Annotated in this window: 96 protein-coding genes, 1 pseudogene and 1 other annotated feature (1 of these 98 running past the window's edge); of the genes and pseudogenes, 5 read left to right on the plus strand and 92 right to left on the minus strand. The window is 33.0% G+C overall.

Going from position 1 to position 115,343, the window contains the following annotated elements; genetic code table 11:
* Nucleotides 1-348: 348 nt before the first annotated feature.
* The 34 genes from rplT to T537_RS0109660 all read right to left on the minus strand — a co-directional run bounded on the left by rplT (nt 349) and on the right by T537_RS0109660 (nt 47,133).
* A complete protein-coding gene (rplT, locus tag T537_RS0109490) occupies nt 349-705 on the minus strand; it encodes a 50S ribosomal protein L20 (RefSeq protein ID WP_027437361.1) in 357 nt (118 codons plus the stop codon).
* 55 nt (nt 706-760) lie between these two features.
* A complete protein-coding gene (gene rpmI, locus T537_RS0109495; protein WP_021867234.1) occupies nt 761-958 on the minus strand; it encodes a 50S ribosomal protein L35 in 198 nt (65 codons plus the stop codon).
* A gap of 30 nt (nt 959-988) precedes the next feature.
* The gene (infC, locus tag T537_RS0109500; protein WP_027437360.1) at nt 989-1,483 is read right to left on the minus strand and encodes a translation initiation factor IF-3; all 495 of its coding nucleotides are present in this window, start codon (nt 1,481-1,483) and stop codon (nt 989-991) included.
* Nucleotides 1,484-1,539: 56 nt separating this feature from the next.
* Nucleotides 1,540-1,675, minus strand: a sequence feature (ribosomal protein L20 leader region).
* A gap of 59 nt (nt 1,676-1,734) precedes the next feature.
* Nucleotides 1,735-3,408 carry an EAL domain-containing protein gene (locus T537_RS0109505; RefSeq protein WP_031557520.1) on the minus strand — a complete coding sequence of 558 codons (1,674 nt, stop codon included), beginning with the start codon at nt 3,406-3,408 and terminating at the stop codon, nt 1,735-1,737.
* 155 nt (nt 3,409-3,563) lie between these two features.
* Nucleotides 3,564-4,028, minus strand: a complete 465-nt coding sequence (locus tag T537_RS0109510; protein WP_031557523.1) for a transcriptional repressor — start codon at nt 4,026-4,028, stop codon at nt 3,564-3,566.
* A gap of 45 nt (nt 4,029-4,073) precedes the next feature.
* Nucleotides 4,074-4,214, minus strand: coding sequence for a FeoB-associated Cys-rich membrane protein (locus T537_RS12130; protein ID WP_034210155.1), 141 nt, complete (start codon nt 4,212-4,214; stop codon nt 4,074-4,076).
* A gap of 40 nt (nt 4,215-4,254) precedes the next feature.
* Nucleotides 4,255-6,669 carry a ferrous iron transporter B gene (gene feoB, locus T537_RS0109520; RefSeq protein ID WP_031557525.1) on the minus strand — a complete coding sequence of 805 codons (2,415 nt, stop codon included), beginning with the start codon at nt 6,667-6,669 and terminating at the stop codon, nt 4,255-4,257.
* A 21-nt stretch (nt 6,670-6,690) separates the two neighbouring features.
* Nucleotides 6,691-6,909 carry a FeoA family protein gene (locus tag T537_RS0109525; protein ID WP_027437357.1) on the minus strand — a complete coding sequence of 73 codons (219 nt, stop codon included), beginning with the start codon at nt 6,907-6,909 and terminating at the stop codon, nt 6,691-6,693.
* Nucleotides 6,910-6,930: 21 nt separating this feature from the next.
* Nucleotides 6,931-7,140 carry a FeoA family protein gene (locus T537_RS0109530; RefSeq protein ID WP_031557527.1) on the minus strand — a complete coding sequence of 70 codons (210 nt, stop codon included), beginning with the start codon at nt 7,138-7,140 and terminating at the stop codon, nt 6,931-6,933.
* 291 nt (nt 7,141-7,431) lie between these two features.
* Nucleotides 7,432-7,854, minus strand: coding sequence for a flavodoxin (locus T537_RS0109535; protein WP_027437355.1), 423 nt, complete (start codon nt 7,852-7,854; stop codon nt 7,432-7,434).
* 78 nt (nt 7,855-7,932) lie between these two features.
* Nucleotides 7,933-8,559, minus strand: a complete 627-nt coding sequence (locus T537_RS0109540) for a DUF3793 family protein (RefSeq protein WP_051554910.1) — start codon at nt 8,557-8,559, stop codon at nt 7,933-7,935.
* Between the two features lie 38 nt (nt 8,560-8,597).
* Entirely contained in the window at nt 8,598-8,885 is a 288-nt protein-coding gene (locus T537_RS0109545) for a DUF2325 domain-containing protein (RefSeq protein WP_027437353.1), read from the minus strand.
* A 178-nt stretch (nt 8,886-9,063) separates the two neighbouring features.
* Nucleotides 9,064-9,432 carry a heavy-metal-associated domain-containing protein gene (locus T537_RS0109550; RefSeq protein ID WP_027437352.1) on the minus strand — a complete coding sequence of 123 codons (369 nt, stop codon included), beginning with the start codon at nt 9,430-9,432 and terminating at the stop codon, nt 9,064-9,066.
* A 158-nt stretch (nt 9,433-9,590) separates the two neighbouring features.
* Nucleotides 9,591-13,343, minus strand: a complete 3,753-nt coding sequence (locus T537_RS0109555) for a phosphoribosylformylglycinamidine synthase (protein ID WP_031557528.1) — start codon at nt 13,341-13,343, stop codon at nt 9,591-9,593.
* A gap of 197 nt (nt 13,344-13,540) precedes the next feature.
* Complete coding sequence (locus T537_RS0109560) at nt 13,541-14,476, minus strand: M14 family metallopeptidase (protein ID WP_031557530.1); 936 nt, start codon at nt 14,474-14,476, stop codon at nt 13,541-13,543.
* Between the two features lie 5 nt (nt 14,477-14,481).
* Nucleotides 14,482-15,426, minus strand: coding sequence for a M14 family metallopeptidase (locus tag T537_RS0109565; protein ID WP_027437349.1), 945 nt, complete (start codon nt 15,424-15,426; stop codon nt 14,482-14,484).
* Nucleotides 15,427-15,560: 134 nt separating this feature from the next.
* Nucleotides 15,561-16,982: a flagellar assembly protein A gene (locus T537_RS0109570; protein ID WP_027437348.1), complete on the minus strand. Its 1,422-nt coding sequence runs from the start codon at nt 16,980-16,982 to the stop codon at nt 15,561-15,563.
* An 87-nt stretch (nt 16,983-17,069) separates the two neighbouring features.
* Nucleotides 17,070-18,008 carry a hypothetical protein gene (locus T537_RS0109575; RefSeq protein ID WP_031557532.1) on the minus strand — a complete coding sequence of 313 codons (939 nt, stop codon included), beginning with the start codon at nt 18,006-18,008 and terminating at the stop codon, nt 17,070-17,072.
* A gap of 128 nt (nt 18,009-18,136) precedes the next feature.
* Nucleotides 18,137-20,659 (minus strand): ATP-dependent DNA helicase, encoded by a 2,523-nt coding sequence (locus tag T537_RS0109580; protein ID WP_031557535.1) that lies wholly within the window; start codon nt 20,657-20,659, stop codon nt 18,137-18,139.
* A gap of 69 nt (nt 20,660-20,728) precedes the next feature.
* Complete coding sequence (locus T537_RS0109585) at nt 20,729-23,257, minus strand: glycoside hydrolase family 2 protein (protein WP_031557538.1); 2,529 nt, start codon at nt 23,255-23,257, stop codon at nt 20,729-20,731.
* Between the two features lie 141 nt (nt 23,258-23,398).
* Nucleotides 23,399-24,865, minus strand: coding sequence for a cohesin domain-containing protein (locus T537_RS0109590; protein WP_031557540.1), 1,467 nt, complete (start codon nt 24,863-24,865; stop codon nt 23,399-23,401).
* A 10-nt stretch (nt 24,866-24,875) separates the two neighbouring features.
* Entirely contained in the window at nt 24,876-27,053 is a 2,178-nt protein-coding gene (locus tag T537_RS12525) for a dockerin type I domain-containing protein (protein WP_051637213.1), read from the minus strand.
* Nucleotides 27,029-27,160, minus strand: a complete 132-nt coding sequence (locus T537_RS13135; RefSeq protein WP_278244475.1) for a hypothetical protein — start codon at nt 27,158-27,160, stop codon at nt 27,029-27,031. The genes T537_RS12525 and T537_RS13135 overlap by 25 nt, the downstream gene beginning before the upstream one ends.
* A 701-nt stretch (nt 27,161-27,861) precedes the next feature.
* Nucleotides 27,862-28,869 carry a glycosyltransferase family 2 protein gene (locus T537_RS0109610; protein WP_031557545.1) on the minus strand — a complete coding sequence of 336 codons (1,008 nt, stop codon included), beginning with the start codon at nt 28,867-28,869 and terminating at the stop codon, nt 27,862-27,864.
* Complete coding sequence (locus tag T537_RS12530) at nt 28,869-29,735, minus strand: polysaccharide pyruvyl transferase family protein (RefSeq protein WP_031557547.1); 867 nt, start codon at nt 29,733-29,735, stop codon at nt 28,869-28,871. Before T537_RS12530 ends, T537_RS0109610 begins: the two co-directional genes overlap by 1 nt.
* A 27-nt stretch (nt 29,736-29,762) precedes the next feature.
* Complete coding sequence (locus T537_RS0109620; protein ID WP_051554908.1) at nt 29,763-31,364, minus strand: peptide chain release factor 3; 1,602 nt, start codon at nt 31,362-31,364, stop codon at nt 29,763-29,765.
* Nucleotides 31,365-31,440: 76 nt separating this feature from the next.
* Entirely contained in the window at nt 31,441-31,701 is a 261-nt protein-coding gene (locus tag T537_RS0109625; protein WP_031557549.1) for a hypothetical protein, read from the minus strand.
* Between the two features lie 109 nt (nt 31,702-31,810).
* Nucleotides 31,811-32,482, minus strand: a complete 672-nt coding sequence (locus tag T537_RS0109630) for a hypothetical protein (protein ID WP_031557551.1) — start codon at nt 32,480-32,482, stop codon at nt 31,811-31,813.
* A gap of 190 nt (nt 32,483-32,672) precedes the next feature.
* Nucleotides 32,673-34,874 carry a hypothetical protein gene (locus tag T537_RS0109635; protein ID WP_031557553.1) on the minus strand — a complete coding sequence of 734 codons (2,202 nt, stop codon included), beginning with the start codon at nt 34,872-34,874 and terminating at the stop codon, nt 32,673-32,675.
* 289 nt (nt 34,875-35,163) lie between these two features.
* Entirely contained in the window at nt 35,164-37,143 is a 1,980-nt protein-coding gene (locus T537_RS0109640) for a YgiQ family radical SAM protein (protein ID WP_081823285.1), read from the minus strand.
* 103 nt (nt 37,144-37,246) lie between these two features.
* Nucleotides 37,247-38,257: a hypothetical protein gene (locus T537_RS0109645; RefSeq protein ID WP_031557557.1), complete on the minus strand. Its 1,011-nt coding sequence runs from the start codon at nt 38,255-38,257 to the stop codon at nt 37,247-37,249.
* A gap of 115 nt (nt 38,258-38,372) precedes the next feature.
* Entirely contained in the window at nt 38,373-39,848 is a 1,476-nt protein-coding gene (locus T537_RS0109650) for a carbon starvation CstA family protein (protein ID WP_031557560.1), read from the minus strand.
* A gap of 201 nt (nt 39,849-40,049) precedes the next feature.
* Nucleotides 40,050-43,856 (minus strand): helicase-exonuclease AddAB subunit AddA, encoded by a 3,807-nt coding sequence (addA, locus tag T537_RS0109655; RefSeq protein WP_031557562.1) that lies wholly within the window; start codon nt 43,854-43,856, stop codon nt 40,050-40,052.
* 1 nt (nt 43,857) lies between these two features.
* Nucleotides 43,858-47,133, minus strand: coding sequence for a PD-(D/E)XK nuclease family protein (locus T537_RS0109660; RefSeq protein WP_031557564.1), 3,276 nt, complete (start codon nt 47,131-47,133; stop codon nt 43,858-43,860).
* 259 nt (nt 47,134-47,392) lie between these two features.
* Between T537_RS0109660 and T537_RS0109665 the strand changes: the two genes are divergently transcribed.
* Nucleotides 47,393-48,292 carry an ion transporter gene (locus T537_RS0109665; protein WP_155895258.1) on the plus strand — a complete coding sequence of 300 codons (900 nt, stop codon included), beginning with the start codon at nt 47,393-47,395 and terminating at the stop codon, nt 48,290-48,292.
* Nucleotides 48,293-48,331: 39 nt separating this feature from the next.
* Here the strand turns inward: T537_RS0109665 and T537_RS0109670 are convergent, their stop codons facing one another.
* From T537_RS0109670 to T537_RS0109750, 17 genes and pseudogenes are all read right to left on the minus strand, one after another.
* Complete coding sequence (locus tag T537_RS0109670; RefSeq protein WP_031557569.1) at nt 48,332-49,039, minus strand: ABC transporter permease; 708 nt, start codon at nt 49,037-49,039, stop codon at nt 48,332-48,334.
* Nucleotides 49,029-49,871: an ABC transporter ATP-binding protein gene (locus T537_RS0109675; protein WP_031557571.1), complete on the minus strand. Its 843-nt coding sequence runs from the start codon at nt 49,869-49,871 to the stop codon at nt 49,029-49,031. The genes T537_RS0109670 and T537_RS0109675 overlap by 11 nt, the downstream gene beginning before the upstream one ends.
* 133 nt (nt 49,872-50,004) lie before the next feature.
* Nucleotides 50,005-51,321 carry an MATE family efflux transporter gene (locus T537_RS0109680; protein ID WP_031557573.1) on the minus strand — a complete coding sequence of 439 codons (1,317 nt, stop codon included), beginning with the start codon at nt 51,319-51,321 and terminating at the stop codon, nt 50,005-50,007.
* A gap of 180 nt (nt 51,322-51,501) precedes the next feature.
* Entirely contained in the window at nt 51,502-52,782 is a 1,281-nt protein-coding gene (gene hisS, locus T537_RS0109685; RefSeq protein WP_031557576.1) for a histidine--tRNA ligase, read from the minus strand.
* A 169-nt stretch (nt 52,783-52,951) separates the two neighbouring features.
* Nucleotides 52,952-53,479, minus strand: a complete 528-nt coding sequence (locus T537_RS0109690) for a hypothetical protein (protein ID WP_031557578.1) — start codon at nt 53,477-53,479, stop codon at nt 52,952-52,954.
* Nucleotides 53,466-54,134 (minus strand): ATP-binding cassette domain-containing protein, encoded by a 669-nt coding sequence (locus T537_RS0109695; RefSeq protein WP_031557583.1) that lies wholly within the window; start codon nt 54,132-54,134, stop codon nt 53,466-53,468. The genes T537_RS0109690 and T537_RS0109695 overlap by 14 nt, the downstream gene beginning before the upstream one ends.
* A 44-nt stretch (nt 54,135-54,178) precedes the next feature.
* Complete coding sequence (locus T537_RS0109700) at nt 54,179-54,553, minus strand: GntR family transcriptional regulator (protein ID WP_051637214.1); 375 nt, start codon at nt 54,551-54,553, stop codon at nt 54,179-54,181.
* 10 nt (nt 54,554-54,563) lie between these two features.
* The gene (locus T537_RS0109705) at nt 54,564-55,217 is read right to left on the minus strand and encodes a hypothetical protein (protein WP_031557587.1); all 654 of its coding nucleotides are present in this window, start codon (nt 55,215-55,217) and stop codon (nt 54,564-54,566) included.
* A complete protein-coding gene (locus T537_RS0109710; protein WP_031557589.1) occupies nt 55,217-56,074 on the minus strand; it encodes an ABC transporter ATP-binding protein in 858 nt (285 codons plus the stop codon). The genes T537_RS0109705 and T537_RS0109710 overlap by 1 nt, the downstream gene beginning before the upstream one ends.
* Before the next feature lie 795 nt (nt 56,075-56,869).
* Nucleotides 56,870-58,147 (minus strand): phosphoribosylamine--glycine ligase, encoded by a 1,278-nt coding sequence (gene purD, locus T537_RS0109715; RefSeq protein ID WP_031557591.1) that lies wholly within the window; start codon nt 58,145-58,147, stop codon nt 56,870-56,872.
* A gap of 17 nt (nt 58,148-58,164) precedes the next feature.
* On the minus strand, nt 58,165-58,755 hold the full coding sequence (gene purN, locus T537_RS0109720) for a phosphoribosylglycinamide formyltransferase (protein ID WP_027437326.1): 591 nt from the start codon (nt 58,753-58,755) through the stop codon (nt 58,165-58,167).
* The gene (purM, locus tag T537_RS0109725) at nt 58,749-59,774 is read right to left on the minus strand and encodes a phosphoribosylformylglycinamidine cyclo-ligase (protein ID WP_027437325.1); all 1,026 of its coding nucleotides are present in this window, start codon (nt 59,772-59,774) and stop codon (nt 58,749-58,751) included. The genes purN and purM overlap by 7 nt, the downstream gene beginning before the upstream one ends.
* Nucleotides 59,775-59,929: 155 nt before the next feature.
* Complete coding sequence (gene purE / locus T537_RS0109730; RefSeq protein WP_027437324.1) at nt 59,930-60,436, minus strand: 5-(carboxyamino)imidazole ribonucleotide mutase; 507 nt, start codon at nt 60,434-60,436, stop codon at nt 59,930-59,932.
* A 287-nt stretch (nt 60,437-60,723) separates the two neighbouring features.
* A complete protein-coding gene (locus tag T537_RS0109735) occupies nt 60,724-61,938 on the minus strand; it encodes a sensor histidine kinase (protein ID WP_031557593.1) in 1,215 nt (404 codons plus the stop codon).
* A 3-nt stretch (nt 61,939-61,941) separates the two neighbouring features.
* Nucleotides 61,942-62,661: pseudogene (locus tag T537_RS13270) on the minus strand (response regulator transcription factor).
* A gap of 33 nt (nt 62,662-62,694) precedes the next feature.
* Entirely contained in the window at nt 62,695-63,234 is a 540-nt protein-coding gene (locus T537_RS0109745; protein WP_031557595.1) for a hypothetical protein, read from the minus strand.
* Nucleotides 63,235-63,498: 264 nt separating this feature from the next.
* Nucleotides 63,499-67,383 (minus strand): VWA domain-containing protein, encoded by a 3,885-nt coding sequence (locus tag T537_RS0109750; protein ID WP_031557597.1) that lies wholly within the window; start codon nt 67,381-67,383, stop codon nt 63,499-63,501.
* A gap of 372 nt (nt 67,384-67,755) precedes the next feature.
* Here T537_RS0109750 and T537_RS0109755 point away from each other — a divergent pair, with 372 nt between their 5' ends.
* Nucleotides 67,756-69,135 (plus strand): MATE family efflux transporter, encoded by a 1,380-nt coding sequence (locus tag T537_RS0109755; protein WP_051637215.1) that lies wholly within the window; start codon nt 67,756-67,758, stop codon nt 69,133-69,135.
* Nucleotides 69,136-69,222: 87 nt separating this feature from the next.
* On the opposite strand, the gene T537_RS0109760 is transcribed toward T537_RS0109755, so the two are convergent.
* The 9 genes from T537_RS0109760 to pyrF form a co-directional block, all read right to left on the minus strand.
* The gene (locus T537_RS0109760) at nt 69,223-71,277 is read right to left on the minus strand and encodes an aminopeptidase (protein ID WP_031557601.1); all 2,055 of its coding nucleotides are present in this window, start codon (nt 71,275-71,277) and stop codon (nt 69,223-69,225) included.
* A 1-nt stretch (nt 71,278) separates the two neighbouring features.
* Nucleotides 71,279-71,593 (minus strand): DUF6142 family protein, encoded by a 315-nt coding sequence (locus T537_RS0109765; RefSeq protein WP_027437317.1) that lies wholly within the window; start codon nt 71,591-71,593, stop codon nt 71,279-71,281.
* Nucleotides 71,594-71,612: 19 nt separating this feature from the next.
* Entirely contained in the window at nt 71,613-72,068 is a 456-nt protein-coding gene (locus tag T537_RS0109770; RefSeq protein ID WP_031557603.1) for a VanZ family protein, read from the minus strand.
* Between the two features lie 65 nt (nt 72,069-72,133).
* Nucleotides 72,134-72,286, minus strand: a complete 153-nt coding sequence (locus tag T537_RS12965; protein ID WP_197018739.1) for a hypothetical protein — start codon at nt 72,284-72,286, stop codon at nt 72,134-72,136.
* Nucleotides 72,287-72,339: 53 nt separating this feature from the next.
* Nucleotides 72,340-73,020 carry an orotate phosphoribosyltransferase gene (gene pyrE, locus T537_RS0109780; RefSeq protein ID WP_031557606.1) on the minus strand — a complete coding sequence of 227 codons (681 nt, stop codon included), beginning with the start codon at nt 73,018-73,020 and terminating at the stop codon, nt 72,340-72,342.
* 137 nt (nt 73,021-73,157) lie between these two features.
* Complete coding sequence (locus T537_RS0109785; RefSeq protein ID WP_031557609.1) at nt 73,158-74,858, minus strand: methyl-accepting chemotaxis protein; 1,701 nt, start codon at nt 74,856-74,858, stop codon at nt 73,158-73,160.
* A gap of 136 nt (nt 74,859-74,994) precedes the next feature.
* Nucleotides 74,995-75,897 carry a dihydroorotate dehydrogenase gene (locus T537_RS0109790; RefSeq protein ID WP_031557611.1) on the minus strand — a complete coding sequence of 301 codons (903 nt, stop codon included), beginning with the start codon at nt 75,895-75,897 and terminating at the stop codon, nt 74,995-74,997.
* An 8-nt stretch (nt 75,898-75,905) separates the two neighbouring features.
* A complete protein-coding gene (locus T537_RS0109795) occupies nt 75,906-76,700 on the minus strand; it encodes a dihydroorotate dehydrogenase electron transfer subunit (RefSeq protein WP_031557612.1) in 795 nt (264 codons plus the stop codon).
* Nucleotides 76,701-76,723: 23 nt separating this feature from the next.
* Nucleotides 76,724-77,647 carry an orotidine-5'-phosphate decarboxylase gene (gene pyrF, locus T537_RS0109800; RefSeq protein WP_031557615.1) on the minus strand — a complete coding sequence of 308 codons (924 nt, stop codon included), beginning with the start codon at nt 77,645-77,647 and terminating at the stop codon, nt 76,724-76,726.
* A 279-nt stretch (nt 77,648-77,926) separates the two neighbouring features.
* On the opposite strand from pyrF, the gene T537_RS0109805 reads away from it, so the two are divergent.
* The gene (locus T537_RS0109805; RefSeq protein ID WP_031557618.1) at nt 77,927-78,862 is read left to right on the plus strand and encodes an alpha/beta fold hydrolase; all 936 of its coding nucleotides are present in this window, start codon (nt 77,927-77,929) and stop codon (nt 78,860-78,862) included.
* A gap of 80 nt (nt 78,863-78,942) precedes the next feature.
* Here the strand turns inward: T537_RS0109805 and T537_RS0109810 are convergent, their stop codons facing one another.
* The 19 genes from T537_RS0109810 to T537_RS0109900 form a co-directional block, all read right to left on the minus strand.
* A complete protein-coding gene (locus T537_RS0109810; RefSeq protein WP_031557620.1) occupies nt 78,943-79,515 on the minus strand; it encodes a leucine-rich repeat domain-containing protein in 573 nt (190 codons plus the stop codon).
* Nucleotides 79,516-79,519: 4 nt separating this feature from the next.
* Nucleotides 79,520-81,529 carry an HD domain-containing phosphohydrolase gene (locus T537_RS0109815; protein WP_031557623.1) on the minus strand — a complete coding sequence of 670 codons (2,010 nt, stop codon included), beginning with the start codon at nt 81,527-81,529 and terminating at the stop codon, nt 79,520-79,522.
* Nucleotides 81,530-81,632: 103 nt separating this feature from the next.
* Nucleotides 81,633-82,595: a calcium/sodium antiporter gene (locus T537_RS0109820; protein WP_242839183.1), complete on the minus strand. Its 963-nt coding sequence runs from the start codon at nt 82,593-82,595 to the stop codon at nt 81,633-81,635.
* Nucleotides 82,596-82,759: 164 nt separating this feature from the next.
* Nucleotides 82,760-84,493: a methyl-accepting chemotaxis protein gene (locus T537_RS0109825; protein WP_027437306.1), complete on the minus strand. Its 1,734-nt coding sequence runs from the start codon at nt 84,491-84,493 to the stop codon at nt 82,760-82,762.
* Nucleotides 84,494-84,662: 169 nt separating this feature from the next.
* On the minus strand, nt 84,663-87,281 hold the full coding sequence (locus T537_RS0109830; protein WP_031557629.1) for a heavy metal translocating P-type ATPase: 2,619 nt from the start codon (nt 87,279-87,281) through the stop codon (nt 84,663-84,665).
* A gap of 17 nt (nt 87,282-87,298) precedes the next feature.
* Nucleotides 87,299-87,658 (minus strand): metal-sensing transcriptional repressor, encoded by a 360-nt coding sequence (locus tag T537_RS0109835; protein ID WP_081823287.1) that lies wholly within the window; start codon nt 87,656-87,658, stop codon nt 87,299-87,301.
* A 241-nt stretch (nt 87,659-87,899) separates the two neighbouring features.
* Complete coding sequence (locus T537_RS0109840; protein WP_031557633.1) at nt 87,900-88,625, minus strand: hypothetical protein; 726 nt, start codon at nt 88,623-88,625, stop codon at nt 87,900-87,902.
* A 14-nt stretch (nt 88,626-88,639) separates the two neighbouring features.
* A complete protein-coding gene (locus T537_RS0109845; protein ID WP_031557635.1) occupies nt 88,640-89,497 on the minus strand; it encodes a lysophospholipid acyltransferase family protein in 858 nt (285 codons plus the stop codon).
* Between the two features lie 31 nt (nt 89,498-89,528).
* A complete protein-coding gene (locus T537_RS0109850; protein WP_027437301.1) occupies nt 89,529-90,488 on the minus strand; it encodes a glycosyltransferase family 8 protein in 960 nt (319 codons plus the stop codon).
* 4 nt (nt 90,489-90,492) lie between these two features.
* Nucleotides 90,493-91,362: a glycosyltransferase family 8 protein gene (locus T537_RS0109855; RefSeq protein ID WP_027437300.1), complete on the minus strand. Its 870-nt coding sequence runs from the start codon at nt 91,360-91,362 to the stop codon at nt 90,493-90,495.
* Nucleotides 91,363-91,395: 33 nt separating this feature from the next.
* Nucleotides 91,396-92,178 (minus strand): lysophospholipid acyltransferase family protein, encoded by a 783-nt coding sequence (locus tag T537_RS0109860; protein ID WP_027437299.1) that lies wholly within the window; start codon nt 92,176-92,178, stop codon nt 91,396-91,398.
* A 278-nt stretch (nt 92,179-92,456) separates the two neighbouring features.
* Nucleotides 92,457-94,511 carry a methyl-accepting chemotaxis protein gene (locus tag T537_RS0109865; RefSeq protein ID WP_031557637.1) on the minus strand — a complete coding sequence of 685 codons (2,055 nt, stop codon included), beginning with the start codon at nt 94,509-94,511 and terminating at the stop codon, nt 92,457-92,459.
* Between the two features lie 177 nt (nt 94,512-94,688).
* Nucleotides 94,689-95,411 (minus strand): tRNA threonylcarbamoyladenosine dehydratase, encoded by a 723-nt coding sequence (locus tag T537_RS0109870; protein WP_031557640.1) that lies wholly within the window; start codon nt 95,409-95,411, stop codon nt 94,689-94,691.
* Nucleotides 95,411-96,241, minus strand: coding sequence for a metal ABC transporter permease (locus T537_RS0109875; protein WP_027437296.1), 831 nt, complete (start codon nt 96,239-96,241; stop codon nt 95,411-95,413). The genes T537_RS0109870 and T537_RS0109875 overlap by 1 nt, the downstream gene beginning before the upstream one ends.
* Nucleotides 96,234-96,977 (minus strand): metal ABC transporter ATP-binding protein, encoded by a 744-nt coding sequence (locus T537_RS0109880; RefSeq protein WP_027437295.1) that lies wholly within the window; start codon nt 96,975-96,977, stop codon nt 96,234-96,236. The genes T537_RS0109875 and T537_RS0109880 overlap by 8 nt, the downstream gene beginning before the upstream one ends.
* Before the next feature lie 29 nt (nt 96,978-97,006).
* On the minus strand, nt 97,007-98,017 hold the full coding sequence (locus T537_RS0109885) for a metal ABC transporter substrate-binding protein (protein ID WP_031557642.1): 1,011 nt from the start codon (nt 98,015-98,017) through the stop codon (nt 97,007-97,009).
* A 17-nt stretch (nt 98,018-98,034) separates the two neighbouring features.
* Nucleotides 98,035-98,520, minus strand: a complete 486-nt coding sequence (locus T537_RS0109890) for a Fur family transcriptional regulator (RefSeq protein ID WP_051637216.1) — start codon at nt 98,518-98,520, stop codon at nt 98,035-98,037.
* Nucleotides 98,521-98,601: 81 nt separating this feature from the next.
* A complete protein-coding gene (locus T537_RS0109895) occupies nt 98,602-99,645 on the minus strand; it encodes an aldose epimerase family protein (protein WP_031557646.1) in 1,044 nt (347 codons plus the stop codon).
* A 100-nt stretch (nt 99,646-99,745) separates the two neighbouring features.
* Entirely contained in the window at nt 99,746-100,387 is a 642-nt protein-coding gene (locus T537_RS0109900; protein ID WP_031557649.1) for a bifunctional 4-hydroxy-2-oxoglutarate aldolase/2-dehydro-3-deoxy-phosphogluconate aldolase, read from the minus strand.
* A 194-nt stretch (nt 100,388-100,581) separates the two neighbouring features.
* Between T537_RS0109900 and putP the strand changes: the two genes are divergently transcribed.
* Nucleotides 100,582-102,096, plus strand: a complete 1,515-nt coding sequence (gene putP / locus T537_RS0109905; RefSeq protein WP_031557652.1) for a sodium/proline symporter PutP — start codon at nt 100,582-100,584, stop codon at nt 102,094-102,096.
* 93 nt (nt 102,097-102,189) lie between these two features.
* Here putP and T537_RS12895 read toward each other — a convergent pair whose 3' ends face one another.
* From T537_RS12895 to T537_RS0109920, 3 genes are all read right to left on the minus strand, one after another.
* Nucleotides 102,190-102,351, minus strand: a complete 162-nt coding sequence (locus T537_RS12895) for a hypothetical protein (protein WP_155895259.1) — start codon at nt 102,349-102,351, stop codon at nt 102,190-102,192.
* 98 nt (nt 102,352-102,449) lie between these two features.
* A complete protein-coding gene (locus tag T537_RS0109915) occupies nt 102,450-103,304 on the minus strand; it encodes a YitT family protein (protein ID WP_031557654.1) in 855 nt (284 codons plus the stop codon).
* A gap of 67 nt (nt 103,305-103,371) precedes the next feature.
* Complete coding sequence (locus T537_RS0109920) at nt 103,372-104,526, minus strand: MocR-like pyridoxine biosynthesis transcription factor PdxR (RefSeq protein ID WP_031557655.1); 1,155 nt, start codon at nt 104,524-104,526, stop codon at nt 103,372-103,374.
* A gap of 92 nt (nt 104,527-104,618) precedes the next feature.
* Between T537_RS0109920 and T537_RS0109925 the strand changes: the two genes are divergently transcribed.
* Entirely contained in the window at nt 104,619-105,197 is a 579-nt protein-coding gene (locus T537_RS0109925; RefSeq protein WP_081823289.1) for an ECF transporter S component, read from the plus strand.
* A gap of 75 nt (nt 105,198-105,272) precedes the next feature.
* On the opposite strand, the gene thiE is transcribed toward T537_RS0109925, so the two are convergent.
* From thiE to T537_RS12535, 10 genes are all read right to left on the minus strand, one after another.
* Complete coding sequence (thiE, locus tag T537_RS0109930; RefSeq protein ID WP_031557660.1) at nt 105,273-105,911, minus strand: thiamine phosphate synthase; 639 nt, start codon at nt 105,909-105,911, stop codon at nt 105,273-105,275.
* A 104-nt stretch (nt 105,912-106,015) separates the two neighbouring features.
* Nucleotides 106,016-106,657 (minus strand): putative bacteriocin export ABC transporter, encoded by a 642-nt coding sequence (locus T537_RS0109935; RefSeq protein WP_031557662.1) that lies wholly within the window; start codon nt 106,655-106,657, stop codon nt 106,016-106,018.
* Between the two features lie 3 nt (nt 106,658-106,660).
* Nucleotides 106,661-108,652: a hypothetical protein gene (locus tag T537_RS0109940; protein WP_031557666.1), complete on the minus strand. Its 1,992-nt coding sequence runs from the start codon at nt 108,650-108,652 to the stop codon at nt 106,661-106,663.
* Nucleotides 108,653-108,750: 98 nt separating this feature from the next.
* Nucleotides 108,751-110,079 (minus strand): sensor histidine kinase, encoded by a 1,329-nt coding sequence (locus T537_RS0109945; RefSeq protein ID WP_031557669.1) that lies wholly within the window; start codon nt 110,077-110,079, stop codon nt 108,751-108,753.
* Nucleotides 110,080-110,088: 9 nt separating this feature from the next.
* Nucleotides 110,089-110,787 (minus strand): response regulator transcription factor, encoded by a 699-nt coding sequence (locus T537_RS0109950; RefSeq protein ID WP_031557671.1) that lies wholly within the window; start codon nt 110,785-110,787, stop codon nt 110,089-110,091.
* An 826-nt stretch (nt 110,788-111,613) separates the two neighbouring features.
* Nucleotides 111,614-111,976 carry a GNAT family N-acetyltransferase gene (locus T537_RS0109955; RefSeq protein WP_081823290.1) on the minus strand — a complete coding sequence of 121 codons (363 nt, stop codon included), beginning with the start codon at nt 111,974-111,976 and terminating at the stop codon, nt 111,614-111,616.
* A gap of 16 nt (nt 111,977-111,992) precedes the next feature.
* Entirely contained in the window at nt 111,993-112,706 is a 714-nt protein-coding gene (locus tag T537_RS0109960; RefSeq protein WP_051637217.1) for an SdpI family protein, read from the minus strand.
* A 314-nt stretch (nt 112,707-113,020) separates the two neighbouring features.
* Nucleotides 113,021-113,560 carry a hemerythrin domain-containing protein gene (locus T537_RS0109965; RefSeq protein ID WP_027438493.1) on the minus strand — a complete coding sequence of 180 codons (540 nt, stop codon included), beginning with the start codon at nt 113,558-113,560 and terminating at the stop codon, nt 113,021-113,023.
* Nucleotides 113,561-113,713: 153 nt separating this feature from the next.
* A complete protein-coding gene (locus T537_RS0109970) occupies nt 113,714-115,030 on the minus strand; it encodes a Na+/H+ antiporter NhaC family protein (RefSeq protein WP_027438494.1) in 1,317 nt (438 codons plus the stop codon).
* 220 nt (nt 115,031-115,250) lie between these two features.
* Nucleotides 115,251-115,343 carry the 3' end of an HD domain-containing phosphohydrolase gene (locus T537_RS12535; RefSeq protein WP_051637218.1) on the minus strand. Its footprint extends 1,281 nt past the window's final position, so 93 of the gene's 1,374 nt are visible here — the last part of the coding sequence; its start codon lies beyond the right edge, outside the window — the gene reads right to left on this strand; the stop codon is at nt 115,251-115,253.

The raw sequence follows: 115,343 nt of genomic DNA on the forward strand, positions 1-115,343 counted from the left end.
ACTTGCTGACAAGACCTCCCTTGGTACCACACGTTTCTTTCTCTCCACATATCTGCCACATTTACTACAGTTAATTCCGAGTAGTTATTGGACTTCAGTTTGTAATGCAACCTTATCCTTAACTATAGCCTGATGTGATTTCTGTTCGTCAGACCAGAGATTTGCCTCCACCTTCCTTCAGATTCCACCTCACGATGGACACCCTTGGTCTTGGCTGTATCCTTCCCACTACTAGGGCGGATTAGGGACTTTCACCCATTAGAAACGTGCGCCGCAAGGCGCACATTAAAAAAAAAGTCCTATAAGATAATCTTATAGGACTTTAAATCTCATATAATGTTGCTTTAATTAAGCTACCTTAGACTTTGCAACTTCAACAAGCTTAGCAAAACCTTCAGCATCGTTAACAGCCATTTCAGCTAATACCTTTCTATTAAGGTCGATGTTAGCTAACTTAAGACCGTACATGAACTTGCTGTATGAAAGACCATTGATTCTTGCAGCAGCGTTAATTCTTGCGATCCATAACTGTCTGAACTGTCTCTTCTTCTGCTTTCTACCCTTGTAGCTTTCTGTAAGTGCTCTCATTACAGACTGCTTAGCAACTCTGTACTGCTTAGATCTAGCACCTCTATAACCCTTAGCGAGCTTTAATACTTTATTATGCTTCTTCTTTGCGTTTAATCCGCCTTTAATTCTTGCCATTTTAAAATTCCTCCTATAAAAAACTTGAAATGTTAAGACCTAATAACTCATCGAATTAGAGATAAGGCATAATCTTCTTCATTGTCTTAACGTTAGTTGCGTCAGTCATAGCTGCGTGTCTAAGATTTCTCTTTCTCTTAGTAGTCTTCTTAGTAAGGATATGGCTCTTGTAAGCCTTCATTCTCTTTAACTTACCTGTTCCAGTTACTTTAAAACGCTTAGCAGCTGCTCTTTTTGTCTTTACCTTTGGCATATTAGTTCCTCCTAAATCCTTCTTAATTTTTTAACGTTTTTCCGTTAAAAACATAGTCATACTCCTACCTTCCATCTTAGGAGCTTTATCGATTACAGCAACATCTGATAATCTCTCTGCAAACTCTTCAAGAATATGTTTACTTGAATCAACATGTGCCATCTCTCTACCTCTAAATCTTAAAGAGACCTTAACCTTATTGCCTTTCTCGATAAACTTTCTAGCTGAGTTACACTTAGTGTTAAGATCGTTAGTATCAATGTTTGGTGATAATCTAACTTCTTTAACTTCAACAGTTTTCTGTTTCTTCTTAGCTTCTTTCTCTTTTCTGATTAACTCGTACTTATACTTGCCGTAGTCAACAAGTCTGCATACTGGTGGATTTGCTGAAGGAGCTACCTTAACTAAATCTACTCCTGCCTCTCTTGCAAGCCCTTGAGCTTCCTTTGATGACATAATTCCTAACTGTTGTCCTTCTTGTCCAATTACTCGAACTTCCTTATCACGGATCTGTTCATTAATCATTAAATCGCTAATTGTCGTGTACCTCCATATTCGTCTATATGTTATGCAAAATCTCGTTTCCACAAAAAAGGTGGATAATCATAACGACTATCCACCCTTAAATCTAAACAAAACCTATGCGGTAAATGATTTAAATATTAACCCGAGTCACATATATGTGCTGAGGTGAGAGTGGATACTCTTCTTTGCTTTGCAACTTCTATATCTTATCATTTACTCTTAATTTTGTCAATATATTATTTAGAAAAGAATTAATACTTCTTGCTAGTTAGTATGTTTATAAACTCATCGTTCTTAATTGGTTCATCAAATAAGTAACCTTGAGCATATTTACAGCCCATTTTCTTTAGATAATCAACCTGTTCTGTTTTTTCAACGCCTTCTGCTATTACATTTTTACCAATCTTTTTTAACATATCCACAAGACTTGAAATAATAATGTAATCCTTATCGTTGCCTTCAACTAATCTGTCAGTATAAATCTTATCTAATTTAATACAATCTACATCTAAGTCTCTTAAAATATTAATTGATGCTAATCCAATTCCAAAATCATCAATTGATGTTTTTATCTTTCTTTTATTCATTGCATCAACAAACTCTTTAAGGGCTGCATTATGTTCTAAATCAGACATTTCAGTAATCTCAATTTCTATATACTTTGGATCAATGCCATATTCCTTAATTACAGTGCTTATTCTTTCAGCTAAATTGTCATTAAAAATATGGATTTTGGAGAAATTAACCGAAACTGGAACTGGCTTAATACCTCTGTCTAGCCAACTTCTAATATCCATACATACGTGCTTAAGCATATAAAAATCCAGGTCTTTTATTGTACCTTCCTTTTCAAGAACAGGAATAAATTCACTAGGCTTTATTAATCTTTCTTTAGATGCCCAACGAACCAATGCCTCTGCCCCACCTAAGCTATCAGTTTCTAAATCAACCTTAGGCTGATAAAAAACTTCGAATTTTTCTTCTGATACTGCATCATAAAATTTATAAGAGATTTCCTTCTCTCTAGCATCATCATCAATCATATACTCCCTAAACCATACGCAGTCAGTATTCTTTGATTGTCTAGCATATTTACAAGCAGTTAATGAATAATTAAGCATATTACCTATATTATCCTTTGGCACCGCAAAATATAGACCTATTGATGTCATTACCTCAAAATCCTTTGGTCCCCTCTTTGTATTTGCTCTAATTTTCATCTTAGAGATAAAGTCTACAAAATCATCGACCCTTGTTTTCTTAATAAAAACTACAAATCCATCTCCACCGATTCTTGCAAACAGCTCATCCTTTTGGATATAAGAGTTAATTGCAATACTATATTTCTTAAGGATTTCATCTCCTAGCTTTGCTCCACCTTCATGATTAAATTGTGAGAAATTCTTTATATTAAAAAATACAGACGCATACTCAGAAATGTCGTTTTTAATAAATAAAATTCCTCCATTTCGCATTAAACCGTTGGAATTTAGTGCACCTGTAAGACTATCCATAAATGGTGTCATGGCTTCATATCCTGATATTCTTACATATTTACATACATAAGCTATGATTTTTACAATGAAACTAATGTGTTTTTCATCTTCTTCATCGTATTCATAGCCTAAAACAGGATGCACCTGGAAGTTAATTCGTCCACCATCTGCTGTTAAGAACTGATATTCCTTATACTCTTCTTCATACTCAGAAGCCTCATATAGGTGATATCTAACATTCTTTCCCTGTGGAACTCTTACTGATACAGGAATTACAACATCCATAGTTAATAAACCTAGCTTTAAATCATCTGCAACAAGCTTAAGTGCAGACGCAATATAGCTATTGATATTATTAATATCTGAAAAATTAGATATTAACATTTCGCAAAATCCAGCAAATTTCTTGCTATAAAGTTCATTATCCATAATTTTTCTCTTTTCTTTAATAATATTTAGTTCCGTTATAACTATAGTATATTATAGCATATGTGTAGTTTTATTTACAACCATAAAGCAGACTTAAGCCTATAAAAAAGGGGCTGTGAAAAAATGAGATAATCATTTTTCACAGCCCCTAAATATTAATTTTCAAAAACTAATTGTAGAGCCTGTACGTTGCTTATTTTTTGTTCTTTAATATATCCGCATGCTTTTAAGCCAGTTTCCATTATCTTACTTAATGACTGCTTAGATAAATTTAGAACTGTAGCATCATTTAGCTCAATTAAACAAGCATCATCATAATCACATGAATCACATGATAGCTTATACATATTTCCTCGATTTATAGCGCCTATTTCTTCTAGAACATTCACCATTCTATAAACAGTTGCACTACCTATCTTAGGATCACGTTTAGATGCTTTATAATAGATTTCCTTACAACAAGAACAGTCCTCTTGTAAGATTACATCTAAAAGTATCTGACGTTGCTTGGTGATCCTGCACCCACGTTCTTTAAGTAATCTTAAAACCATGTCTTTTTGCATCTGAGTTCTTGTAAAACCCATTTCTTGCCTTTTCTTATCAGCAGAATTTTCAAGCATATTTTTCACCTCTTACCGCCTAATGAACCAGCGTCTTTCTAAAGCTTAGTGGCAATGACCACCACATTTACTGCAGTCAGCACCACATTGTATTGACTTGCCACTCTTTTTATCTTTTACAAGGCTCCTTATAGCCAAGAATACAATGAGTATTAATATTGCACCTGTAATTATATTTCCTAACATATAAACCTCCTATAATTCGCCTTTAAAATCTTAATAAAAACTAGATATTAGCTACTTTTTCGTTAATCTTAAGTGTCTTTGCTGGCTTGTATGGTCTAAATAATAGATATAATACACAAGCTATAGCAATAATTGCAACTATAAGACCTAATACATTTACTGAACCTGTAAATAATAATCCTAACTGATAGATTACTAATGAAACGATATAAGCTGTAGCACACTGATATCCAATAGCAATCCATGTCCACTTCTGGCTATTCATTTCTCTCTTAATAGCACCAATTGCTGCAAAGCAAGGAGCACAAAGTAAGTTAAATGCAAGGAAAGAATATCCTGCAAGTGGTGCAAGGCCTTCAAAGTCAAGTACGCCAAATACACCTACTACTTCTTCCTTAGCAACAAGACCCATAACTGTTGCAACAGCTGCTGTTGCATCTGCAAAACCTAGTGGAGCAAAAATCCACTTTATACCATTACCAATTGCACCAAGAACTGAGTCTGAAAGTTCAAGGTCTGGATTCCATCCAAATGATCCTTCGCTCCAACCAAATGTTGAACCAAACCAAATAATAATTGATGAAAGTAAGATAATTGTACCAGCCTTTTTAATAAATGAGAATCCTCTTTCCCACATACTTCTAAGAATAGCACCTACTGTTGGTAAGTGATATGAAGGAAGTTCCATAACGAATGGAGCTGGATCTCCGGCAAATAATTTTGTCTTCTTTAATATAATACCTGAAAGAATAATAACAGCAATTCCAAGGAAGTATGCTGAAGGAGCTACCCACCAAGCATTATCAAATAATGCTGCTGTAATAAGAGCAATAATTGGTAACTTAGCACCACATGGAATAAATGTTGTTGTCATGATTGTCATACGACGATCTCTTTCATTCTCAATAGTTCTTGATGCCATAACACCAGGAACACCACAACCTGTACCAATAAGAATTGGAATAAATGACTTACCACTTAAACCAAATTTTCTAAAGATTCTATCCATAATAAAAGCAATTCTTGCCATATAACCACAGCTTTCAAGGAAAGCAAGGAAGATGAAAAGTACAAGCATCTGTGGAACGAAACCAAGAACTGCACCAACACCTGCAACAATACCATCAATAATTAAGCCTGTTAAAAATTCGTTACAATGAATTGCTTCAAGGCCATTTCCAATAATAACAGGAACACCAGGAACCCAAATACCGTAATCTGCATTATCTGGAAGTTCTGCATCTTCTCCTGTTGCCTCATCAACTACTTCAGAAATAGAATACTTTCCATCTTCTTTTTCATCTAATTCAGCACCATATGAACCATAAGCTTCATCAAAATCTCCGAAGCTCTTATCATTAATTGTATCTAAAATATCACTAGCACCTGTAATACCAGCATCTGCTGCAGCTTCTACATTAGCAACAACTTCGTCTGTCCATACATTCTCTTCATAATAAGCATTCATATCTTCTTCATATGCTGCTCTACCATTGCCAAATAAATAGAAACCATCACCAAATAAACCATCATTAGTCCAATCAGTAACATATGTACCAACTGTTACAACTGAAATATAATAAACTACAAACATAATTACAGCAAAGATTGGAAGTGCTAAAATTCTGTTAGTAACAATTCTATCAATCTTATCTGATGTTGTAAGCTTCTTAGCATGATTTTTAGTTACACAACTATCAATAATTGATGAAATATACGTATATCTCTCGTTAGTGATAATTGATTCTGTATCATCATCAAATTCTTTTTCAAGCTTAGCTATTTCTTCTGATGCATCAACGTTTTGTTTTGTAAGATTTGAAACTTTATCATCTTTCTCGATAAACTTAATTGCAAAAAATCTCTTCTGCTCTTCACTTATATCTGAACCAAGCTTTGATTCTACACTACTAATAGCTTCTTCAACACTGTCTGAAAATCTATGAACTAGCTTGTTAGCCTTCTTAGAATTAGCTGCCTTAATAGCTAATCCAACAGCTTCCTTAATACCTGTTCCTTTAAGAGCTGAAATCTCAACAACCTGTGCGCCAATTACATCTCCAAGTTTCTTAATATTGATCTTATCTCCTGACTTCTTAACAAGGTCCATCATATTAACAGCAACTATAACTGGAATACCAAGTTCAATAATCTGTGTTGTTAAATATAAGTTTCTCTCTATATTAGTACCATCAACAATATTAATTACTGCATCAGGTCTTTCATTAACTAAATAATTTCTAGCTACAACTTCTTCAAGTGTGTATGGTGAAAGTGAATATACACCTGGAAGATCAATAATCCCTACACTCTTGTCTCCCTTATATTTACCTTCCTTCTTCTCTACTGTTACACCTGGCCAGTTACCTACATACTGATTAGATCCTGTAAGTGCATTAAAAAGTGTTGTCTTACCGCAGTTAGGATTACCTGCAAGCGCGATTTTTATTGACATGTCCTTACCTCTCTCCCTTTATTATTCAACATCTATTAATTGTGCATCTGTCTTACGTAATGAAAGTTCATATCCACGAACTGTAACCTCTATAGGGTCACCTAATGGAGCAACCTTTCTTACATAAACCTCAATACCCTTTGTAATGCCCATGTCCATAATTCTTCTCTTCACAGGGCCATCACCGTTAAGTTTCTTAACTTTAACTGTTGTGCCGATTTTAACGTCCCTTAAAGTCATCTTCTCTTTCTCCTTCTCACCTTATACCATAATTTTATTAGCCATTTCTTTACCGATAGCTACTCTAGAACCCTTGATGTTGACAATTACATTACCGCCTGTTCTTGAAATAACCTCCACATCAGCGCCGCTAACAAAACCTAACTTTTCTAAAAACTGCTTGGTTTCTTCTAAACCGCCAACTCTTTGTATTCTAACTTTTAAGCCTTCTTCTAAAAATGATAATGGCATATAAATTACCTCCACATATCTTATTGATATATTTTCTCAACACGAGTTAGTATAAGCTAACATTTATTAGTTGTCAAGAATAATTATTAGTTTTTTCTAAATCACGTTTTACTAAACTAAGCCCCTTAAAAAACCCGTGCCTTAGCATAAGAAAATATAAAGTCTAATCTCAATTAACCTAAATATTGCCTGTAATCCGAGAGCTATCCTTGACCTATTTTCCATCCTTAATGGCACGGGTAACGCTTTTATTTAGTTGATATGTATGGCTTTTGTACTCACGCGCACAATTTAAGCAAGCTTAGATCCAAGGGATTTAGCAGATTCTAGAGCTGCATCATCTGGTGCTTCATTGCAGATTACAGGATCAGCTACTAAATTAGCTCCACAAGCTTTAGCTCTTCCTTCCCATTCTTCCATCCATTCGCCTGAACCCCAGCCATATGAACCAAAAAGAGCAATTTTCTTGCCAGATAATGAGCCTTCAAGCTCTGTAAATGCTGGATCAACTTCTGTTTCTTCAAGCTGTTCAGCACCCATTGCTGGACAACCAAAAGCGATTGCATCATATGATCCAACACTTGCTGAATTAATATCTCCAAAGCCAAGTATTGACACTTCTGCACCTGCACTCTTAGCACCTTCTGCTACTGCATTTGCAAGGCTTTCTGTATTACCTGTCTGACTCCAAAAAACTACTGCTACTTTACTCATTTTTCCTCCTTCTTCCACCTAAGTGAAAAGCAACTTTTTTATATTAAAGAAGATTCTTCTTTAATCCATATTAAAAAATTATGCACCTACTGTTAGCTGACTTAATGTTCTACCATCTAAAAATACTTTTTGATAAATCTTAAAGCATTTCTTATACTTAGCAAAAATAGCCTTTGAACGTTCTTCATTGTCATAAACCTTCCAGAAACCACAGCATTTGCAGTTTTGTCCTTTTTGTTCAATAAAGCCTATCACATCCTCTCTTGGATAGCCTAAAAAAAAGCCAATCTCATGAGGAAAGCTATCTTCCATCTCAATTCTGTTAATAAGTGTCCTAATGAATTTGTTACAAATCACAAGAGCATCACACCTATCATCTAGATTATCTAAATCCACATGATATCCATCCTTTTTAAGGGTGTTTAAAGTCTTATCATTTAACAAATCCTTAAGTAAGCGCATTGGTCTATAAACATAAAGTAATGCTCTTGTCTTTGATATCCTAAGAACTTGTAAATAAACACCTTTTTTGTTAAGTAGACTATTCATCTTTAAAAGCTCTCTATTCATGCTATCAATAGATTCAAATTGATAGTTAAATAGGTTGGCTGTCTTTAGTCCTGCAAGTGTTGGTGCACACTCCCTAACCAAATCAAGTTCTAATTTATTATTTACCTTAGCTCTTATCTCAATCAAATCTTCCACAACAATACCTCTTTATATTTATAATTTAACCAACAATTTTATACATTCTCAAAGTACTCATCTAATACGTTGTTAAGAGATGAAGCACTGCTTGAATGTGTTCTTATAATCTCTATATCATTTTTCTTAGCTTCACTAACAGCCGATAAAACCATCTTATGTGAAACCGTATTAGTAAAAAGTATCATTAAATCTGGGTTTCCAAGTCTGTCTTTAAAACCGCTTTTTTCTTTAACAAAAACTTTAGCCTTACAACCATGTTTCTTGCATATTCTCTCGTATTGACAAACCATACATTCGTTGCCACCAATAATTACTACGCTCACATTTACCTCCTCATTTGCTCAAGTTAAAAATCTAGTTACATGTATCTTACGCGTGTTAGTTATCGCTAACTGGTGTTTTTAAAATAACGGGACATTAAGTCCCGAATATAATCCTTTATAGTTAGTATTATCTAACCACTTATAGGTTAGCATATACTAACTCCATTGTCAATAGCATCTACGCTTCTTTTATAGAAATAACCTTAAAGTCTAAACGCTCAACTGCAATCCTTAAATCTTCATCGTCTAATACTCTATCATATTCAACAACGGCCCTGTTTTTCTTAAGATTTACCACAGCTCTTGCTCCATCAATCCTATTAATAGAACGTTCCACACTATTTTTACAATTATCACAATGCATTCCCTCTATTGAGATTATCTTTTTTCCAATAATCTTGCCTTCTAATTCCTTAATTTCTGTTAGTGTAGCACTATCACTGCCACCGCCACAACATCCGCCTTCACCCTTTAGGTGTTTCTTGCTTTGTGATATAGCTAATATTACTAAAACTGCCAAAATAAGCACTACTATAACTGTTCCCATATATACCTCCATAATGATAGTTTGTTATAACTAACCGTAATGATACTACAACTAAAGCACCATAATGTCAATCATAAGCACTAAATTAAAAAAGACAGATGCAAATATAGGCATCTGTCTTTTTTGGATTATCGTTTATTCAATATGTATCTTAAATATTACTTAAAGTAGTTAACACCTGATTCAAAGATCTTTAAATCCTGTTCGCCATAGATATTAATAGCAACTGAATCGCCGCGTCTTTCTGAGTGAGCCATCTTACCCAAGCAACGTCCATCAGGAGATGTGATACCTTCAATAGCCATATATGAACCGTTAATGTTCCATTCTTCATCCATTGAAACATTACCATCTAAGTCACAATACTGTGTTGCAACCTGGCCGTTAGCAATAAGCTTATCAAGCCATTCCTTAGGAGCTACAAATCTACCTTCACCATGTGAAGCTGGGTTTGTATAAACTCCACCAAGCTTAGCTCCAGCAAGCCATGGACTCTTATTAGATGCAACTCTAATGTAAGCCATCTTAGAGATATGACGGTTAATTGTATTATATGTAAGAGTTGGTGAATTAGAATCCTGACCTGTAATTTCTCCGTTTGGTACTAAACCAAGCTTAATAAGAGCCTGGAAACCATTACAAATACCAAGAGCTAAACCATCTCTTTCATTAAGAAGCTTTGTAACTTCTTCCTTCATCTTCTCATTTCTAAATGCTGTAGCAAAGAACTTAGCAGAACCATCTGGTTCATCACCAGCTGAGAATCCACCTGGGAACATAATAATCTGTGACTGAGCAATTGCCTTGCTAAATTCATCAACAGATTCTCTAATGCTAGCAGCATCTAAGTTTTTAAATACCTTAACGATTGTGTTAGCGCCTGCTTTTTCAAATGCTCTAGCAGAATCATATTCACAGTTAGTACCTGGGAATACTGGAATAAATACTGTTGGCTTAGCCACCTTATTCTTGCAAATATGAATTTCCTTAGCATCGTAAGTAATTGCTTCAATCTTATCTACTGCCTTAGAAGCCTTAGTTGGGAATACTGATTCTAATGTATCAGTCCATACGCTTAAAGCTTCTTCCATGTTGATTGAAACGTTCTTATATGTAAACTTAGCTTCATCATTAACCACACCGACCTTAGTGTAAGCAGTCTTAATTTCATCTAATCTTTCTGCTGGAACTTCTGCTACTATACAACCAAATCCTGGTGCAAATAAATCTTCTTCCTTAATGCTATCTTCTAAGCTTACACCTAATTTATTACCAAATGCCATCTTAGAAATTGCTGGTACTAAACCATTAGCATCAAGAACAAATGTTGAAACAATAAGCTTATTTAAAATCAATTCATGAATCTCTTCATAAAGAGCCTTAATCTGTGTAAAGTTAGGAAGATCATACTGATCTCTTGCAATGTCAAATCTTACTAATACATTACCAGCTTTCTTTAATTCAGTTGTAACAATGTCTGATTCCTTAGCTGTATCAATTGCAAATGAGCAAAGTGTTGGTGGAACATCAATATCTTCAAATGTACCTGACATACTGTCCTTACCACCAATTGATGGAAGACCAAATTCCATCTGAGCTTCATAAGCACCAAGAAGAGCTGCAAAAGGCTGACTCCATCTCTTAGGATCACTTGTCATTCTTCTAAAGTATTCCTGGAATGTAAATCTTATCTTCTTATAATCACCACCTGCTGCCACAATCTTAGCAACAGAGTCAACTACTGCATACATTGCACCATGGTATGGACTCCACTTAGAAAGGAATGGGTCAAAACCGTAAGACATCATTGTTACTGTATCGCACTTACCCTTAAGCACTGGTAATTTTGCAACCATTGCCTGTGTTTCAGATAACTGATACTTACCACCATAAGGCATTGTAACTGTACCTGCACCAATTGATGAGTCGAATCTTTCCACAAGACCTTTCTGTGAACACTCATTTAAATCAGCTAATGTCTTAAGCCACTTAGCACGAACATCTGCAATTTCCTTCTTAGTAAAGAAATTATCTTCTTCTACTGGCATTTCAACTTCTACGCAAGTTTCCTGATGAGCACCGTTAGTATCAAGGAATGCTCTTGAAATATTAACAATATCCTTACCTCTCCAGTTAAGAACAAGTCTAGGCTCCTTAGTAACAACAGCAACTTCAACAGCCTCTAAGTTTTCTTCTGCTGAATACTTTAAGAATTCCTTAACATCCTTAGGATCTACAACAACTGCCATTCTTTCCTGTGATTCTGAAATTGAAAGTTCAGTACCATCAAGACCTTCATACTTCTTTGGAACCTTATCAAGATCTACTCTTAAACCATCTGCTAATTCACCAATTGCAACTGAAACACCGCCAGCACCAAAGTCATTACACTTCTTAATAAGCTTTGTAACTTCTGGTCTTCTAAAGAGTCTTTGCATCTTTCTTTCTGTTGGAGCATTACCCTTTTGAACTTCAGCACCACACTCTTCAATTGATTTTTCTGTATGAACCTTAGATGAACCTGTAGCACCACCACAGCCATCACGTCCTGTTCTACCACCAAGTAAGATAATAATATCACCTGGATCTGAATTTTCTCTCTTAACAGCAGCTCTTGGAGCAGCAGCCATAACTGCACCAATTTCCATTCTCTTAGCTACATAATCTGGATGATAAATTTCCTTAACATAACCTGTTGCAAGACCAATCTGGTTACCGTATGAAGAATAACCGTGAGCTGCACCTGTAACTAACTTTCTCTGAGGAAGCTTACCATGCATTGTCTCAGATACTGGAACTGTAGGATTAGCTGCACCTGTAATTCTCATAGCCTGATATACATAAGTACGTCCTGAAAGTGGATCACGGATTGCACCACCAAGACATGTTGCAGCACCACCAAATGGTTCGATTTCTGTTGGATGGTTATGTGTTTCATTCTTGAAGTTTACTAACCATTCTTCTGTCTTACCATCTATTTCAACTGGGACAACAATTGAACAAGCATTAATTTCATCTGATTCTTCCTGATCTTCTAGTAAGCCCATCTTCTTGAGCTTCTTAGCTGCAAGTGTACCAAGATCCATAAGACAAATAAATTTATCCTTACGACCTGCATAAACTGATTCTCTATCAGCTAAGTATTTCTTAAATGTTGCTTCGATTGGGGCTTTATACTTACCCTCATCAAATTTAATATCCTTTAATTCTGTAGCGAAAGTTGTATGACGACAGTGATCTGACCAGTATGTATCTAATACTCTGATTTCTGTCATTGAAGGATCACGCTTTTCTTCTGTCTTAAAGTAATCCTGAATGAATTTGAAGTCATTAAATGTCATAGCAAGATTAAGTGATTCGTAAAGTTCCTTTAAATCTGCCTCGTTCATAGCCACAAAGCCATCAAAAATCTTAACGTCAGCAGGTGTCTTAAATTCAGTAACTAAAGTCTGTGGAATATCTTCCTTAGCTTCTCTTGAATCTACTGGGTTTATACAGTTTTCCTTAATCTTTACTTTTTCTTCATCTGTTAACTTACCTGATATAACGTAAGTTGTTGCTGTTTTAATAACTGGGGTTTCATTTTCGTTAAAGAACTTAACGCATTGTTCGGCAGAATCAGCTCTTTGATCAAACTGACCTGGTAAATACTCTACAGAAAATACAAAATCATCATCATTTTTATTAAATGTGCCTTCATACACATCATCTACAGGAGGCTCAGAAAACACGGTTGTTAACGCCTTCTTATATGTTTCCTCCGAAAGATTTTCTACATCGTACCTAATTAAAACTCTAACGTCTGTGATAGTCTTAATTCCAAGGTATCCAATAATCTCATTTTCAAGTTCTTTCGCTTTCACCGCGAAATCCTTCTTTTTTTCAACAAAAACACGTTTAACGTTGCTCATGTCGACCTCCTAAATATTTAATAAATCATTCCTCGCCTCTAAAGGTAAACGCTACCAAAAAAGACCTGTCAGGATTAGTCCCAACAGGTCTTAATTCTACCACAGCAAAAAATGTAAATCAATTCATTGACAGGGCAAAAATAATTATTTTTAAAATTTTTTCATAGTCGGTCAAAGTCGCTTAAATTCAAACAACTTTACTCATGCATACGTCTAAGAATTTTATATACCACCTCATCACCTAAAACCATAGGTGCTGTATGAGCAAAAAAGACAATCCCCTCAGTAGGTGATTTAATCTTGGCCTTTATCTCTCCCTCGTGGGGATCAAGAATTTCTGCTATAACCTCATCATGAGCACAAAAATCCCCAGGGTTTTTAAGTCTCTTATAAAATCCCGCAGTCTCAGACTTTACAGCCATTAAATCATCTTCGTTAGTAATACTAGCAATGTAACCAGAATGATTATTATATTTTAAAATGCCCATTCTAGTTAAGAATCTAAGAACAGATGATACTGCCTGTCTTGCAGAAGCTTCATCAATTAAGTCTGTACTATTGGTGTAAATTGAAAATGAACTTGTACCATTCATCTGCCAATTGTAATTTAATGTTACTGTATCCATGGGCTTTGGCTTTCTAATAATTACATATGGAAGTCCAAAAAGCGTTGCAAGGCTTGGACTTTGCTGTCCTGCCTCCATAATTCTTACATGGGGAATAAAATCTCCCGGCATATAAAATGATGCAAACTGAATTCCATAGCTATAGCCCTTAACTCTTTCAAAAATGGCATTGGCAATTTGTTTTGTTGTATCGCCATAAGCATCTCCTGGGAATTGTCTATTAATATCCTGATTATCAATAGCCCAGAACCTCTTCTCAATATTCATAGAAAAACTATTAGCACTTGGAATCACTACAATTTCGTGATTGTGAGTTATTGCTCCATGGGCTTCAAGGTATTTAAGAGTTTTTACAAGTTGCGAGCAAATATATAATTGCTGCATTTCATTTCCCCTTAAAGAACCCACTATTGCTGCTGATTTGTCCCCATGTCCAAATCTATATGCCTCTATTTTAAAATCTTCTCGATATAATCCCTTTAAACTAAATACTGTCTCTTTAACCATTCTAATCAATCCTTATGATAAATTCTACAAAGTAATGCTCCCTTATAAACCACTGGATGTTCCCTAATTGTAAAAATTATACCATCCACAGGAGACTCTAAATGCTGTAATATTCTACCTTCTATAGGTTCAATTATATCTCCTATATAGTCACCTGCTTTTATTTCACCTAAATTCTCAATATTAGGGACAAAAAGTCCAGAATCCTTGGCACTTATAAAGGTTACCTCTCCTTCCTTTGAAACAATTGGCTCTTTAACTGGAAGAGTATTTCCTTTAAATACGCCAACTTCCTTCAACAAATTAAGAATTCCCTCAAATAATTGCTTACAGTAGCTTTTGCTAATTCTATTTCCAACACCCATTTCCACAACCATTGTTGGAACTCCAAGATGGTTTAGAGAATATGAAAGTGTTGCCTCTCTAACAGGAAGGGATGAATAAACCCATACAAAATCAGCATTAAGGGTCTTTGCGTATGGAAGTAATTTTTCTTCGTTATCATCATTTAGTCGCACCTGCAACATTTCCTTAATAAACTTATTACTTGAATGAATATCAAGGCACATATCAGACCCTATAATATCATTAATAAGATTAGCTGCCACATATTCTGCAAAGGCACCATTACTCATTCCAGGGAAAACCCTATTCATATCAAGGTCAAACATTGGTATTCCTCTGTAACCACTATCAAGACCTAATGGATTTACACAAGGATAAATATCAATAATTCCCTTTAAATCATCTTCATGCATATTCATATGTCTTATTAATTCATAAATTATATATTGTCCATCAAGCTCATCTCCATGAATTCCAGTTACAATAGATATTCTAGGACATTTTGACAAAGCCTTAGAATCTAGCCCCTTAGGCATAATACGTTTCTTTTTTATAACTAGATTTTCATGAACTGGAAGCTCAACTGAAACTATGTTCTCAATCATTTTTACTCCTTATGTCATAAACTTTTTACCTTCTTATAATACTACTTTTATGCCCTAAAAAAAACCACTAGTGTTGATAACTAGTGGTTTTTTATAAACCATACCTATTAAATTATATAAAACTTTTAATCTTATTACTCATCGTCATAATCCAACAGTTTTATATTATTCATCACCTTTTTTATCAAAATATGATCAAATACAGAACTTGGAATATAGCTCTTATCATTAAGAATTATTCTACATCCCTGATAACAGCTTTTCTCGATTTTTAATACAGACCGCTCTGATTCTCTAATAAGCCCAAAAAGCATTTTACTTCTTTCTTCTTCCTTTGTTTTCTCAGCCTTTTTAACGATTTTGGATTGGAAGATTCTTGTTTCCATCTCCTTATCATACTTATCAGAAGCTGCTTCTTTTAGTAAACCAATCTTTTCTAATGCCTGATCAAAGGTATCAATAGATGAATCTATTTCCTTTATTTTCATTATGCATTCTGCATATTCATGTCTAATTTCTTTAGTTGCTCCAACTCTAAGAACTGTTTTTACATTGGTTTCATGACCGCAGTACTGTGTATCTATTCCAAGAACTCCTGTAATATCTCCACCAATAATCGAGCCTCTTCCTCCTGAAACAAAAACCTTTCCATAGGCTACAACTGTGCAGTTTAGAATATATTCCGCTTTAATATCACCTTTGCAATAAACATTGGCATTTTCAAAAAACTTAGCTTGAATACTTCCATCTGCCACAAATCTTCCCAGTCCCTTAGTATTACATCCAGCCTTTATTATAATATCTTTTTTAGCCCTTAAATTGGCATCCTCAACAAATCCGCTAATAAAGATATTACCCATTGCTGAGATATTAACACCGCTCTTAACATTACCATTAATATTGACATCCCCATCAAAATCAATATTTCCTGTACTTAAATCCACATCTCCATCAACCTCATATATGTCACTTATGTTAAGATCGTAATTTCTAAATTCAATTTTGCCATTTTTTAAGGCATAATATTCAAGACCATCGTTAGATACAATAAAGCCCTTGCCCCTGATTTTAGGAGCTGGTTTTCCTGGCTTTGGAACTAACAACTTACCAAATACATCAAAGCCAAAATTTCCCTTTGTTGGCTCATGATATTTGCAAAGAAGATCCCCTTCCTTAACCTTTACAAAAAGCGTCTTATTTAAAAAATCAATGCTTCCATCGCTTCTAATATTGGGCTTTTTAGTCTTTGCTTGACTAGCAGCTTCCACATCAAAAAAATATTCATAATAACCATCTTCACCATGTTCAACTTGCTTGCCTGTGGCTATTATTAAAAATTGGCCATACTGCTTATTTGTTATCATTTCTAGTATTTTATCTTCATCAATTCCAGTTTTTATGCCTATTTCAGATAGCTTAGACATAATCTCTGATTTGGTATAATTATCTTCACTTGAGTCAGGCTTAGATATGCTAATAGCAGCTTCCATCTTATCATCTGATATCTGCACCTGAATCTCTCTTATATTATCATTGTTATTTAAACTATCGTCCACCCGGCTCACCTCCAAGCTTTGCCTTCAGTTACATAATTTCTAATCTACTTTCCTACGTTTCACTCAGCTTTCTAACTTCATTAAAAATTAACAATTGGCATAAATTAATAAGTCGCTAGCATCCTCTCCTCTTTCTAGCCTAACCCTTATAGCCTCCATTTGATGGAAAGAATACCTTGCATCCGCATATAAACTAACATCAACACCACTCATTAATCCAAGTAATATTTCCTGACTTTGTAGGTCATCTAATTTAGGCTCTTCAGCTGAGTCTCCACGTTCCTCTTTTTCTCTCATTTCTTTCATAGTAACTGAATCATAAAAAGGATCTGCGTATGGTGTAACATCTATTCCCGCTTCTAAACCTAGTCTAATTTCTTTCATTTGGCCTGAAGAAAAACCTGTGAAATTGTAAACGTCAATATCAACACCATTTTCCAAGCCTAGGCGCAACTGCTCCATCTGCTCGCCTGTGTATTCATGTAGCATAAACTTTGATACATCTACACAGGACTTAATGCCTAATCTAATTTCATTTAATTGGAAGGGATCAAAATTATCCCTTACAAAAAAATCAATATCTATATCATCTTTTCTAGCAAGTCTTATTTGTCTTAAAATCTCACCAGAATATCCTAATTTAGCGTAATGAACCACATCATATCCATTTACTCTTGCAAGACGAATTTCTCTAATCACAGAATTAGAATATGAGGGATTACATACATCTTCTATATCAATCCCCGATCTTAGGCACTCTTTAATTTCCTCCATCTGCATATAATCAAATTCAGGCGTAGCAAAAGGGCTAACATCAATTCCCTCTTCTAAACCTAATCTAAGGGACTTCATGCTGGCCGCATTAAACTCTGGATTGCAGTAAATTAACACATTTACTCCATTATCCATACCTCTATTAATTTCCATGGTTTGGAATTCATCAAAACCCAATTTCATCCATTCATCTTTATCAGCTCTACGATTGATGTATTCACTAACAAGCTTTTCAAATTCTGCTTCTTCCATGTGAACTCCTCATAAACATATTCTTTATTAAGTTGTGGTCTTAAACTCACCAATAAGACCTGTATATCTATATAGATAATATCATATTTAAAGAATATTCACAATAAAAAGTTTAAGAATATAATGGCTTACAAATCCCAGAAATCCCTAATACTTGACACAATTCCATTCTTAGTTACTTTATAGATTTTATCCCATTCTCGCGGGAAGAGTCGTTCGTATTCTGGAGTTAAAAATCTATCATCAAGAAGTAATATTATTCCCTCATCATTAGCCGTTCTTATTACACGCCCAGCAGCCTGCAAGACCTTATTCATACCAGGATAAACATAGGCATAGGAATAGCCATCCTTTCCAATTTGATTAAAGTAATCCCTTATAATATCTCTACTTCTGCAAATCATAGGAATACCCGTTCCAACAATTGCTGTACCAATAAGGCTATCTTCCTTTAAGTCGATTCCTTCAGAAAAAATCCCTCCAAGAACGCAAAATCCAACTAAGGACTTTATATTAGTTCTTAGATTTGCTCTATCGAATTTATCCTCTAGCTTAATACTGTCTGTAATTTGACCATCACTAAGAGAGAAAGCAAAAGTCACATTATTTAGAGAGTTCTCCCTAGAGGTAAAGTTACTTAAGAATTCCTCTCTTTCCCCTTCTGTCATTTTTCCAGTTTGCATAATAACTTCCACCGACTCATCAAATGGATTTATAAATTCAGAGGAATATTTTAAATAAACCTTCTCCATAAAGGAAAAAGAAGGGAAAAATACTATGTAATTGCCACGTTTGGTCTTTACTAATGCATCAATATATTCACAAATTTTTCTATATTCATTATCGTTTCGCCTAGAATATCTGCTGCTTACATCAGCTGCAATAATAACCTTCCTTTTTTCTGTATCAAAAGGAGAATTGGCATAAATCGCCATATCATGTACATCTCCTGTAATCATTTCTTTATAGTAATTTATTGGTAAAAGGGTTGCGCTAAAAAATACAGCCGATTTAGCCTGACCAAGTCTTAAACTGATATTGCCTGATGGGTCAATGCAGGAAAGATTTACAACAAAATTTCCTCTTTCATCTTCTTCAACATATCTAACATATTTTTCATCAGCCACATCTTCCATAGATAAAAAGTGCCTAATATCAAAGAAGAAATCAAGGACTTCCGGAAAAACAGGCTTTCCCTTTTGTTTTTCTAGATATTTGCTTAGTAAACTTCCAAGTCTTTCTAGACTAACACTAAATTTGCCAAAGCTTGACATCTTAGCAAATCCCCTGGCCTCTTTTTTTAATTCAAGTAATTCTTTATTACATTTATTAATTGCTGAAACTATTTTTTTATCAGATGGGTCCTTGAAAAGTTTCTTAACCTCAAGGAAATCCTCTTTAATAAGCCTTGCACTATACATGCTTCTTGCTCTATCTACTAGATTATGTGCCTCATCCACAAGTATTCCATAATCTCCTTTGCTACCCTCTGCAAAATATCTCTTAAGGCAAGCATCAGGATCAAAAACGTAGTTGTAGTCACATATAATTCCATCGCACCAATAACTTGCATCTAACTCCATTTCAAAAGGGCATACAGTCTGCTCTTTAGCATACTCTAATACCACGTCTCTTGTAATGTTTGTTTCATGAGTTATCATATCATAGACAGCATCATTGACCCTATCAAAATGACCCTTAGCGTAAGGGCAAACTTCAGGATTACACTCCATCTCATCTAATGGGCATATTTTTTCCTTAGCAGTAAGGGTAATAGATCTAAAGGATAGTCCCTTATCCTTTAAAATCTTATAGGTTGACTCTGCCACCGTTCTAGTTATTGTCTTAGATGTAAGATAAAAAATCTTATCAAGCATCCCACGTCCCACAGCTTGAATTGTGGGATAAAGAGTTGAAATGGTCTTACCAACCCCTGTGGGTGCTTGAATATACATATTTTCTGACTTTTCTATTGTTTTATAAACTGCTGAAACAATCTGCTTTTGTCCCTTTCGATATTCAAAAGGGAATTCTAGATTTCTTATAGATTCATTTCTTTTTGCTCTTTCATCAAGCAAAAAATCAGTCCATTTTTTAAATTCATCAAGCAAGTCATTAAACCACTTACTTAAGTCCTCATAAGTGTATTCTTCTACAAACCTTTTTATAAATTCAGTTTCTGGATTGCAATAAGTCATTTGTACAATTATAGAATCTAGATTATTCTTTGTTGCATAAATATAAGCATATACCAAAGCCTGAGCCTTATGTACATAAACGGCTTCTTTTAACTTAGTAATACCATATTGCATAGTCTTAATTTCATCTACAGTAACAGCTCCAATAGGTGTTTTATTGCCATCCTCATCTTCATACATATCAGCAATAATACCATCGGCTCTACCTTCAATAGAAATTACATAAGGGTTAGCATTATCTGTAACCATATTAAAATCCATTTTTAAAGGAACCTCGGCATGATAAGATGCTCCTGCCTCATGCTGGATTTTTCTATGAATTCTAGCACCTTCCTGCATTGCACGTACATCAGTTATTCCTGTACTTCTTCTATCAATATTTCCTGTTGTACATAAAAATTCCACCAAATTTCTAACTGAAATTCTAAGAACATTTTTTACAATAACATACATAACCTTACCTACTTAAACTTTATCTCCTATTGCTATGGATACTAAGCCTAGCCCGGTTCATAAAGGAAACTAACACTCAATGTTAAATTCTAATTCCTTAGCTGTATCTATACCACTCCACTCTTCTGGTAAGTCGATTCGCACCTTAGTCTTAGAAGCAACTCCCCTAGTCTTAAGGTAAGTGCCTCCCATACCACCAAGAATCTTAACCCTCTTTGGTCCAATTATTTCAAGTCCTTCTCCACTAATTGTAATTGGAAGTGAATCATTAAAAAAGCATGCCAAATTATTATTCTCATCTTTAACCTTAACCCTTATAGCTGCCACATCATATGTCTTATCATCAACTAAATTAGTGCTTGAAACATCTAATTCCAAATGTAATTTACTAGATGTCTTCTTAGTCACAGTTAAAACCTTCTTGCCATCTTTATAGCCTTCAAATCTAAATGCAGTTGATGTACCACCCCAGTTACCAACATATTTCTGGTAAAGGGCATAGGCATCAGCAAAGGTCATTCTATAAATCGTTAAAGCCTTGCCAGCTTCTAATAAAATCTCTGCTGGTAAATGATTCATACCAAATCTAGCCACATAATTAAGACATTTCTTAACAGTGTCATTTTGCTTTTTGGAGAATTTTTCTTCCTTTAACATAATATCTCCAACATAATCATCCACTAGTATTGGACCATTCTTTAGATTCTTAAATGGAGAATCCTTATGAGTATATTCCTTTATAAAAATGTCGTTTTTATACATTTTAACACTATCGCAATTAGTAAAAATATATGTATTTCCTCTTGAACCTGCAGGATGTTCACCAATATCAAAGGAGGAACTTACCTCTAATACAGGTCTTACTCCCTGCATAGCTTCATACACATAAGCTGCTAGTTTAGGATTTCTAAACATATCCATTACACCATGATAACATATTCTATCACCACTGCCAAAATCTTTATGTGTATTATAATCAAACATGCACCAGCCAAAGGCACCGGCTATGTCTTCATTTTTATAAAAATCATTTAAGACTTTCGCATGTCTAATGGCATGTTCTAGTCTGTGTTCCTCACTATCATAGGATTTTGTTGGGAACATATGTCCATTAAATTCACTAATTATATATGCTTTATTTCTATTAGATGTTACCTTCTTCTTAGGCTCACAACCTGCATTAGTTCCATCATGAGAAAAGTCGTTATATGTATAAACATCCTCAAGAAGTGAGCTGTTCTTTAAATATCTAACGCCTGCTGTAGCTCTGCTGCTATCTAGCTTTCTTGCTACTGCATTTGTTTTTTTATAAAATTCGTCATCATCAACTGATTCATTAATTCTAACACCCCAAAGAATAATTGATGCATGATTTCTATACTGTGTTACCATATTAGCCACGTTTCTTATAGCCACATTCTTCCATGCTTCATCTCCAATATGCTGCCATCCTGGAATTTCTGTAAATACCAATAAACCAAGTTCATCACATCTATTAATAAAGGCCTTAGACTGTGGATAATGGGATGTTCTAACTGCATTGACGCCTAATTCGAAACGTAGTATTTCTGCATCTAATCTTTGCATACTCTCAGGCATTGCATAGCCAACATATGGATAGCTTTGATGTCTATTAAGGCCTCTAATTTTTAGCTTTCTATCATTAAGGTAAAAGCCGTCTTCCTTAAATTCAGCCTTTCTAAAGCCAATCTTACATTCCCATACATCTAAAGTCATATCTTCGCTTTTTAATTCACATACTAAAGTATAAAGTTTTGGATAAGTTACATCCCAAGGTCTTATTTTTTCAATATCAATTTCTTCTTCAATTAAAGCATTGCCTTCTTTTAAATTAGCTAAAAAGTCACTGTTTATATAGTCTAATAAAGGATAATTTCTTAAACAGATAATTTCCTTATCGTCTATTAATTTCAACTCAATTTTAGCATGACAGGTTTCTTTATATGTATTATCTATAAGACTATCCGATAGAGAGAATTGTAGTTTTAAATTAGCTCTACAACTAGCCTCCTTAAATGTCTTTGTTTCTTTCTTAATATCTGAAGAAATTGTTGGTATGGCATATAGATCTTTAAAGTGCAACATTCCTGAAATTTCAAGGGATACTTCACGATATATTCCACCATAAGTCATATAATCAATAACATAGCCAAATGGCGGTATATTCTGATCTTCCCTAGAATCTACCTCTACAACAATTGTATTTTTCTTACCATAAATCGCCTTTGATGTAATATCAACTTCAAAGCTTGTATAACCGCATAGGTTCTCATATAATCTTTCCCCATTAAGATATACAACCGCTCTATGGGCAACTCCATCGAATTTTAAAGCAATTCGTCTGCCCTTCCATTCCTCTAGGATTTCTATTGTCTTTCTATAAGCAGCATCATGCTGATAAATTCCTTCATCAAAATAATTAAATGGCGTCTCAACCATTGTATGTGGAATTCTTACCTTAGAAAAACCCTTAGTATTATTTAAATCAAAGACTCCCTCATTAAAATCCAATGTAAATTCCCAATCATTGTTTAATGGAATACTTTTTCTTAAACAATTCTCCTTTAAGTCCCTCATGTAAAAAACCTCCCTATATCTATATCATCTTTTGCATAATCGCTAGATTTATTTTACTATATTTTTATGCAAAAAGAAACTATTTTGGCGGAAGCAGTTTCCATAACTACTTCCGCCATAAAGGATATATTATGAAATGTATTACTTATCATCTAATGGTAAATCATCATCATCGTCTAGCTCTATATCTTCTTCTCCAGTACTTAACTTGTTAAGTCTTATGCTTTGAATTGTAATTATAATTACTGCTGCAAGAAGAATAATTGCACATACCAAGCAAGCCAGGTAAAAATACCATCTATAAGATGTTAAATTCTTAGTCTCATTTTTACTATAGCCTATAACATCTGTATCGCTTGCAACCACTGCATCACTAATAAATTTTTGCACTGTGCCTTCGCTTATTAAATATCTGTAGAAGCCTTTTTCTCCAGTAGAACTTACTCCATAAAATACAAAAAATGTTCTATCTTTATCTGTATAAACTTCACAATCAAATCCAGCAATATTAACACTTGTCCTTGTTAATCCCTCAATCTCCATGTTGGATTCGTCAAGTGGTAGGATTGTGTATTTTAATTCTGGCTGCTTTACTTCATTGTATGAATAAAAATTACCATTTGAGCTATTGTAAATATAAAAGCCGCTTTTTCCTAGTCCATCTAGATTTTCTAGATACATAAGTACTAGACCTGTGGTTTCTGATTTACCAGCTCTTACAGTTACACCCTCATACTCTGTATAATTCACTCCCACAAAGCCCTCTGGGAATGGATGTTTTTCTTCATCATTTGCAATCTTAAATCTGTAACCATTTAGAACAATTTCTTTTTCTTCTATATCATCACTAACTGGCTCGCTTTCTGCTGTTACGGTCTGCTCCTCTGTTGCCATGGCACTTCCCTTAGTAGTCTCGATTGTATATGTTCTTGTAGTACCGTTTTGGGCTGTAACAACTACAAAAGTCTGATTGTAACCTGGATCAAGATTTGGGTACTTTACTGAAACACTTGCATTACTATCATTAGCCACTGCATTAATTATAAGTTCATCAACATCCTCATCTACGCTTGTTGTATAATATGTCACATCCGGTGAAAATGAAGGTGATAAGACACCAGGACTTATTTTAAGTGAACTAAGAGAATTATCACTTGAATAATTTGCCTGTGCTATACCTGTTACAGAACCTGCATTACTGCTAACTGTCATATCCTTTTCGTTGCCATCTATAATTCTTGTATTACCAACAACGCTTATTCTGCTTGTGCCAACTCCATTTATCTTAAAGGTAAATGTAAAAGTCTTAGATGTAAATGTATCTGTATTTACAAACCCTAATGTTCCTGCGCCATTAGTATCTGCAGAGCCTGACACATACTCTAAAATGTTACTATCATATGATAAATACATCTGTGTTGCATATATTTCTGCCCCTGAACTTACGGTAACTGACACTGTTACATTTTCTCCAACTGTTGCGCTTGCGCTACTAATTGATACATTGGCCGTATTAGCCGCTTGTGTAATACTTTTATTACTAAAAATTAGCAACAATGCAAAACACATACTTAATGCAACTGATAAAAAAATCCTTCCTCTTCTCATACTCTCACCTCTACTCAACAATATACTTCTTGCCAGTTAAATGTCTTTTTATTGCAACCACATCTAAAATATCTGTTGTGCCATTTCTATTGGCATCAGCAGCTTCCACATAGCATTTATCTAGAATTGTAGTTCCAATAATATATTTCTTTAATCTAACAATGTCCATTAAATCCACAGCTCCATCACCATTAATGTCGCCATAAATTATAACTGTATACTCATTTTTTAAATTACCATTATTATCAAAAATTCTTAGTTTATCCCCTGTGGCAATAACTCCACTCTTATCATTACCACTTGTGTTAACAAGCTTGCAATATCCATTGCTTACCTGCACTGCCTGCTTAACACTATCAACACTTGTTCCAATTCCAATGCCAGAAACCAAATTAGAGTTGTTATTTAACTTAAGACTCGTAGTTACATTAAGCTCTGCATTGCCAGCTGAACTTCCTGAGTTTGAACCTCCACTTCCGGAACCCGCTGAACTGCCTGAGTTTGAACTTCCACTTCCGGAACCCGCTGATCCTCCGCTTGCTGAACCAGAGTCTCCGCTAGTTGTGGCCTGCGTACGTATAATTTTTATACTATAACTTCTTGTATTCCCATTTTGTGCTGTTACATTTACTGTGAAATTATTCTCTCCCACATTAAGTCCATAAGTTCCTGTGCCATAAACACTTGCCCCTGAATCAATTGCATTAGCATTAATCTGTATCTGGCTGACAGAATTATCAACAATAACAGAGTAACTGCTTGTGTCTTTATTAAATGTTGGTGTTAAACTACATCCTGATACACTTAACTCTCTTAACTTATTATTGGCGCTGCCGCTTCCAACTGGGCAATCACAGACTTGATCTGACATGTTATCATATACCGGAATCTTAAAAACTAAAGCTGTATTTTTCTTCATTGTTTCTGAATAAGCATTACTAGCTATAGCTGATTCTGATCTTGCAGCCAATATATTAGTCATATACTGATGCCAGAAATTCTTTATGTCGAATTTTTCATAATATATAGTATCCTGGCCTGCATTTATATAACCTTTACCAATAAGAATTGCACCACCAACAATAGATTTCATTCGCGTATTCCATGGTCGCAAACTTGAACTATCATTATTTGATGCATATTTTAAGCCGTTAACCACAGTTGATGTTCCCCCTGAACTATATGCACCCTGGTTGTAATAATTGTAATAGCCTGCGTATCCTCCAACAGTTCCTGAAATACTACTTCCGCCGCCATTAAATCCTTGTTCCTGTAAAATCCTTGATGCTAGGTGATATGGGCTTACCCCTGACATACGTCCTGCAAGAAAAAGTCCACTATTATAGTTATAACTTGTTCCATCATAACTTAAGTCATGATTTGAACCATCCATAAAGGAACCAGATATAATGCTTTGTAAGCCCTCTTGTGTTTGTTGAACTGAATTAAAGGATAATTTTTCAAACATAAAAATATATGTGCTTGTTAAGAAGTTTCTAGGATCTAGTGCATATGAGACTAATTCCTCACTTGCCTGAACCCATCCACCACTATCAAGCTGTGTATATTCTCCTGTATTCCAGTCATAACATCCACTGGCTGTTGACTTCCAAGAAGATGCTGCACTTGAATAAATAAGACTTCTACCCAAAACATTTTCATTGTCTACTAATGTGTTCCAATCAACACCTGTCTTGTCTGCAATAAATACCCAATTAGGATATGATGCATGTAAATGTCTTAACCCATCCTTATAACTTTCTGGAAATCCTTGTCTGTTAAGATAATCCTCGAATGACTCATCAGAAGTATTATTATCAACGTAAGAATCAATAGTTACATACTCTGCATAAACATATCCATATGTGTATGAATTATTAATGTTCATGGCAACATATAACCAATCATCCCCAGAAGAATCCTTTTCTGATGAATAGACATCCATGGTCTGTCCACCATCAACTTTAGTAATAACGTTATTGGTGTTACTAGTATCCATGGAATTTCTAAATCGTAAATTCGTTACCCCCTCTGTAACATGTGCATATGCAATTACAGATCCTGCTGCATATACCTTTGATTTCCCCCATGGTAAAAAAAGAAGATTAGTACTCACCACAACAAGCAAATAAACAAAAGCTAATACTAATCCCACCATAGGTTTTAGATTAAATCTTTTCTTCTCCATTTTTTCACCTTCATGTCCTTTACGCCTAAAATGTCCCCTACTGCAATTTTGAAGCAACTGCAATTATGAAGTAACTGCAATGAAGTCTCGTAATTCTGTCTTACCATTATCGATACCTTCACTGAATTTAAGGTAAAACAATTATATTATTAAATTGTTCGATAAATTCTATATTTATAATAACACGCGATTCAGTAAATAACAAGGGTTGAAGAGAAAAAAGAAATCGGGTTCAAAGTCGGGTGGGGTGGGGTGTAGAGATGTTTGGAAGTGATGGGGTGGTTTAAGGTTGGGGTTAGGCTTACGGGCGGGTTTAACGAAGTTATGTCTTGGGAGATAGGTTGGATATTGCCCAAATCAAGAAATTTAAAGCCAAAAAGATTACTTTTCCAAATTTCATTATTTCTATCATTTTAACAGTTAATCCGTAGACGACAAAAATTCACAATAAAGGCAATAAATTTCACACATTACTTGCTTTTTGAGCGTGGAATTAATCTAAATCTGGATTATTTGTCCGAAAAAGATTAAACACAGGAGGAAATTTTCCAAAAAGCTTGCCTTTTTGATTAGTTTCTTGCTGTTTTAGATACATTTCTCAGAAATCCCCTTATTTTCTAGCTTTATCACCTTTCCCAGAACCCACTTATTTCCTTGCAGCAGCCCCACCACTTCCGAGACTTACACCCGTTAGAGCGCGCCCCATGGTGCCCGGGCCACACCACTTCCGGGCCGCGCCAAAAAAAATCGGGTTCAAATCCTACGACTTGACCCGATTATTATTTCTTAATTGTTGTGTACTGTTTTTTTACTTATTAGTTAGTTTGTACATTGCCTTTAGAGCAAAGACCATATTGTGGTTACTGAAAAGGCGCAAAAGAACTTTTCTTTTCTTTAGATTATCCATGGAGTTGATAACATTTACAAAATACTTGTCATTGATGATTTCTTTGATAAGTTTGTTCTTAGCATTTCCCTTAAGGTCCTCTTTATTAGCAATTTGCTTTATGTAGGAAGCAACCTGTTCTATAAAGAGGTCATTGTACCTATTAATTGCTTCTTCGTTACCACCGTTATGGCTAATATATTTGATTGCGGCTTTGTGAATCTTCTTAACTGAATCATAATTATTATTATGAAATTTAGTTAGAGCAGTTCCATCAGCCTGAATCATATAGTGGTAATATGCTTTGTGGTTTACCTTAATTAATCTGGCAGCATCTAGCGCCTTAAGATTAAATAAGATATCCTCATAGATTGAAAGACTAGTGTCAAATTCAATTCTATTCCATATTAAAAAATCACGTCTATAAAGTTTATTCCATGGTGCATTTAAGATTTCTTCACTCATTAAATCAAGAAATGCCTCATTAAAAAAAGCTGTTTCGTTTCCTGAAAAATCGGACTTGATACATGTCTCTTTTATTCTATTCTCTGATAATATATGATACCAAAAACCAAAATAAAGAATATCTACTTCTTCATCTCCTATTAATTCCATATTGTCCTTAATAGTGTCAGCTTCTAAGTCATCATCCACATCAAAAAAATATACATATTCACCCTTAGCCATCTTAACGCCAAGATTTCTTGTATCACTAACCCCAGAATTTTCTTTATTAATTGCGTTAATGTTAGAATAAGTCTTGCAAAGCTCCTTTAAACAATCAAAGGTTTCATCAGTGCTTCCGTCATTAATCAAAATAATTTCAAGATTCTTATATGTCTGATTAAGTAAGTTATTAACGCATCTATCTATATATTTTGCTCCGTTGTAAATTGGAACAATAACACTAACTAATTTGTTGTCTGTCATTATTTCTCTCCTAGCCACAAGTCATATGGAAATGTTTCTATAACATTATCTTGCAATTTAGATAAATCTGCAAGAGGTGTTGGCTCAACTTTAATAGCCTCCTCTATTGATTTTGCAATAACGAACTTAGATCTATTAGTTGATTCATAATAATCGTAGAATTTCATAAGTTCGTCATCCATTCCTGTACTTAAAAATACAGCAGGAACCCCGTAACTTTCAGCTAAAATTATGCCATGAAGTGATGATGTTATAACCTTTTTTGATGAAACTAATTCATCTATAAAAAACTTATAGTCATCTGTTTCAATGTCGATTTTATGCACATTTGCAGGGACATTTACAAGCTTTAGTGTATTCATATGTAATACAACTGAAATGTCGTATTTCTTCACTGCTTCCGATTTATAGATTAGTGGCATAATAAGAGCTGGATCTCCGTATTTTTCCTCTACTTTATATCCATTGTCTACAAGGATCTGTCTTGTTCTTGGACCTCTTACAAGCCTTACATCATACTTTACGTAAGATTTATGATTACTAATAGCATCCATTAATGTCTTATTATGAATGCCTGAACCCCAAATAACAGCATCAAAATCATAAGATCCAATAATAGAACCTATTGCGCATAAATGATGTGTCTTTTTTGTCTTAGTTTTTAGGCTAAGTCCTTTTTTTGCTAACATAAATTCAACAACCACTGGGGATATGGCATCCCCAAGGTTTTTCTTGAATTTCCAGTATTCTAAATTGACATGTTTTTTCTTAAATTCGTTGCCATAAAATGTCTTAGAATTTCTTACAAAAGATAACATGCCTCTCTTCTTTAATACCTCATATATATGTTTAATACTAATTCCCATTTAATCACCTGTAATTTCGTGAATATATTAATTATTTTTACCAAATTCAGATAACTTAAGGCCTTCATTACGTTCAAGTACCATGTTAACTGACCAGCTATTAGCAAATACAAGTAATGGATTACCCTTTAAGTCCTTAATCTTCTTCATATCAGATGTACCAACAAGTCTATCAACGTTAACCTCTTCTGGGTTCTCAATCCATCTAATATATTCATATGGAAGTGGCTCAAGCTTAATATCTACGTTGTATTCATTCTTAAGTCTGTATTCAAGAACTTCAAACTGAAGAACACCAACTACACCAACGATAATTTCTTCCATACCAGTGTTATATTCCTGGAAAATCTGAATTGCACCTTCCTGGGCAATCTGATTAATACCCTTAATAAACTGCTTACGCTTCATAGTATCCATCTGTCTTACTCTTGCAAAATGTTCAGGAGCGAAAGTTGGAATTCCATCGTAAGCAAATTTTTTATTAGATTTACAAATTGTATCACCAATTGAGAAAATACCTGGATCAAATACACCAATAATATCGCCAGCATAAGCCTCTTCTACAATATGACGCTCTGAAGCCATCATCTGTGTAGACTGTGAAAGACGGATTTTTTTGCCGCCCTGAACATGGTTAGCTTCCATACCAGCCTCGTATTTACCAGAACAAATTCTCATAAATGCAATTCTATCTCTATGTGCTTTATTCATATTAGCCTGAATCTTAAATACAAAAGCAGAGAAATCTTCTTCAACAGGGTCAATATCCCCTTCTGATGAATGTCTAGCAAGTGGTGCTGTTGTCATATCAAGGAAGTGCTCAAGGAAAGTCTGAACACCGAAGTTAGTAAGGGCTGAACCAAAGAATACAGGAGTTAAGTTACCTGCCTGTACTTCTCTTAAGTCAAATTCAGCACTAGCACCATCTAGAAGTTCAATATCTTCATCAAGCTTTTCCTTAAAAGTATCACCAATTTCACCAAGAAGAGCTGGATCATCAATAGAAACAACTTCTGTTTCAACTTCCTTTTGACCATTCATAGCAGCCTTAAAAAGTGAAACTTCTCTTTCCTTACGGCTATATACACCTCTAAATTCCTTGCCGCAACCAATTGGCCAGTTAATAGGACAAGTAGAAATTCCAAGTACATTTTCAATATCATCTAATAATTCATATGGATCTTTAGCTTCTCTATCCATCTTGTTAATAAAGGTAAAAATAGGAATATGTCTCATAACACAAACCTTGAAAAGCTTAATTGTCTGCTTTTCAACACCCTTTGATGCATCAATAACCATGACCGCAGAATCTGCTGCCATAAGTGTACGATATGTATCCTCTGAGAAATCCTCATGTCCAGGAGTATCAAGGATATTAACGCAGAAACCATCATAGTTAAACTGTAAAACAGAAGATGTAACTGAAATACCTCTCTCCTTCTCGATTTCCATCCAGTCAGAAACTGCATGTTTAGCGGTTTTCTTACCCTTTACTGAACCTGCAAGATTAATAGCTCCTCCGTAAAGCAAGAACTTCTCTGTAAGAGTTGTCTTACCAGCATCAGGATGGGAGATAATCGCAAAGGTTCTTCTTTTATTAATTTCTTCAACTAATTTCTTATCAGCCATTGTAATTTCCTTTCATAAATAAAGCCTGCAACTTTGATTGCAGGCTTATAAAATCTATCAAGTAAGATTGATTCTATTATCTATTATTTAAAGCAAACTTATATGAAACTTCAGATTTATCATCAATCTTTCTAAAAACGTTAACTACTGCATTAAGAGCAGCAGCGAAATCTTCTACCTTCTCAACTTCTACTGTAGCAATCTGACCTTCATCAGATAATTCAACAGACTTACACTCGCTAGCTGTTTCCTTAATTCTATCTTCTACTTCTTTAATCTGCTCTTCTGTCTTTAAGAGCTTAGAACTTTTAATTTTAATTGCATATGTTCTCTTCATTATATTCAATCCTCCAAACTAATTAAAGTTTTACGATTCTAAGATTATTGGCGAGCTGCCAAAATACATTATTCTCTTAAATTCCAATAATCGCGTATATAATTATATATCAGCAACTATGATTATTCAAGGAAATTTTATTTTTATATGCCACTAAAGCAATGAAAAAGGCAGCAAATAAACTAGTCAAATATAAGAAAAATTTATCTCCTGTTTGAACTGATATTTGGTCGCTATTATCATCCTCTTTATATTCTTGTGTATAGATTTCATCATTAGATACACTATCAAGATACTCTTTATCTTCAAGTCCAGTAACTTCATACTCATCGGTTGCTATTTCAGTATTTTCATTTAAAACACCATTACTAACTTCCATTGTTGTAAGTTCACTCATGTTAGTTTCAAGAGCTAGGACATAGTCATACTCCTCTTTTGTGTAAGCTGCTTTAACATTTTTTTCAATATTTCCCACCTTAATGGTAATTGTTGTATCTGCTTTTTGCGGAGCCACAATATCATCAATAAAGCTATAATCCGTAATAACTCTAGAATCATTAACATTAACATAAACCTCAATATCATCCATTCTTATAGCTCTAGCCTCCATAGATAAGGAGAAACCATTAACAAATAAAACCTCGATCTGTTTTTCATTAGTTACCGTAATTTCCTTAGCATAAGCAAAATCTGACAAATAAACAGCACAAAAAAGCATCAACAGAATCTCCATCAATGCTAATAACTTGCCAATTAAGATTTTCTTAGTACGACATACCATAATTTAGCCCCCTAGTAAATCAAATAATCAGCTCATAATCTCTTATAATTTCTCGTGCTTTTATTATCCTTCTATAAGTATATTAAACTATTTATACTATTTTGTCAATTTTATTCTAAAAAAATGCATAACAAAAGAGCAAAGAGACATATAAAATGTCTCTCTGCCCTTTTAATTTAGTGTAACCCTATTATTGGAATTCTTTCCTAAATGCTACAACTAATACTGCTCCAGCACTTACAGTAATTATAAATGCCCATAATACATTTCTAAGATCTGCAGTCTCAGGAGATACATCTCCGTCATTTAATACAACTTCTGGTTCTATAATAGCTGCCTCAATTACAGGTGCCTCTACAACTTCTTCATCAGCATATACTAAAGCCATTGTACAAAGCTTAGTTGTTGATGCTGTAAATGTTGCATCATCATCATCAATATCAACTAACTCAAATGTTTCAAATGTTCCATCAGCTAATTCATGACTTGCAACAAGTGTGAATACTCTACCTTCATTTCTAATTTCTTCTGGTATATCAATTGTAAATGAAATTGCATCGCTAAATTCTGTTATTGAAGACTTATTATCTTCATCGTCATTGAAAATCTTATAAAGATCTGCTGTAAAATAATATGCACTTTCATTAGTATTTAAATTGCTTTCAATTAACTGTCCACCAGTTGTATCCTTAGCATCTGATGTTTCATCAACTACAACTTCTAATCTTAAATCAACTTTTTCACCTGCTAAAACCCTGATAATTTCTTCTGGTGTTAATGAATTAGTAATTACAGATGCATCAACTGTATTTACCTTAGCTTGTAATTTAGCAGCTGTACCATCCTGCTTTACAGCAACATTAGCATCTCCTATATCAATAGCTTCATTAACATACTTATCAAGTTTTTCTGTCTCCATAATTTGAATAGCAGCTTCAACTGTTGAGATTGAATTATTATTAATTACACTCTGAGTCTTAGGTGTAATAGAAGAAACCTTATTAATTAACTCTTTAACACCTGTAGTACCATTAGCTTTTACATCTCCTGTGATTGCTGTTGCTGCACCAATCTCCTTAGTATATCCTGCATATAAAATTGTAATCTTAGTATCTCCCTTACTTGGATCTACATATGGGTCTACTAATTCAAAATCTGAAGCTGTAATGCTTTCACCATCTAATGTATAACCTACTGCAATTTCATCCTTAGTAAATGTCTTAGCTAGAACACCTGTATATTTGCCTCCATTTACTCTTGCAAAGATAGCTGACTCCTCTAATTTCGTTGCTGCAACAATCTGCTTAGTATATCCTGCATATGAAATTGTAATCTCAGTATCTCCCTTACTTGGATCTACATATGGATCTACTAATGTAAAGTCTGAAGCTGTATGGCTTACACCATCTAATGTGTAACCTACTGCAATTTCATCCTTAGTAAATGTCTTAGCTTGAACACCTGTATATTTGCCAGACTTTAATTTTGCAAATATACTCGATTCTTCAATTTTAACTGCAGCTGTAATTTCTTTTTCAATATACGAACCATCTACGCCTACTTTAGCTGTTATTGTTACATCCCCTGTTTCAGGGTTTACTTTGTTATCAGATAATTCAATTGATGGTACTGTATAAGTAGTATTATTGTCTAATTTAATTACAGCCTCTAATAATGAAGGATTAACAGTTCCAGCTGTATTAAGCAGAGTAAAATCATTTTTAAATTTTACTTCTACATTATCTGAAGAGATTGCTATAGATTTAGTATCATATGTGTAGATATAGAATGGACCTGCTTTTTTAACATAACCGCCACTACAATTATAACGCCACTCATTATCTATGTACTTTATACTACCATATGGACATTGATCAAAACCTTTTCCAGCTTGACTTGGTTGTACAACATAAACATTTTCTTTGTCATTAGAATCAATACAATTAGTACCAGTAATACCAGCTGCCCTCTCTATATCAGATTTACTTGCTGAACCAGAAGTAACTAAATTTTTAAATTCTGTTATACTATCTAATGTTTTTGTATCACTTGCCAATGCAATTGGTCTAACTAACGCAGAACCATTAGGAAGTCCCATAATAACATCATTAGTACCATATTTTTGTGGTATCATTGCTATTTCCGTTTTACCTGATCCTGAAATTCCACTTACAGATGTTAACTCCTTAAAGTTAGTCAAAATCTTTACTGTAATTTCACCATTTGAAGTTGTATCACCAGAAGTATTCTGATTTAATTCACCAACATCATTTGAAGTTGTTCCATCTGCAAATGCTCCAACTTGACCTGTAAAGACTACCAGGTTAAACACCATTAAAAAGGCTAAAATCATTCCGACAACACGCTTCATTTTTAAAGAAGAATTTTTCATAAGACAACCTCCTAATTCACGCCCAAGGATTGTTCTAAATTTCCACAAGAATAATTTAGAATATACGAATCTCTATTAAAGAGTTACACTAGATTTAAGTATTAAATTCTCACGTCGTTAACATGGGCTTAGTATATCAAAAGAAAAAAAAAATAGCAAGTACTATTACCACCTTTTTTGAATATTTTTTAAAATCTGGTACTTATGTCTTAGTTTATGTGAAAAAAGCGAGGTAGTAACTATAAAGTTATACCTCGCGTCCTATTAATCATCTAATTTGTAACTTAATCTATCTTGTTTTCTTGTGTCTATTAGACTCTTTATTATTGATTTTTTTATTTATCTTAGCTGGCTTAGCCCCATCTTTACTCCTATTTTTACTCTTATCCTTACTTTTATATTTGTCTTTATTATGTTCATTATTATTTTTGTTTTTATCCTTACCCTTAGATAATTTATAAGTATAAGTCATCTTACGTGGTGGAATAAGACATTCCTCACCAAAGCCAATAAGATCTTCTCTACCAGCTTCTTTTAATGCTTCCTTTACAATATCATAATTTTCCGGTTTCCAATATTGAATTAAAGCTCTTTGCATAGCCTTCTTATGTGGATTATGTTCAACAAATACAGGTTCAAGAGTAAATGGATCAAGTCCTGTATAATACATTGTTGTTGATACTGTACCTGGCGTTGGATAAAAATCCTGCACCTGCTCAGGGCTTATATGATGCTTCTTTAAATATTGCGCAAGCATAATAGCATCCTCTAATCTAGAACCCGGATGTGATGACATTAAATATGGCACAATATACTGCTTTAAGTTAAGATCTTTATTGATTTTCTCAAATTCCTTGACAAACTCATTGTAGATTTCAACTCCAGGTTTTCCCATCTTAGATAATACGTTATCTGAAATATGCTCTGGTGCTACTCTTAACTGTCCACTAACATGATATTGACATAATTCCTTTAAGAAATCTTTATTCTTATCAGCAACTAAATAATCATATCTAAATCCAGAACGAACGAATACTTTCTTAACGCCCTGTAATTTTCTTAATTTACGAAGTAGGCTCAAATAATCGGAATGATCTACATTTAAATTGATACATGGCTTTGGATATAGACAACGTTTGCCAACACAAGCGCCTTTAGTCATCTGCTTAGAACAAGCTGGTGCTCTAAACTCAGCTGTTGGGCCACCAACATCATGAATATATCCCTTAAAGTCAGGATCTTCTATCATTTGCTTAGCCTCTGTAATAATAGATTCATGACTTCGTGCCTGCACAATTCTACCTTCATGCATAGTTAGGGCACAGAAATTACATTCACCATAACAGCCTCTATTAGAAGTTAAGGAAAACTTAATTTCCTGTAAAGCGGGTACCCCGCCTGCTGCCTCATAACTTGGATGATAAGCTCTCATATATGGCAATTTATATACATCATCCATCTCAAGCTCTGATAGAGGTAGTGCTGGCGGGTTTTGTACTACAAATGTCTTTCCACCATAACACTCATACATAGTCTTTGCCTGAAATGGATCGGTATTCTTATATTGAAGGGCGAAGCTTCTAGCATATTCTCTCTTATCATTTTCAATAGTCTCAAAATCAGGAAGTCTAATAGCATCATATATACTATCCTCGTCCCTTGTCTTATAGACTGTTCCCTTAATAAAGGTAACATCCTTTACATCAAGTCCTGAATTTAAGGCATCTGCGATTTCAACGATTGAATGCTCACCCATACCATAGCTAATAATATCAGCACCTGATTCTAGTAAAATGGAACGTCTAACGGAATCTGACCAATAATCGTAATGTCCCATTCTTCTAAGAGAAGCCTCTAGGCCACCGATTATGATTGCATCTTTCTTGTAAGTCTGACGAATAAGATTACAATAAACTATAACTGCTCTATCTGGTCTCTTACCCATTACGCCACCTGGTGTAAAGGCATCTGTACTTCTATGTTTCTTAGCTACTGTATAATGATTAACCAAAGAATCCATATTTCCTGATGAAACCAAAAAACCTAATCTTGGCTTACCAAACACATTTATTGATTCTGGATTTTTCCAATCTGGCTGTGCTATAAATCCTATTTTATAGCCATTAGCCTCTAATACTCTTGTTATAATGGATGCACCAAAAGAAGGATGGTCAACATAGGCATCGCCACAAACGTAGACGAAATCCACCTGATCCCAGCCTCTTTCTAACATTTCTTCTCTTGTAATTGGTAAAAATCCTGTATTCATAAAACTCCTTATATCTGTCGTAAATTACTCGTATCAATATTTATCTCACAAAGTTATATATTAATCTAAATATTATCTAATTACAAGAGAGTAAAATAAGCAGTTACTTATAATCAATTACTGTAAATAATGGTTTCACAATAACTACTTCATCATACTCTTTCTGTGTTACCTTAACACTTGGATTTAAAGCTTTTAAGTCTTTTTTAACCACTTCCATGGCATCTTTTTCATTAAATGCTCTTCCCTCTCTAATAACGCGAATCATTCTATCAATAACTATTGGATGGGCATAGCTTGCTGGCACTGGAAAGTTAGAAATCTTTTTTAATTTATTTTCCATATGCTGCACGCTTTCCTTGTAACAGTTCTCACCATAACGCTTATTATTAGTTCCTGTTGGTAAAATATGAGCTGATATTACAAAAAAGATAAATGCAAAACCTACTAACACATATAAACCACCGGTCTTAAAGCCCTGTGTCATAACCACATGAATTCCAAAAGCCGCACAAGCTGCTGCTGCTAAAAATACAGCTATTGCAAGTAATCTATATGTTGGATGTATTGCATCTAATGTTCTTTTTTGCTTAGCACTAAAGGCTAAATTATTGCTTAATGTTCTATCTTTTTCAAGTTCTTTCTTGGCATTTTCTAATTTATTAATTGTATTAAGGGCTTCCTTTGATAGATTCTTAATGTATCTAGCTTCCTCTTCCCTCTTAGCCTTTAATAATCTTTTTTCTGCCTCCACTGAATGTGTAGGTATTTCTGGATGATCCTCACTTATAGCCTCTAAGATTTCATCCACATGTTCCTCGTATTTAAAATTGCAGACTTTCTTACTTCCATCTTTGAATAAAACCACAAGGTATGGAATTGACCCAAACAAACCTTTTCCTGTAAAACCGCCCTTACTCATTGCTACTCTCTTAAATACGCGGTCTATCTTACTTAACTCTGCATAATACATTCTATCTATATAAAAAGAATTAAGGTAAATTGCTTTTTTACCTAATCCACATGGTCCAAATTTAATACATTCCCTCTTATCTTTAATCAATGTTTCCTTGTCTAAATTAGAAGATCCTAATGCTTTTGGTGTAAAAATCATATTAAAAACTCCCGTTTTATTTTTTTTAAAAAAGCCAAGCTAGCATATAACAAGCTTATCCACCTAACTTGTTATATGTAATTAGCTTGGCTATAAATTATAATTTATATTTTATTTATGCGTGCTTTTCTTGCATTGTAACATTTTTTCTACGCTTTGTTGCCATAATAAATAGGCAAAGGAAGAGAAGTGCTACAATTACGCCAACTGGATAAGCTACTAATGTATTGTTCTTAAGTGCTGGAATAAGTCCTAAACACTCTGGAGCCATTACAAAGTATGTTGCTGATACTGCACTCATAAATGTTGCAGGTACAACTGTAATCCAGTAATTTCTCTTTTCCATAAATAGATACATTGAAGCTGCCCAAAGTACGATCATTGCTAATGTCTGGTTTGTCCAGCTGAAGTATCTCCAAATAATTGAGTAATCAATAAATCCAAATGTATTACCAAATCCTAAGATTGCACCAATACCAAGTAAAGGTACACAAAGGATTAATCTGTTCTTAGCCTTATTCTGATCTAGACCTAACCAGTCTGAAAGTGTTAGACGAGCTGATCTAAATGCTGTATCACCTGATGTAATTGGACAAGCAACAACACCAAGCATTGCTAAGATAATACCAACTGAACCCATTGTCTTAGAACAGATTTCGTAAACTGTTGTTGAGTTTCCGCCACCTGCATTTACTAAACCTTCTCCGCCAAAGATTGCACAGCCAGCTGCTGCCCAAACTAATGCAATAACACCTTCAGCGACCATTGCTCCGTAAAATACGAATCTACCTTGTTTTTCACTCTTTAAGCAACGAGCCATAAGTGGTGACTGTGTTGAGTGGAAACCTGAAATAGCACCACAAGCTACTGTAATAAACATAAATGACCAAATTGGTGTATGCTTTGGATGCATATTAGTAAAGTGGCTCCAAAGTTCTGGAACATGATAACCACCTGCAAATGTACCAATAATAACACCTACTGCCATGATAATTAAGCAGATACCAAATACTGGATAAATTCTACCAATAATCTTATCGATTGAAACAAATGTTGCTATGAAATAATAGATAAGAATAATTGCTAGCCAGAAAGGTGCACTTGTAAGAATGCCTGTAGCGCCATTGTTCTTAAATAGTACTACAACCAATCCTGCAGGTCCAACTGCAAATACAGTACCAACCATTACTAACAAAATAACTGAGAATACTCTCATTACGTTCTTCATTGTATTGCCAAGGTATGTACCTGTAACCTCTGCAATTGAAGCTCCATTATTACGTTCTGAAAGCATACCTGAGAAATAATCATGAACACCACCGGCAAAAATTGTACCGAATGTTATCCAAAGAAATACTACAGGTCCCCACTCAGCACCTGTTAAGGCACCAAAGATAGGTCCAAGACCTGCGATGTTTAAGAGCTGAACTAAAAATAATTTCCACTGTGGCATTACAACATAATCAACTCCATCATTTATAGCCACTGCTGGTGTCTCTCTGTCGTCTGGGCTAAATGTATTCTCTACAAATTTACCATATGTAAAGTAACCCGCAACTAAAATAATAAGACAAATAAAAAAACTTACCATAAATAAACCCCCTTAGTTTACTTTTAAGTAGAAAAGTCAAGGTCTCATAAGTCATTGTGGTGGATTCTGGCCTATGGGAGGTTTACATCCTCTACAAGTCTTATTATAGTCCTTTTGGATTGTACTTACAATAATACATTCAAAATATTTTTGTATTTTACAAGTACAAAAAGAGGACTTATAAAAGTCCTCTTTTGTAACTTATACTTCAATCTCACGTCCCATATTCACTGCATAGATTACCTTCTTCTTAACCTTAATTCCTGTAATCTGTTCTACTGCTTTGCCGTAGTAGTCAAGCTGAATCTTATAACGTTTCTTTAATTCATCAATGCCTACTTTACCAAAGCGAACACAGTCTGTCTTATAGTCTACGATTATTATTCCATCATCTTCTATAATAAACATATCTATAATACCCTGAACTAGCTGTCCGTCTACATCAAAGACGAAGGGCTGCTCTCTTCTTAATTTACCAAGACTGCTTGCCCTAGTTGCTAACTTACCAACTTCTGATTTTGTAAATTTATAGATGTCTTCTGGCTTTATGCAATCATATTGTTGCTTAGTTATCTTCTCATCCATAAGCATCTTATGAATATTATCCTTTATGTCTTCTAGCGTCTCAACCTTACTATAATCAAGGCATTCAAATATTCTATGATAAGCACTACCTCTTTCATTACCCACAAGTTCATCCACTGTATTCTTAATAAACTTAGGGACATGCTTATTCTCGTATTCCTTAGTTAGTTCTGTTTCTTGACTTTCTAGATTATCCTTGGATTCTAGGCTTTTCTGTATCTCCATACTAGAATCTACCATAGAATTTTCCTTAGAATCTTCCATAGCTTCTTCCTGATCCTTGTAGTCTTCCTTTATTATAGACATGGCTTCACTATCAAAGTCAGCATCTGCCTGCATCTTCTTAAGAGCTGATACTGTAACTTTAACTGGACGCTCTGCCTTAGGGTCAATTACATAATCTGGAAGTGGTGGTAGGCTTCCTTTTTTGAAATCTTCCTTAGTCATGGTCGTTTCAACCACTTCAACTGACTGTGCTTCCTTTACCACATCTGCTGCGGGTAATATATCAATTTGGAAGTCTCCTGTTTGTCGTTCCTTAGGAAGTAGCGCAACTGGAAGCACCATAGCTAAAAAGCTATTATGTTTATTAAGCTGCATATAACTAAAACCATTGGCGTTATTAACTAATGTTGCATCACTTGTTGCTGTTTCAATTAGCTTATTAGCATCATCAACAGCTGAAACCATTATTAATTTCTCTCTTGCACGAGTCATTGCAACATAAAGTACTCTTTGTTCCTCAGCTCTTGCTTCCCTATCAATTCTATTCTTAATGGCTCCCTTTACTATTGTGCTTGTCTTAGTTCTTGTATCTAAGTCTATATAATCCATTCCCATACCAAGATTAGAATCAAGAATTAGAGTTCCTTTAGAGTCTTTTAAGTTGTATTGCTTATTAACTCCAGCCATAATAACGATTGGAAATTCTAGGCCTTTACTCTTATGAATTGTCATAATTCGAACTAAATCTTCATTTTCAGAAAGAGTTGATGCCTCTTCAAAATCAATGTCGAATTTTTTCAAGCGCTCTATATAGCGTAAGAAATTAAACAAGCCTGTGTAACTTGTCTTACTATAAGCTGCAGCCTTATCAAGGAATATTTCCAAATTCAACTGACGCCTCTTACCTGCTGGCATTGTACCAACATAGTCATAATAACCAGAATTATAAATAATATCCCACAATAGGTCATATACATTTAAAAGATTAGACTTCTTACGATAATCATTTAATTCAGTTAAAAAGGCACTTATCTTATTAGCTAGTTGTCTTATTTCTTCTAGGCTAATAGCCTCAAAGTCCTCATCTAATACTCCATCAACTTCCTCGACAATTGCAAGCATCTCATGATAAAGATTAGGATGTTCAAGACAATTTTCTTTCTTTAAATAGCGGCCAAGAACTCTTATATTTACCAAATCTTCTGAATTAAAGCCACCAAAGTATGATAAAAGTGAAGCCGATAAAGGAATTTCTTGCACCGGATTATCTACTATTGTAAGGAAACTAAGTAACACGCTAATTTCCCTAACATTAAAATAGCCCTCACTATAATCACTATAAGCAGGTATATTATTATTCATAAGAATATTAACAAGTCTATCTGACCAACCCTTATTAGATCTTACAAGCACAACAATATCCCTATAACTTGCTCTTCTATAATCTCCAAGATCTGTATCAAACACATAGTTTTCTTCATTAACTATCTTTCTTACTAAGGAAACTATATGAAGTGCCTCTAATTCCTTATTGTTATAACTTCCTTCTTCATAGCTAGCTGACATATCTGCATCTAAGCTGTCATCATCATCAGATTCAATAAAATCCACACCCTTTCCATCAATTAGATGTATTTCGCATGGACTATTATTAAAGCTTGCATGACTACTAGTTTCTGGATAAGGAAATCCAGGGTTTAGGCTAACTTCACTTGTATAGGAAATGCCACAAAAGGCCTTATTAAACACGTTTAAGAATACATCATTAGTTGCAAAAAGTACTTCCTTTCTTGAACGGAAATTCATCTTTAACTCAATTTTCTTAAATTCATCTGAGTCGTATTTATAACTATCGTATTTTTCAATAAAAAGATCTGGACAAGCAAGTCTAAAGCGATAAATACTTTGCTTTACATCACCTACCATATACACATTATTAGGTTCGTTTAATCTAAGCTTTGACACTGCATTAAGAATAACTTCCTGTAACATATTAGAATCCTGATATTCATCAATCATGATATAATCAAAATTCTTAGCTAATTCATTGGCTGTGTCTGTATAAACTATGTCCCCATCTTCCTTTTTTATAAGAATTGATAGGGCCATATGTTCCATATCATTAAAGTCAATAATTCCACGATCTTTCTTAACTGCGGCTAATCTTTCATTGTATTCCTTAGCTAGCTTTATTATGGTCCTTACATATGTATAGCAATGCTTAACATCTGCTATTAGGCCATCATAATCCCTAGAAAAAGTCTTCTTTAATTTCTCAATATACTTCTTATAATCATCCCTAGCATTCTTAACCTGGTTTTTTAAATCATCGTCTATATCAGGATTTGATCTAATTGTAGGCATTCTATCAAAGGAGATTCGTCCTAATTTTTCAATAAATCCCTTAAGATTCTCACTTTCAAGTAGACTCTTCATTCCTGCTGCTTCAGCTTGCATGGTAGACTTGTATTTTTCTGGTCCCATTGGTCTATCGCAAATCTCAATCATGCCCTCATATAAATCGGCGTATCCCTCTAGGGATAATACAATGCTAGATAAACAGTCCTTTATTGCTGCATTGTCATCATCTGAATCAATGCTTTCATATACCTTTAGGACCTTGTCATACCACTCATCAATCCATGGATTAGATCTAGCAAGGTCATAGACCTTTTCAATTAGGTCATTAATCTTACTGTCATCCCTACCTGTAGCGTAAGCTTCCACTAGATTAAGGAAATCTTTATCCTGCTTTTCATAATATTCCTCTATTAAATCATCTAACACATCTGCTCCAAGAAGCTTAATTTCTCCCTGGTCTGCAGTTCTAAAACCTGGATCTAAGTCAATTTCCGAAAAATGATTTTTAATAATCCAAAGGCAAAAACTATCTATAGTTGTAATCTGAGCATTATTAAGTAAGGTCTGCTGTCTAAGTAAATTAGTATCAAGTGGATTCTCATCTAACTTAGCTTCAAGTGCCTTTCTAATTCTGTCCTTCATCTCACTTGCTGCTGCCTTAGTAAAAGTAACAACTACGAATTTATCAATATCAGTAACCGGCTCTGTTGTAATCATCTCTACAATACGCTCAACAAGTACGGCTGTCTTACCAGAACCAGCTGCAGCTGAAACAAGAATATTCTTATCACGTTCTTTAATTGCTAATAACTGATCTTTAGTCCAATTCTTACCCACTTTATTCCTCACTTTCCTCTTCGCTAATTTCCCCAAGTGTGGTCTTTATGTTATGCCATATAATCTTATCCTCTAGATTAGCAAGTCTTCTAAATCCTTTCTTTGATAAATCAGCACTAAATCCACAAATACTCTTATAAGGGCAGTAATCACAACCTGTTTTTTTGCCCTTTATATATGGGTTTATCTCAATATTACCCTCTATAATTTCATTAGCCTTCCTTATATTCTCCTTAACAGTATAATCAGAAAGCATCTCCAACTGCCTTGTAGACATTACCTTACTAGCCTTAGCAAGAGTGCCGTCAGTTTTAAGCTTTATAGGAATAGATTTAGCTTCCTTCTTATCTGTCATATCCTCCATAAGATTATAGACATGTTCATTATCATTAACTAAGCCCTTCATCTTAAGTTCCTGCAACATAGCCTCATCTATTTCATCACTATCATCTGGATTAGCTTCAACAATAGGATTGTCCACATTCAAGTAAAGAATACCTGCAGGCACGTAAATTTTCTTGTGATATCTTCTTTTTTCAAGTTCAATAGCCTCTCTAAGATAAGTTATAAGCTGTATCTTAAGTCCATAATACATAGATAATAAGTCAAGATCTTGCTTACCTGACTTATAATCCACTACCCTAACATAGAGATTATCTTCATCTTCACAAATATCAACTCTATCAATCTTACCATTCATCTTAAAGCTAACATCCTTTGGCATAGATTCTACATCTGTTAAGAATTTAGCTTCTAACATATCAGGCTTAAATAGTCCTGATTCAAGATGCTTTCCAATTGTCCAAACAGATCTGTCAATAATATCTGTCATTCGCTTAATTAGATACTCACTTCTCTTAGTATCTGTAAGTAAAGATTTAGCATTCTCATCAATTGCAACCTCCATACCCTTCTTAACTAACTGTGCTCTCTCTTCATCACTTATATTAGAAAAAGACATCTTATTCTTAATAATTTCTGATGAAATGTGTTCTAGGGCTGAGTGAATAATTGTACCAAAGTCCTTAATTTCAAAAGAATATTCTTCTCTTTCCTGTAATCCCAAACCATAACGAAGAAAATATGCGTAGTGACATCTTTCATAATCTTCAAAAGATGTTACACTTCCCCTAAGTTCCTTGCCATATAAGCTTAAGGCCTTAGCTGCAGCTATTGTATCAATAATACCTTCATCATCAAAACTCAATTCAGATTTAGGAAATGTAAGATAAAAATCACCTATACTTTCCTCTCCACCATAAATAACATCTAACTTAGGGTACATCTTCTTAAGTGTTCGTATCATATATGATGGTAAAATTGACTTTCCTTCTGTATCCTTATTGGCATAGCTTATATAAAGCTTCTTAGATGCCTTTGTTAGGAACAAATATAAATAATAACGCTGAACAAAAGCCTTCTCCTGATTAGTTGGAGATAGCTTTACATCCATACTTTCTAAGCTTCTTCTATCCGTTTCAGATAAAATACTTCTTGAATCAGATCTTGCAGGAACAAGTCCATCATTAACTCCAAGGAAAAATAAGACCTTAACATCATCAAGTCTTGTTCTATTAATATCACCAATTACAACACAGTCATTACTTGGTGGAATAAGACCAATTTTTATTTCTTCAAAACCTGAATCAAGAATCTTAACATATTCTCCTATGCTTACTTTCTCAGTTCCAAGTAGTTCCACTAGTTTATCAAAAAGATCCATTACCAAAGCATAAACCTTCTCAAATTCATCAGCTAAATCACTATCTGCGCCTAAGCTAATAATCTTCTCTTCACTATTAAGCATACATAGGAAATCATAAAGAGCGAGGGTTAATTTATGTACATTTCCTTCAGCTTCCCTAAAATCTTCCTTTAATTTAGCAAGTGGTGTAACTATCCTTTCTCTTAGACTATTAAGCTTTTCAAGGTCTGTCTCGTTAATATGTCCTCTAAATTTCCTTGTCCAAGGATTCATCCATTTCTTATTACCTTTAATTCCAACAGCTCTAATGTAATTATCAATTAAATCAATATCATCAACTGAAAGATCAGTCATAGAAGTTCTTAAATAGCGCATAACCGCATCATAACTAAAGTTCTTAGTTACAATTTCTAGGGCAGCACGAATAAACTCAACTAAAGGATTAGATGTAACATGTCTCTTATAGTCAAGGAAATATGGTATGCTATTTTGTTCAAGGATATTAGCTGTAAGTTTTCCATATCTTTCCATATCAGAAGTAACTATAGCTATATCTGAATATCTAAATCCAGATAATCTAGTAAACTTTAAAATTTCATTAGTTGCATAATGAATCTCATCCTTAGGATAATTGCCAGAATAAATAACTAAATCCTTAACATCTTCCTTATAACGTGTCCATTTTTTTCTAAAAAGGTTGGCCTCTAAAAAGGCTAATTCCTTATTCTCTTTAAATCTATAATTATCCTCTAGTTTAATATCCTCTAACATTTCAATATGCTCTTCATCACAAATCTTTCGTAGTTCCAAGGCACATTCCTTAGTCATAAAGAAGATATTCTCCATGCCAGTATCTACATTAGTCTTCTCTCTTACGTCTGCTGTAAGTGTTAAATAAATCATATCCGTAACTTCAAGAAGTATTCTAATAAGTCTATACTGCACTGGTGTAAAACCTGTAAAGCCATCTAGAACAATAGTAGAATTCTTTAACATCTTAGAATCTATGGCTACCCTTGCTAATACATCAAGAATTTCTTCGTTAGTGATATAAGAATTATCTATAAATTTCTTAAAACCGTTGTAGATTAAATCTATATCTTCAAGCTTATATGAAAGAACTGTATTATCCTTGAAGTCTTCCTTTATCTTAGCTAATCTTTCCTTATCAATATCATATTGTAAAAGCTCAGAAATCACAGACTTCATCTGTTCTGTAAAACCTGTGTTGCTTGTATTACTAGCAAAATAGCACATCTTAGACTTATTCTGCTCTAAAACTCTTCTTATAATTAAATTCTTACCTGTATCATCAAGAATAGGAAAATTAACTCCTCCAACCTCTTCAAAGACCTTAAAAGCAAGTCTTTGGAAAGATACAACATCAATATTCAAAATACCCTTGTTAGGATGTAATTCTACCACTCTCTTCTGTATAGCCATTGTGTACTGTTCTGGTACAACAATTATATAATTCTTATCTGGATTCTTAATTGATTCATCTATTATCTTCTTATAAATAAATGTTGACTTACCGGCACCTGAACCGCCAAAAATAAGCTGTAACGCCATAAAACCTCCCGTAAATCTTAAGTTAATATCGCTAAGAAAAATTATATCATAGCTAAATAAAAATAGAAAGTATGTTCGAGAATAAATTTAAATATGTCCTTTTTATTCTAGACTATTTTATAAGATTTCTCTTAAATTATTTTTTCCAAATTCCGATATAAACTATATGGATATATGGATATTAAAAAAATATATTAGGGGACATTTCTAGCATTGGCTAGTTAGTAACTATCTTGCAGTTACTTTTAGGAGGGGAAATATGAAGATTTCAAGAACTATTCGCTCTAGTAAATTACATATAATTCGCGAAAATATTTTCTATGCTATTGAACCAACAGTTACAGATAATACATCAAAACTTAATCTTTATGACTGGATTATGCTGATTTCAATAATTCTTGGTATTGTGCCACTAGCTTTTAAATACTCGACTCCTAGATTAAGTGTACTTGATAAAACTGTTGCTGGCATTTTTATATTTGATTATGTCTTAAGATTTTCAACAGCTGACTTTAAATTTAACGAATTTAGGCTAAAGTCCTTTATTAGATATCCTTTTACAATTAATGCAATTATTGACCTTGTTACCATACTTCCAGCCTTTACTTTTCTTAGTAACAATCTAAAATTGCTTCGTATCTTTAGATTTTCAAGACTCCTTAGAATCTTTAGAATCTTTAGATATTCAAGAACTATTCGTCTTGTAAAAAATGTACTTAAAAATCAAAAAGGTGCCCTTGCTTCTGTGTTTACATTAGCTGTAGCCTATATTCTAATTTCAGCTACTCTAATTTTTAATCTTGAGCCTGATAGTTTCGAGGACTTTTTTGATGCTGTTTACTGGTCTTGTCTTACTCTCACAACTGTAGGTTACGGAGACATCTATCCTATAACAGATCTTGGTAGACTTATTGCTATGATTAGTTCCTTCTTTGGCATTGCCATGGTTGCCATGCCAAGTGGTATTATTACAGCTGGAATTATGAACGAATTGAATAAGGAAAAAGCCCACGAAGAAGAGGATGAATTTGAAAAACTTAAGGAATCCCTTCTTAATGGCACTTATAATGCCGAAGAATATGAGAAAGTACATGAAAAATATGAAATTAAAAAAAGCGGTTGGGGATACATTTTCCATAAGCTCTTTAGTAGGTATTGAAAAAATAAGACATGCCACCTTGATGTGACATGTCTTATCTTACGCTGATATGCTTCTTATTATTGACTTTGTATTAAAGCTCTTTATAAACACTAAAAGTACTATCAAAAAATTAACAGCCATCCAAAAAACATCATGTATAGTATAACTACATGTATTCATAACCTTAAATAAGATTCCTGTAAAAAAATACTTAGAGAAAAAATCTATACTTGGTCTAAGTAATTCTATGTTAGGTAAGAAAAATAAAACCAATACTGTTGGTACTGCAATTGGTGCCACATTAGTTTGATTCTTTGCCATTCTACCAATTATCGCTCCTATTTGCATTGATATAATACTTACAACTAGCATAAAAATACATATAATAAAATCATCAAAATTCTTTGTAGCTCCTGCCATATCAAATATAAGAATTCCAGCTATAATAAAGCCTAACAAAACGTATGTTACACCTATAAAGTACTCAATTGAACTTACACCTGACATAACTAGTAATTTCAATGTACCTTTTTCTTTTTCCTCTGCTACAAGAGTAGCCATAACCAACAATGGAACTAATATTACATACATCAGAATAAATGCAGCGCCGTCAGAACTAAAAATGTCACTTGATATCAAATTAGCTATAATATAAATAGCTGGAAAAATAAAGAAAATAAGCATTGTTCTTTTATTTCTCAAAAAATCCATTAGCTGTTTAAACGCCAACGCTTTTATTGTCAATCTTATTTTATTAACTAGCATTTACACCTGACCTCTTTAATTTTATAAAAATATCTTCTAGTGATACAGTTTCTGAATTAATATAAAAAGAATTATTAGACTTAATCGCATCAATTAACTCCTTCTTATCTTTATTTATATCGTATTCGCTTTTAATACCTTCATCATCAATAAAACTTACTCTTTTATTCATTTCGTACTTTTCTTTAATGGCATTTATTTTTCCACACTCAACTAATTCACCATTAAACAAAAAGCCTACGCTGTCACATATATTTTCTACTTCTTGCATATTATGAGAAGTTAGAAAAATAGTTGTTCCTTCGTCTTTTATTTTCAAAAAAATTTCTTGAATATCTTTAGCAGTTGCTGGATCTAATCCTCTAGTTGGTTCATCTAAAAATAAAATTCTTGGAGAGTGTAAGATTCCACGTGCAATCAGCAAGCGTTGTCTCATTCCACTAGATAATTTATAAACCGCCTTATTAGCATCATCTTTTAGACCCACCATTTCTAATTTTTCCATTATATTCAAAGCATTCACATTATGAATCATTGACATTATCTTAAGATTTTCATAGCAAGTTAATCTCTCATATAAACCAATGGAATCCATTACGAATCCTATTTGTTCATAGAATAGCTTTCCTTTAGGTATATCATTAAATACCTTAACCTTGTCTTTTGAAAATAATTGACCTGTTAACAATTTTATTATTGTTGTTTTCCCGGCTCCTGAAGGGCCAATAAGTCCAAAAATTTCTCCTTCTTCTATTTTCAAATTTATATTTTTAAGGATATCTTTCTTTCCATCATAGGAAAAATTAACTTTCTCTAATTCAATAACTGACATTGCTGCTCCTTTAAATAACTATCTATCATAATCTATCCCTAAAAAGAAACAACATCATATTAACACTCAGAAACTACATATCCAATTAAAATTTGATTAAATTCAAAAAATTATTTATTAAATAGCTTTTTGTTTAATTTATTGTCAACTTCTTCTTTAACATCACCACAACATAAATAGCCACAACAAATTCAGCCACTGGAATTGCAATCCACACACCATTAATTCCAAAAATAAATGGAAGTAACATAACTAATAGTCCATTTACAAAGAAGCCTCTAGCAAGGGAAACAACTAAAGATACCCTTAATCTATTAACGGCCTGGAAATAGTAAGTTGAAGCGATGTTAAACATAAGAAATATTAAATCTAGGCAATAAAGTCTAATTGCTCCTGCACCTATTGCATAAACATCGGCTGTAGGTTTCATGTAGATTTTTAAAAGTACATTTGGAAAAGCCATAGCAATTAAGCAAAAGAATATGCCTCCCACAAGGGCAGTTATTAGCATTACTCGTCTTGCTTCTTTTACACGCTTAGCATTTCCTGCACCATAATTAGTTGAAATAATAGCCTGTCCTGACTCACCTACTGCATAACTTGCTGACTGAACTGCTGTTACATATGAGCTAATTACGCCATAAACTGCTAGGGCTGTCTCTCCTGAATAGCGCATAATCTGGTTATTTACAAGGATTGTTACAACGCCAATGGCAATATCTACAATAAAGGTTGCGCTACCTGTAGAAACTACCTGTCTCATTCTCTTTCCTAATTTTAAGTCATTAAAGTTTAGTCTTAGCTTACATTTTTTTGAAAAAATATGACACAATAATATTATTACAAAAATTAGCTGACCTATTGCTGTTGCAAGGCTAGCGCCAAGAATTCCCATATCAAGGCCAAAAACAAAATAAATATCTCCAAACACGTTAAATACACCACCTGCAATTACAGCAACTGTTGTAATGAAGGGCTTTCCATCTACTCTTACAAGAGGAATTAACATTTGTCCTATCACAAAAAGTGGAGATGCAAAGGCTATGTAAAAACAGTACTTAGTCGATAAATCAAGAACTGCGCCTCGACCTCCCGATAAATAAAGTAATTCTCTTGCCCAAAGGTTATATACTATAAAAATAATTGCCGAGGCAATCACTGATAATATCACTGATGTCGTAAAGTATTTATTCGACTCTTCAAATTTCCCAGCTCCTCTTCTATGAGCTAGTAGCACTGAACCACCTATACCAAAACAAATTCCAAGAGCAAACATAATTGACCACATTGGCATAAAGTTAGCTACAGCCGCAGTACCATTAGGACCCTCATATCTACCAATTACAATTGTATCTACTAAGGCATAAATTGAAACTATAAGAGCACTTCCCCATGCGGCCGCTAGATACTTAAAATAAATCTTATTAATCTTTCCTGTTAATAAATCCATAATTACCTCTCATAACTAAAATTTATTCTCTTATCCAATGCTAAACTTAAAAAAAGCGCCGGAAAAGATAAACAGAATAACTCTGTCATCTTATCCGACGCATAATCTTCCTTTACACATCCTCCGATGAACAATAACTATTATACATAATTATTTTTTTATAGCAAGACTTATTTAATTCTACTTTTCCTCGCCAAAGAAGCTGATATCTTCGCCATTGCTTACATTTACAAAGCCCTTATATCCTCTTTCTTCAAGCTTTCCAAGGAACTTACCCATCTTCTTAGGCTTAATATATAATGAGCAGCTCTTACCTTCTTCTCTATATTTTTCAGCAATCTTATATGCCTTAACAACTTCGCCTTCATCATACATAATTGCAATTCTTGTTGGACGAGACTTAGCGTCTACGCCATTTTCCATAAGAATTGAGAAAATTCTTTCAAAACCAATAGAAAAACCAACTGCGCTAACCTGCTGACCTAAGAACTTACCAATAAGGTTATCGTAACGGCCACCGCCTGCAATAGCTCCCTTAAAGTCAATGCTTTCTACTTCAAATACTGTACCTGTGTAATATCCCTGACCTCTAACTAAAGATAAATCAAATACTACATCAAAGGCATTATCATCTCCTGCAGTCATTTCTTTAACTGTGTTAATGATGTACTTTAAGCTATCAGCTGGTGTCTTATCCTCTAAGATTGCCTCAACTGATTCAAGACTGATTTCTGAAGGTGATGAAACTCCTGTTAAGAAGTCAGTAAACTTAGTAATTGCAGCCTCATCAAAAGCCTTCTCTACTAATTCAGCCTTAACTCCATCAAGTCCAATCTTATCCATCTTATCAAATGTAATACATACACTATCTAATTCTTCTTCCTTAAATCCACAATTTGAAAGGAAGGCTCTAAGTAATCTTCTATCGTTAATCTTAACCTTGAAGTTCTTCATACCGATTCTCTTTAAAGCCTTAGTTGTTGTAAGAATTAGCTCAACTTCTGAATCTCTTGAATCAGAACCAATAATATCAATATCGCACTGAACAAATTCTCTTAAACGACCTTTCTGTGGTCTTTCAGCTCTATAAACTCTATCCATCTGGATACATTTCATTGGAAGTGATAACTTATCCTTATTGTTAGCAAAATATCTACTTAAAGGAAGAGTTAAGTCATATCTAAGACCCATATCTGCAAGTACGTTCTCGTTCTTAGATGTAACTCCTGAAGCAATAGCCTTATCAAGCTTATCGCCTCTCTTCATAATCTTAAAAATAAGATTTAAGTTATCTCCACCTTCTGACTTATCAAGATTCTCAATATCTTCAATAGCTGGTGTTGTAATATGTTCAAATCCGTTAGCAACGTATGTATTAAGAATTTCACTCTGTAAATAATCTCTAATTTCAACTTCATTAGGTAGGTAATCGTTAGTACCCTTAACTGATGTAATCTTCATATTTCGGATCCTTTCTTTATTCGTTTATATCTTTCAATAAGCGCCAATGCGCTAAAAAAACTAATCTAATCGCTAATTTATTATTTTAGCGCCTAGTCCAACTTATTTTACAACAAACTGATAAAGATTTCTAGACTTAATTTATCGTGGTAGCAAACTAAATTATACTTTATAACTTCCAACAAAGATAGCAATCTATAAATTCAATAATCAATATTACAATTTGAGATATTAAAACAACTATTATTTTCCCAGGATAAATGGTTACATTACTAACTAATGCTATATAGCAAATTGAAATTAAATATATACCCATTACACAAATTTCAATTTTTAATGTATCTAACAAGCGTAATTTAATATAATTTTTGTAATTAAATGGTGTTAATAACATCAATTGACTCACTCTATTTACCTTTAGTAAACTCAACTGTTTTTGCTGTGTTATCCCCTTATGAAAAACTTGTATTTTTTCACTTGTTAAAAACAATTTTCCAAAATAATAAAGTACAATAGCATAATAAAACGACGCATACATTAAGTCATTTTCACAAGTATAAAACAAGGAAAACACTATAAATAAAATTGAAAAAAAGTAACCCACTACCCTCTGAATAGTTTTATAATCTGCATCTTTATTAACTTCATATAAAAAACCATCTATCTGTCTCATTTCCTCATTTTTAAAGATATTCATAAGCATTCTCCTCTATAGTTTCTTTAAATTCACCAAAAGCTCCATCTTTAATTACTGCGAAGAAATCAGTGTTTCTCTTTATTTCTTCATAATCATGACTAGTTAGTAAAACAGTTAATCCATCAACTAAGCCTTCTCTAATTAAGTCATACATTTCCTTTTTGAAAACTGCATCAAGTCCTGCGCTTGCTTCATCCATAATTAACAATTCCGCCTTGTGGGCAAATGCAAAGGCTAACTGAGCTTTTATCTTTTCACCTCTAGAATAATCCATATAATTAGTGTTTAAATTAATTCCTAATTTTTTTGTCATTTCTTCCCATATTTCTTCATCAAAATTACTATAGGCCATAGAAAAAAGTCTAGCATTTTCAGCCATACTTCTATCATCTATAAAATAAAAATCCTCTGAAATATAGCCTATCTTATTCATTGCAGATCTTCTGTTTTTCTTTATATCAAATCCAGAGAAAAAAATGTCTCCCTTATATGGCCAATTTTCAAAATATATGGATTTAAGAAGAGTAGATTTACCTGCACCATTTTTACCAACTAAGCCGTAAACATAACCTTTTTCAAGGGCAAAATTTATATTTTCTAATTTGAATTTCTTATTTTTTACAGTTACATTTTTAAGTTCAAGTATCTTATTCATAATTTCCTATCCTATCCTTTTATGCTGATTTATTCATGTCCTTTTTAGTCATATAGTGCCTTTATCATCTCAATAAAATCTTCCAAACTTAGTCCTGCAGCCTTAGCTTCAGCTATGACCTCTTGTGACATTTTCTCAATAATCATTAACTGCTTCTCTTTTAAATAGTCTGTATTGTATTCGCAAACGTAAAAGCCCTTACCTACCACTGACCTTACAAGCCCTTCCTTTTCAAGTTCTTCATAGGCTCTTTTTGTTGTAATAACACTTACGCCTAAATCTGCGGCAAGGCGTCTAATTGAAGGTAGTGCTTCATTTGCCTTTAAATCTCCAGAAACTATGGCATTCTTTAACTGCATCACTATCTGCTCATAAATTGCAAGAGTGCCCTGGGGATATATCTTTATTGTCAAATCCATATATTAACCTCTACTTAGCCTTTTTTATTTCTTTATAAGTCATGGCATAATCAAATTCTTCTATTATTTTTTTCTTACAGCTATAAGCCATTGGTATAATGAAAATACACATTATAAGCCACATAAACACATGCACTGATATTCTTGTTTCATAAAACATATCCACCTCAATTAGTTGAGTTATAAAACATGCTACAACCACCATTACAAATCTTACGGAAACATATTCATTAAAGCCCTTTGGTATAATCATAAAACTTAAGATTATTACATTTAATAGCATAAAAGCTGCTGTAAAAATATTAACTCTAGCCATTATTATAACAATGCATAAAGGAATAATTCCTATAATTAAATGTATCATTACAGCAAATAAATAGTTAGATACTATGGTTTTTCTTCTCTCTTCTAATGTCATTGGCAAAAGATAAAATACCTTGTCATAGTTTATTTTGTGAAAAAACATAGAAGCTACAATTAAAAACATGGGTAATAGCACCCCAAATAAACCTAAAAACACTGAGTTTGAAAAAAACTCATCACCATAATCATTCATTCTATCAAAAACTATGATTAGCCATATAAAGCAAATTCCAATGCCACGATCTTTTATTATTTTTCTTAATTTAAAGCCTGATAAATACACTCTTAATCTATCTTTCATTATTCTGCCTCCTTAGTATAAAAATACATAAAGTCTTCAATTGTTACTGGACTAAATTCTAAGTGATTCATGTATCTTTCATCTAAATCCTTATTGATTAAATCCATATCAAACATAGCCCTTGTAGAATAGTTATTTACTTCCTTTGATAAAAGAGCTTTCTTAGTTAATCTATCTATATAGAATTCTTCTCCTACTGCTAACTTATACTTATCTCTAAAGCTTTCTAAATCTCCCATAAAGACTTTCTTTCCTTCATGAATAAATAATAGGTAATCGCCTAATCTATCTATTTCAGAAGTTATATGAGTTGCAAATATAACTGTATGTTTACCATCTGACATTAACTTATTTATTTCTTCATGAAATGCCTTCTTAAATTCTGGATCAAAGTTAGCCGTTGGCTCATCGAGAATTAAATATTTAGGTCTTGTACTAATTGCAAATGCAAACTGTACTTTTAACTTCTCACCTCTTGATAACTTATCAATAGCAATATTAGGATTAACTCTATACTTATTAAGTAAACATAGAAAACTAGTCATATTAAATCCTGTATAATATCTCCCATATATAAGGCCATTTTCCTTAGCTGTACAATACCCATCTAATAAACCATCTTCAGATACTAAGGCGATTCTAGCATATATGGCTTTATCATCTTTCCCATATTCTAAGCCATCTATTACTACTTTGCCCTCATCCGGACTCGTTAAACCTGTTATTAAATTAAGTAAGCTTGTCTTACCAGAACCATTCCTACCAATAAGTCCACATATATATCCTTCAGGGATTTCAAGAGACATATTAAGTTCCATAGCACCAAGCTTCTTCTTTAAATCCTTAATTTCTATCATATAAACTCCTTCTTGTTTGTGTAGTAGTATTGCAGCATTTGTTGCAATATCTAACAGCTGTATTCGCTGTGTGCATCTACTGTATATATTAATATATACACTCTATAAACAGATATATCAAGGGGGTGGTGTAGTGGGGAGTGTGATTGGTAAGTCATTTTTTCCATATGTCGTCATTAACTGTTCTATGTCTCTTTAATTCTTATAATATCTTAAACACTACATGCAAAACGCTCTTTTTCTTTAGTTGACCGTATGTGATAAAGTTTAAGATTTTTAAGTCCTACAGGTGATTCACCAAGAATTCTAATTTGACCGTATTTACCTGTATAGCCTTTCAACTCTCTCTACAGTCAATCTATAAAAAACCATAAATTGACTGTATTCTTTAAAGAATGATTAGCAAGTTAGATTAGTTCCACTACAATCAACTTACCATTTTTCCAGAATTACCCGTAGCTTATTAAATTCTTTTTATTACCCCACTACAGTTAAACTCTAGTTTTTCTTACTTTACCTGTAACTATTTAAAAATTAAAGTAAGTTTGATACCCCCAAATCTATAAAATAATCCCATTGACTGTATAGCCTACAAAAACTTGCTTTCCATTTACAGGTAAAAACGGAAACTGCCTAAATTGCCTGCAAAAATTTCCAGCCGCCTTCAGTCCCAACGCACAGCAACTCCTATTTCACACTTCACTCCCAAACAAACCCCAACTCACACTACTCCTACTCCCCAGCCCAATAAAAAAAGAGTGGCTGCCTTGCAGCCACTCTCACCTAAAGCCTTTATTACATATTCTCTACAGCCTTAGCTATATCAGTTCTCATGTACTTGTTCTCAAACTCAACCCACTGTGTTGCCTCATAAGCCTTGCGTCTAGCTTCCTTTAGACTCTTACCTAGAGCTGTTACACCAAGAACTCTACCGCCGTTTGTTACGATCTTACCTTCTTCATTAAACTTAGTTCCAGCGTGGAATAGGATGTAGTCATCCTTTCCTTCAAACTTCTCCATACCCTTGATTTCAAAGCCCTTCTTGTATGAAACTGGATAGCCATCAGATGCTAATACAACACAAACACAAGCATCATCAACAAATTCTAAGTCAATCTTATCAAGTGTTCCATCAATACATGCCTCGAATACATCAACAATGTCATTCTTCATTCTTGGAAGTACAACCTGAGCTTCTGGATCACCAAATCTAGCATTATACTCTAATACTCTTGGTCCCTTTGGTGTAAGCATAAGGCCAAAGAAAATAACTCCCTTAAATTCTCTGCCTTCCTTAGCCATAGCATCTACAGTTGCCTGATATACATACTTCTTGCAGAAATCATCAACTTCATCTGTATAGAAAGGTGATGGACAGAAGTTACCCATACCGCCTGTATTTAAGCCTTCATCATTATCTTTAGCTCTCTTATGATCTTGCGCTGAAGCCATAATCTTAATAGTCTTACCATCTACGAAAGAAAGTACTGAAACTTCGCGACCTGTCATGAATTCTTCAATTACAATTCTATCGCCTGCTGAACCAAACTTCTTATCAAGCATAAGTTCATCAACACCAGCTAGAGCCTCTTCCTTAGTTTCACAGATTAAAACACCCTTACCTAGGGCCAAGCCATCAGCCTTAAGTACGATTGGGAATTCTGCCTCTTCTTCTAAGTATTTCTTAGCTGCGTCTGCTGAATTAAATGTTTCATAAGCAGCTGTTGGAATATTGTATTTCTTCATTAAGTCCTTAGAAAATGCCTTACTACCCTCAAGGATTGCTGCATTCTTTCTAGGTCCGAAAACTCTAAGTCCTTCCTTCTCGAATTCATCAACAATACCGCCAACTAAAGGATCATCCATACCAATAACTGTAAGGTCAATTTCCTTCTCCTTAGCAAAAGCTACTAGCTTATCAAATTCCATAGCCTTAATATCAACGCATTCTGCAAGACTTGCAATACCTGCATTACCTGGTGCACAGTAAATCTTATCAACCTTAACACTCTTAGATAATTTCCAACAAATTGCATGCTCTCTTCCGCCGCTACCTACAACTAAAACCTTCATAATTTTCCCTTCCCAAGTTAACTATTCAAAGCTATCTTATTAATTGCTGCTGGAAGTAACTTCCATTCAGCCTCTTCCATTATTCTTCTTTGTAGTGTTTCTGGAGTATCATCATCCTTAACCTCAACGGCCTTTTGGAAGATAATTTCTCCTGTGTCCATGCCTTCATCTACGTAGTGAACTGTAGCTCCTGAAACCTTAACTCCCTTAGCAAGAGCTGCTTCATGAACCTTAAGTCCATAGTAACCTACTCCACAAAATGATGGAATAAGTGATGGATGGATATTAATGATTCTATGAGAAAATTCATGAACCATCTTTTCTGGAATTCTAACTAAGAAACCTGCAAGTACTACTAAATCAGTTTCAAGCTCCTTAACCTTAGCTAAAAGTGCATCGTTAAAGATTTCTCTTGATTCATAATCCTTAGGAGAAATGCAAAAGCTAGGAATATTAGCTTTTTTTGCTCTCTCTAGGGCATAAGCTCCTGCATTATTAGAAATAACACCTACAAGCTTAGTATTCTTAATTGTTCCATTATTAACTGCATCTATAATTGCTTGAAGATTAGTTCCGCCACCTGAAACTAAGACCGTTACTCTTAGCATACAGTAACTCCCTTCTCGCCTTCTTCAATCTGACCGATTACGTAAGCTTCTTCGCCTGCTGCCTTTAGAGCCTCTAATGTCTTATCAGCATCTGCTGGATCAACTGCAAGAACCATACCAATACCCATGTTAAATGTGTTATACATGATCTTTTCTTCGATGTCACCGTCATTTTGAAGCATCTTAAAAATTGCAGGTACTTCATAAGAATCCTTCTTAACTACAGCTCTTACACCATCGTGGAGCATTCTAGGAATATTTTCATAGAAACCACCACCTGTAATATGTGAGCAGCCCTTAATCTTAACGCCAGCATTCTTAACGCTCTTTAAAGCCTTAACATAAATCTTAGTTGGAGCAATTAAAGCCTCACCTAAAGTCTTTCCAAGGGCATCATAATATGTATTAAGAGATTCTTCTGTGATTGTGAATACTGAACGAACAAGTGAGAAACCATTTGAGTGAACACCGCTTGATGTAATACCAATAAGTGTATCACCAGCCTTAATGTCCTTACCTGTAATTAAATCCTTCTCATCAACGATACCAACTGCAAAACCAGCTAAATCATATTCATCAACTGGATAAAAACCTGGCATTTCTGCTGTTTCACCACCAATAAGTGCACATTCTGACTGAAGACATCCTTCAGCTACACCCTTAACGATTGTAGCAATCTTCTCAGGTTCGTTCTTACCACATGCTACATAGTCAAGGAAGAATAAAGGTTCTCCACCTGCACAAGCAATATCATTAACGCACATAGCAACACAGTCAATACCTACTGTATCATGCTTATCAAGTGTGAAAGCAATCTTAAGCTTTGTACCAACACCATCTGTACCTGAAACTAATGTAGGCTTTTCCATCCCCTTAAACTTCTCTAATGAGAAAGCTCCAGAAAATCCGCCAAGACCGCCAAGTACTTCAGGTCTCATTGTCTTAGCAACGTGCTCCTTCATAAGTTCTACTGCCTTGTAACCTGCCTCAATATCAACACCAGACTTTTTGTAATCCATTTTTCTACCTCATTCTTTTTAATTTATTTTTGCCCATTTATTAAGCAAATGTGTTCTAAATTTTTGTTTTTAAAATTCTTTTAATCCTTCATAAAAATTATTTTGTTTAATCAGCCCAAAGCTTAATTATCTTGTTTAATTAGCCAAAAGCCTAATTACTTTGTGTAATTTTTATATCCTACTTCTTGAAGCTTTGCGTCCTTTGCTTGTACGCCTTCCTTCATTTCTTTAGTATAGTCCTTTAATTTTGATAATAATTGTGAATCAGATGTTGCTAAGATCTTAGCTGCGAGAATACCTGCATTAGCACCTCCATTAATTGCAACTGTTGCAACTGGAATGCCTGAAGGCATCTGTACGATTGAATATAATGAATCTCTTCCACCTAGGGAAGTTGTATGCATTGGGATACCAATAACTGGCATAGGGAAAATAGCTGCGCACATACCCGGTAGGTGGGCTGCCATACCTGCTCCTGCAATAATAACTTTAAACCCTTTCTCCTCTGCAGTCTTCGCGTATTCAAAAAATACGTCAGGTTCTCTGTGGGCTGAGATAATTGTCATTTCATATGAAATGCCGAACTTCTCTAGGATATCTGCTGCCTTAGCCATAACAGGCATATCAGAATCACTACCCATGACAATTCCAACTAATGCCATAGTCTTCGTTCCTCCTAAATTTTAATTATATTGACCATTCGGTCTTTTTCTTTCATAATCTTGCCTTAGTAAATTTGGCATAAACAAGCAAAAAAATTATTGCCTGTACAAAAATTATGGTGCCTAGTGCCTTATTTAATGCACCAAACACCATAATATTGTACTTGCTTTTATTATGAAGGTCAAGGCGAAACCATCCCCATTTGTCCTTTTTTTTCAATCATTTTCAATCAAACTAATTCATTTTATTTTTCCATGATATGAAGAAAAATCGCTTTTTTAGTTATCTACTTAAATGAAACCATAAATCTTGTGCCAAATTCAGGTCTTGATAAAACTTCTATTTTGCCTTCGTGGGCATCCACTATCCACTTTGCAATTGAAAGTCCTAGTCCAGAACCACCAGTAGTTGAATTTCTAACTTCATCAGATCTATAGAATCGCTCAAAAATATGGGATATCTCACTATTATTCATTCCAATACCCTCATCTTGTATTAAAAATCCAGCACCTTCTTTATACACACCAATCCTTATAACTGAGTGACTTTCTGAATATTTAGCTGCATTTTGTAAAAAGATTCTAGCCGCCTGCTTTATCATGCCATAATCCCCATTAATCTTGTGAAACTTATTATCTAATACTGCGAATTTTTCCTTGGGATCTTCTATGTCTGCTGTCTTTTTTATTAATTTCTCAATTTCGTCTATATTATCTAGTCTGTAAATATGCTCTTCATCAACCATTAAGGATTCTTCCCAAATCTCATAAAGCATTTCCTCTATATAAAAATCTCGTCTATTAAGAATATTTCTGCCACTATCTCCCCTTGCTAGGAAAAGTAGCTGTTCTATTAGCTCTTTCATATGATCAGATTCATTTTTTATAGCATTTACTGACTCTTCTAGAATTTCTCTATCATCCTTTCCCCATCTATCTAACATGTTAACATAGCCCTGAATTACCGCTATTGGGGTTCTTAGTTCATGAGATGCATCCGATACAAAACGAGCCTGAGAATTTTTAGCTTCCTGCAACCTTCTAATTAAACTGTTAATGGCAATTTCTAAACTTTCTAAATCCTTATCTCCTAGTTTAATACTTGTAACTGTCTCATCTGCTGCATTTAACACTTCTTCTAAATGATCAAGGGAGGCTTGGTTTGCGCTTTTAGCTAGAACCTCTGCCTGAATCGCCAAATCATTTAATGTCCTTAACTGCTTTCTAATTATCTTGGTATTAAAAAGACTTTCCACAAGAAAAATAAACTCTGCAATTAATATAATCACGCCTATTTCAACATAATTATCATAAAAATCACAAACCTGCTTTATATCCACACTAAAACCTGATGTTTTAAAATTCTGATAAAAAAACAATGCAAAACTTGCTATTAATATCCCCATATCCATTACAATCACTAGCTTTAATGTATGTAACCATACTCTAAAATTTATTTTTCTTGCAACGGAGCTCTGTCTTTTATTCTTATCATTTTCCATAGACTATTCCTTTATTACATACCCAACACCACGCACGGTTTGTATTAATTTTATGCCATATTTATCATCAATTTTAGTTCTCAAGTATCTAATGTAAACATCTATTATGTTAGTTTCTCCGTAATAATCATATCCGCATACCTTATTAAGTAGTTGTTCCCTATTTAATACTATGTTTTTGTTCTCCATTAAGCACTTTAACAGCTCAAACTCTCTATTGGTAAGCTCTACTATATCTTGTCCCACCTTTACTTCATGTCTTAAAATCGATAATGAAACATTCTTTATTCTAAGAATCTCATCCTCTGCTATAATGGAGTTTTCCTTATTGCTTTCTCTTTGTTAACTATCTTTATTATCACTTGCCTTATGCTTTATTGCTACACGAATTCTTGCTAATAATTCCTCTATGGCAAAGGGCTTTGTTATATAATCATCTGCTCCTGCATCAAGGCCTGAAACCTTATCCATCACAGCGTCTCTTGCAGTTAACATAATAACTGGTGTGTTTTTTTGTAATCTTAAACGACGTAATACTTCCAAGCCGTTTAAACCTGGAAGCATTACATCAAGTAATATTAAATCAAAGTCCATTTCAAGGGCTAAATTAAGTCCTTCTCTACCATCTACACATGTCTGTACTTCATATCCTTCGTGTCCTAATTCTAGCTCTAAAAATCTAGCTATCTTAACCTCATCCTCTACAATTAGCACTTTGCTCATAACTAAATCCTATTCTTTCTTTATTCTTTAAATCTAGTTGTTGATTTTGTTTTTTAAATCATCAACTTTATCTGCGCATTTATCGCACATTTCATTAACATCCACACTTACCTTGCCAATCCCAACAAAACTATATCTTATCTCGAAAAATAATCCTATAATCATTAATGGAATAACAACCCAAAATGCAAAAATTAATAATAAAACAAGGAAAAAAACTGGAATCTTAGCTATTTCTCTGTCGTGTTTTTTTACTAATAAACACACCTCAAAGGATTTGTCTAATACTTTCTTACACCATCTGCATAATGAGGAAAATACATCACTAAATTTTTCATCCTTAACCGAATTCTCATAATTAGCCTGAGCTCTTGCAAATTGTTCGTCTGTTTTATTTTCACCTTTTTCAACTGTATAAAAGGCAGTTTGACCTTTGTTAATTTTACCCATTCTTTCAAGGTAACAAATTGCATCCAAGATATCCTCATTACTATTTTCAAGGGCTATCTTAGCATCTTCATAGCTAACACCTGTCTTTTCAATGATTTTTTCGACCTTTTCTAACTTATCCATATCTTATCTCCTTTATTCTAAATTTATTGTATATTTATTATTTGCTAAAGTCCATATTTTTATGAATTAACTTAGAGTTGTTATTATATGGCTCCTTAGCTTGTATTTAGAATAAAGCAGTTATATTAATGCTAAATTTAGCAAAGATTAAAATTACATTAAAAAAGCAAGAAAAAAGGACCTGCTAAGTTAGCAGGTCCCTCTCCCTTACTAAAAGATATATTTTGTGTGGGTACACTATATACATCTCTATGTTAGTTTGCTTTAGTCTTCCTTACTTGATTTCTTTGATGTAATGACTACTAAAGCTCCAGCAAATAACATTATTGCCATGAAGTATATCATTCTAGTTCTGTTGTTATCGCCTGTCTGTGTTGTGTCAGCTGCAACATCTCCAACATCTACTATAGCTTCTTCTGCCGCAACCTCTCCAATATCTACGAAATCTTCATCTGCTGCAATTTCTCCAATATCTTCTGTTGGTGCTGGCTTTGTAACTACGTCTTCATCTGCTGCAACTTCTGTAGTTGGCTGTGGATTTGTTGGTTTTTCTGTTGGAACTTCCTTGATAGTGTAGTAAACCTTAATTACATTGTCTTCTACATTATCTGAAACTCCTAATCCTAAACCTTCTACTGATGAGAATTCATATCCATCCTTAATCTTATCTTCGTATGAGTTAACCTCTAATCCATAATATTCAGGATTTGTTTCTGTTAATTCTTCATCTAACACATTATCGAAATAATATTCAACAGTCACATCAAATTTACCTAACTGATAAGTAATATTAATTTCATTATCAACTTTATTTACTCCTAATTTATCTGGTCCTTCTACAAGAACCTCATTTGTATAACCTCTTTCAGGCATGTTCTTATCTACATCTACATTAATGCTTGTAACTCTTGCGCTTCTTCTAAGGATTACGTTATCAACTGTTTCGTAGTTAACTGTTGCTTTATTCATTGCCATACCAGTTAATGTTTCAATTGACTCTACTTCTAATTCCTTTGTTTCAGTATTTAATACCTGTTTAAAGTAGTTAATTGTATACTCAACATCTGCTAAATCAAATGTTACATTTACAATATTCTTATCTGGATTGTATGTTACTTTACCATTTCCTTCTGCATCAAGTTCTGCTACGCCTTCAGCCTCATAACCCTCTAAAGTTTCCTTGTAATCTTCTCCAAGATCACTTGCCTTTGTTACATATGGAATATCACTCTCAAATTCTGCTTTATCTTCTACTGTTAAAAATGCCTCTTCATTATCAATTAAGAAGTAATTAACTGTATACTTAAAGCTATCTTTTTCATAAAGGACAATTACTACATTATCCTCTAAATTCTCTGAAACTACTGTTGCACTGCCTGCCTGGATTTCACCATCCTTATATCCAAAGTCTGGTTTTTTAGCATTAATTGCATCTGTAATATCAATTCCTTCACCATATGTAGCTTCTGCATATACTGGATCACCAATTAAATTATTATCTTCTACTGTATCTTTATAGTACTTAATTGTATAACCAATTACTGCCTTAGTATAGATTACATTTACTACATTATTGTTAATGTCAGCTGTTACAATCTTAGCACTTGTAGCTTCATCTACTACGCCATCGTTATAACCTTCTTTTGGTTCTGGCTTCTTAGCATTTAACTCTTCATCAGTAAGTTTAATCTCACTTTCAAAGATTGCATTTTCATTTATTACGTCATCACCAATTTTATTGTTTTCATTAACGCTACCATCATAATATCTAATAATATAACCAACTTTTGCTTTATTTGAATAAAGAACTGTAATCACATTATCAGCTTCGTTAGCACTAATCGTAAGGTCTCCAGAAACAATACCTGCTTCATAACCATCTGGCTTAGCATATGTATTATCTACGTCTGCTGCTAAAATCTTATCTCCAAAAGTTACTGCATCTTTATTAACTGTTGCTAGAAGATACCCATCCTGATCTTTAATTTCATCCTTATAGTACTTGATTACATATTTGAATGCATCCTTTTCATATACTACATTAACTACATTAAGATCTGCATCTTCTGTTATTGTACCGTTTCCACCTTCACTATAAGAAACTGTTCCATTAACCTTGTAACCTTCTGGTGCCTTACCTTCTACATCTACTGGAATTTGTGTTCCAAATTCTCCTACTCCTGTAACTGGAGCACCTATTAAATTACTTGGTGCAATTGAATCTTTATAGTAATTAACTTCATATGGTAACTGTGTCTTTGTATCATATACTACATTAACTACGTTAAGTGAATCATCAATATTTACTACCTTAGCGCTTCCCTCAGCAATTACGCCAGTATTATAACCAGCTGGTCTAAACTGACCTAATAGACTAGCATTAAGTGTTATATCTGATCCTACTTCCATATTAACAAGTGATTCTTTATCTGTTCCAAGGAGTTCACCTTCAAGTGAATCCTTATAGTAGTTAATTACTACATTGCTCTTAGTCTTCTCATAGTACTTAATTGTTACTTCTTTTGTAGGTGTTACCTTACTTGTAATAACATCTACGCTATTGTTTGTTGTTGTGTTACCTTCGTATTCAATTCCTTTGAATACTAATTTGTCAGCAGTTAGGTCTTTTGCTGTAACTGTGTGTCTTCCAAATGTTGTGTTTACAAATTCATTACTTAGAGTATCATTTGAATTTACATACTCTGTGCTAATATCACCTACCTTATTTCCATTCTCATCTACCTTAATTGAATTAACTTTAATAGAAGCTTTTGTAATTCCTGCCATAGGAATTGGGAATTCTTGTGTTGCTTCTTCTCCCTTATTGTTAATATAGCTTATTGTTGTTGTTTTATTAGTTGGATATGTTTCATCCTCATTCATTGAATCTAACATATCTGGATCTACTACAATTCTATAAGTTAATGTTGCTGGTACGCCTTCATAAATTGTACCTATATTCCAAGTTAAACTATCTGTTTCCTCGTTATATGCTACATCTCCCTGTGATTTAGATATAACACTATCAACTGTCATTCCCTTTAAATTAAAGCACTCACCCATTGGATCCGTTACTACAGCTGATTCCGCTGCATTTCTAATCTTACCTGCAATTGTACTAAATGCTTCACTAATGCTTTGTGCACTATCTGTTGCATACATTACATAATCATCACCTGATGTAAATCCCTTTAAAATTTCCTGTGTACTAGTTGTTAATCCAACACCTATACCATAGATTTCTGCCCCGCTATCCTTAATTAAGTCAGCTTCATAATCTGTTGCTTTCACAATAACATTCTTTATGTTTGCATATTCTGGTGCTTCATTATTATGTTCACATATTCTATCACTTTCAGGAATTGCTCTATATAATTCATGTATCGATGAATTACCTTTTCCCATAATTGCATCATTATCATAAACAATTTCTGTTATTTCATATTCGTCTACATCATTTAAATATGTTATATATTGTCTTCCTGTATTATACACATCAATATATCTACTACCAGAACCTGTACTAAAATGTTTTGAATTACCAGCTCTACAATAATTATTAATATCAAGAGAAATACTCTTAATACCATATGCGTAAGTAGGTTCTCCATCTGTCATAAGCATTACATATTTTCTATCTGCATCTGACGCTTCCAAAATCTGTCTTGCTTCATATAATCCTGCATGAATATTTGTACCTGTATTGCTATCAATTGTTAAATTATCAATTGCAGTTAATAAAGCATTAAGCGTATCCTTTGTATATGTACCTTTATTGCTATAATTTTTTCCATATGTTACAAGAGAAACTGTTGTAACCTCATTTGCTAATAATGCAGAAGCAGCGCTCTTTGCTGCGTTTCTTACATTTTTAATTTTATCACCTAACATACTTGTTGAAAGATCTATTACCATTACTACTTCTGTTGTTGTAATAGCTTTCTTACCTGAAACACTAAGGGTAATGTCCCATGTATTATCTTCGCCTTCAACTGCCTCAGCAACTTTATTTAATGTTAAAAGTGAAGTATCTTCTGCTGAAGCAACTATTGTTCCAATTGCTCCAAATAGTGTTGTCAAAATCATTACAGCACTAATAAGTATACTAATATACTTTTTAACTTTGAGTTTCTTAAATATCTTCGCCATATTTCATCCTCCTTAACATAGTCACCCACTACTTTCTTTTGTCCTTTAAGTTAACTTCCTTAAAAGTTAACTTTCTTAAAAAGACATCTTTTATTAAATTGTGATCACGTCTTTTGATATAAATATATTAGCATTAATATAGCAATCACAAATCCCCCCCTAATAGGGGGATATTTTGACATAAATTTCAGATTGTATTTTTAAAATACATAAGGTAGTAATACTCATAGTATATTGTAGTACTATAGTACTAGTATAGTTGTAATTTCTTTCATTTATGCTAATATTTTTTCTTGTGTATGTATAAAATGTCTTTTATATGGTGGGATAAACTGCCCTATATACTTAGATTTACTCAGAAAGGATTTAAATATGGACTCAAGTAATGTAACTACAACAGATTCTATAAAGAAAAACTCTTTAGATATGACTAATGGAAGTATCTTTAAATCTATACTTTTATTTTCAATTCCACTTATACTTGGAAATCTACTACAACAATTATATAACACTGCAGATTCCCTAATTGTTGGTAATTTCGTAGGAAAACAAGCCCTTGCCGCTGTTGGATCTAGCGGTATGCTTATATATCTTATATCCTGCTTCTTTTTGGGAGCTGCAAGTGGTGCTGGCATTATATTGTCTCAATTATACGGTGCTAAAGACTATAAGCGCCTTGATCTATGCCTAAAATCAACTCTTGCAATAGGTATAATTATTGGTTTAATAACTTCTATTATTGGTGTTATTTCTGCTAAACCTTTATTAGTTCTTATTAATACATCAAGTGATGTTCTGTCCAATGCAACTATTTATCTAAGACTGTATTTTGTTGGTATTATCTTTAATGTTATTTATAATATGGCAGCAGGTATTCTAAATGCCTTTGGTGATTCTAAACGATCACTTCTATATTTAGGAATTGCAAGTGTTGTTAATATAATCTTAGATTTTTATTTTGTAGCATTTTTAAAACTTGGAATTGCCGGAGCTGCCATTGCAACAGATATAAGCCAATTTATATCAAGTACACTAGCTATTATTTATCTAGCAAGGACACATCTTCCTTATCATGTGGATATTAGACAGGCTAGATTATATAAGGATATGTCAATTAAGATTATTATGGTCAGCCTACCAACTGCCATTCAAAATGCAGTAATTGCTCTTTCTAATGTACTAATCCAGGCTGGTGTAAATGCCTATGGGACTAATGCCACTGCAGGTTTTGCAGCCTATATGAAAGTTGACGGCTTTAATATTTTACCAATACTTAGCATAAGCCTTGCAGCTACTACTTTTATTGGTCAAAATATCGGTGCTAAAAAAATGGACCGTGTTTATAAAGGTATATGGATTGTTCTTTCTATAGGTCTTGTTTATACCGCCATAATATCAGTTATAATGCTTGGCTTTAGTAGAGAAATTATCGGACTATTCTCTAGAGATCAAGAAGTTATAAACTATGGTATTCTATCTATTAAAGCACTTGCTCCATTTTATATGTGTTTAAGTATATGCCATTCTCTTGCAGGTTCCATAAGAGGAACTGGCAACACATTGGCACCTATGGTTATTATGTTGCTTTCACTTTGTTTATATAGAATTTTATGGATTATTATTATAGCTCCAAAAATCGGAAGTATCTGGGGTGTCCTATTAACATACCCTACATCCTTTATTGTATGCGCCATCCTTATGATAGGTCTTACAATCTATGTTTTTTCTCATATAAAGAAAGACGATAACTAAAATAAGACAATAACTAAAATAAACCTCCAAAGAATGATTGTCTCACTCTTTGGAGGTTTTACTATTTCTTATCAATATGTATGTTTATTATTCGTTAAATGGATCATTTAGACTTAATGTTCCCTCAAGAACAAATCTGCCATTTCTAATAATGTCTGTTCTATTATTATCATAATCAACTACTGTAATATTTCCAATTTCATCATATGGAATTGTAATATCTGTGTGGCAATTATAATACGCCTTATCTGGATTGCTTTTTCTAAGGATTGATACTTCATTATCCCTTGAAATAATTTCCTTGCCATTAGGATTATAAACCTTTACATCTTCTGCTCTATCATAGCATGTGTCTCCTAATGCAAAGTGTGGGCCCATCTTCTCAACTATAAGGATAGGAAGCTTATAAACTATGTCATATTTATTAGCCATTACATAGGCTGTTGTATTAGTTCCTATGGCAAATTCTCCCATTGGAAGAGTTTCATGGTTATAAAGGACGTTAGCCTTAAACATTTCACGACCTTTTTCCATGCCGCCATCTTCATCCTTAAAATTATCGCAAGAATAGTCAGTTACAAAACCATCCTTTAAATCCACTGTTAAATTAGTAAATTTAAGGTCATTTAAGAATACTGATGAAACATTGATTCTTCCTGTTGTGCCCTTTAATACTGGTGATGTAAAAGTCTCACCAAGAGGAATATTTACATCTGCAAGGCAATTTTCAAAAACAGTTTCTTTATCTGGATTATTAACCTTCATTATAGAAACCTTTATATCAGTTGTATTGCCATTCTGTCCCTTAACTTCCACATACTTAGCTCTATCTAATGCATCAATTATCTTTTCTTGAATAGTCTTATATTTGTCATAATCAAGAGTATTTATCTTAACTGTTTCGCCAAAAATCTCTTCAAATTTATCGCCAATTTCTGGTGTTGGATAAGCTATTATTGTAAAGCTTCTTTCTTCACCCTTAATATAGTTATTAACTATAGCTGACGCTTCATTAGAATACTTTACTATCATTTTCTGCTGCTTATCTGATAATTTATAAGAAAAATCATTATTCTCTGGTTCAAATGGTGTTTCGCCAAACACTTCCATTACGGCAGGACCACCATGAACTGATGCTAAGTCCTTATATTTTTCGTAGGCAAGTCTTGTTGCTCCTAACTTTCTTTCTACAAAATCGTTGTTAAAGTAAAGCGCATAGTCTTGCTTATGGTCATATTCAAATTGCTTATTAGCTATTGCACCATAATATCCTACCTTAGCACCACTAATTGTCTTATTTATAGAGTTATAAGCTGCTCTATAAATTGTTGGTTTTAAACCTATCTTTGCAAATTCCTTGATTTCTTCTCTAACAAGTCTTTCAAAGCCTAGACAAAATCTTATATTTACAGTCTTTTTCTTAGTTATATCTTTACCTGTAAGTTCAAATCCCTTTCTATAGCCTTCAGTAAATGTACGAGCCATAGAATTTATTTCTTCATCACTTAATGTATTAAGATATTTTGCAGTCTTTAGCTCATTATCTGTAATATATTCCCCAAATTTGTAGAGATATCTCAAATCTGTTAAATCTGAATCCATAATAATTCTTGTAGCAAAATCCTCATCTGGGTCAAGTAATTCCTTAATTCTTTCTTCAATCAAATCATCTGAATAATCACTTACATACCAATAAATTGCATCTTTTAATTCATTTACATTGTTTCCAAATAAATAGCATTCAATAAATAATTCTTGCAATGCTACCATTTCATCTAATCTTGTCTCAAAAGCAAGCACAATAAGTCCTCTTAATTCAACATAGAGAAAAGATAGGATTTTTCCTAGATCCTCACCAAAAATCCCACATGCATATTTAGGATTACCATAACAAGTACCATATAGCTTAGGATCTAATTCTTCATAAAGAGACTTATTTAATTTCTGTAATTCTTCTAATGAGTAATCATCTAACTTTCCGCTTTTAGAAAGTTTATAAATCTCATCTAACTTAACTATAAATTTAGCCTCATACATGTAAAATCTAGCTAATTCCTCATTATCTAGCTCAGCATTCTGGCTGATTTCTTTAATTCTATCAATAGAAAGATTATATCTTTCTTCTAAATTATCATTAAACATATTATACTCCCATCAATAATATTGCTAGCATAAAAACAGTTAATATACCGCATAGCATAGAACCTACTTTAGATAAAGTATAGAATTTATCCGATTCCCTAAAGGAAAGCAATCCTATAGCTGTGCCCATTGATGATAACACAAGACTAAGTAGTGCTAAACTTCCCACCTTTAAACCTGCATTACCATCTGCTAAAGTAGAAATATATATACCATAAGATAAGCTAGCTAAAGATAGTATACCAAGGGCTGTTGATATAGTTCCACCTAATGTTTGATTTTTATTTGAGAATTTATATTTATTAAAAATTTTCATTTTGATTTCTCCGATTTAATTATTTCAAAGGCCTTAAAATAACAAATAATAAAAAGCCTATTATTGCACCTATTGTGTTAAGTATAATATCATCCACATCAAATGAGCCAAGTTTTGTATAGAGCTGCACACATTCAATTACAAAGCTTAAGATGCAAGATAATACTACAGTCTGTAAAAAACCAGATTTTCTAAATACGCAAGGAATTAAAAATCCCATTGGCATAAATAAAACTACGTTTCCAGCTAAATTAAGCATTGCCATAGAACCATAGGTTGTATCCCCTAAAAAACTAACGAATCTCTTAATTTCATTAAATGGTACCAAATTAACATTTAAGGAAACGTCAGTTGTCTGTGCCCAAGAGCCTCCCCTTCCTAAACTCTCTGCAAAAAATACCAAATAAATAAGGATTCCTAAATATATAAAAAAACTAAACCACAATGCAATCCCTATTGTTTTCTTATTCTTCATATTCTCTCCAAACTAAAAGATAATGTCCTATTTCTAGGACATTATCTCCATAAATTCACTCTCTTTTAAAATAATGTATCAGACTTATGTGCTAATAGACGTGCACCATTTACAAGCATTACAATTCCAATTCCAATTCCTGCTGCAATTGTAATAATTCCAAATACAAGGCTTGATACACCTACTGACTTTACTTTTTTATAAAGCTTTTCGTCCATTATCCCTACCTCCATATTATTTTATAACTGCCATATAGCAGATTTATACTTTTCTAGTTATTAACAGCACCATATTGCTTATAATATTCATCAATATCAGCTTTGATCTTATCATCAATAACAACTTTGCCATTACATTCCTTATTATATAAGTGCTCAACAACATCTGACATAGAAACGATTGCATTAGCAGGGAAGCCATATTTTTCTGTAATTTCTACTAAAGCAGACTTCTCTCCCTTGCCTCTTTCCATTCTATTAAGTGATACCATAAGTCCCTTGATTTCAACATCACCCTGAGCCTTAATAATAGGGAATGTCTCTTCAATCGACTTACCACTTGTTGTTACATCTTCTATAATAACTACTCTATCGCCATCCTTAATTGGGCTACCAAGTAAAATTCCAGCATCACCATGATCCTTTGCTTCCTTACGATTAGAGCAATATCTAATTTCCTTACCATATAATTTATGATATGCCATAACAGTTGCTACTGAAAGAGGAATACCCTTATATGCTGGTCCAAATAATACATCAAAATCATCACCGTAATTATCATGAATTGCCTTAGCATAGTATTCACCTAACTTAGTTAATTGTTCTCCTGTTACATATAAACCAGCGTTCATAAAAAATGGAGATTTTCTACCACTCTTTAATGTAAATTCTCCAAATCTTAACACATCACTTTTAACCATGAATTCAATAAATTCCTGCTTGTACTGTTCCATTTTTAATTCCTCACTATCTTTCCTTTATATTATATTAGTTAGGGTAAGACCCTAAAAAATAGTCGGAAAAGAAAATCTTTCCCGACTATTATACATTGATATTTCAATTCTAGCAATAATTCAAGTTTAAGTTTTCTTTACTTAAATACAGATGTTGCATCAGTTAATGTTTCTTTCAACTTCTTCATCTTAGACATGTTATTAGCAATATTTTCAATACTTACTACAATATTAGAGATATTTCCATTTACTTCCTGGTTTCTTGCAGCATTTTCTTCTGATAATGCGCTTAATTCTTCAACAGAACCAACGATTTCAACACCTATTGACTTTAATGTTTCTGTCTTAGTATCGATTTCTTTGATTTTTTCAATAGAATCTCTAATTGCATCGTTTAATTCACTAAATCTATTTTGTGCATCATTAATGCTTTGATGTTCATTAGACATTGTTTCCATAATGCCCTCAGCAAGTTTAACAGTCTCAGATGAATTTTCAAGCATTTCTGCTGCAATCTCTCTAATTGTTGCTGCTGAATCATTACTTTGTTCACTTAACTGACTAATATTTTGAGCTACAACTGCAAAACCTTTACCTGCTTCACCTGCACGAGCTGCCTCAATAGAAGCATTTAATGAAAGTAACTTGGTTCTACTAGCAACTCCAATAATAAGTGTAATAGCATCATTAATCTTATTAATTGATTCATTAGTAAGTAAAATCTGCTTATTAATTGACTCTACTGCATCTGCACTAATCTTATTAGATGATAATACCTTCTGCATGCAATCTGCTGCTGCCGAACTTGCCCTATCCATATTATCTGAATTATCTGCAAGCATTGTGATTTTTTCACTAATATCATTAACTGTAACATCCATATCAGATACGTTACCATTAACATTTGATACATTTTCTGCCATATGCTGTGCCATACTTGACAATTCTTCAACAGCATTTTCAATCTGACCAGCAGCTGATGCTGATTCAGATGATGAAGCCTCAACTCTATCAATTCCCTTTGAAAGATCATCAGTTACACTCTTAACCTTTCCAATAGAATCAGATAACATACCTTGTACATTAGTTAAGGCATCAACCATTTTCTTGTTTTCTTTAATCTTACTTGGTATTTCTATGCTAGATTCCAAGTCACCAGAAGCAATTTTTTGTAATGAATTTGCAATTAATTCTAATGCCTTTCTAATAACCTTAGACATGAAGTAAATAACTACAACAAAAATTACTGCTAATATAACTGCTGCAATAATCAGCTTGATAATTGCTACTTTTATATCATCTTCAATTAAAGAAGCTTTCTTACCAGCAAATGTCATGCCCACAATTTCACCGCTATTAAGCTTTATAGGAGCATAGTGAACGTAATATTTTTCGCCATTAACCGTAGCATTTTTACTTTCGTAAGTTTTGCCACTTTGTATAACGGTCTTAATTACTTCATCACTAGCCTTAGTACCTTCAATTCTCTTACCAGATGAATCCTTAAGAGATGTCATTGCTCTAGTATCACCAATAAATACTGTAAGTTCAACATTTTCATTCTTAAAGCTATCTACGTATGTGTAGTCTTTATCGGGCTTGGTAAAAAATGATTCACCTACATTTTCATATAGCTGCTGCACATATGTGTTAAACTGTGCATCAATCACATCCACCTGTTCATCATATTGTTCTGATAAACTTCCACTAATAATTGTCCCACTAACAATAACTAGTACGCAAGAAACAATTAATGTTGGTAATAATCCAAAAAGCATTAAGAGTTTAAGCATACTTAACCCTGCAATACCGTTCTTACTACTAACTGAATCTGGCATATAATACCTCCTATTATTTTTTCACGGAATTCAATAAATATATTATATCACCTATATTGTTTATATTCAATTAGTAGTACGAACTTGATGGATTATTAATAATCTGTATATTATTTTGTTTTTAGCTTAATATTTTTTATTTAACACAGCCTATTAATTCATTAATATCCTTCACACCCTGTTTTTCACAGAATTTTTCTAAGCCCTCGATTACCTTAATTGTAGTTGTTGGGTCATTAAAGTTTGCTGTTCCTACTGAAACCATGCTAGCACCTGCCATAATAAATTCAAGGGCATCTTCTGCACTTCTAATACCTCCCATACCAATTATTGGGAGTTTAACAGCATTAGCGACTTCATATATCATACGAACAGCCACTGGCTTAACTGCTGGTCCTGACATGCCACCAGTTTTATTTGCTAGGGCAAAAGTTCTTTTATTAATATCAATCTTCATACCTGTAAGAGTATTGATAAGAGAAACTGCATCAGCACCACCAGCTTCACAAGCTCTTGCCATATCAGCTATGCTTGTTACATTAGGTGAAAGTTTCATAATAATAGGCTGTTTAGCTACAGCTTTAACTGCCTTTGTGATTTTTTCAGCTGAAGAAGGCACAGTTCCAAAAGCAATACCACCTTCTTTAACATTAGGACAAGAAATATTAATTTCAAGCATATCAACAGGTGCACTGCTAAGACGCTTAACTGCTTCAACATACTCTTCCTCTGAGTGACCACATACATTTACAATAATCTTAGTATCATATTTCTTAAGAAATGGAATATCTCTTTCTAAAAATGTATCCAGGCCTGGATTTTGAAGACCTATTGCATTAATCATTCCACCGTAAGTCTCAGCAATTCTAGGTGTAGGATTTCCTGCCCAAGGAGTAATAGCCACTCCCTTAGTTGTAACTGCTCCAAGTCTATTAAGATCAACAAACTCAGAATATTCCATACCTGAACCAAATGTACCAGATGCAACTGTTACAGGATTCTTAAAATCAACACCACAAAGATTAACTCCTAAATTCACATTACTCATTAGATTTCTACCTCCGCTGCATCAAATACTGGACCTTCTTTACAGACCCTTGCATTATTAACCTTTGAATGCTCGTCTTTTTTTGTTGTCTTGCACACACATGCAAGACATGCACCAATACCACATGCCATTTTTTCTTCTAGAGAAATATATGCCTTAACACCTAGGCTTTCTGCAAATGTTTTAACGCCCTTAAGCATTGGAAGTGGGCCACATGCAAAAATCACATCAGCCTCTAAGCCTTCATTCTTAGCTGCATCAATTACATTGCCATGGAAACCTACTGAACCATCGTCTGTAGCAATATGAACATTAGCACATTTTAAAAATTCATCCTTTAAGAAGTTCTCACTATCTCTATAACCTAGCACCACATCAGTCTGAATATCTAATTTTGCTGCAAGTTCAAGCATAGGAGGAACACCAATTCCGCCACCAAATAAAAGTGCCTTCTTAAATTCTCTACCTGACTTTAAAACTTCATCCTTAATCTTATCAAGTTCATATCCATTTCCAAGTGGGCCCTGAATTGTAAGACTTTCTCCTGCTTTCATCTTAGAAAATTCATCTGTTCCTGCCCCGACTACTCTATATACTATTCTAAGTAAATTACCATCAACTCTACAAATACTAATAGGTCTTGGAAGTAATCTCTCACCATAATTAGAATATACAGAAATAAACTGTCCTGGAATTGCGTGTTTTGCAATATCCTTAGTTTCAAACCAAATTTCAAATACGCCGTTGGCAAGCTTAGATGCCTTAGCGATAGTTGCATTTTCTCTAAAAGTCATAAAATCTCCTTCTTCAATCTTCTCTACTTACCAAGAGCTCCATTAATGTCTGCCTTCATATCTAGTACTGCCTGTCTTGCAGCATCGCCAAAGTTCTTATCGCCAAATTTTTTGTAAGCATCCTTTGTGTATGCTGCTATGATACCTCTTGAGCTATTTACAATTGCTCCTAAGCCGTCTTTATTAAAGAAGTCTACTAAGTCTTTGCCTTGACCACCCTGTGCGCCATATCCTGGTACTAAGATATAGTTTTTAGGCATAACTTTACGAAGTGCTCTACCCATTTCAGGATATGTTGCACCTACAACTGCACCAATATTTGAGTATTCGCCATCCATTGACTCATTACCCCATTCTCTTACTTTTTCACCAACTATTTCATAAAGTGGTTTATTATCAATTATTCTATCTTGAAATTCTCCTGAAGAAGGATTAGATGTCTTAACGAGAATAAATAGACCTCTGTCATTCTCATTACAAACTTTAATAAATGGATTAATACCATCCGAACCTAGATAAGGATTAACTGTTGCGAAATCCTCGTCAAATGGAGTAAACTCCTTAGAACCAACTTTAATTTTACCAATATGAGCAATAGCATAACTCTCTGAAGTAGAACCAATATCGCCTCTCTTAACATCACCAATAACAATTAAGCCCTTATCGTGACAATAATCAACAGTTCTCTTAAATGCAACCAAGCCAGGAATACCAAACTGTTCATACATAGCAATCTGTGGCTTAACAGCAGGAGCAACATCATATATCTTATCAATAATCTCCTTATTAAACTGCCAAATAGCTTCACAAGCTCCCTCTAAGCTTTCACCATATGTTTCAAATGCTGCACTCTTAATGTGTTCTGGAATGAACTTCATCTGAGGATCAAGACCAACAACAATAGGAGCGTCAGTCTCAACAATTTTGTTAATTAACTTACTAATCATAATTTTTTCCTTTCTCTTTAAGCTTACGTTGTGTATGTATTATACATAGCTTTCTTTTGGATAAAAAAAATTACGTTTAACTTTCTTATCTGAAAGATTATACAGTATTAACGCCAAAGATTGCAACAAGAAATTTTTATTAATGTACTGATTATTTTCTTAATAGTTCCTAATATACTGATAATTGTTACTATAAGTATTCTTGTTTTTATATTTTTTACAATGTATAATTAAATCAATCAAACTTAGTATTTGAGTAGGGGAAAGGACAACGACATTATGAAACAAACTTCTTTTTTATCATGTGATAAGAAATCCAACATTCACGTGGTAATCTGGGAACCTGACAAAAAGGTATTTCCAACTCCACTTGCTATTGTTCAAATAGCTCATGGTATGGTGGAATATATTGAACGATATGACGATTTTGCTAGATTCCTAAATAAAGCTGGTATCTTAGTTGTTGGTAATGACCACTTAGGGCATGGTCAATCAGCAAAAAGTGATGAAGACTTAGGTTATTTTAGACATGATAAGCCAGAAAATGCCTTAATTCTTGATATGCATCACCTTACTAACATTATAAAAGATAAATACCCTAACACACCTTATTTTCTATTAGGACATAGTATGGGATCTTTTATGACTAGAAAATATTGCAGCATCTATGGGGACGAACTAGATGGTGTTATTATTTCTGGAACAGGCAATCAATCACCTGCAATTGTAAGTGTTGGGCTTATACTCACTAACATTGTGGGCTTATTTAAAGGAGAACGTTATAGGTCAAAATTTCTTGCTAAGACTATGATGTCTGGCTATAACAAAAGAATTCCAAATGCCAAGACTGCTAGCGACTGGATTACTAGAGATGAAGAAATTGTAGATAAATATGTTCATAATAAGTATTGTACATTTTTATTTACTGTTAATGCCTATAAGGGAATGTTTAGAAACATTAAATACATCCAAAAAAAGCATAATATCGACAAAATACCAGCTGACCTTCCAATGCTTATGGCTTCTGGTCTATGTGATCCCGTTGGAGGCTATGGTAAGGATGTAAAAAAACTATATACTATCTATTCAAAACACATTAATGACATTACTTTAAAACTTTATGAAAATGATAGACATGAAATTCTAAATGAACTAGACAAAGACGTGGTCTATAAAGACATCCTTGACTGGATAAAGCACAGACTAATTAAATAATAGACATAAAGACCTGATAAGATTTAATTATCAGGTCTTTCTATATCTTTCTATATTTATTTTCTTACTTTTCTTTATAACTAATCAGTTATTAGCTTAGCGTTACTCGCACCCCAAGGGCTACCCGTTATGTAATCGCTATAATAATACACTGTATCAAAACCATTTAGAGCATTTAAGCCAATTGTAAGGGTTGACTTTGGAATAGTTATTTCCTTTATTCCGCTTCCATAAAAACATTCTGCCCCAATAGAAATCAAATTAGATGGCAATTCTATTTCTGTTATTTTTACGCAATTATAAAAACTCCTGTTGCCTATTTTTTTAATGCTTTGTGGCAAAGTAACATTAGTTATAGTTGTATTAGATTCAAAGGCATTATCTGCTATTTCTATAACCTCATGCCCATCTATTGACTCAGGAATAACAATAAGTGCAGAATCTCTACCCCAATCAGATAAGCCTGTAATACATACATTCCCCTTCTCATCTAATTCATATGTAAAAATCTTAGGCGTCATTTTCTTAGGTTTTTTCCCAAAGATTTTAACTCCAAGGACTATTAATAAAACAACTACTAGTCCCGCAATTATCCCACAAGCTATGGAAAAAACATTGTTTTTGCTTTTAGCTTTTAGTTTTACCTTCTTCATCTAACTATCCCCTTTTTCTTATAAGCTTAATAAATTCATCTGCAAGTTTTGGGTCAAATTGCGTGCCCTTACACTTAATGATTTCCTCTATTGCATCCTCCTTAGACATAGCCTTTCTATATGGTCTATCATGTGTCATGGCATCATATGCATCAACAATACTAAACATTCTAGCAAGTAAAGGAATATCCTCTCCCATAAGACCGTTAGGATAACCTGTTCCATCAAATCTTTCATGATGACTTAGAATACTAAAGGCTATTGGCTCAAGTTCAGATGCAGCCTTAGCAATTCTATATCCCTTCTCTGTATGAGTTTTCATAAGTTCTCTTTCATCCTCATCTAATTTGCTAGTCTTCATAAGAATTGAATTAGGTATCGCAACCTTACCAACATCATGAAGAGCTGCAAGCATTGATAACTGTGCTTTTACGGTATCTGTTAGCCCTATAAAATCTGCAAATTTTTCACAAAGCTCCCTTTCTCTTTCAATCTGCTTATCAGTCTGCATATCATATTCATTAAGACCTTGCTTTAAAGAACCAAGAAGTGAACTTCTCTTTGATGTAGTTGATAGCATCTTTTTATTAACCATGGATTCCCTAGCTAAATTTACACACTTTTCTAAATCAGCCATGTCTGCTATTTCGCAAATACCAAATTCAATATTTACATATATATTTTTAGTTGATAGACGCTTTCTAATTATTTCTTTTATCTCTGTCATTTGCTCTATAACTTTTATCTCACTTCCATTAAGCAAAATTGCAAAATCACCATCATCAAGTCTTGCAACAAAATCAGTTTTTTTCGTTTTCTCTATTAAAATATTAGCAAGTCCTATTAGAAGATTATCCCCTGCTGCCTGTCCGAATTTTTCATTAATATAAGTCAGGTTATCAATATTACAAACCACAACCCTATTATAATTACTGTCCTTATTTTTCTTATAAAAGCTATATTTATTATAAATTCCTGTTAAGGCATCAAAGGTTATTGATTTTTCCAAATCATCATAAGCCTTAGTTAATTCAGTAATATCCTGCATTACCAAAATCATACCAAGCATCCTATTATTATTGCTCTTTAAATAATGAACTCTACAATCGAAGATATCATCATTAATCTTCCAGGTAAATGTCTCTTTTTTTCTAAGATCTGGGCAATTCTTTTTCTTTATAAACCAATCAATAGTCTGTTCTCTTGCATCGTATTTTAAATCATCAAAAATCTTAGACATAGCCACATTAAAATCCGCTACAATTCCCTCATAATCAAACAAAACAACTGGTACTTTCATGTGATCTATAATCATCTTATGGGTTATATTAAGCATATTCTTCTTTGAAAACCAGAAAGTATTCCAATAGCAAAGAACACCAAGTAGGGCATAAAAAAGAATTGAAAAATCAAATCTTATATCTACAATACTCGTAATAAATAGTATTTTAAAAATAAGAATTGCGATTCCACCAAATACAATAGAAATATATCTTCCCCAATAAACAAGAGGAATTCTAATGCATTTAACTATCAATACAGAATTTATCGTAGCAAATATTCCCAAAGTAACTATAGTATGATATATAAAAAGACTATTCACCTCATATCCTAAAACATATGAGTTACCTATCATATTCACACTATATCTAATGGCGATTTCATTGAAAATATTAACTATGAAAACAACAGAATCAACTGCGACCAAAATGGCAAAAATGCCTTCTAAAATATTGAGATATTTGTTTCTTAATCTGGTAAAATCAAGGCAATAATGATAAAGCGCAAACAACATTAAATTCTGAAAAATAATGTCATTACTAATTCCAGCTGACATCACAACATAATTATCTGTCAAAAAATTCAGCGTATAAGACATAATAGAAAGACTAGCAAAAAGATACGTAAGCATGAGACTTCTGCCTATTTTTTCATGCTCAAAATAAGTTCTTATCATCACTCCAACTAATAAAAGAGCGGCTGCTAAATATAATATAAATAATCCTAGGTTCATATTCTAATCTCCTATATACAACAAATCATTTAACTATATTATAGCTATTTAAGCCGCTCTAGTAAAGCAATTTAAACAAATTGCTATATTATTTTTTTATTTTTTATTTCATAAGTAAATATATAAAATAAGCCACATATGAAAGAAGTAATACGATACCGCCTACTCTTCTTAATTCCTTCTTTCTAACAACGCAAAGGAATAGAATTACCATAATAACTGCAGCAATTATTGCATCAATAATAAATGCTGACTGGAATGCTACAGGAATAATAAGAGCTGATGTACCAACTACAAATAAGATATTGAAAATGTTACTACCTACAATATTACCTACTGCAAGATCTGCACTTCCTCTCTTAGCTGCTGTAACTGAAGTTACAAGTTCAGGAAGAGATGTACCAAGTGCCACAATTGTAAGTCCAATAAGTCTATCTGACATGCCCATAATCTTAGCAATTCCCTTAGCACCGTCTACTGCTACATTTGAGCCAAGTACAATTAATACAACACCGATAACAATAAGAATTAATAGCTTCCAGATAGGTAACTTCTTACCTGCTTCTATTTCATCTGACTCTTCTTCAGAATCTGAATTCTTATTTTTCTTTGTTCTAACAAAAAGATAAGCTAGATATCCAATAAAGAATACCCATAAAATAATACCATCTAATCTACCTACTGTTCCATCAAGGCCAAGCAAAAGTAATAGAATTGTTACTACTAAAGTAAAAGGTATATCAATAAATACAGTTGATTTTAATACTGCAATTGTTGTAATAGCAGCTGTTAAACCAAGGATTACAGCTACATTTAATATATTACTACCTACTACATTACCAATTGTAATATCAGCACTTCCCTTAAAAGCTGAAGTAATACTTACAGCTGCTTCTGGTGCTGATGTACCCATGGCAACAATTGTTAAACCAACAATAATTTCTGGAATACCAAGTTTAACTGCGATACCTGCAGCGCCTTCAACAAACCAATCTGCGCCCTTAACAAGGAACACAAATCCAATTACTAACATAACTAAGAACTTTAACAAACTCAAAAAATCCAAATTAATTTCCTCCGTATAATTTTTTTGTAACAATACAATGATACAAAAGAAAATTTTTTTCCGCAATCTTTTATATAACACAAAAAATAAATGAATCGTGCAAAATATGCACGATTCATCATTTTAAATATACATATGTATAAAATTAGCATTCTGATTTAAATCTAATCACGACCCTTTAACTTAAAGTGCTTAACCTCATCAACTAAAAGGTCAGCCTCCACATTAATTTCTTTAGATTTATTATAAACATCACTCACACTATTTTTAATCATATCTGTTGTTGCTGCTATTTCCTCACTACTTGCTGCATTTTCCTCGGCAGAAGCTGAAAGAGATGTTACAAGGTCGTTAACATCCATGAAATTAGAACTAATAACCTTGTTTACATCGGTAATCTTTTTGATTGCCTGATTTACCTTATTTATAGAATCAACAATATCAACAAACTTGCCCTTTGTAGCCTCTACAGATTCAGTCTGTGCCCTAACACAGTCCTTTACAACCTTACTTTGTTTATCAGCCATTTCACTTGCCTTTGTTAATTCATCAAGCATTTCATTAATGGTACTTGCTGATCCTGCTGACTGTTCTGCTAACTGTCTAATCTGCTCAGCAACAACTGCAAATCCACGTCCTGCCTCACCTGCTCTTGCTGCTTCAATACTTGCATTAAGTGATAATAAATTTGTCTGAGATGCAATATCTGTAATAAGTGAGCTTGATTCACCAATTTTATTAGCTGCCTCTGTAATACTTGAAAGTAGACCAAAAATCTGATTAAAGCTATCTAATGACTCCTTAGTTACACTAGTAAGTCTTTCTACTTCTGTCATACCTTCTGATGTAACATGATCAATTTCTCCTGAAGCATCAGCTAGATTTTGTGAAGCCTCACCATTTTCCTCAATAAGTCCTTGAATATCTGTCATATTATCTGAAAGTCTTGTTATGTCTCCAGCCTGTGTTGTTGCTGTAGATGCCATATCATTTACAGCATTAGCTACTGCTTCAATTTGATCATTACAAACAGATGCAAGTCCTGATATTTCTTTACTTGAAGATGATACATTATCTGATGAATCATAGATTTGTCCTACAATATCAGATAGACCTTCTTGAAGCTTATCTGCTGATTTTGATAAAGAACCAATTTCATCGTCATTATCAAGAATAAATGGATCAAAGGACAAATCATTATTAGCAAGAGTATTAATATCATCATCAACCTTTACAAGATTAATTCTGATATATCTAATAATATATGTATCAACAATAATTATAATCACATAGAGTATTACAGACACAATCCCTGCTGCCATAATTCCCTTTTCAATGTCGGATTCATGATCTTTTTTAGATTCTGATGCATAGTCCTGAATAATATCTTGAATAACTTCTAGTTCTCCTCTAGCTGCAATTAAGCTAGTCATTTGTAATGAAATATCACCTGTCTGTGTTGAAAAATCATAGGCTTGGTTTCCAGTGTTATAGTAAGACCAAAATGCGGATAAGGCATCGTTTATAGTAGTACTATTATACTTATGTGTTCCAATTTCAGGATACTCTTTAATAAGTGACTCAACATTTCCAATATGATTCTCAACTGAGCTTAAATAGTCACTGTAATTTTTAATTAAGGAAGCTGCTTTGTCTTTATCCTCTGAACGTGAATAAATTACAAAATACAATTCAGCCGTTGCCGCTTTATATAAATCCCTATCGGCAGACAAAATTTCTGAATCTACAGTATACAACTGCTCATAATAGATTTCCTCACTCTTTTTTGAGGTTGTCCTTACTAGATTGGCAAAATAAATAGTAAGAATAATGCCAAGTAATCCTAATGGTATAACCATTATCATTAATTTGAGTCTAATGCTTTGGTGTTTAAACATACTATTCCCTCCAGTTTATTATTTAGTTATTCACGAAAAAAAGTCCTAAGCAAAAGATATCACCATCTTTTGCTTAGGACCTAGCTGCAATTTATGAATTGCAAAAGATACTAAAAGTATTATAACACTTTTTACAATAAGGGTAAAGTATATTAAACCATTAAAAAAATTAAGCTAAGATATCTAAAACCTTATAATCCTTAGCTTCAACAGCATGCTTTAAAATTTCATTATCAACATCTGATGATAAGCTAACAATTGCCTCACCTGTTACATGGCTTACTTCTGCCTTATCTACTCCTTCTAAACTCTCTAAGGCTTTCTTTACACTAGCCTCGCAATGTCCACACATCATTCCTTCAATTTTAATTGTCTTATTCATTTTTTCGTCTCCTTTATTATTCTTTTTTTCTTTATTTAAGAAATCATCATTGCTAATAGGGATATTTCCTATATTAACCTGACAATTTTTCTTATCACTGCTTACATATTCATCTGTGTCGTCTTTTTTAAATAGATTAAGTCTTAGGGCATTAGTTACTACACAAAATGAAGATAAACTCATGGCAAAGGCGCCAAACATAGGATTAAGTGTCCAGCCAAAGGCACTAATATATACTCCTGCTGCAAGAGGAATTCCTATGATGTTATAGATAAATGCCCAAAATAGGTTCTCGTATATATTCTTTATGGTCTTTTTCGATAATTTAATTGCAATTACAACATCTGAGAGTCGACTCTTCATAAGAACTACATCTGCAGAATCAATAGCTACATCTGTACCTGCCCCTATAGCAAAACCCATATCTGCGCTTACTAGGGCTGGTGCATCATTAATACCATCACCTACCATAAGAACCTTGCCTTCTTTTTTTAGCTCTTCAATGACTTTAGCTTTTTCATCTGGCTTAACTCCTGCTATAACTTTATGAACTCCTGCTAATCGACCTATTTCATTAGCTGTTAGTTCATTATCACCTGTTAGCATAACAACCTTTAAGCCCATTTCCTTTAATTTAGCTATAGCACTTGCTGAATCAGGTTTAATAGCATCTGCCACAGCAATAAGTCCAAGCACTTTTTCACCCTTAGCAAAAATAAGAGGAGTCTTTCCCATCTTAGATAATTCATCCACTTTTTTAATAAGTAAAGGATCAATCACTGCAAACTTAGCAATAAATTCCCTATTACCAGCAGTTAAGAGACTCTCATCCTTTAATTTGGCCATTAGACCATTTCCCTGTACTGCCTTAAAGTCAGTTACAGACTCAGGTTCTAGATTATTGTCCTTGGCATAATTAACCACTGCATAAGCCAATGGATGTTCTGATTTTATCTCTAGACTTAATGCCAACTTTACTAGTTCTTTATCTGCAATATCAGCTACTGTAATTATATCTGTTACTTCAGGCTCACCCTTAGTTATAGTACCTGTCTTATCAAGTGCTACAATATTCATCTTACCTGTCTGTTCTAGGGATATGGCCTGCTTAAACATAATTCCGTTTCTAGCACCAACGCCACTTCCCACCATTATTGCCACTGGTGTTGCAAGACCTAGGGCACACGGACAGCTAATTACAAGAACTGATATTGCCCTTGCAAGAGCAAAGCCTAAATCTGCTCCCACTGCTATCCAAACTATAAAAGTTACAATAGCAATAGCTATTACAACAGGGACAAATACACCAGATACCTTATCTGCTATCTTAGCTATTGGAGCTTTAGTCGCTGCTGCATCTGATACCATCTGAATTATCTTAGAAAGTGAAGTATCTGTACCAACTCTTGTTGCCCTAACCTTAATAAAACCTGATTTATTATTAGTTGCTGTAAAAACTGTATCATTAACTTCCTTATCCACAGGAATACTCTCACCTGTAAGACTTGATTCATCAATACTAGTGCTGCCTTCCACAATAAAGCCATCAATTGGTACATTCTCACCAGGTCTTACACATACAATATCCCCTACAACAACTTCTTCTATAGGCAATTCTATTTCTTCATTATCTCTTATTACATTGGCTTTTTTAGCTGCGAGCTTAAGTAGGCTCTTTAATGCATTGGTTGTCTTACCCTTTGAAATTGATTCAAGCAATTTACCAACTGTTATTAATACAAGTATCATAGCAGCTGATTCAAAATACAAGGAATCCATTAATTCATGAGCTTTCATCACCTCGTTATCTGCCACATATCTAGTCATTAAAAAAAGAATTGCCACAGACCATAGGTATGAAACACCTGAACCTAGTGCTACTAAAGTATCCATATTAGGTGCGCCATGAATAACTGAATTAAATCCACTTACAAAAAACTTCTTGTTAATAATAATTATTATGCCTGAAAGTATCATTTGAATTAGGGCTAGTCCTATATGATTGCCTTCAAAAAATGCTGGTAGCTTAAATCCAAACATCATATGTCCCATGCTAAAATACATAAGCACTAATAGCACAATAACGGATGAGACTAATCTCTTAATTAATATTGGAGTCTGTGTATCCTTTAGGCTTTCTTCAATACCTCTAGTTTGACTAGCAGTTAATTTCTTAGAGCCTGCCTTAGTATCTACTAAGGCACTATCATCTCTTTTGCTAGCACCGTATCCCGCATTAGTTACTGCCTTTATTATATCCTCTTCCTTGGCATTACCCGTTACGCCCATAGAATTAGTAAGTAAACTAACAGCACAGCTTTCCACGCCTTCCACCTTACTTACAGCCTTCTCAACTCTAGCCTGGCAGGCAGCACAACTCATACCCGTAATATTATACTGTTCCATAAATTCCTTTCTCTTAATTACATAAACTTCTGAATAGTCTTAATAAGTTCATCCACAGATTCATCCTTACCCTCTCTTAAATCATTAACAACACATGATTTAATATGATTAGAAAGTAAGACCTTACTAAAACTTGTAAGAGCACTACTTGCAGCGCTTACCTGATTAAGAACATCTATACAATAAGCATCCTGTTCTATCATCTTCTTAACGCCTCTAATCTGCCCTTCAATTCTACTAAGTCTATTAATTAAGTCCTTATATTCCTTATCATCTCGTACTTTCTTCTTATTGCTACAATGACAACATTCTTTATCTTCACTATTAGTTATCATTTCTAAATCTAAATTTTCTTCATTAGTTACTTTATCCGACATAAAATCACTCCTTTATTAGCTTCCGACTTATGCCTTAGCTATACACAATTCACACTAAAGCTTTATATACCCCTGTGGGGTATTTACAGATATATAATATACCCCCACTGGGTATATGTCAACAGATAAAAAAAGATAGTCCATATGGGTTTAAACCCGCACACAGACTATCTTTTTATGATATTAGATTGTAAACAATAAAATTTATCACTATCTTTTTATAAATTCTTTAGAAATTACTTTATCTACATTCTTTATATCCCCTATCAGCAAACCACTTATGCATATAATTAGTAAGCTCTAATGTATTTAAAGTATAAACTTTAGGCTCAATTCCATCTTTAGTCAAATCTAATGTCACATTAAAACTACAATGCTTGATTCTTCCAACCTTAATATGATTATTATAGCTTGCACCTACAAATCCTGTATTAGAAGCACTTGTTGTATGTAGTAAATCGAGTTCGCTAAAAGTATAATCATCATTTAATCTATACATCTTAGTATAAGCTGCTTTAGAAAACTCAAGGCCAATATCCTCAATATGTGTGGATTGCATATAGTTATATGTTACATCAATCCAATCTCCATTAACTGCAACTAATAAACTAGGGTCAATTGTTGTTAGAGCCTCTTGTATAATTCTTGACTTTGGATACATTATATTGGTAATAGGGTAGTTTATTTCGCCCTTATGTATTCCTTTTTCTATTAATGTGAAAAATACAAAGCCAAAGAAGCCAAAAAACAAGCCAAAAAATAAACAAGCTCCTCCAATTATAATTTTAGTGCTATCTAAAGGAACAATCAGGCCAAATCTATATAATGGATCATTGAAAGCTTCTATTATTGATATTAATCCTACGATTAGGAATATAACACCTGCTATGGAAAAACACGTTTTGGGAATCCTTGTATTAGTACCCCACTTTAATAAATGATTTCTCTTTTTTTCACTTGGAAACATAAATCTTACCTCTATTACTTCAAGCCCGCTATATCGCTTTTATCAAATTCATAATTAAGTTCTTTACCGTAAGCTAATTCATATGCCTTCTTTTTTTGCTCATAATCCTTCTTCATCATTGCCACGCTATTCTCGCGCTCTGTTAAATTAGGATCAGGATAAATTGCTGGCAATACATGTAATACATATTTTACCTTATTAAACTCACTATCTGATTTTCCATCGTCTATATCTATCATCTCAGTAAAAAAAGATAGTATTGGCACATTAAATTTAGCAGCATAAAAATATGCTCCTCTCTTTGGTGGTCTAGGTTTACGATAATTAAACCACATCTCCTGTTCTGGATAAATAAGTACAATTTCCTTCTTCTTGGTTAGCAATCGGCTAATTGTACGATGAAAATGTCTATTCATATAATCCTTATCTGGACTTATTGGTATTGTGTCAGCATAATTTGTTAGGAATCTAAGTATGCCCTTCATTAACAAATTAGTATCCTGACTTACAATAAACATCTTTTTTCTTCCTGCTTTATATAATCCATATCTTACTATTGTAGTATCCACCGGATTAAAATGATTACTTGTTGCGATTGCGCCACCCTTAAAGTCTTTAATATTCTCAAGTCCAACAATCTCAGTCTCTTTATTTACCATCTTAGTAGCCAAGTTTACAATTCGTCTTGCTATAAAATTACAATATATATATCCAAGACTTCGTCTATGTCTTACAAATTTGCCCAAGATTCTTTTTCTTTCTTCTTTAGATAAAACTGCATCATCAATTTCAACTTTATCGTTAAATCTTCCCTCTTTGGCAGAATTTGCGATATTTTGTATTACTACTTCCTTACCGCTTTCTAGTCCCATAAATACCTCCATTTTTTAAGTCATGTCTAATTTATGCTAAAAGTCTAACCTTCTCACCTGACTCAAAAATCTTCTTAAATGTTGCATCTTCAGAATTTGCTATCTTTACAGATGCCTCTAACATTTCATTAGTTTCTTTTGTATCAATATCTTTTTTCTCCTGTGTATAAGCTGCCTTATATTCAAGGATTTCCTGATAATATTCGCTTTTTTTAGCATAGTCCCAGAAATACTTCTCGTATTGTACCTTATCATACTGCCATGGCTTATCTGTTAAGTTGTAATGTATTAGCTTTGGTTGTTCTAATACTGGTTTTCCAAGAGTTGGCATTGCGTCCCACTCATCACTTAAGTACTTAATCTGTCCATGACACATAGCATTAATATAATCCTGGTCTGGTGCTATTGTTGCAAAATGATACTTATTGTAAAGACGTAGGAAATTCTCTCCCATCTTAACATCTCTTAATCTCTTAAAATCCATTAATAATACGCCTGAATTAACGTATTTTTCAGCAGGCTTAATCCCTACAGCCTCCTCCATATAAAGTCTGAAAGGAGGAATATTGCATGTTGATGTGTCTGCAATAGCTCCAATTAAATTACCTTCAAGGTCAATATTATAGAACTCAGAAATATCTCCTGGCACAATAATATCGCTATCTATATAAATTCCCTTATCATACTCTGGGAACATATCTGGTAAGAATAATCTAAAATATATTGTTACTGTCTGATAAATTTCACGAAGTCCAATATTTACAGAAAGATCCTGCATTATTTCTTTCATATAACAAAATTCAATTTCAAAATTTTCTCTTGCAAGACTTCCTATTTTTCTTCTATTAGTCTCACTTAATTCACTATAAAGAATGTGAATCTTATAATTATTATCCTTAGAAGCATTCTCAATTAAAGAATACAAAGCTACACTTAAAAATGGAGCATAATTATCATCTATTGCAAAAAATACTGGTACTGTCTGTCTCATTTTTTCATCCTTTCTTTAAAGAGAAATAATCATTAGCCTTTTTGTTGTGATACTCTGCCAATAATTTTTCATATCTATCAAATAAATTGTCGTATTCATGTGTCTTTAATATTTCATGAACTTTGTCTATATCCCATGGTTTAACCGTTACCTGTTTAAATTTAGGGAACACTCTAAATGTTGTTGTAAAGTGTCTAAATACAGTATCTGCGTGATCTCTTCTTTGATCATTATATTTTCTTTCGCATTTTTTCTTATACCTAGCTAGTTTATTAAGTGAGCTTTGATCTGGCATTAACATCTGCTTAGAAATGCAACGTTGTCTACTTGCCTTAAAGAGCCCGGTTTCCCTTATCTTAGCCATATTAAGAAGTAACACTCCTGAGTTTACATAATCATATCTTAAAAAATTATTCTTCTTTCTAAAGAAGTGTTTACCGTAATAATCTAATACGCCAGCGAATTCATAAGCTTCTATTGACTGATTATAAAACTCGCTAAAATCTTTTTTGGCTAACACATCAGTATCTAAATATAAAATCTTATCTGGTATTTCAGAAAGTTCATCAGCATACAATCTCAACATGCAACAAGGTGTGAATCTTGTTCCTAGATTTGCCTCTGGTTTTTCTCTATTAAAGAATGAGGAAACATCAATCTTAGTTATTGTTGAGCCACATCTTTCCCTTTCTAGTAATTCTTCTAAATATGCTATAAATGTGTCAGATACTGGCTTATAATGCTTACCTGCCATTGTAAGATCAAGAGTTAACACATATATATTTAGAATATCTGTACTATTATCAAGTAATGAAGTAATGGACATTAAAAGCCCTCTCTCCATCTTCTTATCGCCACAATATAGTATATTCATATTAATCTCCCATTAAACTTAGTCTTAAATTAGCTATCCCACCTCTTCGTCTTTATTAACGTAAATATAGTCATGATAATCATAGTCGCTTAAACTTGAACGCTCACACATTTTCTTATATACCTTGTCATGCAAGTTTTTATAAGCCTCCCTCTTTGATAAATTCTCATCTGGATAAAAAGGACCATCATAATACACAACTATCTTTGGTTTATCACTATTTTTATCTTTTTTATATGTTACCGTCTGACAAAATGCTGCTACCCCTAGATCTATAGGCATCTTAAAAGACGTGTCGCTAAAGGGACGTATCTTAGTATAATATGGCCATAAATGCGCCTCTGGATATATTATTACAGGATGTCCATCCTTTATTCTTTTGTTTATCCCTTTTCTAAATTCACGAAATTCCCCTAAGCTAGATGGTGTTGGAATAGCACCTATCATTGTAAGTATCTTGCCTATTACCGGAATCCCAAAATTTGATGGACTTACAACTGTATAAATACGTCGTGGACTTGCACCTACTGCTGGTATAAATACATCACCTATTTGTTGTGTGTGATTACTGTATAGAAAAAATCCTTCCTTTTTTCTAGATGATAAAAGCTTTCTATTCTTATAGCTTACCTTTAAAAAGAATCTATCATAAATTCTTCCCACAGTATTAACAAGAAATTTGTATAATAAAAAAGAAGATGCTACATAAAAAGGATTATTATGTACCCACTTATAATCCTCCTTTAGTTTATAATTCTGATTGGAATTTAGAACTAAATCATCGTTATAATCTGAATAATAAAATGTCTTTTTCATATATGCCTCCTTTCTTATCACAAACAAATTGTTTTACTCTTTAAACAAAACACAACCAAGCTTCATTTTAGTATACAATAACTGAATTGTCAATTATCATCACATCAATGTGACATAGTATAGTTTTGTATAACTCTTTATGTAGTTTTAAAAACCACTTAGCCGCAAAAAAAGAAGGACATCATAGATAATCGGACCTGACTTATCTATGACGTCCTTCCAAGCAAAGCTAGCTTTTATATAGAACTCTGGTAGCGGTTACCAAAAGAACTATTAAATTAAATCTTAAAGCCACCTACAACCTCGTCTAATTGTCTTGCAATATCGCCTTCCTTAGCTGACATATCTGATACTTCTGTTACTACTGCTGAAACATCTTCTACAGCTCTAAGTGAATCTGATGAGCTTGCTGCTGTTACCTGTGTAGATTCTGCGATATTATTAATTGCTATACTTACCTCGTTCATTGTACGTTCAATTGTTGCTGACATTTCTGAAATCTGTGAAGAAATCTCATCCACTTCACTAGCATCATTGCCGTACTGCTTACCTACCTTAACAAACTCCTCATAATCTGGAGTTACTGTATTATTTACGAATCCAAGTATATCCTTTGCATCCTCAGTAAGCTTTAAGAATGCCTTTTGAACATCTTCTACTGTATCTTGAATCTTAGTTACTGTTTCTGTTGTATCACCTGCAAGTTTACCAATTTCTGATGCAACTACTGCAAAGCCCTTACCTTGCTCACCAGCTCTAGCAGCTTCAATACTAGCATTTAATGAAAGAAGATTTATTTGTTCTGCAATATTTGAAATAATTCCTGCAAGAGTTCCAATTGACTCAACTATCTGAGCATTATCAATACTCTTTTGTAATGATTCATCATACTGCTTTGAAAGATTAATTGCATTGTCATATGCTAATCTACTTCTTTCTTCAACATCCTTAGCTCTAATCATAATCTCGTTAGCCATATTCTTAGAACGAAGTGCCTGCTCTGAAAGAATAGATGCTGATGAATTAACCTCTTCTGTTGAAGCGTTAACTTCCTGTGTTGCAGCTGATGATGACATTACAGCTTCATTAATATCTGACATATTAACCTTGATTAGATTAAACTTATTAGATAATTCTGAAGTTGCATTATTAAGCATATTAGCACTTGTATTAATCGATTCTGAATGTGACGCAATGGATTTGATAATTGACTTACTTGATGAGTACATATCATTAAGTGAATTACCAAGAGCTCCTATTTCATCCACATCTGTTACCTTAATACTATCAACTGTATAATCACCATCTGCCAAATGCTTAGCAAAATCTGTAAGTTTAGATAACTTGGTTGTTAATCCCTTAATTACAAAGTATACAATTAATGTACCTGCTATAACTGCAAATAGACAAATTACGAATAACTTTGTAACTAAATCAACAATTGGTTCATCTAATTCCTTATTAGGAATGTTAATTGCAAGCTTCCAACCTGTAGTATCAATAGTCTTCCAATAAGTATGAACCTTTAAATTGCTATCATTGGTATAACTTGTAATACCACCATCACCTGCAAGTATTTCTTCACCTGCTTTTGCAAGAGACTTGTTATTGGCATTTGTTATCTTAACTCCCTTTGATACATAATCATTATTTCTAAATCCAATAAATGTACCATCTGATGAAAGCAATAATGCATAACCTTCTTTACCTACTTTAATAGCAGTTGTGATTTCCTGAATATCTGTAATCTCAATATCTACAGTTACGCATCCAATAAAGGCACCACTAGGACTCTTAATTGGTGATGCACATGTCATCATTATTAAACCACTAGTCTGATCGTAATATGGATCTGTATAAATTGTAGCCATATTCTGCTTTACTTTTGTGTAGTATTCCTGGCTAAAATAATCATATTCTGCGTTGGAATAATCATATGTGATTTCAATTCCATTATCACCTCTTTGAGCATATGGACCCCAGATTGCTTCTCCCTGGTATACTCCTGGCTCAAACCAATAACCTGAACCTAAAATCCTATCATATGTTACAACTACTTTCTGCAAGCCTTGCTCTAATTGCTGTCGTGTACTTCTATCATATGATTCAGATATAAGTCCCGCTTCGGTTTCAGCTGTTGCACCAACTCTTGTTAATACATTTTTAATGTTATTAACTTCACCATTAAGTGCATTCTCCATTAACTCGTCATTAGATCTTGATATTGATGCTCTGGATAAATTAGCACTCACAAGAGTTAGTATGGCCATTGCAATTATAATTGCAGGCAATAAAAAACTTAACAATTTAACGCTAATATGCTTAAATTTCATATTCTTTACCCCCGAAACTTGTATTTAATTTTTCACGACTGGTTTAGCTTTACTATAACATTTTTTTTGAGAATTTTCAACGCGTTCGTTATAAATGTATATTATTAGTATATTAAGAAATAGAGCATAAAAAAATCTTTGCAAGCCTTAAAGCTATGCAAAGATTTCATTTTATTTTTATTTAATTAGGTCCTTAACAACTTCACTTGCAAGAATAAGTCCTGCCACAGATGGAACAAAAGAAATACTTCCTGGAATACTTCTTTTCTTAGTCTCTTCCATTTCCTTTAAAAGCTCCTCTTCTGAAACGTTAGGACTTATTGGAACTTCCTTTGAATAAACCACTTTTAAATTTTTTACCTGACGTTTTTTAAGTTCCCTTCTCATAACCTTAGCAAGGGGACACATACTTGTCTTGTAAATGTCTGCCACTTCAAACATAGTAGGATCAAGCTTATTACCTGCACCCATTGCACTAATTACTGGTGTGTTAGCATTTTTCGCCTGCATAATTATATCTATCTTAGCTGTAACTGTATCTACTGCATCCACCACATAGTCATATTGGCTAAAATCGAATTCATCTCTTGTTTCCGGCAAATAAAAACAATTGTGGGCAATTACTTCACAATCAGGATTAATATCCTTTATTCTTTCTTTAAAAGCCTCAACCTTACTTATTCCTATGGTCTTATAGCTTGCTATAATCTGCCTATTAATATTGCTTTCTGATACCACGTCCTTATCAACAATATCAATATGACCAATTCCAGCTCTAACCAGTGCTTCTACCACATATCCACCAACTCCACCAACTCCAAAGATACAAACTCTTTTAGAATTTAATTTATAGAGAGCATCGCTTCCAAGAAGCACTTCTGTTCTTTTAAAACGTTCCATTAATTTTTTCTCCCAATTATAACTGTTATAAGATATAATACTAAGTCTGCTGCCACAATTGTTGCGCCTACTGGTGTTGAGAATAGAATTGAAACAATCATACCAACTAGGGCACAGATTACTGACATAATTGCTGATGCTATAACTACACCCTTAAAGTTATTAATAATTCTCATTGCTGAAAGGGCTGGGAATATAATTAAAGCTGATATAAGAAGAGAACCAACTAAATTCATTCCTATTACAATTATAATTGCAATTAATACTGCAATAAGTAAATTATAAGCATCTGTCTTAGTTCCTGTGGCTTTTGCAAAATTCTCATCAAAAGTCACTGCAAAAATCTTATTATAAAAAACAATAAATGTTAATATAACCACAATTGAAAGAACAATACACATTACAACTTCTGACATATCAAGTGTAAGAATTGATGTTGAACCAAAAAGTGTTGTACACACATCACCTGCTACATTAGCTGATGTGGCAAACACATTCATGAGTAAATAACCTATGGCAAGGGATGATACAGAAAGCATTGCAATTGCTGCATCACCTTTAACCTTAGTATTCTGGCCTGTACGAAGTAGAAGTATTGCACTTATAACTGTAACTGGCAAAATAAGCACATTAATATCTGCTAATTTTAAAACAGATGCCACTGCCATGGCGCCAAATGCCACATGAGATAAGCCATCACCTATAAATGAATATCTTTTTAATACAAGTGTTACACCAAGAAGAGATGAACAAAGTGCTATTAAAACTCCAACTACAATTGCATATCTTACAAAAGGGAAGCTTAAATAATACATGAGAGTACTAATCATTTTCTTTATTTACGCTCCTTTCCACTTTCTTTACAGTTTCTAAATCGCCATCAAATTCTTTTCTTGCGTCACTGTCTATATAATCAAGTGTCTTACCAAAGAATTTCTGTGTCTGATTTACAAGTAAAATCTTATTAGAATACTTAATTGCTGATGGCATATCATGGCTAACCATTATAACTGTTAATCCTTCAGAATTAAGATCACTAATTAATTTATAAAATTCTTCTGTTACTTTAGGATCTAGTCCTGTTGTTGGTTCATCTAAAACCAATAATTTTGATGTGGCGCAAAGAGCTCTAGCTAGCAAAACTCTTTGTTTTTGACCACCTGAAAGATTTCTATAACACTTCTTTTTTAAATGTGTTATGTCCATTTTATTCATAGCTCTAGCAGCTATTTCTTTTTCGTTTTTTGTATAAAAAGGACGTAGACCACTTTTTGATAATAATCCTGAAAGTACTATTTCCTCAACGGATGCAGGAAAATCTTTCTGAACTAATGTGTGCTGTGGTAAATAGCCTATTTCATAAGGCATAAGTCCATCCATATATTCTAGATTTCCTTCTATGGGCTTAATTAGATGAAGCAATGTCTTCATAAGTGTACTTTTACCTGCTCCATTCTCACCTATAATACATAGGTAATCCCCCTCATCTACAGTAAAGTTAAGTCCCGTTGCTACAGCCTTCCCCTCATAACCTACTGATAAATTGTTAACCTTAATAATAGACATATTCTACTTCCTTTCATGTCTTTTTTATTCTAATTTGCTAATACATCCTTAAGAATGCTTAAGTTATCCTGCATAATAGACATATATGATGTTCCCTTTGCTATATCTGATCCCTTAACTGACTGCATTGAGTTAAGTGTCACAATCTTAGCATCCTTGTTATTAGAACTGTTAATAATTGTATTAGCTATCTTCTTATCAGAATTCTCAATTGTAATCACATATTTAGCATTTAGGCTATTAATCTTTTCAGCAAGAAAACTAATTGTTTCAAAGCTTGCCTCTGTCTCTGCTGAGCATCCAACAAATGCTGCAAAATAATCAAGATCATAGTCATTAGTCATATAAACAAATGGGAATCTATCTCCAAAAATCAATGTCTTAATTGTTGCATTATTTACTACGTCTTTATATTGATTATCAAGTTCAGTTAACTCTGTTATATATCTATTAGAATTCTCTGTGTAAATAGCACTATTTTCTGAATCCATTTCACAAATAGCTGATGTTATATTCTTAACTGACTTAATAGCATTATTAAGTGATAACCAAACATGCTCATCATATTCGATTTCTTCTGATTCCTCTGACTCCTCAGATTCTTCTGCTTGCATACCTTCTTTTAATTCTTCTTCAATTACGTTATCTTTAAGCACTTCCATTAAATTGATTGCTTTCTGATTCTTATTCTTGGCATTAGATGTTGCATCAATTGCCCATTCATCAGATTCTCCACCAACAAAAATAAACATATCTGCATTAGCTATTAATGCTATATCTGCTGTTGTTGGCTGAAAGCTATGTAAATCAGCTCCCTGGTCTAATAAAAGTGTTACATTTACATTGTCATTGTCGCCTACAATATTAGTTACCCAATCATAAATTGGAAAAATTGTGCACACTATCTGATATTTAGCATCCATATTAGCTGACTGATAGTGAGTATTCTTAACGCCTGATTTAGAACAAGCTACTAGTGATGTTGTAAGCATTACAAAAGAAAAAAGTGTTACAAGTGCCTTTTTTACTAAAGATTTCATATTGTCTCCCTTATTAATTAATGATGATTATGTCCACAGGTACAAATTCCTGCCATATGTTCTTTCTCATTATGGCAGGCAAAAATTCCTTCTTTTTCTGCTTTCTTATTACAATTAGGGCAAACTCCCATTAATACTGATTCCTTACAATCAAGATTAAATCCCATCTTATCATTAACATATGTATATAACACTGTCATTATATCTTCTTCTAAATGAATAACATGACCGCATATCTTACATTGCAAATGCAAATGCTTGCAGCAGGAATCATTCTTCTCAGTATATGAGTAATAAGCGCAATCATCCGATACATTCTTGGATTTAAGAAGTTCTCCTTTATCGCTCATCTTATCTAAGTTACGATATATTGTGGCAAGGTTAACGTTATTCCCGTTGTCCACTAAATACTGATAAACAGCTTGAGCTGTTACCCTTTCATCGCAATGATTCTTAAAATATTCCATTATACAATCTCTTGCTTTTGTTTTATATTCTTTCATATTCTATTCCTCATTAACTATCAATTTGCAAACCTTTTGCATTTTAACACTTCACACTTTTCTTGTCAATAAATTTGCAATTTATTCGCATTTTTCAATATCAACAAAATATTCTGTTTTTTCTTTGTATTCTTCCCCTGCCTTAAGCACTACACTTGGGAAATTAGGATGATTAATTGCATCTGGATAACCCTGTGCTTCAAGGGCATAACCGCCTCTATCCACATAAGTAACACCATCTTTAGCTTTTCTATCACTTCCTAAATAATTGCCTGTATATAACTGAATTCCTGGCTGTGTTGTATACATCTCTAGCTTTATCTTGGAATTTGGTCCTATTAACTCACATGCCTTATTAAAGTCTCTTAGCTTACCATTAATGCACCAGTTTCTATCAAAGCCTTTACTCCACTTTATTTGATCATAATCTGAATCTATATTATTGCCTATTGGCTGTAATTGTCTTAAATCAAGGGGTGTACCAGCTACACTTACTATTGTACCATCAGGTACTGTCTTATTATCTGTTCTTAAAAAGTAGTCTGCATTTATACTTATTAAATGATTACTTATATCTCCTGATTCATGTCCTTCTAAATTAAAATATGCATGGTTTGTTAGATTAACTATTGTATCTTTATTACAATGTCCATTATATTCAAGTCTAAGGGATTTTTCTGTAAGGGTATATCTAACATATATATCCAAATCTCCTGGATAATTTTCTTCCATGTCAGGACTAAATAAGTGAAGGGTTACAGAATTCTCACTTATATTGTCTATATCCCATATCTTTTTTGAAAAACCAATTTTTCCACCGTGACTTGAATTTCCCTGGCTATTCTTATATAGCTTATATTCTATTCCATTAAGTTTAAAACTTGCATTGGATATTCTATTAGTACAACGTCCCACAATACATCCAAAGCACTTATCCTGTTCTATATAATCCTCTAAATTATCAAAACCTAGTACTATATCCTTTATATTGCCATCCTTATCTGGAACACAAAATGACTGAATAATTGCACCATATGTCAAAACCTTAGCGCTTAACTTTCCACTATGTAATTCAATCATATAAACTTCCCTACCATCTGGCATAAATCCAAAGCTTTTTTTCATAAAAACCTCCCTATTCACTGCATTAAAAAACCAACTGCTAATGTATTATACACTAGCAGTTGGCTAAATTATACATATCTTATATTCATTTTATAATGAATTACTTATTACGAATGCTTGCAGCAAGTGCCTTAGCTTCAGCTGTCATTTCCTTAATCTTATCGAATTCGCCAGCCTTGATTAAGTCACCCTTAACCATCCAAGAACCACCACAGCAGAAGATCTTATCGCATTCAAGATATTCTGTAATATTCTTAGCGTTGATTCCACCTGTAGGCATGATTCTTACGTTAGTGTAAGCAGCTGTCATAGCCTTGATCATCTTAAGTCCGCCTGCAGCTTCAGCTGGGAAGAACTTAACTCTTGTAAGGCCTCTCTTAACAGCCTGAGCAAGTTCAGATGGTGTAACAATACCTGGGCAAACAGGAATGTTCTTCTCTAAACAATAATCAACGATTTCTGGATCGAAACCTGGAGCAACGATCATTTCTGCACCTGCAGCTACAGCTCTATCAACCTGCTCTGTTGTAAGAACAGTACCAGCGATAAGTAACATCTCTGGATAAGCCTTCTTAATTTCTCTGATTGATTCTTCAGCTGCTGCTGTACGGAATGTAACCTCAGCACATGGAATACCACCTTCAACTAATGCCTTAGCAAGAGGTACTGCATCCTTAACATCGTTTAAAACTACTACTGGAATAACTCCAAGTTCTTCCATTTTCTCATCAATAGCACCCATTTTTATATTATCCTCCTTTAAACTATATATAGGCTTTGCCTATTATAGCACACTTTTTTTAAAGGTAAAAGAATTTATTTTTCATCTTGACTTCATAAGTGCGTCACGTTACTATGGTAAAGTATACTTATAAAATCAGATATGTTATATTTAGTCGTGATTTTTTGATGTACAATTTAAATAAAGGAGAATAAATTATGACAGCTCAGGTCTGTTTAACTGTTACCATTGCAGTCTATCTTATTATGATGATTGTTGTTGGTATTGTATTTTCTAAAGATAATGAAGATACAAGTGATTTTTATTTAGGCGGTAGAAAGCTTGGACCTTTCGTTACTGCTATGAGTGCTGAAGCTTCCGATATGAGTAGCTGGCTTTTAATGGGTATTCCTGGACTTGCTTATTTATCTGGACTTGCTGATCCTTTCTGGACAATTCTTGGTTTGGCTCTTGGTACTTATATTAACTGGCTTTTTGTTGCCAAAAAAGTACGTAAGCAAACAGAAATACTTGAAGCAATAACTGTACCTGAATATTTTTCAAAGCGTTTTGATGATAAGAAGAATATCTTAACTTGTATTTCTGCTTTAATTATTGTTATATTCTTCATTCCTTATACAGCATCTGGTTTTGCTGCATGTGGTAAATTGTTTAATACACTTTTTGGTGTTAATTACTTACTTGCCATGATTGTAAGTGCTATTATCATTGCACTTTACTGTACTATGGGCGGTTTTAAGGCTGTTTGTACAACTGATTTAATTCAGGGTATTTGTATGACTATTGCTTTATTTATTGTTATTATTTTTGGTATTAATGAAGCTGGTGGTTTAACAGCTGTTATTAATAACGCTAAAGATCTTCCAGGCTTCTTTAGTATCACAAAGATACATAATTCAGACACTAATACTGCTAGTCCATATTCCGTTATTACAGCAATTTCAATGCTTGCATGGGGCCTTGGTTATTTTGGTATGCCACACATTCTTATTCGATTTATGGCTATTGGCGATGTTGACAAAATCAAAACTTCTAGACGTGTAGCTAGTATATGGGTTGTAATTTCTATGTCTGTTGCCCTTCTTATTGGTATTGTAGGTCTTGGTATGAGCGCTCATGGCATTATTCCTACATTTACTAACTCTGGAGACTCAGAAAGAATTATTATTCATATTGCTAACCTTATGAGTAGTTATGGATTATTCCCTGCAATTGTTGCTGGTCTTATCCTTGCTGGTATTCTTGCCGCTACAATGTCAACTGCAGATTCACAGCTTCTTGCTTCTGCTTCTGCTATATCTTCTGACCTTATTCAGTCTTTCTTTGGTAAAAAATTATCTGATGAAATGTCAGTTAAGATTGCAAAACTTACTGTTGTGATTATTTCTGTAATTGCCATCTTTATTGCAAGAGATCCTAATAGTTCCGTATTTTCTATTGTATCTTTTGCTTGGGCTGGATTTGGTGCTTCCTTTGGACCTGTTGTATTACTTGCTCTTTTTTGGAAGCGTTCAACTAAAGAAGGGGCTCTTTGTGGAATGATTGTGGGTGCTATCTTAGTATTTGTATGGAAATATATTATAAGTGGCCTTGGTGGTTTCTTTGCTATATATGAACTTTTACCTGCATTTATTATTGCTTTAATTGTAAATATTATAGTTAGCCTTTTAACTAAGGCACCTACAGATGTGGTTAAGAAGCTATCTTAAATCAGATATTATATATTGTAAAAAATAGACATTTTAATTTTGTAAAAAAAGGACATAAGAATCAAAATAATTGATTCCTATGTCCTTTTTATTCTAATCTTCAATATCGTCATCTAAATGACTAAATGGATTATAGTTCTTAGAATTTCTGTCCTCATCTGGAGCATCATCTAATTTTGCATACTTAAAGAGTTTCTCGATTTCATCAAGATCCTCATCCTTCTTATTCTTAAAAATTTCATCCATTGGATTCATAAATTTACCGCCTTTCCCTAAGATATATCTGAAAACGCTTTTTCTATATTTAAATAGTAAAGCATATAATAACAGATTTTAATTTCAATGTAAAATCCCTATTGTGCATTTTCATTAGGTGTCTTTTTTACATGATTTCCTACTATTTCAGATACATCTGTAATTGTTACAAAAGCCGACTCATTAGATTCCCTTACAATTTTTCTTAGAGTTGCCACTTCAATTCTTGTTATTACGCAGTATAAAATACACTTCTTATCAGATGAAATAAGACCCTGGCCATCCATCATAGTACAGGTTCTGCCTAGCTTTTTATATATTTCACCTGCTAGTTCTTCACCATTTTGTGTTATTATCATTGCAGCTTTTCCTTGATCTAGGCCCTCTTCAACCATATCAATTATCTTAAATGATATAAAGTATGTCAAAAGGGAATAAAGCGCCCTATCCCATCCAAACAAAAATCCTGCTGTTGCGTAAATAAAAATATTAATTATAAAAACCACCTGACCCACAGAAAATGAGCTTTTCCTGCTTAATAAAAGTGCCACAGTCTCTGTTCCATCAAGGCATCCTCCTCCTCTAAGTACAAATCCTACTCCAAGCCCTAGTAACACGCCTCCAAAAACTACCCCAAGTAGCGCATCCTCTGTTACATATTTTAAATTGGCAAAAACAGCTAATGATACTGAAAAAAGAATCATTGAATAAATTGCTGCTATAAAAAATCCCTTACCCATATTCTTAAGTCCCACAATTAGAAATGGTATATTAAGCACAAATGTAAGTATACCAAGGGTTATTCCCGTTAACTGGGAAATAATCATACTTACACCTACAACTCCTCCATCTAATACTAGTACTGGCACTAAAAATTCCTCAATAGCAAAAGCGGCAAATACTGCACCTATTGTTAAATATAAAAAACTTGCTATTTCTCTTTTCCCCTTCATTAAATTATCACCTCTAACTTTTATAACTAACCCTTATGATTAATTATAAAAATCGAATAAATTATAGTCAAGCTTTATAATTGTTATTTTGTATATCATTTCTCTTTTTTCTTCTAATCCTATTTATATGTCTTTCAAACTCTCCATTTTTTAATAATTCCATAATTAAGTATTGCTCAAAAATAGGCACAGTACATGAATAAAAGCCCAGTTTTTTATTGAATTTTTCCACTAAATCCCTAGGTAAAATCATATATCCTATACGCATAGAAGGCGCTATTGTTCTAGAAAAAGTATTTATATAGATTACATTTACATCACTTGCCATTGAAAAAAGCGGCTCTTCAAGCTTTCTTGAAACTGTAAGTTCTGAGTCAAAATTATCTTCTATAATTATTCCATTTCTTTTTCTCGCCCAATTTAAATACTCATTTTTCTTAGAAATATCAGCAGTTATACCTGATGGATAGCTATTAAATGGTGTCACATGCAATAATTTAGCCTTTGTCATCTCCAACTTATCCGATGATATTCCATTGTCTGATAAATCAAGCATATCACAAACTAAGCCAAAGGATTCATACACTAATCGTATCTTATTATATGACGGATTTTCTATTGCTACATATTTTTGATGTCCTAAAAACTGCGCAATTAAGCCATAAAAATACTCAGCACCAGACCCTATTATTACCTGCTGTGCTTGTATATGTATTCCTCTGCTTCTTGCCAAATAAAAACATATTTCATTTCTAAGCTCTATACATCCATAATTAGGTGATTTTATTAGAAGCTTATCACCATAATCAAGCAATATTTTTCTTATGGTTTTATTTAATACAGAAATTGGAAAATCGCCCTTCTTTTCTTCATTTTTCCCATCATCACCCTTATCATAAGCATTATAATCACTGTTAGCATTAGCTTTATTAGCGCCTTTATCATTTATTCTATTCTCTAATTTATTGCCTATAAAATCTTCATCCTTAAAAATAACAAAAACACCGCTTCTCTCTTTTGACCTTGTATAACCCTCTTCATTAAGTAGAGTTATTGCATGTTCTACTGTAATAACGCTAGTTTCCGTGTCTGCAGCAATTGTTCGCTTTGATGGCAATTTACTGCCATAAGGATAAACCCCATCAACAATATTCTTTACAAGTCCCTCGTATAGTTGAATATATGCCGGTTTTTCTACTTTATTATCTATTTTTATATTCATCTGGTTATATTAAAAACTCCTTTTCTGGTTATTTCTATATACTCAGTTTAATGGTAATCTTTCAGAAACAAAAAGTAAAGGAGCAATGGAAAATGATTACTAAAAATAATACTTATAACGAAGTAAACAACTCACAAAAGATAAACCCAATAAGAATTACTATTACAGCATTGTTTATAGCACTTAATATAGCCTTTTCATCTTTTGGTTTACCTGTACCTGGTGGTCATGTTTATCTATGTGATATGGTTATCTGCCTTGCTGCTTTAATACTAAATCCTTTTGAAAGCTTTATTGTTGGCGGTGTGGGTTCTTTTTTGGGAGACTTAATTTTTTACCCCTTAACAATGTTTGTTTCATTAATAACTCATGGACTTCAAGCATTAGTTATTTCTTTAATCGCCCATCACAGCTTTAAAGATAGACCTAAGCTTGCATCTATTATTGCAGTAATTGTCGGTGGACTTGTTATGGTTCTTGGCTACACACTTGGTAAAGCCTTTGTTTATAGTACTAAGGAATACGCTATTCTTACTATGCCTTATGAAATTACACAAACTTACCTTGGGGCAATTCTTTCAATAATACTTGCTTATAGATATAAAATTAAAGCAAGCTGCCTTAATCTTATTAATAGACATAATAACAGACATCTTGAGGCTACAAACTAATTAATAATAAAAGCTTGTTAGAGCAGGAAAAACCTATTCCTAATCTAACAAGCTTTACTTTTATTAGTTAATCACTTATTTAATCATATCTTCTGAAAGTTTTCTTAATTCTTCACATTCAGCCTTTATATCATCAGCTGCAAAAATTGCACTAACTAAAGCAACTCCGTCAACTCCTGTGCCCTTTAGCTTAGATATATTGTCCTTTTTTATACCACCTATTGCTACAACAGGCACAGATACTGCCTTACAGATATCAGATACAACACTTAAGTCAAGCACACTGGCATCTTTTTTAGTTGATGTTGAAAATATAGCGCCTACCCCTAAACAATCTGCGCCATTTTTAACAGCTTCAACCGCTTCTTTAACAGAATGAGCTGAAACTCCTATCATCATCTTGTCTCCCACAAGTTCTCTAACCCTTCCTGCTGCCATATCATCTTGTCCTACATGAATTCCATCTGCTCCACATTTAATCGCAACTTCCACATTGTCATTTATAAAAAAAGGAACCTTGTATTTATTACACAATGCTTTAATCTTAATAGCTTCCTTTAAAAACTCCTCGTCTGATAAATTCTTTTCTCTTAACTGAAGGCAAGTAATTCCTCCTTTAAGAGCTTCCTCTACCTGTTCATAAAGACTTTGTTTACCTGTCCAGGCCCTGTCTGTTACTGCATAGAGCAACATATTTTTCTTATCGCACTTCATATCTAGCACCTTCTTCTAAATTTTTGGGAGTCATGTTGTAAACTGCATATTTCCTCCATCTGCTCTATATTATCATAAATCAAAACAAATGTAGGAAAGATTATCTAATTTAAATCAATTTTTCTTTTACACATATTTGCAACTTCATTATCATGTGTAACTATTATAATTGTCTTACCTAATTTATTAAATTTTATTAATTCCTCCATTATCAAGTCTCTATTATTTTTATCAAGCGATCCAGTCGGTTCATCTGCAAGTATTATCGGTGTATCTTTTATCATTAGCCTAATTAAAGCTACTCGTTGTTGCTCTCCACCACTTAGTTGATAAACCTTCTTTTTTAGAAGATTCACCAATCCAAATTTTTGTAAATAAAACAAAACCTCATCATTTTTTTCTTTATTTTTCATTTTCTTATAACTGAATGCCAGTTTTATATTCCATTCTACTGTTTCATCTTCCACCAAACCATAATTTTGAAATAAATACCCAATATAATTTCTTCTAATCATCATAGCTTCTCTTGAATCAACATTTTTTATTTGTTTTCCATTTATTAAATATTCACCATCTGATGGATTAATTATTAAACCTAATATATTCAGCAAAGTAGTCTTTCCTCTTCCACTTTCACCAACAATTGCAATCATATCTCCACTCATAACAGATAAATTTACTCCTGATAATACCTCATTATTATCATATTTTTTTGATATTCCTTTTAATAATAAAATCTCATTCATTAATCATTCCCCTTTCATTATATCTGATATAGACTTAATTATTTCCTTGTTAAAAATCATTATTATAAATATTAGATCTGCTACTATTCCTATAATCATTGCAAATATATTTTGTTTTAAAGCAAGCAAAAAAAACGTTATTATAAGCAACAACAAATCATAAAATAACTGCGATTGAAGAATTTTAAAATTAGAAAAGCCCATTAAATATTTAATAGCGTATTTTTTACGATTTATCATTATCTCTAAATAGCAAGAAAAATACACTATTAATATTAGTGTTGCAATAAATAAGATTACAAATATTATTGCTTGATCTACAATAAACTCATAATATCTTATATCATCTGATAAAGGTGTTAATAAAGTTGCAGATGACAGCATTTCATTTAATGAATATTTAACTAACATTTTCTGATATTCTGATCTATCAGGTAATTTAAATGATAGTTTTCCTTTAGCTAATTCTTCCAAATACCAAGTGCCTGCTAAATTAGAATCATCTACATATATAATAGAATTAGTTATTTTCTGATTAGATTCAATTATATATTCATCCAAAATAGGTATATTCTGGTTATCATCAATAAATATAATATTAATATCTCTTATTTCGACTTCATTTTCGTTTTTATAATAAACATCATAATTGTAAAGCTCTGAATATTTTTCCTTACAATAATCAATAACTTTATAATCATTCTTATATTTTTTAGGAATCAATATAGTTTTATCCGGTAATTCATCTATAAATACTCCATTTTCATCTTTTAATTGCATAAAGGTTTTATAATACTTATTATTAACTACTACATAATTATCTTGATATGAATTTAATAAATCGTTAAAACTAGTATTATATAAATTATAATATGCATCTGTAGAATACGTTGTTATATTGGCATCTATTAACAAGGCTAATTCTTCATTTTCTTCATACATTCTCTTCATATCATCAGATATTTTTATTATCTCTTCTTTTTTTGAAAAACACTTATCATATTCCTGAGCATTATAACCATTAGATGTAAAATACGTATTCAATTGTCTATACTTATTAATATTGTTTAAAGTTTCATTATAATTATCTAATTGAATACTTAATGATGTGATTGATAACGTAATTGCAACTAACAAAATTATCTTTGTAAAATTCATTACTAAAGACCAAGCAGGTCTAAAAGTTTTATTTTTTATCATATCACTTATATCTATAAATCTTATACTAATTTGAGTTAACATTAATTGTATAACAGTTATTAAAACAACAATAGCAATAAAAAATAATAACAAAACCAGATAATTAAAACTAAATCTTTTTATAACACATATATAAGTTACATTTAATAACAAAATAACAATAACTGATAATATTTCTAACTTCAGAAATTCATATAAAGAATCTTTTACCATCCTAAAAGCACTAAATCCATTTAACTTTTTTATTGCATTTATTTTTATACGAGTACATGTATATATAAAAAGAATAACTTGAGTTATTACCAATAAAATTGTAAAATTTACGCCATTGTTCTTTAAAATTTGAATATAATCTATTGGATTTTCTCCATATGCTTTTATCTCCAATTCTAATTCCTCAGAAATTTTATTCATATCGTTATGATTTAATTCTGTATAAAATACACCAATAGAATCAACAAAATCATCTTTTGATAACTCTGCATAAGTTATTTTTTTATCTTTATTAATTGGAACTTTTTTTGAAATTTTAAGATTATTAGAATATAGCACTCTATATTCTTGAATTGAATTATTAGATACTGGCTCTTTAACAATTTCTATTTCTGCATTATATTCAACCAAACAGTTATAAATACGCTCTAAATTATTGCCAGTAACATCATCTATATAATATGCATTTAAATTACTATTTGTTATATTATTTAATATATAAACATCGTAAAAAGATTTGCTAAATATAAAAGAATATACAAATAGCTGGCCAATAATAAATAAAAGCATGAATTTTTTCATAAATAACTATCCCCCTTTTAAAATGCTCTTACCCTTTCTTAATAATAGCAACAGCTTATAACAAGGGGATAATTTTTTCCTAACTTTAAACTAACTTTTTATCTCAAAGGCAATAATATACACACTTTCATACCTTTTTTTGCATTCTCAAATTCAACTTTACCATTATGTAATTCAATAATTTTTTTAACAACTATAGTCCCCCAACCATGTAAACTTGAGTTATTGCCTTCCCTATTGTTTAATACAATTAATTCTTTATTATCTACTCCTATTCCATCATCAACAAATATAATACTTATTTCCTCTTCTTGCTTCTCTATAACAATATTAATAAAACATTTATATTCGTTATGTACAAGACTATTCAATAAAATATTCGTAAAAGCTCTTTTTAACAAATGCTCATCTGCTTCCATATATAATTCATCTGATTTATCATTAGATTCTAGTTGAATAGTATAATCATTATCATCATACATATTCATAATATCTGCCACGCACTCTCTTATAATTTGATCTAGTTTTGTCCTTTCCTTTTTTATAATTATATTGTTAATATCAAGATTATTTAATAGTGATAAATCATCTATCAAGTATTTAATTTTAAATGATTGATTCTGTATAGTTTTAATTTTCATATTTACGATTTTATTAGAATCTAATTCTTTTAATTCTTCACATTTTCCTATTATAACTGCTAAAGGAGTTCTAACATCATGAGTTATACCTGACATCCAATCTTTTTTTATCTTTTCGTTTTCCTGAATTTTTTTCTTCTGCATGTCTATTTTTTTTGATACAATATTTAACGCTTTCGATATATCTTTTAAATCTCCACTTTCTTCTAAAATAACTTGTTCACCATTTGATAAACTCATTATACCATCTGTTATTTTCTTGATTTTTGTAATAATTTTTTTAGCAAACAATAATGATAATAAAACAGTTATAATTATATTATTAATAATGGCAATTATAATACATGTAAACATAGTATTTTTACTGATTTTCAAATTTTTCTTCCAATAAAATTTCCCATCATTTCCTAAAATTGCAAGTCCATTTGGTATTTGTATAATATCAACTGAATAACCTGATAAATACCATTTAGATGCACTTGCTATATCTGATACTGTATACGTCTTATTTAATTCATCTGGTAAATCATTCGAATATAGTATTTCACCATTTTCATTTAAAACCATATACCACTTAAAGTTTTTGTCACAATATTCATCAACATATTCATTTACTGTGCAAACATTATCTTTTATTTCTATTCCATTTATAAATTTATCAACTGTTATATTTTGTGTTTGAGTTAAAAAATCTAGCACAAATTTCAAACTTATCATATTTATTAACATCAAAACACTTACAACAATAACAATTGCTTTTATATATTTTTTTATTATCTCCCTCATTTTTCCTCACTAATTAACTATAAGTTTATACCCTATTCCTTTAATTGTTTTTAAATATTTAGGCTCTGACGGGTTTTCTTCTATCTTATTTCTAATTCTGCGTATATGCATTATCAAGCTTTGTTCATTTCCACTTATATCCTCTCCCCATATAGCATCAGCTATTGCATCTTTTGTTAACACTCTATTTTTATTCTCATATAGTTTACTCAAAATTTCTCTTTCCATGGCTGTCAGGTTTACACTTTTATCATTATTTATTACAACATTTTGTGAAAAATCGATTATTACATCACCCAAAATACATTTTTGTGTTTCCTGTAACTTTATTTTATAGCTTCTTCTTAATATTGCATTTATTCTAAACACTAATTCTTTCATAATAAATGGCTTAGTTATATAATCATCTGCACCAAGTCCTAAACCAATTAATTTATCAACATCTTCATCCTTTGCAGTTAAAAAGATAACTGGTATATCTGAAGAACTTCTGACATATTTTAATAATTCATATCCATCTCCATCAGGTAACATAATATCTAAAACAAGTATATGTGGTTTTTCTTTTAAAAATGTTTTTTTGGCTTCTTCTATTGTAGAAGTTTTAAAAATACGATAAAACCCTTCTTGTTTTAAACCATTCTCTATATGATTTAATATTTCATTCTCATCATCTAATAATAATATTTTATACTCCCTTATATTCATGTAACCCTCCTTTTGTCTATATTTTATAATTAAATTCACTTCTTTTAAAGTCTTAAAATCAAAAAATAAAAGCCCTAAAGACTAGAATTTGCGCGTTTCTACGAGCGGTGCAAGGATGTACCGAATTGGCTGTCGGGAGCTTGCTCACGGACAGACATATTCGTGTGCAGACTTATAGTGCGACAGCGCGACATGAGCATGAAGCGTAGCAGAATGCGAATAAAGTCACCGCTCAACAAATCTCAATTTACTAATTTAACTGTCTTCAATTATACAGAATTCTGTTGAATGTCAATTAAAATTGACCCACAGAGGGTGCAAAATAAAAGACTACTTAGGTTCATTTTCTGAGCCTATAGGTTGCTGGCCAGATTGCCCAAATCAAGGAAAAAGTCTGGAAAAAGATTAGATTTCCGGTCTTGGAAAAGTTCAATATTTTTACAGCTAATCCAAACCACAAAAAAAAGCCCCAAAAAGGCAACAAATTCTTGCCTTTTCGGTGTTTTATAAAACTAGAATTGCCTATATGCGTAAAATAAAATTGAAAAAGATGAAAAACACAGAAGAAATCTTGAGATTTGTTGCCCTACAGGGGAATTATTCCTTAATATGGGCAACTACGAATCTTCATATGGGCAACCATAAATCTCTATAATCCACGAATCTCTATAATCTCTTTTACATGATCATTTATCTTTTCCTCTCTTATTTTCAATTTGTTTTCTTGCTCTCTGTTTTGAGCTTGAAGTCATTATCGACAAATCTGAATTTATCTAATCTTTAGGGCTAATAATTATATTCAAATCTAGGGAATAACACTCCATTGTTACTTTCTATGTTTAGGAATAGCGCATGCTTCATTTCCAGTCATTTCCAAAGCCTTTCTAGCTTCAGCCTCTGGATCAATTAAGCAGTCACTATATTCCTTATTTTTATTAAACCACTTTACTGCATAAGAACAAGTGAGTTCTGCCTTAGCATTTCTTTTCTTTAATTCCTTTGCGAGTAATTCCATTAATATTCCTGCAACTCCCTGTCCTCTTAAAGAAGGATCAACAACTGTATGTGTTACTTCAACCTTTCCTTCTTCAAACTCAGGAAAATCAACATATGCAATTATATTATCATTCTCGTCTTTTAAATATATTTTTTCCTTTGAAATTATAAAATCATTAACATTAACTGCCATAAAAGCCTCCTTTATATTATTTTACATTTATTGTTCTTTCTTCATCATATACTTTTTTAGAATATATCATAGTTGCTATAACAGCCACTAATATATAAGCAAGCATTAGAAAAACTCCAACAATTGATTGCCTTATAAACACGGCTGTAACAATAGTTAAAAGTCCGCTAATCATTAGTGCATAGGCGCCAAATCTATTAGATTTTCTCCAAGTTCTGTCATTATACATACTAAAAGAGGTTCTTATTCCTACTATCTTATTCATCTTAGTCCTAGTCATAAAGTTTGCTAAAACAATTATTAACACTCCCGTTCCAATTATTTCAATTTTAATACTATCTACTGACATTGTTACAGCATCCGTATTTATTAAGTTAATAGCTTTATAAAGGCCAAAAGCTTCCATAAATATAAAAAAGATAGTTTCACATAAGCCAACAATATCTAACACTTTAGCATTAGCAAGTAATGACTTAATTTCCTTATCTTCTGTGCTTCTAGTTGCTTTCCTCTCAAAATACATTGAAAATGCTATCCAAAAAATCCCCATTACAATAATTATAATTGGGAAAATGAAATTCTCATATTTACTTCCCCATCTATCCACAACTCCATTTAAATCATAATGCATAGGCATCTTTTCAGGTAAAAAGCTCATTAACACAGCCATTACAACTAAATTAACAACTGCTAATACACACATAATTTTTCTAATTACATTATTCTTCATAATCTTTCTCTCCTTTAAATTGACTAATCCACATAACTAACTCTTGAAAAACTGTTGCGTTAATTTCATAATAAACAAAATATTTCTCCTTTGTCAAAGCAATTCAAAAATTATTTTAAATTGCAAACATAAAAAAGCCCTAAAGACTAGAATTTATCTAATCTTTAGGGCTAATAGTTTTAGTAAAGCGGGCATTCGGAATCCGCTTCGCTACTTCCTCATGAACGCAGTGGCACTTTGTGCCACCTGTCAGAAGGGGCTTTAACCCCTTCTGACACTAGTAAGCTTTATACCCCCGCTTAAAGCTTACGCTTTTAAAGCAGGGGATTGCTTACACTGCGTTCAAATCTAGGGAATAGGACTCCATTTTCCTTAGACTCATGCTCTGAAATATCCGCAAATAACTCTTGCATCTTTCTGTAAATAAAAGATAAATTGTCATCTTCCTTCTTATAGCTAAAGTTATCTGATAACTTAGTCATTTTCACAATTCGTTCTTCCGCTTTTCCATGCTCATTTTCTAAATCCGATATCTTAAGTAAAAGTTCCTTATTATCTACATTTGACATAATCATCATAGGAAAAACCTCAAATTCTTCCTTTTCAAAATGTCTTTTTAATTCAAAAGTCATTCTTTTAAACTCGCCAAAAGTTTCTGATATTTTGTCATCAAGTTGAGGATTTCTTTTTTCATAATTCTTTATATCTTCAATTATAAAATCCATTAATTCCAATTCTTTTTTGTGATGCTTTGTTCTTATATCATAAATCAACTCTGAAACTGACATGTTAGACACTAATGCTTCTTTATCTACTCTTTTCTTCAAATCCTCTATCATTTCCTTACTAATCATAAAATCACTCCTTTATCTAAACCCATTTCTTAATAGAGAATTATATAACTTTATACCAAGTTTTTCTGTGGCTATAACCACAAATTTAATTTTTATAAAAATTAGCCATAAAAAACAGAGGCAATCTCTTGCCTCTGTTTCCTAATAAGCTATCTAATCATTCTTTTTTCTATCAAACACGATTGAAATTATAACAAATAAGCATAATACAAATGGATAAATCAAGTATGGAATAAAGTTAAAGCTTGGAATTCCTGCAATACTTGATGCCACAAGTAACTGTGCGCCATAAGGGATAATTCCCTGCATAATACATGAACTTACATCAAGTAATGATGCTACTTTTCTAGCTTCTATTTTATATTCGTCTCCAATTTCCTTAGCAATTGGTGCTGCTACTACAATAGCTACAGTATTATTAGCTGTTGCAAGATCCATAAAGGCTGTAAGAACTGAAATGCCAAACATTGCTCCCTTTCTTTTTTTAGCCTTTTTACGTATTAGCTGTAATATAGCCTCAAATCCACCATTGTTCTTTATTAATGCAGTAACACTTGCAACTAATATTGTTACAATCATTGTTTCAAACATTCCTGAAATACCAGTTCCAATAGATGATAGTGCTGTTGCATAAACCAAAGAACCTGTTACAATACCAACAAGAATAAAAGTTATAATTCCTATAGTCAAAACAATAAATACATTAATACCTATAACAGACATAATAAGTACTAAGAAGTAAGGCAAGGCCTGTAATATATTATAATCAAAATCACCTATTAATTCGCCTTTATTCATAAATGAGTATACAACTAAAATCACAAATGTAATTATTGCTGCTGGTAGTGCAACCTTTACATTAGTTCTAAATTTATCCTTCATAGCAACTCCCTGTGTCTTAGTAGCTGCAATTGTTGTATCTGAGATAAATGATAAGTTATCACCAAACATCGATCCACCTACAACTGCTCCAACACACAATGGAAGAGATAATCCATTAGTTGCAATTGCCACAGCAATAGGTACAAGTACTGTAATAGAACCAACACTAGTTCCCATAGCCATAGAAATCAAACATGCTATAAGAAAAAGTCCAGGTACTTCAAAACCTGTAGGAATAATACTTAATAACATATTCGCTGTACTTGTTGCTCCACCAGCCGCAGAGGCTATACCACTAAAAGCACCAGCTAGAATAAATATAAATAACATAGTTACAATATTATCATCGCCAATTCCCATTGCGCATAAATGAATCTTATCCTCAAAGCTTATCTTTCTATTCTGAAAAAAAGCACATATTAAAGAAATACTAAACGCCAAAACTACAGAAACTACATAAAAGCCCATCTGTCCATCAAGGGGATTAATATACTCGAAATAAATACCATTACCTAAATAAAGAATTAAAAAAACGGCTATTGGAAATAACGCTCCTAAATTAGCCTTCACCTTTTGTTCATTTGCCATATCATTAGCTCCTTAATTAAAAACATTCCTCTTGTTTATCTATTTATTACGTTAAAGTAAAAAAATGCTTTTCTATTTTATCAAAGGAATTAAAATTTCTCAACTATATTAGATAATTTTTTTGCTAACAAAATCCTTTTACAAAAATAAAGATCAGCAAAGCTATTATTACTCTTTGCTGACCTTTGTATATTTATTATAAATATTTACTATAAATGTATTACTTTTCTGTATCAACAAGGTCTACTTTTCTACTTTTTATAAGACCAAGCATAACATCTGCAATCTTAGGATCAAATTGTAATCCCTTGTT

The organism is Lachnospira multipara LB2003, from assembly GCF_000702205.1.
Taxonomy (GTDB): domain Bacteria; phylum Bacillota; class Clostridia; order Lachnospirales; family Lachnospiraceae; genus Lachnospira; species Lachnospira multipara_A.

Bases quoted from the DNA above. Each gene is read 5' to 3' on its own strand.
- rplT (WP_027437361.1), bottom strand. From the start codon at position 705: ATGGCAAGAATTAAAGGCGGATTAAACGCAAAGAAGAAGCATAATAAA.
- rpmI (WP_021867234.1), bottom strand. From the start codon at position 958: ATGCCAAAGGTAAAGACAAAAAGAGCAGCTGCTAAGCGTTTTAAAGTA.
- infC (WP_027437360.1), bottom strand. From the start codon at position 1,483: ATGATTAATGAACAGATCCGTGATAAGGAAGTTCGAGTAATTGGACAA.
- T537_RS0109505 (WP_031557520.1), bottom strand. From the start codon at position 3,408: ATGGATAATGAACTTTATAGCAAGAAATTTGCTGGATTTTGCGAAATG.
- T537_RS0109510 (WP_031557523.1), bottom strand. From the start codon at position 4,028: ATGCTTGAAAATTCTGCTGATAAGAAAAGGCAAGAAATGGGTTTTACA.
- T537_RS12130 (WP_034210155.1), bottom strand. From the start codon at position 4,214: ATGTTAGGAAATATAATTACAGGTGCAATATTAATACTCATTGTATTC.
- feoB (WP_031557525.1), bottom strand. From the start codon at position 6,669: ATGTCAATAAAAATCGCGCTTGCAGGTAATCCTAACTGCGGTAAGACA.
- T537_RS0109525 (WP_027437357.1), bottom strand. From the start codon at position 6,909: ATGACTTTAAGGGACGTTAAAATCGGCACAACAGTTAAAGTTAAGAAA.
- T537_RS0109530 (WP_031557527.1), bottom strand. From the start codon at position 7,140: ATGCCATTATCATTTTTAGAAGAAGGCTTAAAAGTTAGAATACAAAGA.
- T537_RS0109535 (WP_027437355.1), bottom strand. From the start codon at position 7,854: ATGAGTAAAGTAGCAGTAGTTTTTTGGAGTCAGACAGGTAATACAGAA.
- T537_RS0109550 (WP_027437352.1), bottom strand. From the start codon at position 9,432: ATGGGAACAGTTATAGTAGTGCTTATTTTGGCAGTTTTAGTAATATTA.
- T537_RS0109555 (WP_031557528.1), bottom strand. From the start codon at position 13,343: ATGAGCAACGTTAAACGTGTTTTTGTTGAAAAAAAGAAGGATTTCGCG.
- T537_RS0109560 (WP_031557530.1), bottom strand. From the start codon at position 14,476: ATGGTTAAAGAGACAGTATTTAGTTTAAAGGGATTATATCGAGAAGAT.
- T537_RS0109565 (WP_027437349.1), bottom strand. From the start codon at position 15,426: ATGATTGAGAACATAGTTTCAGTTGAGCTTCCAGTTCATGAAAATCTA.
- T537_RS0109575 (WP_031557532.1), bottom strand. From the start codon at position 18,008: ATGGAAGAAGCAGAATTTGAAAAGCTTGTTAGTGAATACATCAATCGT.
- T537_RS0109580 (WP_031557535.1), bottom strand. From the start codon at position 20,659: ATGTATGTTATTGTAAAAAATGTTCTTAGAATTTCAGTTAGAAATTTG.
- T537_RS0109585 (WP_031557538.1), bottom strand. From the start codon at position 23,257: ATGAGGGACTTAAAGGAGAATTGTTTAAGAAAAAGTATTCCATTAAAC.
- T537_RS0109590 (WP_031557540.1), bottom strand. From the start codon at position 24,865: ATGAGAAGAGGAAGGATTTTTTTATCAGTTGCATTAAGTATGTGTTTT.
- T537_RS12525 (WP_051637213.1), bottom strand. From the start codon at position 27,053: ATGGAGAAGAAAAGATTTAATCTAAAACCTATGGTGGGATTAGTATTA.
- T537_RS13135 (WP_278244475.1), bottom strand. From the start codon at position 27,160: ATGGTAAGACAGAATTACGAGACTTCATTGCAGTTACTTCATAATTGC.
- T537_RS0109610 (WP_031557545.1), bottom strand. From the start codon at position 28,869: ATGACAGACAACAAATTAGTTAGTGTTATTGTTCCAATTTACAACGGA.
- T537_RS12530 (WP_031557547.1), bottom strand. From the start codon at position 29,735: ATGGGAATTAGTATTAAACATATATATGAGGTATTAAAGAAGAGAGGC.
- T537_RS0109620 (WP_051554908.1), bottom strand. From the start codon at position 31,364: ATGGCTGATAAGAAATTAGTTGAAGAAATTAATAAAAGAAGAACCTTT.
- T537_RS0109625 (WP_031557549.1), bottom strand. From the start codon at position 31,701: ATGAAGAGAACATATGCAATTAAAATTAAAAGTTCTAAGCTCTTAAAG.
- T537_RS0109630 (WP_031557551.1), bottom strand. From the start codon at position 32,482: ATGGTATGTCGTACTAAGAAAATCTTAATTGGCAAGTTATTAGCATTG.
- T537_RS0109635 (WP_031557553.1), bottom strand. From the start codon at position 34,874: ATGAAAAATTCTTCTTTAAAAATGAAGCGTGTTGTCGGAATGATTTTA.
- T537_RS0109640 (WP_081823285.1), bottom strand. From the start codon at position 37,143: ATGAATACAGGATTTTTACCAATTACAAGAGAAGAAATGTTAGAAAGA.
- T537_RS0109645 (WP_031557557.1), bottom strand. From the start codon at position 38,257: ATGATTTTTACACCAAAAGCATTAGGATCTTCTAATTTAGACAAGGAA.
- T537_RS0109650 (WP_031557560.1), bottom strand. From the start codon at position 39,848: ATGGTAAGTTTTTTTATTTGTCTTATTATTTTAGTTGCGGGTTACTTT.
- T537_RS0109660 (WP_031557564.1), bottom strand. From the start codon at position 47,133: ATGGCGTTACAGCTTATTTTTGGCGGTTCAGGTGCCGGTAAGTCAACA.
- T537_RS0109665 (WP_155895258.1), top strand. From the start codon at position 47,393: ATGAAGATTTCAAGAACTATTCGCTCTAGTAAATTACATATAATTCGC.
- T537_RS0109670 (WP_031557569.1), bottom strand. From the start codon at position 49,039: ATGCTAGTTAATAAAATAAGATTGACAATAAAAGCGTTGGCGTTTAAA.
- T537_RS0109675 (WP_031557571.1), bottom strand. From the start codon at position 49,871: ATGTCAGTTATTGAATTAGAGAAAGTTAATTTTTCCTATGATGGAAAG.
- T537_RS0109680 (WP_031557573.1), bottom strand. From the start codon at position 51,321: ATGGATTTATTAACAGGAAAGATTAATAAGATTTATTTTAAGTATCTA.
- hisS (WP_031557576.1), bottom strand. From the start codon at position 52,782: ATGAAGATTACATCAGTTAAGGGTACTAACGATTACCTACCTAATGAA.
- T537_RS0109690 (WP_031557578.1), bottom strand. From the start codon at position 53,479: ATGAATATCTTTAAAAATGAGGAAATGAGACAGATAGATGGTTTTTTA.
- T537_RS0109695 (WP_031557583.1), bottom strand. From the start codon at position 54,134: ATGAATAAGATACTTGAACTTAAAAATGTAACTGTAAAAAATAAGAAA.
- T537_RS0109700 (WP_051637214.1), bottom strand. From the start codon at position 54,553: ATGGATTTGACAATAAAGATATATCCCCAGGGCACTCTTGCAATTTAT.
- T537_RS0109705 (WP_031557587.1), bottom strand. From the start codon at position 55,217: ATGAAAGATAGATTAAGAGTGTATTTATCAGGCTTTAAATTAAGAAAA.
- T537_RS0109710 (WP_031557589.1), bottom strand. From the start codon at position 56,074: ATGATAGAAATTAAGGATTTAAAGAAGAAGCTTGGTGCTATGGAACTT.
- purD (WP_031557591.1), bottom strand. From the start codon at position 58,147: ATGAAGGTTTTAGTTGTAGGTAGCGGCGGAAGAGAGCATGCAATTTGT.
- purN (WP_027437326.1), bottom strand. From the start codon at position 58,755: ATGCTAAGAGTAACGGTCTTAGTTTCAGGTGGCGGAACTAATCTTCAA.
- purM (WP_027437325.1), bottom strand. From the start codon at position 59,774: ATGGATTACAAAAAGTCTGGTGTTGATATTGAGGCAGGTTACAAGGCA.
- purE (WP_027437324.1), bottom strand. From the start codon at position 60,436: ATGGCATTAGTTGGAATTGTCATGGGTAGTGATTCTGATATGCCTGTT.
- T537_RS0109735 (WP_031557593.1), bottom strand. From the start codon at position 61,938: ATGGAAAATGATAAGAATAAAAGACAGAGCTCCGTTGCAAGAAAAATA.
- T537_RS0109745 (WP_031557595.1), bottom strand. From the start codon at position 63,234: ATGGATAAGTTAGAAAAGGTCGAAAAAATCATTGAAAAGACAGGTGTT.
- T537_RS0109750 (WP_031557597.1), bottom strand. From the start codon at position 67,383: ATGGCGAAGATATTTAAGAAACTCAAAGTTAAAAAGTATATTAGTATA.
- T537_RS0109755 (WP_051637215.1), top strand. From the start codon at position 67,756: ATGGACTCAAGTAATGTAACTACAACAGATTCTATAAAGAAAAACTCT.
- T537_RS0109760 (WP_031557601.1), bottom strand. From the start codon at position 71,277: ATGTTTAATGATAATTTAGAAGAAAGATATAATCTTTCTATTGATAGA.
- T537_RS0109765 (WP_027437317.1), bottom strand. From the start codon at position 71,593: ATGAAAATTTTTAATAAATATAAATTCTCAAATAAAAATCAAACATTA.
- T537_RS0109770 (WP_031557603.1), bottom strand. From the start codon at position 72,068: ATGAAGAATAAGAAAACAATAGGGATTGCATTGTGGTTTAGTTTTTTT.
- T537_RS12965 (WP_197018739.1), bottom strand. From the start codon at position 72,286: ATGGACGAAAAGCTTTATAAAAAAGTAAAGTCAGTAGGTGTATCAAGC.
- pyrE (WP_031557606.1), bottom strand. From the start codon at position 73,020: ATGGAACAGTACAAGCAGGAATTTATTGAATTCATGGTTAAAAGTGAT.
- T537_RS0109785 (WP_031557609.1), bottom strand. From the start codon at position 74,858: ATGCCAGATTCAGTTAGTAGTAAGAACGGTATTGCAGGGTTAAGTATG.
- T537_RS0109795 (WP_031557612.1), bottom strand. From the start codon at position 76,700: ATGACTTTTAGAGAAAATGCAACTATCGCTAAGGCATCTAAGCTTGCC.
- pyrF (WP_031557615.1), bottom strand. From the start codon at position 77,647: ATGATTAGTAAGTTAATTAACAAAATTGTTGAGACTGACGCTCCTATT.
- T537_RS0109805 (WP_031557618.1), top strand. From the start codon at position 77,927: ATGAAACAAACTTCTTTTTTATCATGTGATAAGAAATCCAACATTCAC.
- T537_RS0109810 (WP_031557620.1), bottom strand. From the start codon at position 79,515: ATGAAGAAGGTAAAACTAAAAGCTAAAAGCAAAAACAATGTTTTTTCC.
- T537_RS0109815 (WP_031557623.1), bottom strand. From the start codon at position 81,529: ATGAACCTAGGATTATTTATATTATATTTAGCAGCCGCTCTTTTATTA.
- T537_RS0109825 (WP_027437306.1), bottom strand. From the start codon at position 84,493: ATGTTTAAACACCAAAGCATTAGACTCAAATTAATGATAATGGTTATA.
- T537_RS0109830 (WP_031557629.1), bottom strand. From the start codon at position 87,281: ATGGAACAGTATAATATTACGGGTATGAGTTGTGCTGCCTGCCAGGCT.
- T537_RS0109835 (WP_081823287.1), bottom strand. From the start codon at position 87,658: ATGTCGGATAAAGTAACTAATGAAGAAAATTTAGATTTAGAAATGATA.
- T537_RS0109840 (WP_031557633.1), bottom strand. From the start codon at position 88,625: ATGTTTCCAAGTGAAAAAAAGAGAAATCATTTATTAAAGTGGGGTACT.
- T537_RS0109845 (WP_031557635.1), bottom strand. From the start codon at position 89,497: ATGGGACTAGAAAGCGGTAAGGAAGTAGTAATACAAAATATCGCAAAT.
- T537_RS0109850 (WP_027437301.1), bottom strand. From the start codon at position 90,488: ATGAGACAGACAGTACCAGTATTTTTTGCAATAGATGATAATTATGCT.
- T537_RS0109855 (WP_027437300.1), bottom strand. From the start codon at position 91,362: ATGAATATACTATATTGTGGCGATAAGAAGATGGAGAGAGGGCTTTTA.
- T537_RS0109860 (WP_027437299.1), bottom strand. From the start codon at position 92,178: ATGAAAAAGACATTTTATTATTCAGATTATAACGATGATTTAGTTCTA.
- T537_RS0109865 (WP_031557637.1), bottom strand. From the start codon at position 94,511: ATGAAATTTAAGCATATTAGCGTTAAATTGTTAAGTTTTTTATTGCCT.
- T537_RS0109870 (WP_031557640.1), bottom strand. From the start codon at position 95,411: ATGGAACGTTTTAAAAGAACAGAAGTGCTTCTTGGAAGCGATGCTCTC.
- T537_RS0109875 (WP_027437296.1), bottom strand. From the start codon at position 96,241: ATGATTAGTACTCTCATGTATTATTTAAGCTTCCCTTTTGTAAGATAT.
- T537_RS0109880 (WP_027437295.1), bottom strand. From the start codon at position 96,977: ATGTCTATTATTAAGGTTAACAATTTATCAGTAGGTTATGAGGGGAAG.
- T537_RS0109885 (WP_031557642.1), bottom strand. From the start codon at position 98,017: ATGAAATCTTTAGTAAAAAAGGCACTTGTAACACTTTTTTCTTTTGTA.
- T537_RS0109890 (WP_051637216.1), bottom strand. From the start codon at position 98,520: ATGAAAGAATATAAAACAAAAGCAAGAGATTGTATAATGGAATATTTT.
- T537_RS0109895 (WP_031557646.1), bottom strand. From the start codon at position 99,645: ATGAAAAAAAGCTTTGGATTTATGCCAGATGGTAGGGAAGTTTATATG.
- T537_RS0109900 (WP_031557649.1), bottom strand. From the start codon at position 100,387: ATGGGTGCTATTGATGAGAAAATGGAAGAACTTGGAGTTATTCCAGTA.
- T537_RS12895 (WP_155895259.1), bottom strand. From the start codon at position 102,351: ATGAATCCAATGGATGAAATTTTTAAGAATAAGAAGGATGAGGATCTT.
- T537_RS0109915 (WP_031557654.1), bottom strand. From the start codon at position 103,304: ATGAAGGGGAAAAGAGAAATAGCAAGTTTTTTATATTTAACAATAGGT.
- T537_RS0109920 (WP_031557655.1), bottom strand. From the start codon at position 104,526: ATGAATATAAAAATAGATAATAAAGTAGAAAAACCGGCATATATTCAA.
- T537_RS0109925 (WP_081823289.1), top strand. From the start codon at position 104,619: ATGATTACTAAAAATAATACTTATAACGAAGTAAACAACTCACAAAAG.
- thiE (WP_031557660.1), bottom strand. From the start codon at position 105,911: ATGAAGTGCGATAAGAAAAATATGTTGCTCTATGCAGTAACAGACAGG.
- T537_RS0109935 (WP_031557662.1), bottom strand. From the start codon at position 106,657: ATGAATGAGATTTTATTATTAAAAGGAATATCAAAAAAATATGATAAT.
- T537_RS0109940 (WP_031557666.1), bottom strand. From the start codon at position 108,652: ATGAAAAAATTCATGCTTTTATTTATTATTGGCCAGCTATTTGTATAT.
- T537_RS0109945 (WP_031557669.1), bottom strand. From the start codon at position 110,079: ATGAGGGAGATAATAAAAAAATATATAAAAGCAATTGTTATTGTTGTA.
- T537_RS0109950 (WP_031557671.1), bottom strand. From the start codon at position 110,787: ATGAATATAAGGGAGTATAAAATATTATTATTAGATGATGAGAATGAA.
- T537_RS0109955 (WP_081823290.1), bottom strand. From the start codon at position 111,976: ATGGCAGTTAATGTTAATGATTTTATAATTTCAAAGGAAAAAATATAT.
- T537_RS0109960 (WP_051637217.1), bottom strand. From the start codon at position 112,706: ATGAAGAATAATGTAATTAGAAAAATTATGTGTGTATTAGCAGTTGTT.
- T537_RS0109965 (WP_027438493.1), bottom strand. From the start codon at position 113,560: ATGATTAGTAAGGAAATGATAGAGGATTTGAAGAAAAGAGTAGATAAA.
- T537_RS0109970 (WP_027438494.1), bottom strand. From the start codon at position 115,030: ATGGCAAATGAACAAAAGGTGAAGGCTAATTTAGGAGCGTTATTTCCA.